The organism is Corynebacterium vitaeruminis (assembly GCF_001054325.1).
GTDB lineage: Bacteria > Actinomycetota > Actinomycetes > Mycobacteriales > Mycobacteriaceae > Corynebacterium > Corynebacterium vitaeruminis_A.
In genome coordinates this window covers 1-115,343 of the sequence record NZ_JVVM01000020.1, presented here as the reverse complement: position 1 = coordinate 115,343, position 115,343 = coordinate 1, and the positions used below count along the sequence as shown (strand labels likewise).

The following is a 115,343-nucleotide window of genomic DNA, read 5'->3' as shown; positions in this document are numbered from 1 at the left end:
CGGCGGGTTGTGTGCGTCCAGCGACATACCGATTTCGCGTTGCAGGAGTTTCTCGCTGGCCGTGGTGATTGGCTTGTCGTTACCGTCAACGCCCCAGCCCCACCAGCGCATGCGGTATGGAATCGTGAGCTTGTTAGACATTCTGAGCTTCTCCTTGGGGCATCGGTGCTGCGACCTCTTTTATCATAGCGACATTACGTTACGTTTTCTCAAAAAATGTCAATCAATCTTGGTAGGCTTTAGTTAGATGCGGTAACAAAAACGCATAACGATCAGTATTGACCGGCCAAAAGCCCACGTAAAAGTAGGTATTTCTTCGATGAACGCTAACGACAAGGACCTCACCTATCCTCTGGGGACAGCTGAGATTCGTACCCTTGCTCTGGTCACTAACCCTCATGCTGGTCATGGCGCCTCGCAGATTGCCTCAGCTCGGGCAAGTCGGGTGTTCGCAGACCGCGGCATCGACGTCATCGCTCTTCAAGGTGCTAACCCTGATGATGCCCGCAAGCTCATTCGTGAGGTCATCGCCGCCGGTCGAATTGACGCCCTGGCAGTCTGTGGGGGCGACGGCATGATCAACCTCGCGCTGCAGGAGCAAGCGCAGACAGGGATCCCGCTCGGCATTATCCCCGCAGGCACCGGAAACGACCACGGCCGCGAATACAATTTGCCGCGCGTAAATTCCCGCGATGCCGCTCACGTCATCGCCGATGGCTTCTGGACCACCACTGACCTTGGCCGCATTACCAATGCATCCGGGGAGCAGCGCTGGTTCGGCACCATTATGTGTGCCGGTTTCGACTCCATTGTCTCCGACCGTGTCAATCAGATGACCTGGCCACACGGTCGCAACCGCTACAACCTGGCCATCGTCCGCGAGTTCTTGGCCTTCCACTCCCTGCCTTTCCGCATCACGCTGGATGATGATCGAGTTCTCGAAGACCCCATTACGCTGGCCGCTTTCGGTAATACCCGCTCCTACGGTGGCGGTATGAAGATTTGCCCGTCCGCAGACCACTCCGACGGCCTGATGGACATCACTGTCATCGGCAAGGCCGGACGAATCAAGGCAGCCCTGGCCTTCAAGTCCGTGTTCGACGGCACCGTTGAAAAGATCGGTGAGGTCAGCACCTACCGCGCTAAGAAGGCCTATGTGGAATACATTGGCTCGCCGCGTCAGATGAATGCCTACGCTGACGGCGACCTCATGTTCCCGATGCCGGTCACGGTGGAAATCGTCCCAGGCGCTGGCCGCTACATCGTTCCCCGCCCGTAAGCAATCGCAGAGGGGCTCGTCGTCAAGCTTTTTCTGCATGCTTGACGACGGCGCGCTACCCCTTGATGCCGTACTTCTTCAGGCGCAGACGGTCCGCCGCCGAGGCTGAGGCCGTCAGACGCAGTAGCTCGGCGTAGATGCCGTCGGTCTGCGCCAATTCGGCGGGCGCACCCACCTCGTCGACGTGACCATCACGCAGAGTGACGATGGTGTCGACATCGGAAATCGTGGACAGACGGTGGGCAATGATAACCGTGGTGCGTCCCTCCATCAGCTTGTCCAGGCCCCGCTGAACTTCGCGTTCGGCCTTGGTGTCCAGCGCGGAGGTAGCTTCGTCGAGAATCAGCAGGGGAGCGTCCTTCAAAATTGCGCGTGCAATAGCGATGCGCTGCTTCTGACCACCCGAGAGCTTCAACCCTCGCTCACCGATAGTGGTGTCGTAGCCGTCGGCGAAGCTGCGAATAAAGTCGTCGGCGTTGGCCTTCTTGGCCGCGGCGATGATTTCTTCGTCGGTAGCGGTGGGTTTGCCGTAGGCAATGTTCTCCCGAATCGTGCCGGAGAACAGCGAGGAGTCCTGGAACACGACGGCAGAGCCGGCGCGCAGAGTCGAACCGGAAACCTCGGAGACATCCGAACCCAGGACGCTCAGGTGGCCCGCGGTCGGCGCATAGAAGCCGAGTAGCAGGTTGACAATGGTGGACTTGCCACCGCCGGACTCGCCGACCAGGGCAATCTTCTGGCCGGAGTACGCCTGGAAGCTGACATTGGAGAGCACCGGCTTGTCTTTTTCGTAGGCGAAGTCCACCGCATCGAAGTCGACAATGGGAGCGCCGGCAGCCTTCTGTTCGGCCGCGCGGCTCAAGGCGAGTTGGTAGGCGCTGTCGTTGGTCTCAGCGGCTGAGGTGGAACCATTGGCGGTGGGGTCGACGTTGCCGTTATTCGCGGTCGCCGCACTGAGGAGTTCCGGCTGCGTGCGGGCTTCTGGGGTGAGTTCCATGACCTTGAAGTAATCGCGCGAACCGGCGACGGCACGCTGGGCTGCGTCGACCAGGAAACTCATCATGGTCACCGGTTGGCGCGCCATATTAATCAACTGAATGAGCATGACCATGGTGCCGATGGAGAACTCACCCGACAAGGTGCGAAGGAAAAGCAGCAGGTAGATACCTGCGAAGATGACGTTCAAAATGCCACCACGCAGGGCATCCATGCGGTGCCACCACGTTGACTGCTCGTGGGTCAGGGAGATGGTGCGGCGGAAGCGGGAACCAAAGAAAGCAATCTCGCGCAGCTCCGCAGTGAAGGAGCGGACAACCTTGACCTGGCCGATGACCTCGGCAAAACGGCCGCCAGCGATGTCAATCTGTTCGTTCTTCTTAGCTTCGATCTTCTGCCAGCGTCTCGACGTCAATGCGGTCAGCAGCGTGTAGACCGGGAAAACGATAATCAGCAGCACAGCGAGTGGCCAGTAGTACCAGGCAGTGATGCCCAGCACGGCGCCGACGGTCAACAACATCGGGAAGAAGTTGTTGGAAAAGGCCTGGAGGAACTGCGTGATATTGGTAATCGAGCGTTCCAGGCGGGCGATAATTGTGCCGGTGACCTGGCTGTCGAAATAGCGTTGCGGCAGCGACAGCAGCTTTGCGTAGTAGCGGGTCGACAGAATCTCGCGCATGCGCGCAGTCATCACATCGCCCAGGTAACCACCGATGTTGTGCACGATGGTCTGCGTCAGATCAGCGATTAGCAGTCCGATGACCAGCCAGATTACGGTGCGGGTAGTGTCGGACATGGCCGCTTGGCTCAGGCCCTCGTCACTGGACACCGCGCCGACGATAGCATCGGTGGCATCGCGGATGAGGAAAGGGCTAATCAACGATGCGGCGGCGGTGGCCAGCGAACAGATGATGACCCCGATATAGAAAGGCCAGAGCACTCGCGTGGTGGATAGGATTCTGCTGAGCAGACGCACGAAAGACCTCTATCTTGCGGGGTGATGACTCCCCGCTATGAAATTACTGCGACAAAAGCCCTATCCTAACAGCGAGCGCACAGCACCAAGCGGCAGCGGCAGCCAGTTGGGGCGGTTCTGGGCTTCGTACAGGCACTCATAGATGGCCTTATCCAGCACAAATGCTTCCAACAGCGCCGGGTCGCTGGTGTCACCATAGCCTTCCAAGAAGGCATCGATATTGCGGCGAGCCCATTGCTCAACACGCTCGGTCGCTGCCTCGGTGTCTTCACGTCCGGTCAGCAGCGGGTAGTGCGCGGCGTAATCGAAGGAGCGAATCATGCCGGCGATATCGCGCAGGCGGTGATCCGGCAGACGGCGCTCCTCCCACGGGCGCGACGGCTCGCCTTCGAAGTCAATCAAGCGCCAAGAGCTCGGCGTGCGCAATACCTGCCCCAAGTGCAGATCACCGTGGATTCGCTGGACGACGGCGCCACCTTCCGGTATCGCAGCCTCTGCGCGATCGAATACCTCCTGCGCCTTGTCCTTGACCTCGGCAATCTCTGGCACCACGCTAGCGACGAAGTCCAGGCGAGCTCGCAGGGGAGCCACCAACTCCGCACCAGCGAGACGTTCCTTCACCGCGACTGCGGCGGCAAGACTGCTGTGAACCGAGGCCACTGCTTCGCCGAGTGCGCGGGCTTCGGAAGCGAAGTCGGTGCCCAAGTCCTCCAATGGGGTCTGGTTGTCACGGATGGCATCGCGCACTGCGCCAAGAGCCAGTTCCCAACCGTCGACCGAATTCGGGGCGAATTCCTGCAGCATGGCGGTGGTGTAGGCGTCTTCGCCAATGGTGGTCTCCACCCAGGAGTAGAGCTCAGGGACGAACTTGCAGTCCGCTTGGGCGAGTGCGGCCAGCAACTCCACATCGGCATTGGTGCCGGGGTAGAGGCGACGGAAGAACTTGCACATCACGCGGTCATCGAAAATGACTGAGGTATTCGACTGCTCGACTCCCATTGGGCGTCCGGATTCCGGTCGGGTTTGCTCAGAGCCCGGCACACGACGCAGTTCCATGCGACCGAGCTTCCCGTCGTCGAAAAGCTTCTTGCCGAGTGCCGTGATGGCGTCCGAATCGATCAGAGCGTCGTAGCCGACGATTCCCTCGGCGCGAACGAGCAATGACTGCTCGTGGCCGTCGGGGACATCCTCTGCCCAGGCGATGGGCAGCTGATAGGTCGGTGCGGAATGATCGGTGTGTACCTTTACGAGCGCGATGTCGACATCGGGACCGGCCGGATTGTCACGCAGTACGGGATCGAGAGAGAGGATTTCGACGTGGTCGATGTCAGAGGCCTTATCTGCGAAAAAGCGCATTTTGACCAGCGTGTCTGTCAACTCTTCGGCAATGAAATCGGCGGTGGGAATAGTCATTTCAGTTCATTCGCCTTTCGGGACTTAAAAATCACTGTTCGGCTGTGCGATTGAGTGTGGATAGTCAGGTCGTTGCTCGGTTGCGTCAGCTGTTTTTCTTTGGGGCGGCAGGCTCTATTTGTCAGTCTTCATTATCGGCGTCGGTGGAGGCATCGGCATCGGCGGCAGCACAGTTCTCGCGGGAGGACGTCACTGGCGCGTCCGAAATAGCCTGTGCGACCGGAATTGTCGGCGCGGACATGGAGGCACTCGGTTCGGCGTTTGTCTCCGGCGGGAGCTGAATTTCGAACCAGTAGAAACCGTGGCCAGGAAGTGTGATTTGGTAGGAATCAGTGCCAATCGTGGGGAAAGGCACCGAACCCGTCAGCTCTACCGGTGTGGCACCGGAGAACTCGGACAGATCCAGCGAGACGGCCGCGGGGTAAGAGGACAGGTTGTTGACACACAGCAGCACTTCATCGCCGTATGTGCGCAGATAGGTCAGAACAGAGGCGGTATCACTATTCAGCTCGCGGAAATCGCCGAGACCAAAAGCCTCATAGCGCTTGCGCACCTGAATCAGACGACGCACCCAATTCAGCAGCGAATTGGAGTAGCTCGCCTGGTTTTCGACATTGACAGCCTGGTAGCCGTAGGTCGCATCCTGAATGGTCGGCAGGTAGAGCCGACCCGGGTCGGCCTTGGAAAACCCGGCGTTGCGATCGGGCGACCACTGCATCGGTGTGCGCACGCCATCGCGGTCACCGAGCCAGATGTTATCGCCCATGCCAATTTCGTCCCCATAGTAGAGCACCGGCGAACCCGGCAGGGATAGCAGCAAGGCATTGAAAAGCTCGAGCTGAGTGCGGTCATTTTGCAGCAACGGCGCTAGACGACGGCGAATGCCGATGTTGGCCTTCATCCGTGGATCATGCGCATACTCGGCATACATGTAATCGCGTTCAGCATCAGTGACCATTTCCAGCGTCAGCTCGTCGTGGTTGCGCAGGAAGATGCCCCACTGAGCCGAAGACGGAATCTCTGGCGTGGACTCCAGGATCTCCGAGATGGGGAAGCGGGACTGCTTGCGCACCGCCATGAAAATGCGAGGCATAAGCGGGAAGTGGAAAGCCATGTGGCATTCGTCGCCACCGACCTCCGGGTCGCCGAAGTATTCCACCACATCGGAGGGCCACTGGTTGGCCTCCGCCAGCAGGACGCGACCCGGGTATTCCTCATCCATGACCTTGCGGCAGCGCTTCAGAAAAGTGTGGGTCTCGGGCAGGTTCTCGCAGTTAGTACCCTCGCGTTCAAAGAGGTAGGGAACAGCGTCGAGGCGGAAGCCATCAATGCCGAGATCCGACCAGAAGCGCAGCACATCGAGCATTGCTTCCTGCACCGCCGGATTGTCATAGTTCAGATCTGGCTGGTGGGAGAAGAAGCGGTGCCAGTAGTACTGGCCACGCACCGGGTCGTAGGTCCAGTTGGAATCCTCGGTATCCACGAAAATAATGCGCGCGCCCGAGTAGGTGTCCGGGTCATCGGTCCAGACATAAAAGTCGCCGTAGGGGCCATCGGGGTCAGTGCGCGACTGTTGGAACCACTCATGGCTATCGGAGGTGTGGTTCATCACCAGGTCAGTAATAACGCGGATACCGCGCGCATGGGCCTCGTCGAGAAGCACCTTGAAATCCTCGACCGTGCCAAACTCGTCGAGAACGGCGCGGAAGTCGCGGATATCGTAACCGCCGTCGCGCAGCGGGGAGTCGTAGAAAGGCGGCAGCCAGAGGCAGTCGACACCCAGCCATTGCAGATAATCGAGCTTTTCCGTCAGCCCTTTGAGGTCGCCGGAGCCGTTGTTGTCGGAGTCAAAGAAGGCTCGGACGAGCACCTCGTAGAACACCGCGCTGCGGTACCACTCGTAATCTTTCTTGGCGATAGTCATGCATCCCAGCGTAATGACTATGCCACTAGCCCGCAGCGAGAGTTATCGGTGGTGCTAACCGACCGCACTCGGCAGGCACGCTGAGGCAAGCACACTAGACAACCTTGTGTTCCTGAATCACTGCGGCGAGCTGGTACGCATCTGCCAGCGCCAACTCCGCTGCCACCGGTGTGACAGTTCCTGGGACCATGTCGATTCGCACGTTTGCCACTCCCGCCGCTTTCTTCAGCGGAGAAATGGTTAGCGTATGCCCCTGAATACGCTGCCAGGGAACAATGAACTGCGTGTGCCAGAACCGCCCCTTAGTCACCAACAGGCCTCGCCGTGTGGCAGTGACCTTCTGGAACTTCCAGTCAATGGGGCTGAGCCACCATGCCGAACGTGGAGTCTGCCAAGAGCCCAACAGGTCATCGGCCGCTGCCGGTCCCGCAATCTCAGCCATCAGGTAATCGACAATCGAGTCCGTCTCCGTCGTCGGCGCCACCGGAACCAACGTGCTATTTGATTGCGTACTGTCCAGTCCATAACCCGCCACCGAGACATCTGCGCGGGACCACTTCCACGGGCGCCACCACAGCGGCTGCACCACTTTAATACCATGAATGCGATCAATGGGAATAGTCTGAGCGCGTGTCGACAACAGCCCGGCGGTAATCGCCAGGCGCCTGCTTTCCGACGACACCTTCAGCGTGAAATCCCACGACTGATTTAGTACTCCGAAAAGGCCGACAGCGAAACTGCCAATCACAATCAAAGTAGTGATGGTTACTCCGCTGAGGATTTCCACGATGAAGTCGGTAAACAGCGCAGAGACAACGGCGAGGAGGATAAGAGCTATGCCAACGAGAAGTCCGGGACCAATGGCCGTAGATGCGACCAGTCGTCCGACATCGACGGGGCCAAAGATAGTTTTTGCGTCAGGCATGCGGGAGGACACGTGAGCGCCGGAGTCTAGAGGCGCGGTGGAGCTGTCGCCGTCGTAAAGCGAATGTGCCAGCTCGGTGTCCAGCTTTTCTACCTCGCCTAACACGTCAGCGCGGAACTTCTCGCACTGCTTGGGAGTGAGATACTTGATTGTGAAATGTGAATTGGTGCCGCCGGCCGTTTCGATGACAATTTCGGCGAGACCGAAAATGCGCGCTAACAACGGTTGGTTGACGTCCACCGCTTGCACGCGGTCGAGCCGTGCCGTGCGCCGGGAGCGCAGCAGCCAACCCGAGCCGTAGCGGACCTCCTCACCGGTGAGCTCGTAGAACGTATAACGCCAGGAAAGCCATGAGAAAAGTGCAATCAGACCAATGATTATGGCAACCGCGCCGGTGCCGATAAGTAGGCCAAGCCATGCCCAGTCGTAGAGCTGAGTCACGACCGCAACGGCCAGTTGCCACTGATTTGCGACTGCGAATGCAGTCACCGCAGCGATGGTGGTGAAGCTTTTGAGCAGTGGGGATAGTGGATGAACTCTATGCCTCATTTAGAGACCTGCCATCCGGTCATGGGCACGCTGAGATAGACGTGCGCGCAGGGCAAGGGCTTCCTCGCGTGGCAAACCGTGGACGGCCGCATCCGAGCTCGCCGATGCGGTATTGAGCTTCAATGTCGCCAACCCAAATAGCCGGAGGAGAGGCCCTTCATCAATATCGATGAACTGAATCCGTCCGTAAGGAACGACGGTGACCGAGCGCCACCAGCGCCCGGACGCAACAATGAAGTCGTTGTCGCCTTCGAGGTATCGGTGGGCACGAACTCTACGGCCGATGAACCAATAGATAAATGCGAAGTAGAGCAAGCAGGAGAGGACGCCCAACCACATCCACGGAGTCCACGCCACTGCGGCTACGGCAGCTGCAATCGTGAAAACCAGTAGGGGAGCGGCGTGCCCGATTCGCTTTACCTTCGCTAGCGCTGGGTCGACTGGCTGCAGCGCAGAGTTTTCGGGGACTAGTAAATCAAGTGGCTCCATGGTTGACAGTTAAACACAATTGGTAAAGCTTGCCTCTCGCCTGGTGTTTCGGTAAGAACGGTGGCTATGGACCGCAGGAAACTTATCGCTGTACTCATCACACTTATTACTATTTTGTCCTGCGTGGAGATTTACCAGTACTTCCAGTCGCTGCCAGCCTAATTTGTAGGCCTAAGTTGCTGAGCTAACCAGTGCGGCGCTGAGCCGCGATGCGCTAACCAGTACGGTGCCAAACAGAGCAATAGATGCTGCGCGACTCACGCGCCGAAGAGCTGTCGTGGAGCCGCCCATGCATCAACGGCGATGCCCTCGACGGCCTTCGCGTCAGCGCCAGCAAAGGTCGTCACCGCGCGGTCATCGTTGTAGCACGGCATGTGTGAGGTGCCTGTGCGGATGAACTCAACTGCCACTTGATGGAAGGGATGGTTGGGCTCTTTCACACCAAAGAAGCGTGCAATGTCGATGCAATGGGGCGCGCCGCTGGTGCGGCCAGCAGGGGCATACCCCAGCCCTTCGCCCGGTTCGAACTGCGCCGCCCACACATCTAACCCAGCCGCCACGGACCGCTCGGCAACTTTGACAGCGTAAGAACGAATCGCGGAGTCAGAAATAACATTTCCCATCGGACGCTCGGCATAGGCGCTGGTCGGAAATTCGCCGTGGCCACGATGCCCCTTGGCATAGCGCCGAGCCATCCACTCCCGCATCGGCAACTTGTCCATCGCTACAACCGGAGGTTCTGAGAAGAACTCCTCACTGGTGGCGGTCACCATCGTCGGCAGTGTGGGAGCAAAGCTGTCAAAGCGAGGCCCAATTGCTGGATCCGTTGGCGAGGATGCCGACACCAATTTCTGGGCTCGAGCGACCCTGCGTTCGTCGGCACGCGAAAAGACATCGGTGGATGGCGCACGTCCCACACCGATGCCCGCCAACGTGCGGCGGAGGCGCGAGCCTGACAGTAGCGAGAAGGCCGGCGACATGGCAATGGTGCGCTGGATCTGACCGAGTGTGCGGTCGTCAGAGGCCAGGGTGAGCGCCAGCGCCGCGCCCGCCGATTGCCCCGAGATCGTGATGTTGTCGATATCGCCGCCGAAGGCAGGTGCGTTACGACGAGCCCACTGCAGCCCCAGATACAGATCATCAATGGCCCGGTAGTTCTCCGTTTGACTGTCGCGCCAGAATCCCTCGAGCCCCTTGCGGTATCCGAGCGAAACGGTGACGATGCCTGCCTGCGCAAAAGCCGTCGCGTCCGTCCAGGGCTCGGAGGGGTGCCCGAACTCGTAGCTACCACCGTGAATCCACAGCAATACGGGATAGGAAGCGCCCGCGGGCTCAGCCGGTGCCGTGACGGTGAGAACTAATTCGCGTTCGGGCTCACAGCGCCGAGTTCCCGACTGTGGGCCGTCGGCCACTGGTGCCGACGCGGCAAACGGAGCGGCATCGGCGTAGTCGATATTGAAGACTTGCAACACGCCATTGCGAATTCGGCCGGTCAGCTGCCCGCAGGGAGCGGAAATAGTCGTCTCTGTCATGGCGGAAAACGCCTCCTCGTCACGGTTGGGCCTGCCAGAAGGGCGGGGAGTCTGTTGCAGACGGTAGGCGCGCTCGCGTTTTCGAGCACGCTACAGTTGAATTCACTATGACCAATGATGCACGAAACCCACTGTTAACACCGTCGGAATTGTTCTGCGAATTGCCGGATTTTGCGGCAATCGATGACAGCCACGTCCGCGAGGCCTTTGGTGAAGCAATGCGCAGCCATGCGCGCGAGATTGACGCCATCGCCACGTCGTCGGAGGCACCGACCTTTGTTAACACCATCGAGGCGATGGAGAAAGCCGGCCAGGACCTGGACCGCGTCGCCGCTTATTTCTTCAACGTTGCTGGTACGGACGCCACCGATGTCCGCATGGAAATTGAAGCCGAGATTGCCCCGCAGCTCACAGCACACCTGGATCAGATTCGTATGCGCAGTGATCTGTGGCAGCGCATCACTGCGATCGACAGCGTGGAGGATGCCGCCAACCCGGAAGAGGCACAGCTGCTGCTGAAGAAGGTCCGCGAAGACTTCCAGCGCGCTGGCGCCGACCTCAGTGATGAGGACAAGGCCGAGCTCAGCCGCATTAATTCCCGCCTCTCTGAGCTCTCCACCGCTTTCGGCGAAAACTTGCTGAAGGACACCGTCGCGCGCGCCGTGGAAATCTATGACCGCGAGGAACTCGCCGGACTTTCCGACGACACCATCGCGTCCTTCGCCGCCTATGCGAAAAAGGCCGACACCGATGCGCCGTGGCTTATTCCGCTGGATCTGCCGTCAACTCCTGCACAGCTGGCTGACCTGGATAATCCGGCTACTCGCACCAAGCTCTACGAAGCCTCACTGGGTCGCGCGGGTGCTGCCTCCGGCAAGTTCGACAACTCCGACATTGTGCTGGAAATGGCACGCCTGCGTGCCCGCCGCGCTAGGTTCCTCGGCTACGACACGCATGCGGATTACGTCATTGCCAAGGAGACGGCCGCCACCGCCGACGCTGCCCGTAAGCTGATCGCAGATTTGGCGCCAGCTGCCGTTGCCAATGCTGAGGGCGAGTACAAGCGGGTCGCTGATCTGGCCGGCGATGAGACGGTTACTGGCGCTGACTGGCCGTACTGGGAGCGCCGTCGTAAAGCGGAGGAATTCGCGGTCGATACAGAGGAACTAAAGAATTACTTCGAGCTGCACCGCGTCATTGAAGACGGCGTGTTCTACGCTGCGCGCAAGCTCTACGGCATCGAGGTAGTTAAGCGTGAGGACCTGCAGGGATACGCGCCGGGCGCGACCGTGTGGGAGGTGCGCCAGGGCGGAGGCGAGACCATCGGCCTGATTATCACTGACTACTTCTCGCGTCCGACCAAGCGCGGTGGCGCGTGGATGAGCTCGTTTAGGGATCAGTCTCGCTTGCTCGGCCGCCTACCGGTCGTGGTCAACGTCATGAACATTGCTGAAACCGAACCGGGCACCCCGGTGCTGCTGACGCTCGACGAGGTCACCACCGCCTTCCACGAGTTTGGGCATGCCCTTCACGGCCTGCTTTCCGACGTCACGTACCCAACCTTCTCGGGTACAAACGTCCCGCGTGACTTCGTGGAATTCCCCTCTCAAATCAACGAGAACTGGGCTCTCGAGCCGTCCATTCTGGCCAACTACGCCGTTCACGTTCGTACTGGTGAGCCGATTCCGGCAGAGCTGGTCGAGTCGGTGAAGAAGGCCCGGACTGCTGGTGAGGGGTTCGCAACGGTCGAATATCTCGCAGCTTGCGCGATCGATTTGGCGTGGCACAGCCTCACCGAGGAGGAAGCGGCGAAGGTCACCGACGTCGACGCTTTTGAAGCGGAAGCACTCGCCGAGCTCGGTCTCGACATCCCGCACCTGGCCCCGCGCTACCGCTCCCGCTACTTCAACCACATCTTCGCTGGCGGTTACTCGGCGGGCTACTACTCCTACCTGTGGGCAGAGGTACTCGACGCTGATGGCTTCGGTTGGTTCACCGACAACGGCGGTGCCACAATTAGCGGCGGCAGCCACTTCCGTGAAGAGATTCTCTCCCGTGGCGGTGCCATCGATTTCATGGCCGCCTACCGCGCTTTCCGAGGCCGCGACAAGGACATCCAGCCGCTTCTCGAACGTCGCGGTCTGTTGGGCACTGATGCCTAACTCCGCGCTTTACGACGAGCCCCGCGACCGCCGCCCGCTAGTTATTCTGGTCACCGGCAGGGTAGGTTGACAACCATGGCAGAAGCATTCGACAGGGTAGGGCAGTGGCTGATTCAGTTGCCGCTGCTTGCGCAGGTCAGCGTGCTATGCGCAGTTCTGCTGGTGGTCGGAGGGTTTGTCGCCTTCGTACTTGTTGGCGCAATCGACGTTGTTAGTGGCCGCCTGTGGCAGTGGTCGGTGCGCCGGCGGAAGCGTTCGCAGGAGCGTCGAGGAGCGGACAGCGAGAGCTCGCCGATGCGGTAGTGGCCTGCAGGTAGCTCACTGGGAGGCCAGAAGAATTGAGCTGAGACAACCCCTTTAAGTGTTGGGTCGCTATCGCTGCCCTAAGGTATGTCTTAAAGTATTAGGAAATTTGCCCAACGGGCTAGAGTTGGGTCGTCCGTAAATATTTCGCAGTAGGGAGCTGAGTTAGCATGCATCGGTCGAGGCACTCGAAGGTCCTACTTGCCTTAATCGTTTTGCTTCTTCTCATCCTCATCGCTGGTGCAGTCACCGATTTCCAGTTTTAGTCCCGGCTTCAGCATCGGGCACATGGCCTGAGTATTCGATGAACACCAGAGAATGAGAGATTAGGTGCTCGCGAACCCGTTAACGCTTGAAGCCCGGGAAGCGAGGCAAATCCTCGACGAGCACGGCCTTGCCCTCAGCATCGGTTAGAGGGATGCACCAGTTCGGGTACTGATCATGGGTCGTGCCCGGCTGATTCTGAGTGCGACGATCACCAACCATGTCCACCAGCGCCGCACACTTCAGCGCAGAAGGAGTCCGGTCGAGGAAGCGGTGCAGACCCGTGATTAGCGCATCAATCGGTGGCAGGTTGTCGCGGGTAAGGGACTGAACATCCATGTCCGCCGCAGCCGTGTCAACAAAGCATCCGGTTTCCTTGGCAGCGCCCAAAACCTTTCGAATCCACTCGAAATCCCGGCGGTCTTCCTCCGTGACGTCGGAAAGCAATAGCCCCAGACGCTCCCGCAGCTTGATGTGCTCGCCTGCGAGGTAGCCCGCTGTCGGAGGCAAATCGTGCGTGGTGACGGAGGACAAGCACAGGCTGCGATAAGCACTCGGTGGTTTCGGCTGGTCGCCGTCGGATTCAAACCACACAATCGAGGTACCCATAATGCCCCGCGAGGCGAGATAATCCTGCACCCACGGTTCGAAAGTACCCAGGTCTTCGCCTACGACAACGGCCCCGGCGAGTTCGGCCTCAAGGGCGAGAATGCCGACCATTGCTTCGTGGTCGAAGTACAGATAGGTGCCGTTGACCGGGGACTCCATCCGTGGCATGACCCAAAGGCGGAACATGCCCAGCACATGGTCAACACGAATGCCACCGGCGTGGCGGAGGATGGTGCGCAGCATGTCGCGCCAGGGGCGGTAGCCGGCCTCTGCCAGCTTGTGTGGGTTCCACGGCGGCTGCGACCAGTCCTGACCACGCTGGTTAAATCCATCTGGCGGGGCGCCGACAGAGATATCAGGAGCGAGCCAATCTGCGAGGTTCTCGGCGTCCGCACCACCGGGGTGCACGCCGACGGCAAGGTCGGCCATGATGCCGATACGCATGCCCGCCTCCAGTGCGGCCTCTTGTGCCTGGCCGAGCTGCTGATCGAGAATCCACTGCGCCCAAAGGTGGAACTGGAAGATTTCCTCCCGCAGTGATTCGACACTGGTGTGGTTGCCCAGCGGAGGAACCAGTTCAATACCGTCTTCGGTTACCGCATCAGAATTAGAAGTGGCTGCGGAAGCGTGCTTGGAACCCGATTTGGCGGTACTTTGTGCGGCATCGCGAGCAGCGGTGCGGTCTGCGAGCTCACGCTTGGTGCACCACTCCGCGTAGTCGTAAATGCCCCGGCCCTCGGCCTCCAGCCAACGGTCAAATTCCGCCTGGCGCGCGCTGGACAGTGGAATCTTGTGGATTGCCCGCAATACCTTGAGCTTTGCGGCGTAGATGGAGTTGCGGTCAATCTCATCGGGGCTGTGATTGAGCTGATGGAACGAGTTCGCTAACGCACGGGCTTCATCAGCCTCGTCCTTGTCCAGGTACCCGAACTCGTCGATAAGCTCTGGGCGAGCGTAAAGCGGATTGACGTAGCGGCGAGTGGTGGGCAGGTACGGCGAGTCTTCTACCGGAGGTAGTGGCTCTGCGGCGTGCAACGGATTGATCAGGACGAAGTCGGAACCTGCGTGCTGTGCGCTGACCTGCGCCAAGTCACCGAGAGTAGCGAAATCACCGATACCCCAGCTGCGGCTGGAGCGTACCGAATATAGCTGTGCCATGACCCCATGCGCAGGCTCCTGTACGTACTTGTCGGCAGTGGCGAGACGGTTCGGGGTTACGGCCAAATCGCACTCCGCGACGTTGTCGCCATTGACCGCACGCACGCGATGCCAACCCAGCGGCAAATCCTCGGGAATAGCGAAGGCGGCCTCGCCCATCATCACATCGCCGACTTGGCGTGGCGGAACCAAGTGGTGCACCTGCGCGCAGGGCCATTCTGCGCCGTCGTCCAGTTTCACAGTTACGCTGACATTGCTGCCGTGCGGTACGTGAACCAGAACTCGGTGAAAGATGCCCTGGCGTGCAACTACCACGGGTGGGAGAAGCCGCGACCACTGCGTGTCCGCCCAATTACGACGGGCCTCGTTGATTTCGGCATCGTTGGGATCCGGGCCTAAATCGATGTCGAGAGCAGCGAGAGTTTTCAGCACTGTCTCGCGAGAGACGTGCACGAGTTGGCCCTCGGTAGAGTAGTAGGAAACACCAACCCCGACGTCTTTAGCGAGGTCAGCGAGTGGAGAGGAAAGGGGTGTATTGGAAGCTGCCTGTGTCACTCTTTCCATCATGCCAGTTTAGAAAAACTTTGCCAGAAGTAAGACAAATCACTTCGTTATCGAAATATTTACCGAAATCACAACGGCGCCGGGTTTGATGTTCTAAGTTGATTTCTAACGAAACCAACGACGGACAGAATTACCGAAAGTAGGGGTTTGTAACTCGATGCGTGAATATACTACTGAGGCGAAATACGTCATCGGCGAGAATGAAACGATCATTACCTCGCTGCAGGAGCTGGTGCAGAAGCGCCCGAAGCTGGTGCTTTTCACCCGTCCGAAGAACTTTGAGTGGGTGAATGTCACCACTCAAGAGTTTTATGACGAGGCAAAGGGTGTCGCCAAGGGGCTTATTGCCAACGGTGTTCAGCCGGGCGACCGCGTGGCGCTGCTCAGTGAGACTCGCTACGAGTGGAACCTGATCAACACCGCTATCTGGATGGCAGGTGCTGCTGTTGTCCCAATTTACGGCTCCTCTTCCTCTGGCCAGATCCGTTGGATTATTGAAAACTCCGGTGCTGTTTTTGCATTCACCGAGTCACGTGAGCACACCGACCGTATGAAGCCCCTGCTGGTCGAAAAAGGCACCGAGAACCCGGAGGGCGAGTCCCAGCTGCGTCGTGTGCTGGAGATTAACGCTTCCGCTACCGACACCATTAGCTACGAAGGTCGCGACATTGACGACGATGAGGTCGAGCGTCGCATCAAGAACACCAAGGCCGACGACCTGGCAACCGTGATTTACACCTCTGGCACCACTGGCCGTCCGAAGGGTTGCGTGCTGCTGCACAGTAACTGGCTGGCGGAGGCCCGCGCTATTCTCACCAACGAAATTGGTCTGATTGCTCGCCCGGGTAACCGTATTCTGACCTTCCTACCGCTGGCGCACGTCCTGGCACACGCAGTGTCCCTGGCCTCAATGATCTCCGGTGCTACCCAGTCACACTGGGCCGATACCAAGACCGTTACTCTGGAGTTCCAGCGTTCCCGCCCGCACCTGATCCTCGGTGTGCCGCGTGTGTTTGAGAAGGTCCGCGACTCCGCCTACGCCTCCGCGAAGGAGAAGGGCGCATTCGGTCAGGCCATGTTCGAGCGTGCAGAAGCCACTGCCATTGAGTACTCCAAGGCACTGGATACTCCGGCAGGTCCGTCGCGCGTACTGAAGCTGCGTCGCCAGCTTTACGATCGCCTACTGTTTGCTAAGATTCGCGCAGCTATGGGTGACGCGGTGCAGTACACCATTTCCGGTGGTTCGGCTCTGTCCTCTGACCTCGGACACTTCTTCCGTGGCCTCGGTGTGCCTGTCTACGAAGGCTACGGTCTGACCGAGTCCACGGCTGCCATCACTGTGAACAACCCGAGCGAGCAAATCATTGGTACCGTTGGTCGTCCGGTAGGTGGCTGCTCCGCCGCCATTAATGACGACGGTGAAGTTCTGCTGCGTGGTCCGGTTGTATTCGACCGCTACTGGAAGAACGAAGAGGCAACCAAGGATGCCTTCATCGACGGAGAGTGGTTCAAGACTGGTGACCTCGGCGAGCTGACCGAGGAAGGCCACCTGAAGATCACCGGCCGTAAGAAGGATCTCATTGTTACCGCCGGTGGTAAGAATGTCGCACCGGGCCCGATGGAAGACCGCATGCGTGCGCACCCGCTGGTCTCCCAGGCAGTTGTCATCGGTGATGGTCGTCCGTTCGTCTCCGTGCTGGTCACCCTCGATGAGGAGGCGCTGGAGAAGTGGAAGATTGAGCACTCCGTCTCCGAGCACACCTCCATCCGTGAGCTCGCTGCCTCCAGCGCTGTTCTGCGCGCAGAGATTCAGGACGCCGTCAACTCCGCTAACGAGCTGGTGTCTCACGCTGAGGCCATTAAGAAGTTCCACATCCTGGACAGGGACTTCACCGAGGAAAGCGGCGAGCTGACCCCGACCATGAAGGTCAAGCGCAACATTGTCATGGACAACTGCTCGCGCGACATTGAGGCCCTTTACCAGCGCTAATACGCTATTGGCCCGCTGTCGGTAGAAAACGGCAGCGTGTTGTTACCGGGCTAGCGCCCCTCACCCCATTAAGGTGAGGGGCGCTAGAAATTTTTAAGGAGTTTTCAGTTTTCGAACGCCGAAGTTCGCCGATATTTTCCGGCATTCGCCGAAATTCGTCGAAGTTCGAAAGACGAAACGAAAATGATGTCACCGAGACCGAAGATGTCATGGGAGGGCGGGCAATGATTAACCACTTCGATGCTCGGCTACGCCTGCGCGAAGTGACCCAAGAGCTCTACGACATTGGTGACGAAGTTGCCGAGCACATCGAGCATCTCGCTCAGGCGGTTGCTGATGTAGATCGTGAGCTGGTTGACGAATGCGTCCTCGAGCTCGCTGACATCGTCGATGAGGCGGTTGAGGACTGCCGCCCTCTGATTGGTGAACTTGATGGTCTGCGACAAGCATTCACCTCCGGTATCCGCTCGGGCCGCATCGGCACTCTTTCTTCGGCTTCTACACCGCGACGGCACCCGCATCTGGCGCCGAAGTCACCAGATGTGCAGTCGCTGTCACTCATCCCCGCGCCGTTGCAACACCCCGTCGCGGTTCCTACGGTCACACAGGCCATGATTGCGCGCTCCGATGCCGTAGCTTCCTACCTCGAGGAGCTCGCCGATTGGGTTTCCGCTGAGAACATCCGAGGCGTGGAAAAGCTCGGTAGTGTAGTGCTTCCGCAGCTTTACGCGCAGTCTGGCCGCCGTGCACTGTCCGCTGCCGCCGCTTGGTGCGTTGCGGTTCCTGAGACTCATCCGGCAGTTGCCAATGCGCTGCGCGGCCGCAGGCCCCCGGAGTTTCTCATGGAACGCGCCCGTATCGATGAAATTGTCCGCCGCGTCAAGCAACGTCGAGCCAAGGAGCATGCGTGAGCGAAGTCTCCGCACACACCGATTCCTTCGGTGTCTACTTACACGTCCCCTTCTGCGCCACCCGCTGTGGCTACTGTGATTTCAACACGTACACACCAGGTCAGCTGGGCAGTGGCGCAACGCAGGGGGATTACCTCGATGCCATCGTGGCAGAGCTCGAGATGGCCGTCGTAAAGCACCCCGAACTCGCGCGTGGCGCCGACACGGTCTTTATCGGCGGTGGTACGCCGTCGATGTTGGGTGCGAGCGGTCTTCGCCGTCTGCTCGAAGGTGTGCGCAACAGCTTTGGGCTTGCCGACGACGCCGAGGTCACCACCGAGTCGAATCCCGAGTCGACCTCCCCGGAGTTTTTCGAAGGCCTGGCCGAGGCAGGGTTTACCCGTGTGAGTCTGGGCATGCAGTCGGCGGTGCCACATGTGCTGGCCACACTGGATCGCACGCACACGCCAGGACGTCCTGCTGCGGCGGTGGCGGAAGCACGCGCGGCCGGTTTTGAGCACATCAACCTCGACGTCATTTACGGCACGCCGGGGGAGTCGATGGCCGACCTCGATACGACGCTGGAGGCGGTCCTGGCCACGGAAGTAGATCATGTTTCGGCATACTCGCTGATTGTCGAGCCAGGTACCGCGATGGCTCGTAAGGTGCGTCGCGGTGAGCTGCCCATGCCTGACGACGACGATCTCGCCGACCGCTACGAGCGCATCGATGCCGCACTGAGCCAGGCTGGGTTCGACTGGTACGAGGTGTCCAACTGGGCAAAACCGGGCGGCCAGTGTCGCCACAATATGCTCTACTGGCGCGATGGCAATTGGTGGGGTGCGGGCCCCGGTGCGCATTCGCACCTGGATGGCACGAGGTTTTACAACGTCAAGCATCCGGCTCGCTACGCGGCGACCATTTCCGGCGGCGAGTTGCCGGTTAAGGAATCAGAGAAGTTGACGGCCGAGGATCGGCACACTGAGAAGATCATGCTGGGCCTGCGCCTGGCCGAGGGTATTGAGGCCAACCTGCTCGGTGAGGATGAGCTGGGGAAGGCACGTCGGCAAGCGGAAGCGGGCATGGTGGAGTTTGTTTCCGGCGAAGGTGGCCAGCGGATTCAGCTGACAAATCGCGGTCGTTTGCTGGCCGACGCAATAATTGTTGACATCCTTAGTTAAACTATCCGCATGTCATCTCAGACGGATAAGCGCAGGCAGGAAGTTCTTCGGGCAATTGTCTCGGATTACGTAGCCTCCCAGGAGCCCGTCGGCTCGAAGGCTCTGGTGGAGCGCCACAATCTGGGCGTGTCCTCGGCGACCATCAGAAATGACATGGCGGTGCTGGAAGCCGAAGGCTATATCCAGCAGGAACATGCATCGTCGGGGCGTATCCCGACTGAGAAGGGCTACCGCCTTTTTGTGGATAGTCTTTCGCAGATTAAGCCTCTGTCTCGGGCCGAGCGCCGCGCTATTCTCGAGTTCCTCGAAGGCGGCGTCGACCTGGAGGACGTTCTGCGCCGCAGTGTGCAGCTGCTGGCTCAGCTAACCCGTCAGGTTGCGGTGGTGCAGGTGCCGACGCTGGAGGTCTCCCGCGTCCGTCACTGCGAGGTCGTGCAGCTGGCCGACGCGCGACTGCTTCTGGTGGTCATCACCGATACCGGCCGCGTGGAGCAGCGCAATGTTGAGCTGCCAGCACCGATGGATCCCGATCTCGTGCCGCTGTTGCGCGAGCATTTCAACCGTGCGATGTCTGGACACACGCTTTCCGACGCGTCGATTGCGATTTCCGATCTTGCGGCTAACGCCCCGCGCGATTTGCGGGATGTAATCATCCGCTGCTCGACCGTGCTGGTGGAGTCGCTGATTGAAAAGCCGAACGACAGACTCATCCTGGCCGGGGCTTCGAACTTGACCCGTGGTAACATGTCCGGTCGCTTACCTTCTACGCTGCCCATGGTTCTCGAAGCTCTCGAGGAACAAGTGGTCGTGCTGAAACTTCTGTCTGCCGCGCAGGATTTGCACCATGTTCGCGTTTCCATCGGTGAGGAAAACGAGGACGAGGAGCTGCGCGCTACCTCAGTGGTTTCAACCGGCTATGGCACCGGCACCGAAATTTTGGGTGGCATGGGAGTAGTTGGCCCCACATTTATGGATTATCCGGGAACAATTTCCTCGGTTGCTGCTGTTGCACAGTACGTTGGCCGGGTATTGAAAGGAAGTAGCTAAAGTTGGCACGCGACTATTACGGCATCCTCGGAGTGGAGAAGGACGCTTCGGACGCTGAGATTAAGAAGGCGTACCGAAAGCTGGCGCTCAAGTACCACCCAGACCGTAATCCGGGTGATGAAGAAGCTGCAGAGAAGTTCCGTGAGGCCTCTGAGGCGAACGAGGTCCTGCTGGATCCTGAGAAGCGCCGGATTGTGGACATGGGAGGGGACCCTCTCGACCCGCAGGGTGGTATGCCAGGCGGTGGCTTCGGCGGTTTCGGTGGCGGCGGAGTCGGCGATATCTTCGAGGCATTCTTCGGCGGCGCCAGCGGTACACGCCAGCGCCGCTCGCGTGTACAGCCAGGCGCAGATGCGCTGCTGCGTATTTCCCTTGGGCTCGATGAGGCATTTACAGGTGTCCGCAAGCCGATCACGGTGGACACCGCAGTTCTGTGTGACCAGTGTGAGGGAACCGGTTCGAAGTCCAAGGCCAAGCCGAAGGTGTGTACCAACTGTGATGGTACTGGTGAGATTCAGCAGGTTCAGCGGTCCTTCCTGGGCAATGTGATGACCTCGCGGCCGTGCCCGACTTGTGAGGGAACCGGCGAGATTATTCCGGATCCGTGCAACAACTGTGGTGGTGACGGCCGCGTGCGCGCTCGCCGTGACCTGACCGTGAATGTCCCGGCAGGTATCTCTGACGGCATGCGTATCCGCATGGCCGGTCAGGGCGAGGTCGGCCCGGGTGGTGGCCCGGCCGGTGACCTCTACGTGGAAGTTGCCATGGACCCGCACCCCGTGTTTGAGCGCGAGGGCGATGATCTGCACTTCAATGTTCAGGTTCCTATGGCTGATGCCGCACTCGGCACCGAGTTTGAGGTCGAGGATCTGCTCGGTGAGCCGATGACTATCAAGGTCGATTCGGGAACTCAGCCGGCAGAGCAGATTCGCCTGTCTGGCAAGGGCATGCCGCGCCTGCGTGGCGAAGGCAACGGTGACGTGGTCGCACATGTCGATGTCACGGTGCCGACGAAGCTAGACCGCAAGTCCCGTGAATTGCTAGAGAAGCTGCGCGATCACCGCGATGACGACGCTAAGGTGTCAAATTCCAGTGAACGACATGGTTTCTTCTCCCGTTTCCGCCGACGTTAAACACGCCCTCCCGTAGCCCCCCCAGTGAGTGTGAAGCACGCATGAGTTTGCCCGTATTCCTCGGTGATTTCACCGAGCTGCCGCGCCCGGAAGAAATCATTCGGATTTTTGGGCCGGAGGCAAAGCACGTCAGCGTCCGCAGGTTGAAGGAGGGCTCGGAGATTCTCCTCGCCAATGGTGCGGACATGGTGGTGCGGGCACAGCTCATGCACGTGGATCCGCGGGAGGTCCACGTTCGTGTGGTCGCCGCCGATGAGCGTCCACGACCGCGCCCGCACGTCACCGTGGTTCAGGCGCTGCCGAAGTCGGATCGCGCTGAGCTCGCTGTCGATTTGATGACCGAGGCCGGGGTCGATGAGATTATCCCGTGGGCGGCCGTGAACTGCGTGGCTCGATGGCAGGGCACAGCTAAGGTCACCAAGGCCCGCGCTAAGTGGCAGTCGGCTGCGCGCGAGGCGGCCAAGCAGGCCCGTCGTGCATGGATCCCACCGGTCGCTGACCTGCATAGCTCGACCGATATTGAGCAACTTATCCGGGAAACCGTGGCAGCAGGCGGCGTGGCAGCCGTTTTGCACGAGGAAGAAACGACCCCGTTCGTGGACTTCGCCACACAGGCAGCAAGCGCTGACAAGGTCCTCTTCATCGTCGGCCCGGAAGGGGGAGTGAGCCCCGGGGAACTCGAGGCCTTCCGCGCCGCTGGTGCGAGCTCGGTAGTGCTCGGCCCGACGGTTCTCCGCAGCGCCCTGGCTGGAGCTGCCGCTCTTTGCGCACTGGGGCCGCTGACGAAGCGGTGGGGCGGCACACGCACAAGTGGTCAGTAGGATAGACGCATAATGACAAAGTATTCAGTAACTGCTCGTACCACTGCCGTCGTCGAGCTTGATGACAATCTCGCGCCAATCGTGGTGGGTCATGCGGATCAGAATTTACGGCTGCTGGAATCTCTGCTGGCAGCAGATATTCATGTGCGCGGTGGGGTTGTGACAATCAAGGGCGCACCGGCTGATGTTTCGTTGGCCGTCCGCGCTTTCAAGGAGCTGGAGGCCATGGCCCGTCGTGGCCATGAGCTCTCCCCGGAGTCGGTGCGCCACGCGGTGGGCATTGTGGACCGCGGTGAGAAGTCTGCCAGCGAGGTGCTCGGCGGTGGCATCGTGACACATCGTGGCAAGACTGTGCGTCCCAAGACCGAGGGGCAGAAGAACTACGTCGATGCGATCGACCGTTACAATGTCGTTTTCGGTATCGGCCCCGCCGGCACGGGTAAGACCTTCCTGGCCATGGCTAAGGCCGTTGCTGCGCTGAAGAATAAGCAGGTAGAGCGCATTATCCTGACTCGCCCCGCGGTAGAGGCCGGTGAGAACCTGGGCTTCCTGCCGGGTACTCTTCACGAGAAGATTGACCCTTACCTGCGGCCGCTGCACGATGCGATGCGTGAAATGCTTGAGCCGGACCTGATTCCAAAGCTGATGGAAACTGGGGTAGTGGAGGTCGCACCGCTGGCATACATGCGCGGTCGCACCTTGAACAATGCGTTCATCATTCTCGATGAGGCGCAGAACACTACTCCGGCGCAGATGAAAATGTTCCTTACACGTCTGGGCTTCGGTTCGAAGATGGTCATCACCGGTGACGCCAGCCAGGTCGACTTGCCCCGCGGGCAGCAGTCTGGTCTAGCGGTCGCCCGTGAGGTGCTGCGCGGTGTGCCGGGAATTGCGTTTCCGGCGTTGGCCGCCGCCGATGTTGTGCGCAACCCGCTGGTCACCGCAATTGTAGAGGCCTACGATGACTACGATGCCTATAACGAGGGCATTGAGCAGGGCGCCGAGTCCCCACACAAGCGACAGTCCGCCACGAAGCGATAAAGGACGCTGAAATTACATGAGCATTGAAGTTTTCAACGAGTCCGGTCAGGGCGTCAATGAAGAGTCGCTTATCGACGTTGCCCGTTATGCGTTGGGCCGCCTGGACGTGCATCCGGCAGCTGAACTGAGCATTCACATTGTCGACTTGAAGACGATTGAAGACCTCCACGTGCGCTGGCTGGATCTGCCGGGGCCGACGGATGTGATGAGCTTCCCGATGGATGAGCTCACCCCTGGATCTGGCCGACCAGATGCAGCTAGCCCAGGTCCGGCAATGCTTGGCGATATCGTGCTGTGCCCCGAGTTTGCCGCAGGCCAGGCCGAGCGCGCAGGCCATCCACTCAGCCACGAATTGGTTCTGCTCACTGTGCACGGAGTGCTGCACCTATTGGGCTATGATCACGTCACGGCGGAGGAAGAGCGGCAGATGTTCTCCCTGCAGAATGGCCTGTTGGCGGACTGGTACGACGACATCGATCGTCGTGGCGTGAGCTTTTCTGAAAAACCAATTAACCCCAATGCGTTCCCGGAGCGTTCTAACGAACGATGATCACTTTGGTAATTGTCGCCGTTGTGGCGATGATCTGCGCTGGCGGACTCAACACGGTGGAAACTGCGGTCTCGGGGATTTCCCGTGCACGCGTGGCGGAGCTGCAGCGTGACGAGGTCGCAGGTGCTAATGCGCTTCTCAAGGTCGTCGAGAATCGTGCCAGGCACGTCAATGTGCTGGTGATTTTGCGGACGCTGTGCGAATCCATCGGCGCCGTGACACTTGCGGCGGTCTGTCTCAAATACTTCGAGCCGGAGCGCTGGGCCATTGTGGCTGCAGTCGTGTTGCTGGCTCTGTTCACCTTTTTGGTACTCGGGGTATTTTCCCGCACGATGGGCCGGAAGAATCCGTACTCGATTTCGCTTGCCACCGCGGTCATCCTGAGTTTTATGGCCAAGGTGCTGGGTCCGCTGGAAAAGCTGCTGATTTGGTTCGGCAACATTATCACCCCTGGTGGTGGCTTCCGCGATGGTCCGTTTGCCACTGAAGTCGAGTTGCGCGAGATGGTCGATATCGCGCAGGAGCGCGGCATTGTGGAACACGACGAACGCCGCATGATTCAGTCTGTGTTTGACCTCGCGGAAACGTCGGCACGCGTTGTTATGGTTCCGCGCCCAGAGATGGTGTGGATCGAGGCGGATAAGCACTGTGGTCAGGCAGTGGCACTGTGCGTGAAGTCGGGTCACTCTCGTCTGCCGGTGATTGGCGAGAGCGTCGAAGATATCGTCGGCATCATTTACTTGAAGGACATTGTCCAGCAGACGTACTCGCGTACTGACGGCGGCCGCGGTGTCAGCGTCTCTGAGGTCATGCGTGACTGCGTTTTTGTGCCTGACTCCAAGCCGTTGGATGATCTGCTCGATGAGATGCAGCGCAGCCGCAATCACATCGCCATTCTCATCGACGAGTACGGCTCCGTGGCCGGCCTTATCTCCATCGAGGACATCCTTGAGGAAATCGTCGGTGAGATTGCCGACGAGTACGATGAGGCCGAGCAGGCCCCCATCGAACCGCTGGGTGATGCCTCCTACCGCGTGCAGGCGCGTCTCAGTTTGGGCGAGCTCATTGAGCTTTACGACGAGGCCCACGGGCGCGAACTCGTCTTCGATGATGAGGTCACCGATGAGGTGGATACGGTCTCTGGTCTATTGGCCTATGCGCTTGGACGTGTGCCATTGCCGGGTTCGTACGTAGAATATGCAGGACTGAAGTTTACCGCCGAGGGCTCCCGTGACCGTCGTGGTCGTATGCGGGTACGCACTGTGGTGGTGGAGCCGACTGCGGAGTTCTACTCCGAGGAAGAAGATATTGATGGGCAATCTTGATGACATGCTGGCTAATGCCGGACTTGGCGGCGATGCTGATGATTACAGCGCGCCGGAGGGCTTTCGCTCCGGGTTCGTCTCCATTGTGGGGCGTCCGAACACCGGTAAGTCCACGCTGACCAATGCGCTGGTGGGCGAGAAAATCGCCATTACCGCTAACCAGCCGGAAACCACACGTCATCCGGTCCGAGGTGTAGTTCACCGCGACAACTGCCAAATTGTCGTTGTGGATACGCCAGGTCTGCACAAGCCGCGCACACTGCTCGGCGAGCGCCTGAATGACATGGTGCAGGAGACCTACTCCGATGTGGATTTGGTCGCGATGGTCGTGCCTGCCGACGAGAAAATTGGTCCCGGTGACCGCTGGATCTACGAGAACGTCTCCAAGGGTTGCAAGAACATCATGGGCATTGTGTCCAAGGTGGATAAGGTCTCGCGCGACACGATTATTGAGCGCTTGATTGAGCTGCAGGAGCTGCTCGGTTCGGATGCTGAGCTGGTGCCGCTGTCGTCGAAGTCGGGCGAGAACATCAACACACTGATTGATGTCATGGCTTCCCAGCTGCCGGAGGGGCCGCGTCTGTACCCGAAGGATCACATCACCGACGAAGACCTGCATACCCGCATGGCAGAGCTGATTCGCGAGGCCGCTCTCGGTGGTCTGCGCGATGAACTGCCACACTCCGTGGCGGTTCAGATTGATGAGGTACTGCCGAGCCAGGACCGCGAGGGGGTCCTGGACGTCCACGCCGTTATTTATGTCGAGCGCCCGGGGCAGAAGTCCATCCTCATGGGCCGCGACGGTCGACGCATGGGCACCACCATTTACAAGGCGCGCAAGGAACTCATCGCACTACTCGGGCAGAATGTCTACCTTGACCTGCGTGTGAAGGTGTTGAAGGACTGGCAGTCGGATCCGAAGCAGCTGGGTAAGTTGGGATTCTAAAGAATTGGTCGAGCCGTATCGCGACCGTGCGCTGGTCGTACGCCGCTATGACCTCGGCGAAGCCGACCGCATCATTGTCCTTTTCACCCGTGACCACGGCCTTGTCCGCGGTGTCGCCAAGGGCGTGCGCCGCGCCAAGAGCCGCTTCGGCTCCCGCCTGTCACCATTCGTCGACGTGGATGTCAACATCTACCCACGCCGGGGGCTGTCCACCATCGCAGGCGCGGACACCGTCCGCACGTGGGCGGCACCGCTTGTCGACGACTATGCGCGTTATACCTGTGCGTGTGCAGTCCTTGACGTTGCCGAACGAATAGTCGGTGAGGAGCAAGTACCGGCTCCCGAACTGTGGGAACTCACCACCCAGTCGCTCGACGATATTGCAGCCGGGCGGCATCGACCCGATTTGTCGCTAACCTCCTACATCCTGCGGGCAATGGCGCAGGCCGGTTGGCAGCCAAGTCTCTTTGAATGCGCGGGCTGTGGCAAAGCCGGACCTCATCATGCGTTTTCCCCCGCGCTGGGTGGAGCAGTGTGTACTAACTGCAGGCCCCCGGGTGCGGATACTCCGCCTACTGAGGTTTTGCATCTGATGTGGCAACTCGCGCATGAGCAGTGGGCGGGCATCGATACGTCGTCAAGCTCTTTTGAGGGGCGGATGGCGACGGCGCGCACTTTAACGGCGAAGTACCTGCAGTACTACCTGGGTCGCCGGGTGCCGGCGCTGGAACATGTGGATGCTTTTTGGCAGTAAATAGTTGCGGTGGGGCACAATAGGAGGCGTGTTGAATCCTCCTGTACCGCAGCAATTCGTGCCTAATCACATCGCGCTCGTGATGGACGGCAATGGTAGATGGGCGCAGCAGCGTGGGCTCAAGCGCACCGAGGGGCACAAGCGTGGTGAAGCCGTGCTGATGGAATGCGTTGATGCTTGTTTGGAAATGGGTGTCAAGCACCTGTCGGCCTACGCATTTTCCACTGAAAATTGGCGCCGTTCGGTCGATGAGGTCCGCTTCCTCATGGGCTTTAACCGTGATGTTCTGCATCGACGTCGTGATGAGCTGGATTCGAAGAATGTCCGCGTGCGCTGGGCGGGACGCCGTCCGCGTCTGTGGCGCTCGGTGATTAAGGAACTCGAGATTGCAGAGGAACAGACGAAAGATAACGACGCGCTGACTCTGTACATGTGCGTCAACTATGGTGGCCGCGCTGAAATTGTTGACGCCGCCAAGGAAATTGCTCGTCAGGCAGCGGCGGGGGAGCTCAGCGAATACGACTTGACTGAGAAGTCTTTCGCACAGTTCCTGGATGAGCCGACCATGCCGGATGTCGATCTGTTCCTGCGCCCTTCGGGTGAGCAGCGCACATCGAACTTCCTAATCTGGCAGTCCGCCTATGCGGAGATGGTCTATCAGGACAAGCTCTTCCCGGATTTTGGTCGGGATGACATGCGTGCCGCCGTGGTGGAATACGCCAAGCGCGACCGCAGGTTCGGTAAGGCCTAGGGCCAGCGGTTGTAACAGCCGGTTCTTGTCGGGGTCGGCTCAAAAGGAGTTCTACTTCGCGGTCGACTTTTTCTGACAGTCCCCGCACAGACCGAAGACCTCGGCAGTGTGCCCGGTCAGGCTAAAACCGTGTTCCTCCGCCAGGCTGTGAGCCCACTGCTCGACTGGACCGCCGGCAACTTCGACGGTAGCGCCGCAATCGGTACAGACCAGGTGATGATGGTGGTGGTCACCGCACAGCCGATAGAGAGCCTCTCCGGAGGCGTTGTGCAGAACATCGACGATGTCCATTTCCGCAAGGGATTGGAGCGTCCGATAGACCGTCGTCAAGCCGACTTTGTCCCCACGTTCCGTCAGCGACTTATGAATGTCAGCTGCGGAGCGGAAATTCGGTGCCTCACTCATAATTGACACCACGGCGCGGCGCTGACGAGTATTGCGCTGACCGATGCGGGTTGCGCTCGGCCGTGCGGAGGCGTGGGCCCCGGAGCCAGCAGGGGAGCCCGTACCACGTGGGTTTTTGCCAGAACTAACTTCGTGCATATCTTCGCCAGCCATGTAAATGACACTACCCGGTATCGGTTGGACAAGATGCGCTAGAGTATAGGGGAACTTTTAACTGGCCTGTTGGGGTCAGTACATTTTGCTTTTCATTATGTCGTTCGCTGCGCGTTATAGGCAGAATTTGATTGTCTGAAAATGCGTGCGGTGTGCGATGCGAAGCCTTTTATAAGGAGTGGTCTAGACCGTGGCACCTAAGTCAGTTGTCGATACCGTCGCCAACCTGTGTAAGCGCAGAGGATTCGTTTACCCGTGTGGTGAAATTTACGGCGGTACCCGCTCGGCATGGGATTACGGTCCCCTGGGTGTGGAGCTGAAGGAAAACATCAAGCGCCAGTGGTGGAAGACTTTCGTCACTGGCCGTAAGGATGTTGTCGGTCTGGATTCGTCCATTATCCTGCCGCGCCAGGTCTGGGAAGCTTCCGGCCACGTCGCTACCTTTACTGACCCGCTGGTGGAGTCCCTGCACACCCACAAGCGCTACCGCGCTGACCACCTGCTGGAGGCCTACGAGGCCAAGCACGGTCACCCGCCGGCCAATGGTCTGGCAGACGTTCCGGACCCGGAGACCGGTCAGCCGGGCAATTGGACCGAGCCGCAGATGTTCTCGGGTCTGATGAAGACCTTCCTCGGTCCGGTCGACAATGAGCAGGGGCTGCACTACATGCGCCCGGAGACCGCTCAGGGTATCTTCGTCAACTTTAAGAACGTCATGACCACGGCTCGTATGAAGCCACCGTTCGGTATCGGTCAGACTGGTAAGGCATTCCGCAACGAGATTACCCCGGGCAACTTCATCTTCCGTACTCGCGAGTTCGAGCAGATGGAGATCGAGTACTTCGTTGCCCCGGACCAGGCTGAAGAGAAGTTCGATGAATGGGTCGACGCCTGCTGGAACTGGTTCATTGACCTGGGCGTTAACCCGGAGAACATGCGTCAGTTCGACGTTCCGAAGGATGAGCGCGCGCACTACTCTGCACGCACGATTGACTTCGAGTACCGCTTCCACTTCCAGGGCAACGAGTGGGGCGAGCTGATGGGTGTCGCCAACCGCACCGACTACGACCTCGGCTGCCACATCGAGCACTCCAAGGAGGACCTGCGCTACCACGACCAGGTCACCGGCGAAAAGTACGTTCCGTACGTCATCGAGCCGTCCTTCGGCCTGACCCGCGCTCTGATGGCTTTCCTGTGCGATGCCTACACCGAGGAAGAGGTGCCGAACGCAAAGGGCGGCACCGATACCCGTACCGTGCTGAAGCTGGATCCGCGCCTGTCGCCGGTTAAGGTTGCCGTTCTGCCGCTATCGAAGAAGGACACCCTGACTCCGACTGCTGAGGCTGTCGCGGACAAGCTGCGTCAGCACTGGGCTGTCGATTACGACACCTCCGGCGCCATCGGCCGTCGTTACCGCCGCCAGGATGAGATTGGTACTCCGTACTGTGTCACCGTTGACTTCGACACTCTCGAGGACAACGCTGTCACCGTCCGTGACCGCGACACCATGGAGCAGGAGCGCGTCAAGATTGACGAGCTGGAGAGCTACTTCGCCGGTCGCCTGGTGGGCTGCTAATGGCCGAAGAAGTTTTTTGGGAATCCTATAGTCTCGGCGACGGCTCTCGGGAAAAATCCGAGCAGACCTGGCCGATTCTGAAGGAAAGCACCGAAATCGGCACGTACATCCGTGATGAGCAGGGCGATCGCCTCAATACCCCGGAAGGGGAGTGGGTTATTGACGCCTCTGCTGACCATCGTGTTTCCGCCACGCTTCCCGACGGTCGTGTGTTCTCGACCGTTGCTTCTGACCGTGACAAGATTTCGCGAGCCAAGCAGCTTTCAGTGACCTTTGGGCCGGATCGTCCTGAAGGCAAGCTGGTGTGTGAGGGCTCGACGAATTACGTCATTGAGAATGCGAAAACTGGCGAGAAGTGGGGCCAGTTCACCGGTGCGTCCCGTGGTGTGCGCCACGCAGAGGTGCAGTTCGACACCGAAGAGGGACGTGCGCTGCCGGAAGAAGAGAAGATCTTCCTGGTCTACAGTGCCCGTCGGGTGCTGGAGTCCCGCATGGTTTCCTCTACCTGGATTCTCACTGTCTGCTTGCTTTTGCTGATTGCCTATATGATTTGGGTGTGGATCGTGTAGCAACCATTGCAGACGGCGTCGTTTACGACGAGAACAAAAAGACCCTGTCCGACGGCTGGAGCTGTCAGGACGGGGTCTTTAGTGCTTTCTGGATTGCGTCACCGCAGGGGCGCCGTTGGCAGGTGAAAGCTCGCTTCTTCAGCACTAACGCGCTGGTAATGACAAATCCGGACGAGGAGGAATCCTTCGTTCTCATCAGAGAAGGACGGGGAATCCGCACGATTTTCGATAGTGAGCGACCGGGCTACGAGCTCGCCCGCATTATCAGAGAGGACAGCCTCGGTCGCGGGTTGTTCGGTGTCTATGCGCGGGAGGGGAACCTCCAGGATGGTTTCGAAGAGTGGCTCATCGCTGCTGCATTGGCGACGTGGTCTGTAGATGGACCACGCCAGATGCGGATTTAGACTCCTGCGGTCGGCTGCCTTGACCGCCTAGAAACCCATGGTGCTGCCTGAGCCACCTGGCCGGCTCGACCCCCCGCCGAAACCTCCGACACTGCCACCAAAGCCACTGTTGTTGCTGAGCATGCTGCCCAGTACCATGCCGGCGATCATCGAGCCGTTGCTGCCGCCACCGCGGCGCTGATTCTGGTAGCGGCGGATGTCACGGCGAGCCAAGTCAGCCGCCTCGGCGGCGAGCTTGCGGGCACGGCGTGCGTAGGCCAGTGCCTTTCGGGGGTCATCATTGGCCAGACCCTGAGCAGAACCGTAAGCACGCTGCGCCTCTGCAAGGCGGGTGCGAGCCTCAGCCCCGACTACACGGCGACGGGTAGCAATCAGATCTGCTGCAGCGCGGATGTGATTGTCGGCATCCTGCATACTGTGCTGCAACGTGGCGGTGGCGCGGGCAAACGATGCGGCCTTGTCACGAGCGGAGTCCAGGGCTTCGTCGAGCAGCTCATCGGCATCGGTCAGCGAGGTCCAGGAACTCAGCGGATCTACTTCGGACTTGTTGGCCGCAACACCGAGTGCTTCACGGCCCGCTTCAATCGCAGCATTGAGGCGCTCGCGGTTGATTTTCGCACCCTGCGGGGCCGACATCAGGTGCGAGGCCTCATCGATCTCACCGCGAACCTCGGCGATAAGGGCAGACAGTCCAGCGACAGCGGCTTGAATATCGCTGTCGGCGTGTTCAATGGCGCTTAACAAGCTCTCTGCCTGTGTGAGTGCAAAGTCGGTGGCCGACAGTGCATCGATGAGACCAGCCTGCTCACCGGCGGGCAGGTCAGCCATGCGGCGAGCTTCAGCCATCGACTGGTCAGCCTGATTCAGGTGCTCCGTAGCCATGTCGACATTGTCAGTCACAGAGCTGAGCATCTGCGCGTCGTATCGTGCGCGCAGACTGTCGAGGATCTCGCTGGCACCCGGCATGCGAGAGCGCAGCTCGACGCTTCGCTGAGTGAGCTTCGAAATCGTCTCTTCGGCGTTCATCAGCTCTTGGCGGAGCTTCTGGAAGTTCGCAGCCTCGGCGTCGAGCTGATTATCGGCAACACCACAGGTAGAGATAATCTCCAGTAGGACACTGCGGCGCTCGATTTCGTCGGTGACGGAGCCGTCGTCAAGCTGTTGGCGAAGGGTGAATGCACGCTCGAGTGTGGACTGCGAGTGCTTCAGTGCGTTGTCGAAGCTGCGGATGCGCTCGGTACCGAATTCGGCGCGAGCGAGGTCGAGCTCGGTGCTGGCCTTGCGAATGGACTCATCAGTACTGACAATCTCATCGTGCGCAAGAACATCGAGCGAGCTGGTACTCAGCGAGTCCAGCGAAGAGACATCCTTGGGGTCGATGTTGCGGCCACGAGCAATCTCTTCCTCGTCCCGCTTCTTCTTGTTGCGACGGCTCACGGCCCAAGTGGTGCCACCGACAACGGCGGCACCACCGAGGCCGGCGCCGAGCGCCCACCCTCCGGCGGAGCCGCTGCCACCGCCTGCCTCGGCGATGGCAGCTTCACCCGCAGCCGCCCAGTTGTCGTCCTCTAACAGCTGTCCTTGAGCTGCGCTGTTGACGGCTTCTGCATTGCTGGGGAAGGAGTTGCCGACGAAAGCGCCGAGGTTACGGTCTTCCACGGCGACGACCAGGACACCGCGGTTGTCGGCAGCGCCGAGGTGCTCCCAGGCCTGCTGCGCCCATTGCTCGCCCTGGATACCGTCGAAGCTCTTGATATAAAACACCGAGAACAGGAGCCGCTTATCCGTCTTAAGTTGCTGAATCTGCTCCTTCAGGCGAGCCTCTTCGCCGCCGTTCAGCACACCTGCGAGATCGGCCACGTCACCGGAAACATCCGTCGGTGCCTCAGCGTGCGCCAGGGATGCTGACGGCGCGAGCGCTAGCAGCGATGCGGGCGCATGAACTGGCGACTGTGTTGGAAGCGCAGCTGTGATGAGCGGCATGCTCAGGCCGAGGAAAACACCCGATGCGGCAAGGTAAAGGGGGCGAAACACGCGATTCCTGTCAGACATATCTACAAGGATACGTAACAATAATTACGTGGCCGGTAAATTTTCGTATTCATCTTTTGAACTCGCTCGTATTGTCGAGGAGTCTCCGAAGCAGTCATTGCTGCCCGGGGTGCAGTCCTTGGAATCCCACCGGGCGGCGTTTGCACGAGATCGCGCTCGCGTCCTGCACTCCGCAGCGCTGCGCAGGCTGGCTGACAAAACCCAGGTTGTGGGGCCGGGGGAGGGTGACACTCCGCGCACACGCCTGACTCACTCGCTGGAGGTCGCGCAGATTTCCCGTGGAATCGCCAGCGAACTCGGTGCAGATGAGGATCTCGCAGAGTTGGCCGGCCTGACGCATGACATCGGGCATCCGCCGTATGGCCACAACGGTGAGCGCGCTCTTAACGAGATTGCTGCCGGGTGCGGTGGGTTTGAGGGCAATGCGCAGACGCTGCGTATTCTCACTCGTCTGGAGCCGAAAGTACTCGATGGTACAGGTGAGCCCTGTGGACTCAATCTCACGCGGGCGGCGCTCGATGCCGCTTGTAAGTACCCGTGGACACCGATGGGTCCCGATGGTCAGCTGCGCCACAAGTACGGTGCTTACCAGGAAGATGCCGCGATTCTGCAGTGGATTCGCCAAGGCGTGCCGCACGGCAAGCAGTGTCTTGAGGCGCAGATTATGGACTGGTCTGACGATGTCGCCTATTCTGTCCACGATGTCGAGGATGGCATCGTCTCCGGTCGCATTAACCTAGGGGTTCTGTGGGACACCGTGGAGCTGGCCGCGCTCGCTGACAAGGGCGCTGCCGCATTTGGTGGCGATCCAGCGGAGCTTGTCGAAGCTGCCGGGCGTCTTGCCAGCTTGCCGGTGGTCTCCGCTGCGGCATCCTACGATGGTTCGCTGCGTTCGCTGGTCGCGCTGAAACGTATGACCTCGGAGCTGGTTGGCCGTTTCGTCACCGCTTCCGTCGCGGGTACGCGTGCTGCCTCCGGATCGACGCTTCCGCTCGGGCGTTACGACGCGGACCTCGCCGTGCCCAGCTCGATTCTGGCGGAGGTCACCATGCTGAAGACCATCGCCGTGCTGTATGTGATGGATCTTCCGCGTCATGTTCGCCGTCAGGAGCGAGAGCGCGATCGCCTTTTCCGGGTGGCTGAGTATCTGCACGAGGGGGCTCCGGGAACGCTTGATCCGATGTTCCAGTGGCTCTACTCTCGCGCGGAGAGTGACCAGGCGCGCCTACGAGTAATCGTTGATCAGCTGGCGTCTATGACGGAATCGCGTGTTGCACGACTCGATCGCCATATCGCCGGTGTAGCCGCAGCGTGGGGATAGTTGTCTAGTCCTCCGCGTCTGGAATTTCGCAGAAGCTCTCGTAGTGGTCGTCGGTGTAGTACCAGACATCCGGGTCATTTTCGGTTCCGCCGCCGACAACAATGCGACGTGCACCGCGGCTGGAATTGCCCGGGGTGGTCACGGTGTATTCGCGGTAGTAGTCACCGCGCTGCCTCGGCAGGCGTCCCTCGTAGTTGCCGAAGTGCTTGCCGTCGTGCTGCGAGTAGATATGGTCCTGGTCGGTCAGGATGCGGTCGATAACATCGTCGGCCTCCTGCGGCAGGGTATCTACTGCGCAGGTGGCACCCTTGGCACCATCCTTGTTGCTGCCCGAGCTGGGTCCAGGTTTGGGATTCGACTTCGTGTTGGGGGCAGTGGAACTCTGCGATTCGGAATTCTGCGACCCCTGTGAGCCCTCGGATGCCGTCGAGTTCTGATCTCCGCCATCGAGCCCGAGATAACTTCCAGCCAGCACCAGGGCGGCAGCGCCCACGCCGCTCGCAATCTTCTTCCACTCAGCCATGGCTAGTATCTTTCCATATCTGTCGCCACCGGCACGTTATAGGTTGGGCGCGGGCGGCTCGTCGGCAAGCGAAACCTCCACGGCGGAGCCGATTGGACGGGTTGGGTAAGGTTATTTTCATGGCTAGGGGAAGAATTCCGGACTCCGATATCGCGGCGATCCGCGAGCGGACTCCGATTGAGGAGATCGTTGCGGAATACGTGAACCTCAAACCGGCTGGCGCGGATTCTCTGAAAGGGCTTTCGCCTTTTAAGGACGAGCGCACGCCGTCGTTCCACGTTCGCCCCAATCATGGCTACTACCACTGCTTTTCCACCGGCAAGGGCGGTGATGTCTTCAGCTTCCTCATGGAGATGGAACACCTGTCTTTCCCGGAGGCCGTCGAGGCTTGCGCAGAGAAGATTGGCTTCCACATTAACTATGAGGGCGGTGGCACGGGCCGTCGCGAGGAACCGGGAACCCGCCAGCGTCTCATCGCCGCAAACCGCGAGGCGCAGAAGTTCTACCGCGAACAGTTCACCACTCCTGCGGCAGCGCCTGCGCGCGAGTTTCTGGAAAACCGTGGCTTCACCGCCGAGCACGCGGCCCAGTTCGGCTGTGGCTACTCGCCGGCGGGCTGGGACACCCTGACCAAGCACCTGCAGCGCCTGGGCTTTAGCTTCGAGGAGCTGGACAAGGCGGGTCTTTCCAAGATGGGGCGTATGGGGCCGATTGATCGTTTCCACCGCCGACTCATGTGGCCGATTCGCAATATGTCCGGCGATGTCATCGGCTTCGGTGCCCGCAAGCTTTTCGACGATGACAACCTGGGCAAGTACATGAACACGCCCGAGACCATGCTGTACAAGAAGTCCAAGGTGCTCTTCGGCCTGGATCTGGCCAAGAAGGATATTGCCGCTGGTCATCAGGCTGTGATTGTGGAGGGGTACACCGACGTCATGGCCATGCACGCCTCGGGCGTGACCACAGCCGTCGCGTCCTGTGGTACCGCTTTCGGTGAGGAACACCTCCAGCTGCTGCGCCGGCTCATGCTCGATGACAACTTCTTCCGCGGCGAGCTCATCTACACCTTCGACGGCGACGAGGCAGGGCAGAAAGCCGCCATGCGCGCCTTCGAGGGCGAGCAGAATTTCACCGGCCAGTCCTACGTCGCGGTCGCGCCGGACGGCATGGATCCGTGCGATCTGCGTCAGAAGAAGGGCGAGGCCGCAGTGCGCGACCTCGTCGCTTCACGACGACCATTGATCGAATTCGTCCTCCGCACACTTCTGGCCGACTATGACCTGACCACCGCTAATGGCAGGGTCTCCGGGCTGCGCCGCGTGGTGCCTGTCCTGGCTCAGCTCAAGGACGCGGCGTTGCGCGATGAGTATGCCCGCGAAGTGGCCGGCTGGATCGGCTGGAATGATGAGGCCGAGCTGGTGCAGCGCGTCCGCGAGGAGGCCAGTCGGCCACAGAGCGAAAAGCGCACGCCCTACCAGCGTCGCCAAGAAGAGGCCCGTGCCCGTGAAGAGGCGGAGGAAGCGCGGCGCCGGCGCAACCCGGCACTGCCGTATCCAAATCCGCGGGACCCTGTGCTTTATGCGCAGCGTGAGGCCCTCAAGCTGGCAATTCAGGAGCCCGCCACCACCGGTCCGGTATTCGATGCGCTCGCACCTGAGACCTTTGGACATCCGACCTACCGAGCGGTATTCGATGCCATCATGGCTGCAGGTGGTGCCTGCGGGGAAGCGGCCACGCAGCCACATAGCTGGGCGACCGCGATTATGGATCGGGCGCGGGAGGACGTCGTCAAGCATCTCGTGACTGAGCTGGGTGTGGAGCAAATCGCCGTCGATGCAGAGACGCTGCGCCCGTATGCACAGGCGATTCTGGCGCGGTTGCAGGAAGTGTGGGTCGGGGACCAGATTGCACAGCTGAAAGCGATGCTCTCGCGGATGCGCCCCTCAGACGACGAAACCGCCTACAACTCGCTGTTCGCGGACCTGCTCGCGATGGAGCAGTACCGCCGCGAACTGCAAGCAGAGGCGGTCAAGGTCGTGTTTGAGTAGAGGCTAGCAGTAACAGCTAGTAGCCGTGGCGAATCCACTCTTCCAAGTGCGGAGCCTCGCGCCCAATCGTCGTGTGGTCGCCATGACCCGTGCGGACAGTCGTTTCCGCAGGCAGAGTCAGCAGGTTATCGCGGATGGAGTTAATGATCGTGTCGAAATCCGAGTAGGACCGACCGGTCGCTCCAGGACCGCCGGAAAACAGCGTGTCACCCGAGAACAGCTCCGCGGCCTCCGGCACATACAGGCAGCACGAACCAGGGGAGTGGCCTGGAGTATTAATAATGACAACCTCCGTGCCTGCAATCTCCAGGCGCTGACCGTGTGCGAGGTCCTCGTGCGCCAGGTTCGGCCAGGACTGCTCCCAAAGCATCTGGTCGCCCGGGTGGACCAGCAGGGGAGCGTCGAGCTTTTCCTGCAGCTCAGGTGCCACAGTGATGTGGTCGTTGTGTGCGTGGGTGCACACGATGGCCTTTACCTTGCGACCATCCACCGCATCAATAATCGGCTGTGCCTCATGCGCCGCATCGATGACAATGACCTCACGGTCATCGCCGAGCACCCATACGTTGTTATCGACGTCCCACGTACCACCATCGAGCGAGAAGGTGCCCGACGTGAGAACGTGGTCGACCCTCAAATCCTTGTTCACAGCGTCACCACCGATCGCAGTACCTTACCGGCCTTCATAGTTTCGAAGGCCTCATCAACATCCTCAATGCTAATGCGCTCCGTCACGAAGCCCTCCAATGGCAGGCGGTTCTGCAACGACAGATCTACCAGCATCGGGAAGTCGCGCTCCGGCAGGCAGTCGCCGTACCAGGACGACTTCAGCGCACCACCGCGGCTAAACACATCCGCCAGCGGGATGTCCAGCTCCATCGTCGGCGCCGGAACACCGACCAGAACAACACGTCCAGCCAGGTCACGGGCGTAGAACGCCTGCTTGTAGGTTTCCGGACGGCCGACCGCATCAATCACGACGTCAGCACCGAAACCGTCGGTCAGCTCACGCACTCGCTTAACGACGGGATCCTCTTCCCCGGTGCCCTTATCGCTCTTAGCCAGCTCCGCAGAGTTAATGGTCTCGGTCGCGCCGAACTCGCGGGCGGTGTCGAGCTTCTCGTCCGAGATATCGATGGCAATAATCGTGCTAGCGCCAGCCAGCTTGGCGCCGGCGATAGCGGCGGTACCAACGCCACCGCAGCCGATGACGGCTACTGATTCACCGCGCTTGACCTCGCCGGTGTTGATGGCCGCACCGATGCCGGCCATGACGCCGCAGCCAAGCAGGCCCGCAACGGCCGGGTCGGCTGCCGAATCCACCTTGGTGCACTGGCCCTCGTGGACGAGGGTGGCATCCGCAAAAGCGCCGATTCCAAGTGCTGGGGTGAGGACGGTGCCGTCGGCAAGCGTCATGGGCTTGGAGGCGTTGAAAGTGCTAAAGCAGTACTGTGGCTCACCACGCTTACAGGCACGGCACTCGCCACAGACAGCGCGCCAATTGAGGACGACGAAATCGCCGACGGCAATATGCGTGACCTCTTCGCCAACCTCGGAGACCACGCCTGCTGCCTCGTGGCCGAGGAAGAACGGGTACTCGTCGGTGATGTCGCCGTCTCGGTAAGCCAGGTCTGTATGGCACACGCCGCAGGCCTGGATGTCGACAATGACATCGTTCGGGCCCGGGGTCGGGATGTGGATATCAGTAAGTTCTACCGGTGCGCCTTTTTCGCGTGCGATAACGCCGCGAACAACGCGTGCGGTTTGCTCGGTGTTTTCGGGTTGTTCGGTTTTGTTTGTTCCGTTGGTTTGTTCAGACATATGCCCCATCGTAAGAATGCTGTGCGGGAAGTGCATGATGGAAAGCGTTTTCAGTACGGCGGTACGGCGGTGTCAAATGTGGGTTGCTTGAGGCTGCATGGGTTGCGCAGATTGCATGGCTCCAAGAACTCACAACGATGTCATGGCCGATGGGTATAAGATGCTTAAATTAACCTTTGACCTGGCGATTTGTGAGTTTCAAGGGGTCTGGGTAAAGTATCTATCCGTCGCAAGGAACGGCGCGGCCAAAGTTTGGTTTAGCTGGTTCTGTGCGGTGGATATTCCTCCATAGCTCAATGGCAGAGCATTCGACTGTTAATCGAAGGGTTGCTGGTTCGAGTCCAGCTGGAGGAGCCATTACGCCAGGTCAGAGAGTTTTTCTCTGGCCTGGTTTTTTTATTCGCAGTGTTAATCGACTAAAAAATCATTAAATATTCGGGCCAAAGGACAAAATTCGTGTCTTTCCCCGACGCGCCCCAGCTGGTTATTGAGGGTTGGGCCGTGAGAGTGAGCGGTCTATTTTCTATTCCACCACTTATGGCCAAGTTTCGGGGTCTTGTCGATGGTGTCGGGGTCTTGTCGATGGTTTTTCGGCACTTATGCGCACGGTATTGGCCGGGTCTCTCACATGTCGATGAGGTATTCACTTATGGCCACGCTCCAGCGCATCGATAGGTGAATACCTTGGCCACAAGTCGCTGGAGTCTTGGGCCAGAGCGCTGGAGCCGAAAGCTTGCCACTTACTTGCCACTTATGCGGGGGTTCTAGAATCCCAATAGCGCAATGACAAGTGAAGAGGAGCCATCACGGCATCGCGGCAGCACGCCACGTATGGCTCGACAGTAACGTTTGGGTCCGTATACGCGACCATATGTACACATTTGCGCCACAGGTCACTTTTGAGCCATAAGTGGGGGAGGAACTTGGCCATATGCGCCGAGTTTCGAAAATCGACCACACCCGGGTCAGCGCTAGAACACGTTACAGCTGGTCCGGCGGCCAGGGCTTCCCGTCAGGGAAGTACCGGTCAAACTTCCAGCCCAGGCGGAAGGGAAGCACATACTTCCGTGGACAGTTGTTTGCTTCCCACATCGTCTTCGGCCTAGTTGCCCTCTCAGCTTCTTCTCGGTCGGTGTACACCCCATGACAGATAGGGTCCCAAAAGTCGCTATCGGTGATTTCAAGAGTAGGGGTGCCGCTAAAAACTCCGTAGAGGAGCTGGTCGCGGCTCTCGACTTCGATCTCAAAATCTTCCCAGGTGCCCATCATTCCGCCGGGTTGCGCGCGCCACCAGTTGTCGATTTCGAGGGCGGTTTCTTCGGATTCGACAAAGCCGCCTAGAGGTTCAGTGTTATCGGGGTAGCGCGGGTAAACGACGCAGACAGTGATTTTCATAGACATGACTACACCTAGAAGTTAGTGGGGACGGGCGCAATGACCGTCGTAAAGCTTAGACCTGATCCAGCAGATCCCAGAGCTTCGAGCTGTGGATAATGCGCAGGTCGTGGGCCTCGGGTGCGACATTGACGTGGCCCGGCATGAGCGCTACGGGTGAATGGGTGTGGCCGTGGATGATGCCAGTCCAGCGATTCGCATGTGGAGCCCAACGGACGGCATTCTTGGAAGCGGTGCGATTCATCAGCGCGGGGTAGTGATTGAACAGGTAGGCCTCCTTCTTGCGCCTGATTTGCAGATTCAGGCTGATGAGGTCGAAAACTTCCTGGTAGCGGCTCATCCATTCCATCTGCACCGCCGGCTGAAACTTGGGGTGGACTTGGTCGTGGTTGCCCGGAGTCAGAATCAAAGTGAGGTCGCGGGCAGCTTTGACCTCGGTCAGTTTCTCCAGCGCGTAGGCGTCTTCGTGGACTGAAATATCGCCAAGGCAGATGAAGGTCGAGCCCGATGGCAGATCCCAGAGCTGGCGGAGAATGGCATCGTCATGCTCGGTGGTGGTCGCGAAACCGCGGAGCTCAGAGACTAACTGGTGGCCAAGGTGGAGGTCGCTGGAGATGTAAAAGTCTTCTTGATCAAACACGTTCTTATCCTGTTTACGCCGGGCTTTTTCTAGGGCCTTACCCAAGCCTTTTCCTGGGCCTTTACCTAAGGCGATTCTATCTTGACCCGAAGTCGCTAAATCTGCCCCGACGTCGCCGTGAGAAATTCCAAAATTGCCCGCACACGGCGGTTTTCCTCGCCGGGCTCCAGGTGCAGCTTCATAAAGATGTTGGACACGTGTTTCGCCACTGCCGCCCCGGACAACACGAGGTCATCGGCAATCTGCTTATTGGACTTGCCACGTGCCATCAGCTCCAGCACTTCGCGTTCGCGGGCCGTCAAACTGGCAAGCCCCGATTTGCCGGACTGCATCAATGCCGTCGCCACATCAGGGTCAATCACCACGCCACCACCGGCGACGACTTCGAGCGAACCCAAGAAGTCCAGCACTTGGCCAACGCGGTCTTTGAGCAAGTACCCGGTCCCGCCACTCGAGCTGTTGCCACTCGAACCGACCCCAGTACCAACCCCAGCACCTCCCGGCGAGAACAACTCACGCGCATACGCCGGCGCCACATACTGCGACAACACCATCACATTCAGCTGCGGATAACGCTCGCGGAGTTCCACCGCGGCCCGCAGGCCGTCGTCACTCATCTTCGGTGGCATGCGCACATCGGTAATCACCAGATCTGGCAGCTCTCCCGTGTCATCAAAACGGTCATCGATGTCCGCCACCAGGCCGTGGGCAGTGTCGACCATCGCAATCACTTCATGTCCGCGCTTTTCGACGAGCCCCGCGACTCCTTCCCGCAGGAGTGCCGAGTCATCCGCAATGACAATTTTCATTATTTCGCTGCACCTTTCTTCTCCACGCTTTCCATATCCATGCCTTCTATTTCTCCAATGCCCGATTCCCAGCGGTTCAACATCAAGGGAATTCTGGCTATTACCTGCGTTGGCCCGCCTTCGGGAGAGTGCATGGTCATCGCACCGTCAAAAGTGGCCAGGCGCTCTTTCATGCCCCGCAATCCGCGCCCCAATTTTGCCCCGCCAGGGCCTTGGTCGGTAATTGAAATATTAAGTGTCTGATCTGAGGTGAGCAGCACAGAAACAGGAGCATTCGGCGCATATTTTGCTGCATTAGTCAGCACTTCTGCACAGAAAAAATATGCCGCGGCAAGCACACTTTCCTCCAGTTCCGGCAGGGGATAGGGAGTGTGCACAACCACGTGAGGGCCATATCCTTCAGCAATTTCCTCAACAGCCGCTTGCAGTCCGCGATCGCGCAATACCTGCGGATGGATGCCATGGACTGTTCGCCGCAAGGCCCGCAGGCCATCCTCCAAATGGCCGCGAGTTTCCGCCAGGAGCTGCATTAGTTCCTCATTGTCCGTATTGGAGGCCTCTAACTCCGCAAGCCCCAACTTCATTGAAGCCGCAACAATGTATTGCTGAGCTCCGTCATGGAGGTCGTTTTCAATGCGGCGACGTTCAATCTCGAAGGCTTCGGCAATTGTTCGTCGTGAAGCGGTAAGTTCGGCGATGCGAGCGGCGGCGGATTCCTCGTAGCTGCGTTTATGCGCCTTTTCGCGGCGGTTCGCGCCGACATATTTGCGGAAATAATCCTTCAGCTCCATAGTTTCCCATGGTACGAAAGCTCTGTGCGCGGAGGAATTATTTTCCGGCATGGTAGACCTAGCACTACCGCAAAAGGAAAGTGGGCACGGTGTTGAAATCGTCTCCGTGCGAGTGAAATGAGTGCCATGACAGAGAACAACAGCCCAAGAAACGCACGACTTTGTATCCGTGACATCACTAAGTCCTACAATTCCGCCCCCGTTCTCACCGGTATTTCGCTGAATATTGAGCCCGGCGAAACCGTTGCAGTCATGGGACCGTCCGGCTCTGGTAAGTCCACGCTGCTGCACTGCATGTCCGGCGTGTTGCTGCCGGACGACGGCGACGTCATCTTCGGTGACACCAAGATCAATTCGCTTTCCGACGCCGACCGCTCCGCCCTCCGCCTACACGACTTCGGCTTCGTTTTCCAGGATGGCCAGCTCCTGCCCGAGCTGACGGCACGGGAAAACGTCGCTCTGCCAATGATTCTGCAGGGTAAGAAGCGCTCGAAGTCGCTGGCGCTTGCCGACGATGTCCTCAGCCGCTTGGGGCTACAAGACCTCACGCGCCGCCGCCCAGGACAGATGTCCGGCGGTCAAGCGCAACGTGTGGCTATTGCCCGCGCGATGGCCGGTGAGCCAGGTGTCATCTTCGCCGATGAGCCGACTGGCGCACTGGACCAGTCCACAGGCCATGAGGTCATGCAGCAGCTCACCGCGTTGGTGGAGCAGACTGGAACGACATTGGTGATGGTCACTCACGATGTGAAGGTGGCGGACTGGTGCCGTCGGCGTGTGGAAATCCGCGATGGCCTGATTCACGACGACCGCATGCTGGCAGGATCGGAGGTTGCAAAGTGAGCCCTGTAACTGAAGCAACGAAACCTCAGAGAATTCCTACCAGTGCACTAGCGGACTTGAGCACGCGGCTGCAGCGCGCCGGGCGCGAATCGCATTCGGGAAACGGCTGGTTATCTGCACTGTCCGTGGCGGCTATGACCGTGAGTACCTGGTTGGCGTTGGTCGTCGTCGGTGGCACGGCGATGTTTTACCGCCGTATGCAGGCTGAGCCACCGTTGCCGCCAAACCCCACACCCGAGGATTACATGAATCAAGGTCAGGGCGAGCTGTACCTGCAGCTGGCACTGGTGGCCTGCGTTTTTGTAATCCCGGCAATGGTTTCGCTCGTGGCACAGTCGGCGGTGCTTGGCGCTGCAGGGCGGGAGCAGCGGTTGGCAACTCTGCGCTTGATTGGTCTCTCCAACGGGGCAGTTACGCGCATGGTGATTATCGAAACCCTCGTATTGGCGGCTGTTGGGCTTGTGGTGGGCACGTTCTTGTCAATTGCCACCGCGCCATTCTGGGCGATAATCAAGTTCGACAATGATTATCTGGATACCTGGGACATGTTGCTGCCCTGGTGGGGCTACCCGCTGGTCTGGGTTGCCGTGGTGCTCCTCGCGCTCTTTGCTGCTGTGGTTGGTATGCGAAGGGTGATGATTTCGCCGCTTGGTGTTACCCGCAAGGAAGTGCCCAAGTCGATGAAGGCATGGCGCATGATTGTGGCCGTTGTTATCGGTGCGGGTGTGCTGTATGTGGTTGGCAACTCCAATATCGCGGGTGGAACCCTCTCGACCATCATTGGTGTCGCGGCGATGATGTACCTGATGGTCTGGGCAGTTGGTCTGGTAGCGCCTTTCTTTATTCAGCTGGTGGCTGGTATCGGCAGCTTCTTCGGTACTTCGAGCGACTTTGTGGCCATGCGACGAGTAGCCACTAACGCTAAGGAATCGTGGCGTCGAGGAAGTTCCATGACGTTCTTATCACTGCTGCTCGGGTTCACAATGATGGTGCCTAGCGAAGACAAGATTGAAGAAGTCGCAGACGCCACACTCGCGCATGATATTGCAACAGGTGTGACTATTACCTTCGTAATCGGCTTCATTCTGCTGCTGGTATCGACTGTGCTGACTCAGGCCTCAGCTGTCTATGAAGAAGCATCGCTGACAAAGGCGCTGGATTTCATCGGTACGCCAATCACCTTCCACCGCACGGTCACTTTTAAGCAGACGTTCTTCCCCATGCTTGTGACCAGCATCTTCGGCTTTGCCATGGGTGCGCTGTTGGGGGCGTTCATGTTCGGTCCGGTCGCGAACGAAATCACTTTTGGTCAACGCTCACTCGTTGTTGCGCTGGCGTACGTCTTGGGAGTTTTGGCAGTTGGCGCTGTGACCTTGGCTGTCGATCCACTGCGCCGCAAGCTGCTGGGACGCCAGATTCGCTTGAATGACTAGTCGTGCTTTAGGCCGGTGTTAGGGCTGGTATTGGAAGCTTGGGCTTGGGAGGGGAGGGGAGCAGCGGTCGGCAGCGCCGGGGGGGGGACAACTTCCTTAGGGTTCAACTTGAGGATTAGAGCCTGTAACCAACTGTGGTTCAGCTGATAACCAAGCATTCATCTCACAACCACGTAATTTCTACCTCTGACTTTTAGCCTGAAGTCATGCGTACCTACGTGCTTGATACCTCGGTCCTGCTGTCCGATCCCCACGCCACCAAGAAGTTCGATGAGCACCAAGTTGTTCTTCCACTGGTGGTGGTGAGTGAGTTGGAGGCCAAACGCCACCACCCAGAGCTGGGGTGGTTCGCCCGAGAAGCGCTCCGTTTCCTCGAAGAGTTGCGCTATCGCTACGGCCACCTGGACCGGCCTGTGCCCGCCAATGATCTTGGCGGGCTTATGCATATTGAGCTCAACCACTCCGATCCTTCCATCCTCCCCGCTGGCTTCCGCACCGCCGAAAACGATCACCGTATTCTCGCTTGCGCCCTGAACCTTCAGCACGATGGCCATGATGTCGTGCTGGTCACCAAGGACATTCCGCTTCGCGTTAAGGCTGGTGCGGTGGGATTGCCTGCCGACGATTACCGCGCCCAGGACGTCGTACTGACTGGGTACTCGGGAATGGTGGAAGTGGACGTCGACCCGGAGCAAATTGATCGTCTCTTCGCCAATGGCTTTCTGGAGCTCGAGCAGGTTCAGGAGCAGCCGCTGCACTGCGGCGTGCAGCTCAGCGCCGGTAGCCAGTCTGCGCTGGCAAGGGTGAGCGCCCCGGGTGTCGTCAAGCTTGTGCGGGGCGATACGGAGGCGTTCGGGCTGAAGGGACGGTCGGCGGAGCAGCGCGTTGCGCTCGACCTGCTGTTGGATGACTCGGTGGGGATTGTGTCCCTCGGCGGCCGAGCCGGCACGGGTAAGTCGGCGCTTGCACTGTGCGCGGGTCTGGAGTCGGTGCTGGAGCGCGGACTACATCGCCGAATCGTGGTGTTTCGTCCGCTCTACGCGGTCGGTGGTCAGAACCTTGGTTACCTGCCCGGTAGTGAGGACGAAAAGATGAACCCGTGGGCGCAGGCTGTTTACGACACGCTGGAGGGGCTGGTCTCGGAGAACGTCATGGATGAGATTGCCTCGCGCGACATGCTGGAGGTTCTGCCGCTGACCCACATCCGTGGTCGCAGCCTGCATGACAGCTTCGTGATTGTCGATGAGGCACAGTCGCTGGAGCGCAATGTACTGCTGACGGTGCTGTCACGTCTTGGCAGCAATTCGCGGGTCATTCTCACCCATGATGTGGCGCAGCGCGACAACTTGCGCGTCGGCCGCCATGACGGTGTGCAGGCAGTGATTGAGAAGCTCAAAGGCAACGAGCTTTTTGCGCATATCACGCTGAAGCGCTCGGAGCGCTCGAAAATTGCCGAGCTGGTCACCAGCATGCTGGATTAGCGGTGACACCTAAGTTAGGCATCGCCGCCTTATAAGAAGGTAGGCCGTCGAAGCGCAGTTAGGCTTCGACGCTTATAGAGCGCTAGTAAACGCTGATAGCGGGAAAGTCCTCCGCCTCGACCATCTCTAGCAGCTTCTCGCGGCGGACAAACGCGGAGCATGCGCCGACCGCCTGTACGGCTGCTGCACCTGCTGCGGTGGCCAGTGGGACGGCGTCGTAAAGCGAGGTACCCTTAGCCAGTTCTGCGGTGAGCGTGCCGACGAACGCGTCGCCGGAACCGGTGCCGTCGACAATCTTCTCCTCTGGCAGCTTAAGCGCAGGATGCTCGTAGATTGTCGGCTCGTCATCGAGACCGTCGGAGTGCTGTGCGAAGAGACAGCCGTGGTCGCCCCGGAGCATGACGACGCTGGGGCAGTACTGCAGTAGTGCCTCGAGCTGTGCGCGGTAGTCGGTAGCGCGGATGCCTTCGGCGATGTCCAGGCGACGGATTGTTTCCCAGGCGCCCTTCATATTGACAATCAGTGGATCTGCATGGTCAATCAATGCAGGTGTAACGGTTACGACCGGATTGAGGTTCAACACCAGTCGCGCGCTGTACATGGATGCGACGGACGCGATGGCCTCAGTTGCTTCCGGGAGTAGCTCGCCCTGTGCGAGCACGACATCCGCGGATGCGAACTCGTCGACGAAATCGGTGGGATCGGTCAGTGCGTCGGCACCACGCTGGACAAAAATGACCGGGCGGCCCTTGCGGTTTGTTGCGACGAAAGCGCTGCCGGTCGGCAAATCCCAGGAAGTCTTGATGGAATGGACGTCTACGCCGTGTGCGTTGAGTTCCTCGACCACGACGTCCGCAGCGCGATCCTCACCAACCGTACCGGCCATGACAGCACGGACACCGTCGTAGGCAATGGCAACGGCCTGGTTAGCGCCCTTACCGCCTAGCGAATTAGTGCCGTCATCAACGATGAGCGTGCCACCTTCGGCGGGGACGCTATCGACCTGGACCAGGGTATCTAGGTGGATCGATCCGCATACAACAACGGTTGGATTCTCATTCAGGTCAGGATTCGGCTGCATAAAAATATAGGATAGTCGCGAATTGAAATCCGCGTTGGCCGCCCGGTTCCACGCCCGTCAGAGCTCGCGAATCCATGCCTTACAATCGATGGCTATGGCAAAACTGTACTTCCGCTACGGAACCATGAACAGCGGAAAATCCATCGAGGTCCTCCGCGTCGCCCACAACTACCGCGAGCGTGACATGCGACCGTTGATCGCCAAGCCGGCCGTCGACACCTTGGCTGACGGCGACGTGCACTCCCGCATCGGGATCGCGGAACGCGCGCACCTCATCCACGATGGCGATGACCTTTCCTCGCTTGCCGACGGCTACGACTGCCTAATCATCGATGAAGCACAGTTTCTTACCCCTGACCAGGTCGATCAGTTGCTGGGCATCACCCTGCGCGGTACCCCGGTGCTCTGCTACGGCCTGCGTACCGACTTTCGCACCCACGCCTTCCCGGGCTCCCAGCGATTGCTTGAAGTCGCCCACACCATTGAGGAAATCAAGACAATTTGCACCTGTGGGCAGAAAGCGATTTTTACTGCGCGGTTGAATCCGGACGGCAGCATTATTCTCGACGGCGAGACCGTGGAAATTGAGGCACTCGAAGCGCCGAAGTACATCTCCCTATGCGCCAGCTGTTACAACCGGATGTCGGGTAAATGGGCGTGAGCTGCCGAGGGCAGTCCCGAGAGCTAGAGCTAGACAAGAAAACGGGCGAAGAGAAATAGGGAACAAAAAAGGGAACAGCCCTGGCAGTTGAACCGTGGAAGTTCGCCCACCAGGGCGTTTAGTGCCCCCAGCAGGGCTCGAACCTGCGACAAAAGGATTATGAGTCAGGTGCTCTGCTTGACCTGCGGTTTTAGGTAACCGTCGTTTTTCAAAATTCCACGTTTTTACCTTAGGTGTTGTTATTATGCAATCGTCGAAAATGTTTTCTACCCCCACTGCCCAGCCAGGCGGAGCCGTAGTGGACGTGTGCAGCGACGAGCCGGGAGCAGAGCGCAGGGGCAAGGGCGCGCGAACGGCGGAACGCCGCATGCGCAAGCGCCCGCGGCAGCGGAGTGGCGCGGTAGGTGTGGGAGCGACCGCGCGCGGTAGCGGAGGTGTAGCCGACGGCGGGGCGTGGCGAGGAGCCGCAGGCGACGAGCTGGCACATGGCTTGTCCATATGTGCCAAAACACGACAAAACGACAACCGGCAGGAAAACACCAAGGTGGATAGGGGATTTCCCACGGTAGAAGAATGTCGGGACGCGGCAGGAAAACTGTCCTCACGGACGTGGGAAGGGGGAGAGGGGAAGGTCGCAACGATTCAGATTTCCCCGAGTTTGTTGCGGCTTGGTGCGTACGATTTCAATCTTCGGGAGAGAAGAGAAGAGCGGGCACGGGAGCGTGACCGCAAGATGCAAGATCAACAAAAGGTGTTGGTGAAAATTGAGAGGGAACGTACGCGGCATAAAGAGCGCGTTGCGGAGGTCGAGCGTCGGCTAACTGAGTTGGAGGGTGTACTGGATACCTCGACGGATACCGCTGTTCGTGCGGATGCTATCCGTGAGCACACTGTACTGCTGCGGGAGTGGCGCAATTTGGGTGTTGTCCCTGCGGAGGAAAAATTGGATGCGGCATTGAGGGCACTGCGGCATGCCCGAGAGCTGTCGGAGGGGATTCTGCCGACTCTAAAGGGGATGGCAACGGAAAACCTGGAAAAGGCGGGTGACCAGCAGGAACGTGACAAGTGGGAGGTTTACCTAGAGCAGCTGGCAATGTGCCAGAAAAAGGAAGAGGACCGCCGGATTTTGGAATGGTCGCAGAAGAGTCGAACGCGCATGATTTCGACATTTTCCGAGCTGGACTGGAACGCGTTTTTGGAGCAGCCGGGCAAAGTTGCCATGGCGACTTTGACGTACCCCGGCGATTGGCAGGCGGTCGCGCCTGACTCAAAAACGGTGTATGCGCATTTGAACCGGTTGCGGCTTCAGTTTCAGCGTGATTGGGGGCGCGAAATGCTTTCGGTGTGGAAAAGAGAGTTTCAGCGCAGGGGGGCTCCGCATTATCATCTTTTGATGGTGGTGCCAGAGGGAACATGTACCGTGAAAAATCCCGTGACCAGCGAAAAGGTGCAGGTGGATTTTACCGGCTGGCTTGCTGCAACATGGGCAAGAATCGTTGCCGCCGATCAAAGTTCAGGGGAACGTGCGCGGCATCTGGTGGCGGGTACTGGTGTGCACTATACGCGGCAGCGTTTTGAGTCCCCGCGTCATGCAAGTTTCTATTTTTCAAAGTATGCGGCAAAAAATGCGGATGGGTCGGGAAAGGAATATCAGAATCGCGCTCCGCAGGAGTGGGTCGAATCCGGTGCGAGCGTCGGGCGTTTTTGGGGTGTCTTTGGTCTCAAAAAGGTGATGGCGGTTGCGTTGATTTCTGCTGATGAGATGATTTTTTTCGGTAGGACGCTCGCTCGTTGGGCATACTCGCGGTTCGGTACAAAACGTCGCATGGTGGGTAAATGGCGCGCTGGGTGGATTCTCATGGATGATGCGCCAGGTATGGCAAAAGCCCTGTTCAGAGCGTTAAGCGCGTATCGTGCAGGTGGTGAAAAACTGCCGGTGGGGATGCGGGGGTCAGTTGCTCTCCGCCAGGCGACGCTGTAGGGCGGCGTCGTTGTAGCCTGCTTCGATTTTTGCTTGCTCCGCCTCAGTCATGCCATCCGGGTGACCGGACTGCTTGGCGTCGAAAATTTTAGGCACAAAATCAGCGTTGGCGGTAGTGGATGTGGCGGATTGTTCATTGTCACTGTGACGTTTCTCGGATAGTTCGGCATTAACTTCCTTGGTAATGCTGCGCACTTTTGTAGTGCTGATACCTGCCCACTCTGCGACCTGCCGTTGGGGGACACCAAGATCATCGAAGAGCAGGGCGACGAGCATGCGCTGTGCCCTTTGATTTTCCTGGATAACGTCGCGCGTTGCGCGAAGCATTGCGCCTATCTCCGCGATTTGTTGTTCGCGGGCTTCGGCGGCTTTTCGGATTTGCTGCGGGTCGATGGTCATGCGCCGAGCTTATCTAACCAGGCGGTTTATGTAAACCGCGTGAGATTTTAGGTAGGTATGAACAGGGCGAGTGGGTGCGTTTTGCGTTGGGTGGTTTAAAAAAATCGCGCGGGTTTGAAAGTGTGCTATACTGAAGTCAGTTCCAAGGGGGAACGAAAAACCATAATGGTTTTTAAAATTCGATTTGTGAGAGGAAGTAGCCAAAAAAATGGCACTCAATTCGTTTACTGTTCCAGCTGCAGGCTTGAAGCTGGTGACTCTGGCTGACATGGCGTCGCGTCAGGTGATGCAGTGGGAAAATCGGCGCCCTACCGATAAGGCGGCGCTGGATGATGCTGGTGATGAAATCCACCGCGTGATGGAGGTGCCCGCGCTGTGGCAGGGCGAGCAGACGACCATCGCAGTACAAAGCTCAAAGGAATTTACTCTGCCCGCGGGGAAGGTGCTGGCGGCTGGAAAGGGGTGCAACCTGCAGGTTCGCGCAAGTTCCGACCGTGACTCCACTTTTGCCGAGATGCGTCTGACTCTGCGCATCGGTGAGCTGCAGCAGGTGGCTGATTTTTCAGAGCAGCTGGCACGCTAAGACCGCTCTGGTGGTTTGTACCGCATCCCCCGGCTGTGGTTGTCGGGGGAGCGTCTAGGAATCACCAAAAATGGTATTCCACCCAAAACAAGAAGATTGGAGGACGCTGTGAGCGTCATATCGATTGAGCGGCAGATTGTAGGACTGCTAGAAGAGTGGGCATCGAAAGGCTATCCGATGACCTATGGTGAATTGCTTATTTGCATGTCTGACGTGTCGGATATGGAGATAGGAGAGGTCGTAGTGGAGCTGATTCGCCGAGGCTGGGTTCATGGAGAGCGCGACTATTTTCACCCTGAAATCGAGCGCCTCACTCTGACCGCTCGCGGACGTGACGAGGCTGCGGCTGGTCTGTGGGGAGGCGCTGAAAATGAGTAATGGCATCGATTTTGGAAGCCTGTTTCTCCTTGTGCTGATTATCGGCGGCATCCTTGCGGTGATTAGTCTGGCTGAGTCGTGGGGTGAAAATCGCCAGCAGCTACATGGGCTGAGCAAGGAGGATAAGGAGGATCTTCGCGCGGGCGAGCGCGAATTCTTCCGCCGGTTCGGCACGGATAAAAAGCTGCATACAGCACTGGAGGCGGTCGGCTGCTATGTCGAAACGATCCGCACAGTGCGCACTGAAGATGGCGAAGAGCGGCAGGAAGTGTCACGGCTGACCCCGACCGTAGTCCGTCGCCTGAGAGATGCGCGGGGGGTCGCGCTGGTGTGTAGGCTCCCGCAAGGTATGAGCGAAAAGGATTTCCGTGAGGGTGTCGAAAAGCTCGGCGCGTACGCCGATATTGAGGGGGTTCGCGACTATCAGGTAGAGCGTGAGCGGCCTGGTCAAATGCGCGTTTATGCCATCACCCGTGATGCTTTTGAGACGAAGCTGGGGGTCGATTTCCTTGACTGATACAGGGGCACCCCTCTGGTGGGCGCAGGACGAAGACGGAAACCTCGTATGCCTCGACCCGTATGCCTCCTATCATACGTTCATCGCTGGTATCACTCGCTCGGGTAAAAGTAAGGGCTCGCAGTCGATTTTAATTCAGCTGGCAAAACACTCCGATATTCAGGTAGTCGGCATCGACCCCGCATTCGGGCTGCTGCGTCCCTGGCGGGAGTATTCCGGCAGACCGCAGGACTTTGTTCTTGGTACCTCAGAAGCGTCGTTGAAAGCATCGATTGCGCTGGTTAACGCGGTGGTAGCCGAAATGGAAATTCGCATGGCGAACCTTGGGCGCCGAGAGAAAATCGACGAATTCTCGGTAAGCCAGCCAATCATTTTCTGCGTGCTTGAGGAATATTCCGGTTTGATTGAGTCGATGACCGCCTGGGATAAAAAGCAGGCGGCGGCATTTACTGGCGCTGTCGGTCGACTACTCCGCGAAGGCGCAAAAGTCGGCATTCGTGTTTTTACGATTTTGCAGCGTGCAGAAGCGAAAACGCTGCATGACCGGTCGCAGTATGGTCGCCGTGTCTCGTACGCACAGGATAATACTGACAGCATCAGAATGATGTTTGACCAGGCGCAACCGGAGGATGTGGCGCGCATGATTGCGCTCCAGCCAGGTCGCGGTGTGCTCCGTGAGATTGGTAAGCCGGATTTTGTGTGGTTTCAGTCTCCGGATATGGCTTATGACGAGTACTACGACCGTATCGGGCGGTACGTCTTCGATCAGCACACTCCGCTAGTGGGTGAGTCTGATGAGTAGGGGGCGGAAAATCGCTGGCGGTGTGCTCGCGCTGTTCGCTGGTATCGGTCTGGTGGTTGCCCAGGGTGGTGGCGACCAGGCACCGGAGAACATGACTCCGGGGGAGCCGGAAGAGTGCATGGGCTGGTTCGTTGACAAAAATGCCTGTGAGCTGGCAAAAGCTCAGCAAGTGGTCGATATCGCATGCAAGCCGTTGCCAGCTGCGCATACGGCGGTGGAGTCTGACCGGCGGTGGCAGGAGTGTCTGGGTGCTAAGGCTGACCTTAATCGGCAGCGGCAGCAGCTTCGCGGTATGTCGAAAAATGGGTCTGACCTGCAGATTTCGCCGGTTACGACTCGGTATGCTGTCCCCACAGAACGCGTTTGTCTGACCTACGAGGATGTGAATCGCGTTACGGGCGCGGTGACCCCTGGGCGTTGTGTTGTGCGGGTGGCTACCTAGCCCTACTCGGGGAGTACAGAGGGGGCGCAGCCCCCTTTGTCCTTGACCCGTCGTCTACGGTGACCACTGATTTTTTGTTCTCCGTCGCCTGCCCCCGGGTGACCCCCTGGTTCTTTGTGTCTTCTTCTTTGATTCGCGCCCGCGACGGCGGGCGCACCTATTACTTCGTTTATTTCTGATTTCGTTTCTTTTTTGAAAGTTGGTTTTAGAAAAATGGCTTCGTTGCTTACTCCCGGTGAGGTTGCTGCTCGCCTTGGCGTGTCTCGTCAGACTCTCATGCGGTGGCGTGACCGTGGCGTGGGTCCGGATTTTATGCAGGTCGGCGAGCTTGTCCGCTACGTCCCCGAGTCGGTGGATGCGTATGCGTCCGGTAAGGTGCGTGAGCCAAATGCCTAGTTCAGCGCCGTATTTTGGGGCTTATGCGGCTGAGTGGCTGTCAATGCATCCTGTGGCGGAAAAAACTGCGGAGGATTATCGGTGGCTGCTGGAGCAATATCTTAAGCCTGCGTTTGGAAGTTTGCGTCTTGATCAAATTACTTACCGTGATGTGCAGGGTTGGGTTATGGAGACCGCTCCGCACGCCTACCATCAGGTACGGCAGGCGTTGAGCATTGTGCGTCAGGTCTACCGGCTCGCGGAAATCGAGGGGTACGTTTCTTCATCGCCGGCGAAGTTGGTCAAAATGCCGCCAGCTACTCGTTCGCTCCCAGATCCTTTGAGTCCTGATGAAATTCAGCGTGTAGCCCAGCAGTTGTCGGGTCGTGACCTACTGATTTTTGAGGTACTGGTCTACGGTGGACTGCGGTTTTCCGAGGTCACGGCACTAAGACCGTCATCAGTGCATGACGATTACGTGATGGTCTCGGGCGGGCTTATCCCTGCCCGTGGTGGTGGCTGGCTGCGGTCGGACGGCAAAACCCACCAGCGTCGGCGGGTGTATCTCCCCGGTTTTGTCATGGAGCGACTGAGGGAGTACGTAGCCCAGTGTCAGACTGAGCTGTTGTTCACCTCGGCTGTTGGCACGCCGGTGCACAGAACGAACTGGACGGCAAGGTCTCTGCAGCCTGCGTGTGACCGCGCGGGCGTGAGGAAAATCACTCCTCATGCGCTCCGGGATACCTGCGCGACCCTTGCTCTCCGGTCGGGGATTGCTCCCCAGGTGGTTGCTGCTCACCTTGGACACGCTGACGCGACTACGACGTTGCGCCACTACGCGGGGGTAGTGGCAGGTGACCTCGAAAGTCTGTCCGTGTCGTTGCAGGATGCGATTTCGGGAGTAGTGCCCCCACCAGGGCTCGAACCTGGGACAAAAGGATTATGAGTCCTCTGCTCTAACCGACTGAGCTATAGGGGCAAGGATCGGGCGCTGTGAAGTGACAATTAAGCACTATAAACCAGTGCCCGAGGCCTCATAGCATCATAGCAATCTGCCACCGTGCGGTGATAAAAGCCCTATAGCCAGCAGGTTCTGCTGCCATCGCACGGATTCAATGAAGTTGAGTCTTCCGCAAAGTTACGACTTTCGGTTGATGAATCAGTACTTGGACACTTCTAGTATTAATCCTATGAGTACAAAACCTTCCTTGAGCAGCGCCGATGTCTCAGCCGACGCACAAGCCGGTGCCACAGCGAAAGCGAAGGGCGCTACCGCCACAGCGATCGCCAGCAAGGAGCAAATTGCTGAGTTCGCAGCCTCGCCACAACGCTGGTGGGGCCTGCTCGTGCTTGCGGTTGGCCTAGGCATGATTGTCCTCGACGGCACCATTGTCGGAGTGTCACTGCCGACCATCATTTCGGAGCTGGGCCTCGACATCGTCGGGGCGCAGTGGATCACCACGATTTACTCCGTCGTCTTCGCAGCATTGCTACTGACCTCTGGCCGTGCTGGTGACCGCTTTGGCCGTCGAACCCTTTTCCTCGTCGGCCTGGTCATCTTCACGGACGGCTCCGTCGTAGCTGCGCTTTCCACCTCATTGGCTCCGTTGGTCATTGCCCGCGTCATCCAGGGCATTGGTGGTGCGTGCATTCTGCCGTCCACACTGTCCAGCGTCAACGCACTGTTCCGTGACAAAGATCGCGCCACTGCATTCGGCATCTGGGGTGCGGTCATGTCCGGCGCAGCAGCAGTTGGCCCGCTTCTAGGCGGCGTCCTTACTCAATTCGCTGGTTGGGAAGCTATTTTCTGGGTCAATGTGCCCATCGCTGCGGTGCTTTTCGTCCTCGCACTGCGCTGGGTACCGAACACCGCGGGCGATACCAACGACACTGGTGGTTTCGACGTCCTCGGCCTGGTGCTGTCTGGAATCGGCTTTGGTGCCGTGGTCTTCGGCATCATTCAGGGCGCCAAGATAGGGTTTGCTTTTCCCTCCGCACCCGTCGTCACGCTCTTGATTGGCGCGATGGTGCTTGTCGCCTTCGTGCTGTGGGAAAACCGTCGTCGGAAGAATGCGGATCCCGCCCTTTTGGACGTGTCGATGTTCTCCTACGCCACGTTCAGCTGGGGAAATACCACGGCGATGCTCGTCGCAGTGGGGGAGTTCGCGCTGGTTTTCGTGCTGCCGCTCTACCTGGTGTCGGCGATTGGCTTATCGACGATCGCAACTGGCCTGGTTCTGGCAGCGATGGCTCTCGGTGCGTTTTTCGCCGGTGCCATGGCACGCCATCTGGCGGCCCGGATTACCCCGGCCGGTGTGGTGATTCTGGGGCTTGGCCTCGAGGTCTTCGGTTCGCTGCAGTTGGCGGCGGAAGAGCGCGTTGATTTGCCACTGTGGCTGGTCGTGTTTGCGCTGATTGTCTACGGTCTGGGTCTTGGTCTGGCATCTGCACAGCTGACCTCGTTGGTGCTTGGCGATATTCCGGTGCGGCTGTCGGGACAGGCATCGGCAACGCAGTCGACAATTCGGCAGATTGGTTCGGCTCTCGGTGCTGCGCTCGGTGGTATGGCGCTGACGATTGGGCTGGATCGCGAGATTGCGAAGCTGTCGCCGGGACTGGAACAGATGGGGCAGGGGCTGAAAGATTCCGCCGGTTCGATGCTGATTGGTCTGCGTGCGCAAGGTGCTCCTGACGAAGTCTTGGAGCCGCTGACCAATGGGTTTGCACATGCCACGCAGTTTGCGCTGTATGCGGCTGTCGGTGCGTTGACTATCGGTTTCCTCTGTTCTCTGAAGGTGCTGCAGTTGCGCAAGCAGGCTGAGAAATCGAGTTAGCTACTTGGAATATTCGGGTGAGGGGCCGCGTTGGGAATTGGTGTCACAACATCAATCGTGGCAGTCTTATCGTTTGTCTCTTAACCGGACTTGCAAGTTAGAAATGACCAACATGAAAATGCTCACAAAGCGGCGTTGGCTCGATTACGGCCGAATTTCCACTTCCTCCTGTCGCTAAACACTTCGGGCTTCCGCCCCCCGTTGCGCCTACCTCTTCGAGGCTGAGCCCAGCGGCCCCGGATACCCCATCACGCGTATATGCCAGACGGGCTTAGGGCGCGGCACAAGTGTTTTCAGAGAAATAAAATCCCAGGAGGAAAAGTGAATAAATTCAAATGGGCGACCGGTTTTGGTGCCCAAGTTGTCTATGGCCTGATTATTGGTCTCATTCTGGGCTTCATAGCCCGCAGTACTGGCGAGGATTCCTCGTTGCGCACAGCTTTGGACGAGGTCGGCAGCACTTATGTCACGCTGCTGAAGCTTCTCATCCCGCCGCTGGTAGTCACCGCAGTAGTGGTCTCGATTGCCAACCTGCGCCAGGTCGCAGGCGCAGCCAAGCTGGCTGTTTCGACGCTTATTTGGTTCGCCATCACATCCTTTGTATCGGTGGTTATTGCCATTGGCCTGGGCTTGCTTATCAAGCCGGGCGTTAACTCCGGCGTCGATGCCTCGGCTGCACAGGAACCGGATTCTGTGGGCTCGTGGTGGGGATTCCTGCAGAGCATTGTCCCGCAGAACTTCCTCGGCCTTGGTGTGAAGATCAGCGAATCTGACGGTGCTGTATCCGGCTCGCTGAACTTCAACGTCCTGCAGCTGCTGGTCATCGCGATTGTCTTCGGTATTGCCGCAGTAAAGGTCGGCCCGAAGGCTGAACCGTTCATCGAGTTCTCCGGCTCTCTTTTGACCATCGTGCAGAAGGTGCTGTGGTGGGTTATCCGTCTGGCACCAATCGGTACTGCGGCTCTGATCGGTCATGCTGTCGCTGAGTACGGTTGGGAAGCACTTGGCAGCCTGGGCAAGTTCGCCATTGCCATCTACATTGGCCTGTTCCTGGTTATCGCAGTTGTGTATCCAGTTGTGCTGAAGATTCATGGCATTAGCCCAATCGACTTCTTCCGTCGCGTCTGGCCAGTGACCTCGCTCGGCTTCTTTACTCGTTCGTCGATGGGCGTCATGCCGGTCACTGAGCGCGTTGTCTCGCGTCGTCTGGCAGTGCCGGATGAGTACGCCTCTTTCGCAGTGCCGCTGGGTGCTACCACGAAGATGGATGGTTGCGCTGCCATTTACCCGGCTATCGCAGCTATCTTCGTGTCGCAGTTCTACGGGGTACCGCTGGACTTCACGGACTACCTGCTCATCATCTTCGTCTCCGTTATCGGTTCGGCTGCAACTGCTGGCACCACCGGCGCTACCGTCATGCTAACCCTGACCCTGTCGACCCTCGGCCTGCCGCTCGCCGGTGTCGGCCTCCTGTTGGCTGTCGAGCCAATCGTGGATATGGGACGCACCGCGGTAAACGTCACCGGTCAGGCCGTGGTCCCGTTGGTCGTCGCAAAGCGTGCAGGAATTTGGGACCAGGGCGAGTGGGACGCAAGCGCCAACGCCGACCTGTCGCCAGCCGACGAAACAGCTGACGAGTCGGACGACGAGTCTGCGGACGCGGCTGCTGAGAAGTCCACGTCTGCCGCGCTTGCGTAGTCTTGAGGACATGACTTCTTGGAAGCCCTCTGTTCTAGCGCAAGTTGACCAGTGGCCAGTCGACGCGGTCGCGGCTGCCGCGCGTGCCGACGATGGCAGTTGGCACACCCACGGTGATAGCGGCCGAGTTTTTGAACTGGCCAGTGTGACCAAGCTGTTGGCGGCCGTGGGAATGCTTGTGGCCGTCGAAGAGGGTGCGCTGGAGCTCAATCAAGAGCTCACGCCACCCGGTCGTGGTGCGACTGTGCGTCACCTACTGGCGCACGCCGGCGGGGTGGGGTTTGCCAGCCGTGAGCTGGAAAAAGAGCCAGGGGAGCGGCGTATTTACTCCTCCGCGGGTTTTGACATCATCGCCGATGTAATCGCTGCGGAGGCAGACATGCCGTTTAGTGAATACCTGCGCCAGGCTGTGTTTGAGCCGCTAGGGATGGCGGATTCCGTGCTGGATGGCTCGGCAGGGCATGGCGCGCGCAGCAGCGTCGCTAATCTCATGGCCTTCGTCGATGAGATTCTCGCCCCGACTCTTCTGCATCCCGATACCGTGACTGAGGCGTTGACGGTGCAGTTCCCGGGGCTGAATGGTATTGTGCCTGGCTATGGTATGCAACGTCCGGCCGATTGGGGCCTGGGCTTTGAGATCTTCGGGCACCCCGATTCCAAGCAGGGGCTGTGGTTTGGTGCCTCGATGCCCAAGGATGTCGCAGGCCATTTTGGGCAAGCGGGCACACTCCTGTGGCTGCATCGTCCAACCGGACGGGCGGCAATCGCGCTGACCGACCGAGATTTCGGCGAGTGGGCAAAGCCTCTATGGGCCGACTTCAACGACGAACTCTGGAGTGAGCTGGAAGAACACGCTGAGGATTAAGGGGGATGTGGAGTAAGCCGGCGTCGCTTGCGGCGCCGATTTTTCGTCTCAGCGTTAAATCACATCTGGGGGATTAAGGACAACTTGAGGGTTGCCAGCAGCCGTCTTGGAAATAACAATCATAAACACGTGCAACGCAAACCTCAGAAGTGTTGTTTTACCGCAGTGCTTTTTCTGCAGTGTGGCAAGTGTCGTTGGATGAGTTCGTAGGGGAAGACGAATCTCGTCTTACACCAATTGACCGCAACCTTTCCGAGGACCTTCGTCTATGCGCACCCAACTTTCAGGCGTCCTGTGGATTCACAGCATGCCAGGGCCGCTGCAACCACACATCACGTGGGCGCTGGCCCGACTCAGCATGCCCGATGGCACTAAGCCAGGCCGGGATATTTGGCGTGCGACCGACCAGGATTCCACTTTGTGCGCTGAGGTGCCTTTCACTGCAAGTGCTGACACCATCGCCACACTGGTGGACAACCTGGCTAGGTGGCCGCGCCTCTATTTCGAGCTGGCGCAAGACCCAGCCGTGGATGATGACGGCTACGCCATTGACGGTATGCGCTACTGCCATACCCCGCAGCTGGGGACTTTCGCCGGACAGACCGATGCCGTCGGAAACATCGTGATCAACGAAGACGCGCTGCGTTCCATCATGGCGCGCGGCGGCGACATCAAAGGTGCCCTCGACGCGGCCATCGGTGGGCCGTGGGACCGCGTGTTAGAGCCGATGCGCATGGTGACCGCAGGCTACGCCCCCGGCGAGTGCTTTACGACGTCCACCCCTGCCGGGCCTGATAACACCAGCGGCAACTCGAACGCTGGCAACGCAGACCTCGGTGGGGCAGAGGTGGCTAACGTGCTGCAGCTCTACCCGCGCCGGGCGGCGATGTAGTCAACTACATCGCCGAGGGTCTTAAACGAGGAAATGTCCTCATCCTCAATGCGGACTCCCAGCTCTTCCTCGCAGCGGACGGCCAACTCTACGACGCTTAAGCGGTCAAAGCCGTAGTCGGTCAGCGGGGTGGAGAGTTCCAGGGACTCCACCTCGTCGTTAGCCATCTTTTTGACGATCGCTGCAACTTCGCCATGCACACCTGCGGGCAGGTCTGTGTCGGCGGAACCCTTCTTTAAGTCCGTATTCGCTGCGCTGGACGAGGTATCGGCAGCGTCGCCGGTGACTTGTGCGCCCAACAGGGCGCTGAGCTGATCTCCAAGGCTTGAGGTCATTATTCAGCGTCCTGGATGGTTGCAGTTGGGTCGGTAATCTGCAGCTCTTCAGCGGCTTCCTGGGCGACATCCATGTCGAGCTTGCCAGCGCGTGCCAGGGCGGCCAGGGCAGCGACAGCAACCGACTCGCCGTCGGAGTTGAAGTAGCGGCGAGCGGCCGGACGGGTATCCGAAAAACCGTAGCCGTCCGTGCCGAGGACGGTGTAGTCACCCGGAATCCACTTGCGAATCTGTTCCGGTACCGCCCGCTGGAAGTCAGTTACTGCGATGAACGGGCCATCTGCATCGGCCAGCTGACGGGTGACGAAGGCATCCTGGACCTCGTCAGTCGGGTTGTGTAGACGCTCAGTGTCGCGTTCATGACCATCGCGTGCTAGCTCATTCCACGAGGTCACCGAGTAAATCGAGGAAGCCACACCGTAGTCTTCCAAGATGTCCGCGGCACGCAGGGCCTCCTGCATGCCAATGCCGGAAGCCAGCAGATTGACGTGCTTGTCGCCCTCGGCCTTGCGGAAGCGGTAGATGCCGCCGAGAAGTCCCTCGACATCGAGGTCCTCCGGCACAGCCGGCTGCGAGGTCGGCTCGTTGTAGATAGTCAGGTAGTAGATGACATCTTCGCCACGCTCCGGGCCGTACATGCGGTCGATACCGTCGCAGACGATGTAAGCAATCTCGTAGCCGAAGGCCGGGTCGTAGGAGACCACGGACGGGTTCGTAGCTGCCAACAGCTGGGAGTGGCCGTCCATGTGCTGCAGCCCCTCACCGGTCAACGTCGTGCGACCAGCGGTAGCGCCGAGCAGGAAACCTCGGGACATCTGGTCACCGGCAGCCCAAATGGAATCCGCCGTGCGCTGGAAACCGAACATCGAGTAGAAGATGTACAGCGGAATCATGGCCACGCCATGGGTGGCGTACGCCGAGCCGACAGCGGTAAACGAGCTAACGGATCCGGCCTCGGAAATGCCCTCATGCAGAATCTGGCCGTCCTTCGCTTCCTTGTAGGACAGCATCAGCTCATGGTCGACCGGGGTGTAGTTCTGACCGTGCGGGTTGTAAATCTTCAGCGTCGGGAACCAGGAGTCCATGCCGAAAGTACGGGCCTCATCAGGGATGATGGGCACGAAACGGTCCTTGAGATCCTTATCGCGCATCAGATCCCTGAAAACACGAACCGTCGCCATAGTGGTGGCGACCTTCTGCTTACCTGATCCCTTGAGGATGTTCTTCAGGCTTTCGGGCTTTGGCACTGTCAGAGGCTCGTAGCTAGTGCGGCGCTCTGGCACGAAACCGCCGAGCTCCTTGCGCCGCTCCAGCATGTACTGCACTTCCTCGGACTCCGGACCCGGGTTGTAGTACGGCGGCAGGTACGGATCCTTCTCCAGCTCCTCATCAGAGATTGGGATGCGCTGGTTATCGCGGAAGAGCTTCAGATCATCAAGCGTCAGCTTCTTCATCTGGTGGGTCGCGTTGCGGCCCTCGAAGTTGTGGCCGAGGCCGTAGCCCTTAACCGTGTGTGCCAGAATGACAGTCGGCTGGTCCTTGGTCTCCAAGGCCTTCTTGTAGGCAGCGTAAATCTTACGGTAGTCGTGGCCGCCGCGACGGAGGTTCCAAATCTCCTCGTCGGTCATGTCCTCGACCAGCTTGGCCGTGCGCGGGTCGCGACCGAAGAAGTGCTCTCGCACCCAAGCGCCGTCGTTAGCCTTCAGCGTCTGGTAATCGCCATCGCAGAACTTATTCATCAGGTCGACTAGTGCGCCGTCCTTGTCCTTGGCGAAGAGCTCGTCCCACTCGCGGCCCCAAACGACCTTGATGACATTCCAGCCAGCACCGCGGAAGAACGACTCCAGCTCCTGGATGATGCTGGTGTTACCGCGCACCGGACCGTCGAGACGCTGCAGGTTGCAGTTAATGACGAATGTCAGGTTGTCCAGGTTGTTCAGCGCCGCATGCTGAATGGCACCACGGGATTCCGGCTCGTCCATCTCGCCGTCACCGAGGAAGGCCCAAACGTGCTGCTGGGAGGTGTCCCTGATGCCTCGGTCATGTAGGTAACGGTTAAAGCGTGCCTGGTAGATAGCGTTAATAGGCCCCAGGCCCATCGACACCGTCGGGAATTCCCAGAACTCCGGCATCCCGTGCGGGTGCGGGTAGGAGGGAAGGCCATTGCCCTCGCCGAGTGAGACTTCCTGGCGGAAACCGTCGAGGTCCTCTTCGGTGAGACGTCCCTCCAGGAATGCGCGGGCGTACATGCCCGGCGAAGCGTGGCCCTGGAAAAAGACGTGATCACCGCCGCCTGGGTGGTCCTTGCCGCGGAAGAAGTGGTTAAAGCCGACCTCGTAAAGCGGTGCGGCGCCCGCATAGGTGGAGATATGGCCGCCCACGCCGATCCCCGGGCGCTGTGCGCGGTGAACCATAATTGCCGCATTCCAACGGATCCACTTGCGGTAGCGGCGCTCAATGTCCTCATCACCTGGGAATTCCGGCTCCATCTCGGTCGGAATGGTATTGACGAGGTCTGTCGATGTCAGCGGCGGTAGAGCCACACGCTTTGCTGTGGCGCGTTCCAGCAGGCGCAGCATAAGGAAACGGGCGCGCTCTGGGCCTGCCTCCTCCAGCAGGCCGTCGAGAGACTCAAGCCACTCCCTAGTCTCTTCGGGATCTGCGTCCGTGAGATAGGAGGCAACTCCATCACGAATAAGGGCGAAGTTTGATTCATCAGAGTGGGCTTGTGGCGTACCTGACGATGTATCTGACATTATGAGCTCCTTTCAGTCCCTGAAGGAAAGGCAAAGTTTATTTTTCTCCACTCTACTTCTGAATCGTCTGTCGTGCCCCTGCCCGTTTCTCGCACACGCTTTCACCGAATAATCCTCTCCGCTTTACGACGAACATTGCGAAAAACTGCACCTTTTTGGGGAAATTCTTATTTTGGAGCTGTGAAAAATGCATTTGAACGGTAAAATTTCTCGACATAGTTCGAAAAATCGAGCTGAATTATCTTTCTAGAGGAGGAAAAGGGAAGTGGTCAACGCCACAGGCGCTGTTCGTGACTATGCGAGCAGGCTCGGCATCAAGGAAGGTCAGCTAGTCCAGGAGGTTGGCTGGGATACAGACTGTGACTCAGCAATCAGTGAGTCGGTCGAGAATTTCCTGGATGCAGACCTGCTCGACGAAGACACGGATGAGGTTGTCGACGTCGTTTTGCTGTGGTGGCGCGAAGAAGACGGCGACTTGGTCGATGGTCTAGTGGATGCTTCCCGCCCTTTGGAAGATGAAGGCCGCGTTTGGCTGCTGACCCCGGGCGCTGGCCAGCCGGGTGCCATTGAGCCGGGCGTAATTGACGAGTCCGCACAGCTGGCAGGTTTCTCCAACACCTCGGCGCTTCGCCTGGGTGATTGGCAGGGTAACTGCCTAGTGCAGCGTTCTAGCTAACCGGCTCTAGCTGATCGGCTTTAACTAATCAGTTAAGTTTGGTCACTAGCTGAGCTGTTGCGGTTAGGGTTGCCGTGAGGCGGGCTGTCATCGTTAAGAAAGCCCGCTTAAATGAACTGTATAAACGCGATGTGTAGTGCGCAATTGGCAATCTATGTTTGCCGTGTGTTAAAGTTTCGCAGCAGCGCGGCGATAGCTCAGCGGTAGAGCTCTGGTTTTACACACCAGCGGTCGGGGGTTCGAAACCCTCTCGCCGCACGTCATAATCCGTCCGGATTCTCGTAATGGAGAAACCGGGCGGATTTTTTGTTTGTGCTAAACTCTCGGGCTGTGCGTTTTACAAAATCGCTTGCCACTATCGTTTTTGTCGGATCTCTTCTTGCGGGCCCACAGGCCTACGCAATTGGCGGAGATGGTAAACCGATAATTGATGCCGCCACCTGTAAAGCAATGGTCAAAGCCGCAAATGCAGGCGAGCCGGTGGAAGATCCATCGATTCTCCATCTCTCCGAACAGATGCCTTCCTACCTTGCCGACGGCACTTTGGATTACGTTGTTGCCCCAGACTTTCCGTACCGCGCGCAGCTGGATGCTGCTGCCAAAGAGTGGAATGAAAAGCTCGGTGGCAAGGTCGTGCTTCGGGAAGTGACCAAGGACAAAGCTGATTCGGATACCGTGAGTGTGCGCTACGTGCCTAAACCGAACTCGCACGTTTTGGCGTCTGCATCGGAAATTAGTAAAGAAATGACGGTTTTCGTTACTTCCACACTCTATCCTGATGCAATTCGCAGCACGCTTGCACATGAGTTTGGGCACCTACTAGGTATCCGGCACACCTGTGATTACACCTTGATGGCTGCATCTCAGCACCGTCATCCGGCAGCGCATGTCACTCCGCTCGATGTCGTAGCCGTTCTGCAGGGACAGTTTGATTAAATTGCGTATAAAAGCCAGAAGTCGACGCCTCTGGCGACGCGGTGTAGCCATCGCTGCGGGGTATACGCTTGACCGCATTTTCGCAGATCCCACCAATCACCATCCGGTGGCAATCTACGGGCAGGCCGTCAGCAAACTTGAGCGCCGAATCTACGCGGATTCCAAGGCGCGCGGTGTAGCTTTCACCACCATCGCAGTGGCCACGCCGGTAGCGCTTACCGCCGCAGTCAGCACAGTCGCCCCGACCCTCGCACTGACTGTCACCACGTGGGCATCGCTCGGCGGCACTACCCTCCGCCGCACGGGCGAACGCATGGCCGACCGGCTCACAGCCGGAGATATCGATGCTGCCCGAGAGCTCGTGCCGTGGCTGTGCTCGCGTGATCCGGAAGCTCTCGACGCTGATGGCATCGCCCGAGCCACCGTCGAATCGCTTGCCGAAAATACCTCCGACGCAGTCACCGGCACGCTCATGTGGGGTGCCATTGCAGGAGCTCCTGGCGTGATCGCTTATCGAGCGGTCAATACCCTCGACGCGATGGTGGGATACCGCAACGCTCGCTATCACCAGTTCGGATGGGGCAGTGCACGGCTTGACGACGTCGCCGGGTTCCTCCCTGCGAGACTTACAGCTGTCGCAACTGTGGTTGCAGGCCCGAATCGTCGTCAAGCATTGGCGGCGTGGCGGCGAGACGCCAGCAACCACCCAAGCCCGAACGCGGGCGTTGTGGAGGCGAGTGCAGCTGGCGCGCTGGGTCTGCAGCTGGGCGGCAAAACGGTGTATCCGAGCGGGGTAGAGATGCGCCCAGTGCTGGGCAGTGGCCGGGCGCCTGCGGTGGCGGATGTTCGGCGTGCGGCTGAGCTGAGCAAGCGAGTACAAGACATTGTTGTGCTCAGCTGTGCGGGAGCTGTGGTTGTCGCCGGATGTGTCCGGCACGCGAAGGCGCGAACGGCGAGCTAGAAGCGTTCGTCGTAACGGTTGTCGCGGTAGCCTGCGGCGCGGTGGCCAGTGTTGCCGTAGCGCTGCGCCATGCGCTGGCGGTGCAGCTCGGCAGCGCGATCCTCTTCGGGCTTAGCCTGCGGAGAGTTGGGCGTGGTGGTGTCATTGTTCGATTCGGGTGCTGTGTCCTCGGTGTCATCAGCGTGATCGACTGGTTCTGCGGCTTCGGCATCGCGGAGATTCTTGGCCATTTCCGCTTGCTCCGCGCGGTCGCGTTTGCGTTCGATAATCTCGGCGCGAATGAACCAGACGACGGCCAGCGGCACGAGAGCGCCGAAGAAGATCCACTGAATGCCGTAGGAGAGGTAAGGGCCGGACTCCAGGGTGGGCAGCGGAATAGCCTCGATGACGGCATCGGATTTGTCCGAGAGCTGAAGCCAATCGGGGTTGAGCTCAGTGCCGACTAGTTCGGACAGTTCCTTGGTATTGATGCCGTAGACCTGCGGCGGGGTGCCGGGGATTGGGGCGGTTTCGGCGGGAATCTCGTTTCGGCGGGTAAAGGCCGAGATAGTCAAGGTTCCCTTCGGAGCTGGCTCAACATTGGGTGTGCCGGAGTCGGTAGGGCGCACAAAGCCGCGATTGACCAGGTAGTTTTCACCATTGTTAGCGACGAAGACATCGAGTACCTGAACGGCGGGGGCACCGTTGACTGGGCGGTTACGCAATAGTACTCGGGTATCCGGCAGGAAGGATCCTGTGGCAGTAACGCGTCGCCATTCATTGCCCTCGACGAAACCCTTGCCCTTGGGCATCAGCTCATTGACATCCACGGGATCGAGTTCGAATGAGTGCTCAAGCTGCTGATTGCGATGTTGCGTCGCGGTGTTCTTGCCCAGCTGCCACGGGGCTAGAACGGTAAACGCGAGATAGGAAAACGCAATGGCGACAACGGCAGTGAGAACCCACCCAGGGGTCAGAAATTGGCGCACATTCTTTAACACATTCATTGAGCTTACCTGGTGGTGCGGATGGCACTAGTGCGGCTGGTGGTTGGCGGTGCGGAGTTACGGTGAACTTCAGGTAAAATTGTTTGAGCGTATTTGACGGGAAAGCTACCCGGGATAGATGGAAAGAGAGGTGTCGTGGTGGGCACGCAAACAGCGAATACTTCGCCTTCACGTCGCTTCAGCACGGTCTCGCGCCAGTTCATTAAGTTCGGCCTGGTCGGCGGCACAGGTGTGATTGTCAACCTGATTGTCGTGATTATTGCTCGCAAGTTCGGTCTCAGTCTGGGCACCAATGAGCATGATGTGTTTATGAATCTGTTCGGGACGCGGTGGAACATCCGCTACTCCCACGTCTATGCAACCCTGGCGTTTGTAGTGGCCAATATCTGGAACTTCCAGCTCAACCGGTCCTGGACTTTCCGAACTGACAATCGCCCGAACTGGTTTAGGCAATTCTTCCCGTTTTTGTTTGCCGGTATTTCAGCGCTGATCGTGAACCTGATTGTCATCACGCTGCTGACAAACCCCACCTCGCCGCTGGCACTGCCGATGGACATTTTCGATGACTCCACCGGATTTAGGAACCGCCTCTACTGGGCAAACCTCATCGGCGTCATCTTGGGTACGCCTGCTAACTTCATCTTGAATAAGATTTGGGCGTTCCGAAATCGGGGCAATGCCAAAAAGGGAAAAGAAAAGGTTGTGCTGAAACCTTAACGCTCAGAGGCCAGCGCCAGAGTCTCACGCAACCATGCGATGATGCCTGGAGTCGCGGCCTCAATTTCGTTTCGAGTGCGGACGAACCCCTCCGGGCCGCCGTAGTACGGATCGGCCACGATGGCGCCCTTCGGGGATGCCGGGTCGAAGGAGCGCATCAGGCGAATTTTCTCGTTGGGCACGCCAGCGTGGAGTAGACCATTGACGTGCGATTCATCCATGGCGATGAAAAGGGTTGCATCCATGTGTTCATCGCCCAGCTGTGCTGCGGTGTGGTTCGGGTCGTAGCCAGAGTTCTCCAGCTCGGCTTGTGCCCGCTCATCGGCTGGCTCGCCGACATGCCAGCCACCAATTCCGCAGGAGGCGAGCAGGACATCTCCGGCAAGCGCATTGGCTTCAACTGCGTCACGGACGATGATTTCAGCCATGGGGGAGCGGCAAATATTTCCGGAGCAGACAAACACGACGTACACGGACTCAGTACGATGCGACGAGTTCATAAGCATAATAGGCAAAACCAAACTTCTCGGAAAATAAAAATAGGATTGTCACTAATCGTTGACGAGTCTTAAAGATACAGCATTTCCCGCACAACACGATTCAGAGCCTCTGGCGACGACGCCACCGCCGTAGCCGCAGCCAACTCGGACTCCGGGCCATATCCCCATTCAACAGCGATAGCGGGGATGCCGAACTGCGCGGCGCCCTCGAAATCATGAACGCGATCGCCGACCATTACGACCGAGCCGCGAGGTCGCTGTGCTTGATCAGACTCAATGCCCAACTCCTTGAGCGTGTACTCAATGACCTCGGTCTTTGTTTGTCGCGAGCCGTCATCGCCAGCGGCGCCGATGAAGTCAAAGGCCTCGAGAAGCCCGAAATTGTCCAGGGTCTTGCGGGCGAAGTACTCTCCCTTAGAAGTCGCGGTGGCTAGCTGTACGCCTGCTTCCCGCCAATCGCGCAGAAGCTCCGGCCAGCCAGGAAACATCTCCGCGCGTTGCCAACCGCCAGCGTGTTGATGGTCCATATACACCGAGAAGGCACGGTCGACTTGTTCGTCGGAAAGCCCAAGCGATGCGAGCGTCTCCACCATTGGCGGGCCGGGAATCGTGTTGATGAAGCTCTCAGGCGGAAGCGGGTGGTCAATTGCCTCCAGTGCAAGGCGAAATCCATGTGCGATTGCGGGGAGTGAATCGGCGATTGTGCCGTCAACATCGATGAGGACAGTGGGACGATGGTCAGTGGACATATTGTTCATCCTAAAAGGTCATTAGGCTGGATGGCATGTTAGACGACCCGCTGCGCTATCACGGCGACCAGGCCGCCCACGACGCTGACCTGGACTTTGCCGTCAATGTTCACGGCACCACACCGCAGTGGTTGCAGGACTCGCTGGCCGCCACCCTCGGAGAGCTCGCCGCGTACCCATCTGTGCAGTTAGACGCCGAAGTCCGAGCCAACATCGCGGCTAACCACAACCGCAGCGCCGACGAGGTACTGCTTCTCCACGGGGTCGCCGAGGGGTTCTCGCTCTTGCCGCACCTGGGTTTGCCAGCCACCATCGTCCAACCGCAGTTCACCGAACCCGAAGCCGCGTTCCGCGCCGCTGGAGTCGAGGTGGATTCGCTGGTACTGCCACCGCCGTACACACTCACACCCGCGCTTGCCGACGGACACGAGAACGCGTCCTCCCCGCATTCGAGGCAGCTTGAAAGCCGGATGGTCATCGTCGGCAATCCGACCAACCCCACCGGAGTTGCACATTCGGCAGATGACCTGCGGAAACTCGCCAGTCGCTGTGCGGTCTTGGTCGTTGATGAGGCGTTTATGGATGTCGCCAATGCCGGGACTATCCAGCGTTGTTCGCTAGCTAATCGGGAGGCGGGGGGAGATTTTGAGCTCCCTGACAAAAATCCTGACAACGTTATCGTTTTTCGCAGCATGACCAAGACCTGGGCAGTCGCAGGCCTGCGCTGCGGTTACGCACTCGGTCACCCGGAGCTCCTGGCGCAGCTGGCGCGACGGCGTCCGCACTGGCCGCTGGGCACGCTGCAACTTACCGCTATGGCGGCAATCGCTCAGCGCGAGGAAGAGCTGCTACCAGAAATTCGCGCCGCGATTCGTCAGCAGCGAGAGTCTATGACACAGCTGCTAAGAGCAGCCGGTTGGCAAGTGTTGGATTCCGAGGCTCCCTTTGTCCTGGCACGTCCGGGAGGTGACCGGAGTTCTCACAATGGGCAGGGCGCTGTGGAGGTTGACGTCGTCAAGCATGAGCGTTTGCGGCAGGAACTTGCGGAGCGTGGAGTGGCCGTGCGGCGTTGCGACACCTTTGCCGGCCTGGACGGTTCGTGGTGGCGGCTGGCCGTGCGGGATGAAGCGAGTGTGCGGCGACTAATTGCGGAGGTGGCGGATTTACTGTCGCAGAACTGATGCGGTGGGGCAGAGTTCACTACGCTGGAGGAGAGGCTGGAGAGAAATGCATGTTGAAGGGATGGATGTATGACGGACTCTGCGCAGACCCGTGCCGAGGGCGATAACACGGTGGTGACCGTTGCCGACGTGCGTGCGGCGATGGACGCGGCCTATCCGCCGGCGCTGGCGGAGAGCTGGGATAAAGTCGGCCTGATCTGCGGCGACCCGCAGGATGAGGTGCGTCGCATCGCGCTGGCGCTGGATTGCACCGACGAGGTCGCAGATCGCGCGATTGCCTCCGGAGCCCAGATGCTCGTCGTGCACCATCCGCTGCTACTGCGCGGTGTGAATTCCGTGGCCGCGGATACGCCGAAGGGGCGGATTCTTCACAAGCTGATCCGCGCGGGCGTGGCTCTCTTTGCAGCGCACACCAACGCCGATAGCGCACGACCGGGTGTGAACGACCAGCTGGCCACGGTGCTCGGAGTAGAACCGGGTGCGCCGCTGGCACCGCAGCCGGCCCCCGGTCTGGATACCTGGACGGTAAAGGTTCCGGCAGATCACGTCGATAAGGTCGCGGAAGCCATGTTTGAGGCTGGCGCTGGCACCATCGGCGACTACGACAGTTGTGCATTCCGTATTAACGGCCACGGCCAGTTCCGTCCGCTGAGCGGGGCAAATCCCTTCATCGGCGCCGAGGGAGAGATTGAGTACGTTGAGGAAGTACGCCTGGAAATGGTCGCACCGAGGTCTGTGCGCTCGGCAATCGTCAAGGCACTCCTCGCGGCGCATCCGTACGAGGAACCGGCCTTCGACATCGTGGACAATCAGGCCACCGGCCTGGATCCGCAGCAGGCCGTAGGCATTGGACGTGTGGGCACATTAGATACGCCGATGCCGTTTAAGGACTTCGTCGCCCGTGTGGCTGAACGTCTACCTGCAACAGCATGGGGCGTGCGCGGTGCAGGCGACCCGGAGCGGATGATTCGCACGGTGGCCGTCGCATCTGGCTCGGGCGACTCTTTCCTGGATACCGTGGCGAAGATGGGCGTCGATGCATTCGTCACCTCTGACCTGCGTCATCACCCTGTAGATGAGACATTGCGAACGGCGGACTTCTGTGTCGTGGACACGGCTCACTGGGCCAGCGAGTTCCCCTGGTGTTACCAGGCCGCAGACATGCTGGCCGAGAGACTCGGGGTAGCGACCGAAGTCCTTGAGGTGCGCACCGATCCCTGGACAGTGGCAGAATCGTCGACACAGGCAAGGAAGTGAAGACCATGAGGCTTAGCCCACAAATTCAAGCGGCAATGTTGGAAAAGGCGGAAAACCAGACTCTGCTGGATGGGCTCACCGCCCGCCAGAACGTTCTGCCCGAGCGTGCCGAGCTGCAGGAGCTGCGAAAGAAGCACAGCCGTCAGGCCAGCGAGGCGGCGCGCTCCAAGCTCAGCGCGTCCGATATCGGCCGCGATATTGCCAAGCTGGAATCGGACATCAACAAGCTGAAGGCCCGCGAAAAGGCCGACCGTCTGTCACTCGGTGCTGCAGAAGACGCATCTACGCGCCGTGACCTCGAGCACGATCTGCGCTCCACCAAGCGCCGTCGTGAACGCGCTGAACAGGAACTCCAGCAGTATGAGCGAATGCAGGAGGCCTACCAGGTCGACGCCGAACACGAATACGACGCCGACGAGGCGCACGATGACATCGTCGCCGCCAAGCAAAGGCTTAACGACGCCGAGGTTGACATCATTGCGCGCATCTCCATCGCGGAGACCCGAATCGAAGAGGCTGACAAACTCATTGATGGTTCGGCAGCCAATCTTTACCGTCGTTTAGCGCTTGCCAACGGCATCCCCGTCGCCCGCCTGAACGGACGCACTTGCGGTTCCTGCTTCATGGAGCTCGACGTCGGATCCGTTCATGAATTCACCACGCTCGCGCCGGAGGAAGTGACGTTCTGTCCTGAATGTGGCGCGATGATTGTGCGTGCCGAAACGCTGGGAGCGGTGAAAGGCAAGTAAATGAGCCAGGCTGAAGAGAAGCGCGATAGCGCGCCGGGCTGGACGGGGGCGACGACGGACCCCACGCGACTGGTGCTGCTACGTCACGGGCAGTCGCCGATGTCGATTCGCCGGGAGTATTCAGGGAGCCGTTCCAACCCCGACCTGACGGAGCTGGGCAGACAGCAAGCAGAGGCGGCAGCACGCCATCTGGCAGCGCTGGCCGATAGCGGCAGCGTGAACTTCTCGGCCATCGTGGCCTCTCCACAGCGGCGTGCACAGCAGACCGCGGAGGCGGCAGCGAAGGCGCTCGGCCTGGATATGCACGTTGACGATGATCTGCGGGAGACCGACTTCGGTACGTGGGAAGGTATGACCTTCTCTGAGGCGCGCAACGCCACACCCGAGTTGCACAGCTCTTGGCTTGCCGACCCGACCGTGGCGCCACCAGAGGGGGAGGACTTCCACACCGTCGATAGCCGAGTGAGCGCCGCGCGTGAGCGCATCGCTCAACAATTCGGTGCCTCTGATGTGCTGGTAGTCAGCCATGTCACGCCAATCAAGTCGTTGCTGCGCCAGGGGCTCGGCTGCGGCTTTGAAATCTTCACCCGCCTGCACCTAGACCTGGCCAGTCTCTCTATCGCGGAGTTCTATGCAGATGGGCCGACATCAGTGCGGCTGATCAACGACACCAGCTACCTGCGTGACCAGTGAGTTACCACCGCGGGTTATTTGAATTGCGGTCCCGGCGGGTACACTAACCATTCGAGCGAGCCGGCCGGGTGATCGCGGCAGTTAACGGAACCAGGTGCCTCTTTTACAGAGTGCGTCCAGGCCGCTGTCGAGGAAAGTCCGGACTCCACTGGGCATGGTGGTTGCTAACAGCAACCCAGGGTGACCTGCGGGAATAGTGCCACAGAAAATAGACCGCCGGGCGCACAGCCGATGTCTTTGACGTAAAGCTGTGGAGACCCGGTGAGGGTGAAAAGGTGCGGTAAGAGCGCACCAGCGGGGCAAGTGATTGCACCGGCTAGGTAAACCCCACCAGGAGCAAGGCAAAATCGCGCATGCATTGTCGTGCGCGTGCGCGGGTGTTCGAGGGCTGCCCGCCCGATACTCGTGGGTGTGCTGCTTCAGGCTGTCAGCAATGGCAGACCGAGATGGATGATCGCCACCCGGCGCTTTCCGAAAGGAACGCCGAGGGACAGAATCCGGCTCATAGGCCGACTCGTTCGCACAAGCTTTTTTACTCGACCACTGCGTTTTTCCCGGTGGTTACTCGACCACTGCGCCGGCCGACGTATTCGCCACGCGGATGGTTTCGGAACCGCCGTCGTTAAGCGCGGAGGAAATCCGGTCGGCATCGTCGACATGGGACCACATCACTAGCGACGCACCCGGACACGGCGCACAACGAGTAATCTTCTCGCACTCGATATTGTCGGTCAGTTCAGCAATCTGCCCCAGCACGGAGCTTGCCGACGGCGCGGAGCCTCGCTCGCTGACATCGCGCGAAACCCCTGCGATGGCTGCTTGAATATCGCTGTGTCGGATGTGGCCGATGACTGCGCGGGCGCGGTCGGAAGACGCGTCGGCATCGTCAAGCCACTGAATCGCACGGCCGATGGTTGGGATGTCTTCGTCGTCCGGATGCACCTCGTGACGAGCGCGCACCCAGTCAGCAACCCGCTCCTGTGCGTCAGGGAGACTAGCGAGAGTCGGCACGCCGAAAGCAGCACAAGCTTGCTGGAAGAACTCGTAGCGCTCTTCGTCTGGCGAACCGCCGGTGACATCCGGGGAGTAAGCGATAGTCAGCGCCAGCGACTGCGGGAACGCCGTCTGCGTGACTGCCTCATCGGAGTGGTTGATGCACAGCAGGCTGTCCGGGCGGCTGCGCAGTGCCGTGGTGTAGGGGTACAGCGGCCACGACTGGCCCTTTACCTGCACCATGGTCTCGTGGATAGCGGTGGCAATACGCGTGCGAGTAGGGACATCATCGCGGTCGCCGAAACGCGCATTCAGTGCCAGTGCGAGAGCACACTGAATCGCCGGAATCTCTCCAAAACCACGACCTGGCGCGATAGTGGAGGCAATGGTGACCTTCAGGCCATTGCTGTTGCGCGGGACAAGGTGCAGTGAGTGCTGCAGTGCGACGATAGTAGCCGCGACAGCGGTCGGCACCTGAGAAAAAGCGGCGGGGACACTGTCCGGGAAATCCATCGTTGTGGTTTCGCGCTTGTATACGACAATGAGCTGCTGCTCGTCGATCTCTTCAATACCGACCGCGGCATAAGCTGGAATGGCGGTGGTCAGAAGTATGCCGCCGGAGGACGCGCAGTCCTCACCTAATAGGTTGATGGAACCCGGGGCGTATGCAACTGAAGCATTAGAACCGACGGCATCGAAGACGTCGTTTACGACAGCGGGTGCGGCGGGCATGGGTGAAACCTCTCCAGAGATTGGACTCATAGTGCTTGTGTGCAGTGTTTGTATTTAGCGCTCGGATTCAGCGCTTGCGTTCTAAGGCGAACAATTCCGTCGATAATACCCGCCTCCGAGGGGAGTGACAAACCTATATACTGGGATTTTACGTCGCCGCAGCGCACATGGCAGACAGATGGTTGTCTCTGGCGCAGGTTTGCTTATGGGTGCTGTTAGCGGTGGCGCAAGTGCTCGATAACTCGATATGAACTCGATGTGGAAGAGGAGAAGAATCGTGAGCGACAACAGCAGCAAGTGGTACTACCAGCCGTCGACAGGCACGGTGTTTCAGGGGAAGAAAACTGGTTGGGACGACCGAATGGGGCCCTACGATTCAGAAGAAGAAGCCCGTGCTGCTATGGAAAAAGTCGCCGAGCGCAACAAGGCGGCCGACGACTGGGATGAAGAAGATGACGACTGGGGCGTAGCCGAGAAGTAAGAGGGGGCCTCGTTTTTAGGACTTCTTTTCCTTCTTGATTTTCTTTTCCATCTTGCGGAATGCCTTGAAAACCTTGGCCACGGCGTCGTCGTACTCGTCCAGCGCCTTCAGGCCGTCGTAGTACTCCATCTGGTAGAGCACGCCGTAGCCAAAGGTATCCCTGCCCGCACGGGAGGCACGCTTAGCACGAGCCAGCACGAAGCCACGCGCAGTGCAGGTGTCCTGGAAGTCGCCGAGAACCGACTGCAGGTTTTTGCAGGCAGCGTAGAGCTTCTTGGTCGGCAAATCTGCGTTCTGAGCAGCCTCGGCGCTGTAACGCAGCTTCTTCGCGGCCTTGCGCACATCGTGGTAGCGCTCATCCAAGTCGGCCTCTGCCAGGTCAGCATCCTCACGACCATCGAGTACCAGATTGTGGCGACGCCTGAACTTAGAAAATGCGCTGCGCAGGTGGTCAAGCAGTACTGCAGTGGTATCGAGCTCCTTCGGAGCTTCAGTTTTTGCAGATTCCGCCTTGTCTGCGGACTCAGAAGCAGCCTCGTCCTCAACCTCAGCCGCGCCCTTGGAGTCGGCTGCCGAAGAATCTTCTGCGGCTGCGGTCTCCACGCCGTCGACAAGCGATTCGTCCTTCTTCTTGGACCTCTTCTCGGCAGCCTCGGACTCGTCCGCATTTGCGGCAATTGGCGGATTAGCGAGGAAATCATCGAGATCGTCGAGAAGTTGCAGGTACTCGCCGGAATTTAGCGCGAAAACGACACGCTGATGAGCGCGGTCGTAGTCCTTCTGAACATCCTCGACGAGATTCGCACGCAGATCTTCGCCTAAAGCGGCGCTTTCACGATTGGCCAGCAGCTCTTCCCAGCGCATAGCGACGACCTCAGCGTCACGAGCCACACCGAGAACACCCGCCAGCTGCTTGAGTTTGTTCTCCAGCTCTGCGACCTTATCGCCCACGACGATGCCGTGGAAGGTCTGCATGTGACTGCGCAGCTCACGAGTAGCGACACGCATCTGGTGTACCGAGTCGAACTCATCGCGGCGAACCTTCGGGTCGTACTCGACCATCTTGGCTACGTTAGCGGCCAGCGCATCGACCACGGTGCGTCCCGGAGTGCCCTTCGGTAGCTTCGCCGGGGCAGGCGGCAGGGGAGCAGAGTTGATGGAATCACCCAACGCCGTCGCCAACTTCGACGGGCTTTCCGACGGCACGGCGCCAGCCACCTCAGCAACCTTGGACATCGCTGCCATTACAGCCTTACCGTCCGGGTGATCTGCCCAGTCGCCCAGCAGCTCGATTTCCCATTCACGCCAGGTGGTGGTTTCGCCACCGTCAAGGAAAGAGGTGGCCGTCACGTGGTCGTCGGCAAACTCCGCCATCGGAGTGCCGTCGAGGGAAAACACCGTGGTGACGTGGCGTTCATTGTCCACCTGTGCAATTGGAAGCAGCGGGTGATTGCGCACAATTGCGCGAACAGGGGCGAGCAAATCGGTGGGCACGACGTACTCGGCATCGCGGCCCTCACCGTTAACAGAGCCCTCTTCCAGGCCAACACCGTATTCGAGACGGCCACCGGTGCTCGGCGCCTTTAAGTGCCAGCCCTCATCGGGGCCGCCTGTGCGGCGACGCAGGGTGTGCTTGGAGCGGGTCAGCCGCAAGTCCGCCGTATCCAGGTAGATAGCGGAGAGATTTCGCACCTCAGTATTGGTGGAGCCAACCTGTGGAACGAAATCGAACGACGGGGCTACCACTTCCGGGGTAGCTGAGAACTTAGATTCCACCTCCAACGCTGCAGTTGGAGTTTTGGACTTAGAACCAGACTTAGATGCCATAAGTATTAATTCTACCCCCGAATCGAAGAACTTTTAAGTTACAGATGTCCGGTTTTCGTCCACAGGGTGTTCGTGGACTCGCCAGGGTGCGTTGGGGGGGGAGAGAGAGACCTGGTGCCCGAGAAAGGTGAACCCTATAACAACTACCCCGAGAAGTTCTGCGCCTCAGTTGGGAACTCGCGGGAGTGCACCTGATCGACGTACTCCTTCGCGCCCTTGGTCAGCATCTCACCGACCTCTCCAAACACCGAACTAAACGACGGCCTGCGACCATCGGCCGGAACGGCAAAGGCATCCTGCCAGACAAGTACCTGGCCATCGCACTGTTTACCAGCGCCGATGCCACAAGTTGGGATGGACAGCTCGCGGGTAATCTCCGTCGCCAGATCCGCAGGCACCATCTCCAGGACCACGGCCGCGGCACCCGCATCGGCTACCGCGTGGGCGTCGGCACGCAGCTGTTCCGCGCCCGCGCCGCGTCCCTGCACCTTGAAACCGGACAGTGCGTTGACGGACTGCGGGGTGAAACCGATGTGCGCCATGACCGGAATGCCGGCATTGACCAGTGCACGGATCCGTGGAGCGATGCGCACGCCACCTTCGATCTTGACCATGTGCGCGCCGGTTTCGCGCATCATCTTCGCGGCCGACAGCACGGCCTGCTCATCGGAGGCCTCGTAAGTGCCGAAGGGTAGATCGGCAACCACCAGTGCGTTGCCAGCACCCCGGACGACACCGCGGGCCAGCGGAATCATCTCTTCCAGAGTGATTTCGGTGGTGGTGTCGTAGCCGTAGACAACGTTTGCTGCAGAGTCGCCGACCAGCAGCAGCTCGACACCGGCGGCGGAAAAAGCGCGCGCGGTGGAGTAGTCGTAGCAAGTCAGCATCGCCCAGGGGCGAGACTCAGCCTTCCATTCGGCAAGATTGTTCAGACGAATCTTTTTTCCGCTCATGTCAATAGAGCATGCCATAGTCACATGCAATTCGAGACCACGAGGGCAGCGGTCATGACACGGGTGCGGCAGTTGGCCTGCCACGCCGGATGGTCAAAATGTGTACCGCGAATCCGGGCACCTGGGTAACGTTGGAAAGTATGAACAGTCAGCAGGAATTCGTCCTCCGCGCAATCGAAGAACAAGATATCCGCTATATCCGCCTGTGGTTTACCGACATTCTGGGATATTTGAAGTCCGTTGCCGTCGCCCCGGCTGAGCTCGAGGGGTCCTTCGAAGAGGGCATCGGTTTCGACGGTTCCGCAGTGGAGGGGTTTTCCCGCGTCTCCGAGGCTGACACAATCGCACAGCCGGATCCCTCGACGTTCCAGGTCATGCCGCGCCTGCATAAGGAAGACACAGTCACCTCCGCGCGCATGTTCTGCGATATCGTCATGCCCGACGGTCAGCCGTCATGGGCGGATCCGCGCCAGGTGCTGCGCCGTCAGATTAAGGCGCTTGCCGACGAAGGCTTCCACGCGTTCATCCACCCGGAGATTGAGTTTTTCCTGGTAGAGAGCCTGACTACGGATGGTAAGCCGCCGGTGCCAACGGACAATGGCGGTTACTTTGACCAGGCGGTCTACGACCGCGCACCACGTTTTCGCCAAGAGGCCATCACGGTGTTGGAGGACATGGGTATTCCGGTGGAATTCTCCCACCATGAAAACGCGCCGGGTCAGCAGGAAATTGACCTGCGTTACGCGGATCCGCTGACGATGGCGGATAACGTGATGTCCTTCCGCTACATCATTAAGCAAATTGCAATGAGGAATGGCGTGCAGGCGACGTTCATGCCGAAACCCTTCCAGGATCTGCCGGGCAATGGCATGCACACTCACATTTCCCTCTTTGAGGGGGACACCAATGCCTTCCACGATCCGGATGATGAAAACCAGCTCTCCGACACCGCAAAGGGCTTCATTGCTGGCATTCTGACTCACGCCAGCGAAATCTCCGCTGTGACCAATCAGTGGGTCAACTCCTACAAGCGCACGGTCTTTGGTGATGAAGCTCCGACGTCTGCGACCTGGGGCATGGCCAACCGCTCGGCTCTTGTGCGTGTTCCCATGTACTCGCCGGGCAAGGCGCACTCGCGCCGGGTGGAAATTCGTTCCCTGGACTCCGCATGTAACCCATATCTTGCGTACTCGGTAATTTTGGCCGCCGGTCTGAAGGGAATTAAGGAGGGCTACCAGCTGCCGGAGCAGGCAGAGGACAACATCTCCGAGCTGACCAAGCGGGAACGCCGTGCGATGGGTTACCGCGATTTGCCAACATCGCTGGAAGTGGCGCTGCAGGAAATGGAGCGCTCCGATCTTGTGGCCGATGCTCTCGGCGACCACGTCTATGAGTTCTTCCTACTCAATAAGTGGCGTGAATGGCGTGAGTTCCAGCGCCAGGTGACGCAGTGGGAGCTGCGCGCAACGCTGGATTACTAATTTTCCCGAACCGCTCCCTACCTTTTTCGTCTTTAGTTTGTTGGGTGACCAGTTTCAATGGTGATGAATCGACCTCGCACATCCCGCCAATCGGTGCCGCGGCCCGCTGCGCTGGGTTTGCGTAACGACGATCGGACGCGCGCTGACCTCGAGGATTTGGGGTGGTATAACGAGGAGTCCCTGCACCTGTTGTGGGGCCTTGCCGGGGCCAGCGATCCCAAACTGGCGCTTGTGGCGTTGGTGCGGCTGAAGGGCGCTCTCGATGAGCTGGAGGAGCAGGGCAAGCTGGAGAGCTGGGCCAGCTGGTCCGGTCTCGATGAGGCCATGCGTGAGCAGGTGCCGCTGCGTACGCGTATGTTTGCACTGCTGGGTGGCTCTAGCGCACTGGGGGACCACCTGATTGCCCACCCGGACAAGTGGGTTCTTCTGCAGGCCGATCTCCCCACTGAGGCGGATATGTTCCGCGAGATGCTCTCCAGCGTCGGTGCGGAGCCAGAAATCATTGAGCTTACTGATGAAGCCAGCCTGGACAAGCAGGAGGATCCAGAGTACCGCAAGCCCGTTGTCGCGCCCGCCACGCTGGAAGGTCCCGGCTTGTACCGCGCGAAACTCACCGGCCGTGAGGCCGAAGTTGCGATGCAGTGTGCCTACCGCGACTTGATTATGCGCATTGCGTGCTATGACTTGGCTGGCACGTACCCGCGGGGTCCTCGTCGTCCGGGGCAGCCGCAAGTCCCGTTCCGTCAGGTTTCGGAGGCACTCAGTGACTTGGCGGATGCAGCGTTGACGGCTGCACTGTCTGTGGCTGTTCAGCAGGTCTTTCCTTCGTCGCCGGTCTCAACACGCCTGACCGTCATTGCCATGGGTAAATGCGGTGCGGAAGAGCTGAACTACATCTCCGATGTGGACGTCATCTTCGTTGCAGAGCCGGCGGATGCCCGCGCTACTCGTCTGGCCAGTGAATTTATCCGGATCTCTTGTCATTGCTTCTTTGAGGTCGACGCGAATCTTCGCCCGGAGGGCAAATCGGGTGCGCTGGTGCGAACGGTGGATTCCCACGTCGCTTACTACAAGCGATGGGCGGAGACCTGGGAGTTCCAGGCGCTGCTGAAGGCCCGACCAATGACGGGCGATGTGGAGTTGGGCCGCGAGTACATCGATGCGATCGCCCCGATGGTGTGGACGGCATCGCAGCGGGAATCCTTCGTCGACGATGTCCAGCGCATGCGCGCTCGTGTGGTGCAAAACGTCCCCGAGGATCTTCGATACCGAGAGCTCAAACTCGGCCGTGGCGGTCTGCGCGATGTCGAATTCGCCGTGCAGCTGCTGCAGCTGGTCCATGGTCGCTATGACGATAGCCTCCGAGTGCTGCCAACTGTGATGGCTCTGGATGCCCTTGTCGAGGCCGGTTATATTGGCCGCGAAGACGGTGCCGCGCTGATTAATGCCTACGAGTTCGTCCGCTTGTTAGAGCACCGTCTGCAGCTGCAGAAGATGCGACGAACTCATTTGCTGCCTGCTGCCGACGACACCGAAGCCCTACAGTGGCTCGGCCGCGCCTCTGGCATTGTCGGTGAAGGTGGTACCGATGCCAGTAAACCGCTGGCCAAGCAGGTTCGGCTGGCCAGCTCGCAGATTCGCTCCCTGCACAACAAACTGTTCTACCGTCCACTGCTCAACTTTGTGGTGGAGCAGGACATCGGCACCCTGCAGTTGTCCGCCGACGCGGCTAAGCGCCAGCTGGCAGCGCTGGGCTATCAATACCCGGATCGTGCTTACGACCACCTGTCTGCTCTGGCAGCGGGCACCTCGCGCAAGTCGCGTATTCAGGCGATGCTGCTGCCGACGCTGATGGAGTGGCTGTCCTCAACGCCAGACCCCGACGCGGGTTTGCTCAATTATCGCAAGCTCTCGGAGAAGCTCCACGATGAAACCTGGTTCCTGCGTACGCTGCGGGATGAGGGCATCGTCGGCCAGCGGCTGATGCGTGTGCTCGGTTCTTCGCCGTACGCGTCTGATTTGATTATGAGTGCGCCGGAGGTCATCAAGCGGTTTGGTGACGGTGCGTCGGGGCCGAAGTTGCTGAATACAGATTCCGATGCAGTCGGGCGTGCTCTGGTCGCAGCTGCTGCTCGCCACAATGATCCAGCTAAGGCAATTGGCGTGGCACGTGCATTGCGCCGTGCAGAGCTCGCTCGTATTGCTTCTGCGGATCTCTTTGGACTGATGGACGTGCAGGAGGTCTGTCATTCTCTGTCGATGGTATGGGACAACGTTCTCGAAGCAGCCCTTGCCGCTGAAATTCGCGCATGGTCGCTGGCGCACCCTGACTTGGAAGCTCCGGGCATCATCTCCGTAATTGGTATGGGGCGACTCGGCGGTTCTGAACTGGGCTACGGCTCCGACGCCGACGTGATGTTTATCTGTGAGCCCCGCAAGGATGCCGATGGCACACCGCTTGTCGACGATTCCCAGGTGGTCAAGTGGGCAACCAGGATTTGTGACTCGTTGCGTCGTCGGCTGGCAAAGCCAAGCCAGGACCCGCCACTGGAGGTCGATGTGGACCTGCGTCCAGAAGGACGCTCGGGTCCAATCGTGAGAACTCTGGATTCCTATGTGACCTACTACGAGCGCTGGGGCGAGACTTGGGAAATTCAGGCGCTTCTGCGTGCTACGTGGATTGCCGGAGATAGAGATCTGGGCATTCGTTTCCTCAAGGCCATCGATCCGCTGCGCTACCCACAGGGCGGAGCTGATGCCAAGATGGTCCGCGAGGTCCGACGTATGAAGGCACGTGTGGACTCTGAGCGTCTGCCGCGCGGTGCCGATCGCCGAACGCATACCAAGCTCGGCTCCGGTGCGCTGACCGATATTGAATGGACTGTGCAGCTGCTGATCATGCTGCATGCCCATGAGGTGCCAGAACTGCATAACACTTCCACGCTGGAATGTCTGGAAGTGCTGAAAGACAACGAGATTCTGGATGCGGAAGATACCGACGCACTTCGGAATGCTTGGCTGATGGCGACGAATGCTCGCAACGCGCTGGTGCTCACGCGCGGTAAGCGGACAGACCAGCTGCCACAGCCGGGCCGCCAGCTGACTCAGGTCGCAGGTGCGGCCGGGTGGGATGCATCGGATTCCAACGGTTTCATTGAGCACTATTTGCGTCTGACTCGCCACTCCAGCCGTATCGTCAATCGCGTGTTTTGGGGTGAGGAGAACCCCGACCACGAGTAGCTGGGTAGAGGTCTGCCGGACTCCGCTGTGAGGTCCATCATGTCTCAGTGGGGTGCAGCCTTTGTCTTAGCACGGCGACCGGGCATAATGGTGGGCTATGGAACGCAACGTCGATTACTCGGTTCGCCCTAGGTATGAGGATTTCATTCTCAACCTCGACGGCACTGACCTGCGTTTTTTGTTGAGCCGCACGTGCCCAGCAGCAGACACTTCAGCTGCTGGGCAAGACGCTGTGGAATTGTTGATGTCGCAGGATTCAGCACATACGGCGCTGTCTTTTTGTGATCCCGATGTTCTCGATGTGGCCCATTTGGTTCATATTCTGGAGGACTCCGCATCACTGGATACCCTCACGGAAGTGGCTTTTTGGGCATCGGATGCGGACGTGATGGCGCACGATACGCCGAAGGGTGTTGACCGCAAGCGGCGTCGCGTCGGCAAGCAGCAGCTTGAGCATGTGCTGCGCCGTGGCCAGCGTCAGGGGCTCGTGTGGGAGGAACCGGCGGGCGTATGGCATGTGCCGCCACATATTTCGGAGGTGTTCCCGGCCGAGCCGAGTCTCAGCTTCCGCGTCGCCGACTTGGTAGCGAATATGCCAGCGGACGTGCTGAGCCGCCGCATGGAGCGCATGGGACTGGAACCGGATAACACGCGGGAAGAGGGCACATTGCGAACACTGAACGCCAGCGATCTGACGGTGCGAAATGTGCAGGCTCGCCAAGTCGAGCAGATTGCGGGCTTCCTCTGCGATCCGGCGAAGGTGCGAGCTCTGGTGATGACAGCGCCGGTGGATATTCGCAATGAGCTGCGCTGGATGGCAACCGATGAGAAGTACTTGCCTTCCTACATGTGGTCTGAGCTGCGTGCCGACGCGGTGCGCTGGGCCGAAGAGCGGCTACTGCTGACTGTGGTGGAAGAATCGGCGATGCCGATATTCGAGCAGGATCCGGAGGCGCACAACGGTCCGGTAGAGGTCGCTCGTCTGGTGGGCGCTGTGGCGTTGGCGCTCAAGGGTGACATGTGGTCAATTCGTAAGCCGCACCCCACGGAGTCGTTCCCGGCAACGTTGGAATCAAAGGAATTGACCGAAGCTTCTGTGGCTGCGGTGGCGTTCGCTTCCGCGTTTATGGATGCGGCTGGCAGTGGAGACGGACGCCTGAAGGATCCGTTGCACATGTATGAGGAATCGAGCCTGCTGTGGATTCAAGATTTCGCAGCATCGATTGGTGCGAGTGGCTTCGCGGCACCCTGGATTGTGGAAATGCTGGTCAATGCGGGATTGATTCACGCGGACAGCGGGCATCCGACTCCGCGCGCGCTGCAGTATTGGTACAACGCCGATGCCTCGACCCGCTGGGCGTACCTCGCGGCGGGCTTTCTGGTCGGTCGCGGTCCGTGGCACGGTGAGTTTCCGTGGGTGACGATGGGAGTCGATGATCTGTCGCATGCCACCCTTGCTTACGGATACCCGTATGCCGCGCGTGAAGTAGTGTCGCTGGCCGCACAGCTGGAGGAAGACCAGAAGTTCTACGGCTGTTGCGTCGAAGGACACATGGCTTGGAAGGTCGATAACCTCTGCGCCCGCAACGGTGCCGACGGGGAAGCGATGGTCGGCTGGCTGCTGGAGCAAGCCGGCATTTTGGGCATTCTCTACCAGGGACACGCCTCGTGGCAGGCCATGGCCATCATGTACGCCCTGCACGACATTTGGCTGACTGATCAGCACGTCGGCGCTCAGCGCATGGCCGAACTCATCGCTGAGTATGCCGCTGGCCAGGTGCCGACGGCCGAGGCAATCCAGATCGCCCGTCTGTTCAAGGACGCCGCTCCCAACGAGCGCCTAGCCGCCACACTGGATGGTGTCGCCAGCAATCAGGTTGCCCTCGCGTTGGACTTCATTGGCGACCGCGAAACCTGCGCTGAAGATTCTCGCTGGATTATTTCCGAGGAGAGCTTGCGCCGCGCATGCCTCGCGGTCGACGGCGACGTCGATGTCCTGTTTTCCCAGCTGGGCCCATTGGTCAACAGCTCTATGAAGCTGGTCATCTACGCTGAGCTGGTTCGCATCACCAAGACTGAGAAGCTGCAGGAAATGTATGAGCGCGAGGCCGTAGAACCAACGCCTTCGCTTGACGACGTCCCGGAGAGCGCCACCTCTGAAACTGACACAGGTGAGCGCGCTGTTGATGGCGCTCAGACCGATGACAGCGAACGCACTGCGGATAGTGGCCGCGCAGGCTCATCCGAGCAAGCGGAGAACTCAGACGACTCGGAGGGACTGGACGGACCAGAGCAGCTTTCGCTGTTCTAGTCGCGCTGCCGCTCAGCTTTCTGCAATTCCTACTCTGTAGGTTCCAGCTCAAAGCGGCTCTGTTGGGTCACAAAGCGTGCGGCCGCACGCTTTGCCACCAGCAGGCCAACGAAACCAATCAGCCACACACCTACGACGGCCAACCAGCCAATGCGGAAGGTCTCCCAGGTGTAGTTTCCATCGGGAGCTGCGATATCCAGCAGGAAGCCGACACCTTGGGCTGCGAGCATGGTGGCCACAAAACCGCCCATATTCGCAAGCCCTGTGCCGGTGGCGAGTACCTTGCGGTCGACCTCTTCGCGCACGGAGTCGAAGCCGAAGTTGGACATCGCGCCAAGCCCGGCCATCAGGATGTTGACCACAATGATTGCCCAGTATGCCGGTGGGTTACTCGGTGCTAGGAACGCAATCCAGACGACCATGTTGATAAACGCGATGGCGACAACAACCTTGATGCGGTCGCGACCCGTGCGTGCCGACACCATGCCCATCAACGGCCCGGCGATAATCACCGATAGCGTGTTGATGACCAGCACCACACTGGCCTCGGAGGGCTTAAGACCCATCCCCAGCGTCATCAGAGGCATGCCCCACAGCAATGTGAAGATGCACTGATGCATCAAACCGGTCCAGTGCGTGAAGAAACCCTGCCAGCACACTGGGTGAGTGGTGACAATCTTCAGCGTCTGGCCGATAGCCAGCTTTTCATCGGCAGCGGCAGAAACGCCGTCATCAGCTCCAGCTGCCTTCGCGGCTTTCTTGGCGGCACGGCGTTCGCGAAGTGACATCTTGACCGTGGAGGTGTCCTCCGGGGCCTCGGCAAGCGCAATCATGCCTACGATAGCGATGAGAAGACCCGCGGTGCTCAGTGACAGGAACGCAGGCACCCACCCTGCGGCGTGGAGAATCGCGAGAAAAGGAACAGCGGAGATGAACTGGCCGAGCTGGCCTAGACCTGCCGTTAGCTGCGTGAACAGGGGAGTGACGCGCAACGGGAACCAGGCCGGCAGCAGTCGCATAGCTCCGAGGAATGCGGTGGCATCGCCGGCGCCGATGAAGACGCGAGCGATGACAGCCAGCGGATACGACGTTGAAAACGCGATGATGACCTGGCCCAGCGCCATAATCAACGCGCCCACAATCATGGTTTTCTTCGCGCCGACGCGGTCAATGATGATGCCCGTCGGAATCTGCGCCAGGGCGTAGACACCAACCTGCACGGCAGTGAACACCGCGAGTTGAGAGGCGTTGATATGGAAGCGATCGAGCGCCTCAACTCCAGCGACACCCATGGAGGTACGCCCGACGATGGCAACGATGTAGGTAATCAGCGCCGCAAGCCAGACGGCAATCGCACGGCCAGTGACGTGCTCGCGCGGATCCTTTGCCACGGCGGTGGCTGGCTGATTCGTTGATGAAATCTGATCTCTACCGTTACGCTGCTTTACCACTCGCCACATTGTAGACCCCATCAACGAATCGGGCTGAAGCGGGGTCGTGCCGGGGAGTTAGGCTGCCCCGACCATGCTCACGTCCAACTAGCGTTGCGCCTTTGCCAGAACCTCCTTCACGAAGTCCGCAACCACCAGGCGTGAGACCTTGAAATCAATCACGGCGACGGAAGCCTCATCGGAGTTGAAAACGTTGCGGAAATAGGCGTCTAGCTGTGTAAAGTCCGCCGGCGTCCGAACACTGAAACCTTCGGCGCCATAAGCACGCCCGACTGCGGCGAAATCGTAGTCGGCAATCTCCATCGACGAGGTGTCCAACCCGGCATCGCCAAACTGGTGCAACTCCGCGCCGTAGGCAGCATCGTTAATGAACACCACGCAACCACCACGGCCACGTCGCAGCTGCTCAATTGCCGCAGGCATATCCGCAATGCCCATCGTGCCACCACCGTCACCGGCGACCAGCACGCAATAGTCCTCGGGCCGCGCTGCCGCGAGCCCCACGAGCGAGCCCATGCCCAAACCAATCGACTGAATCGCCGTGCCCACAATCACCTGCTGCTCCGGGCCAGGCACATCGAGATACTTCGGCACCCACCCCAGGAAATGGCCGCCGTCGGTACACACAGCACGCTGATCAGGGAGGACACGATTCAGGTACTGCAGGCACGCCCGCGGGTCCAACCTGCCATCCGCGCACGTTAGTGACTCGACCTCCGCTGTCGTCGGCAGTGTCTTCAGCTCCGCACGCCATGTGCTTGCCGAAGATCCCAGCGCCTCACCCATTGCGCTATCTTCGCCCGTCTGCGCCGGGGACCCCGGTGCATTTTCTAGCTGCTTTGCCAGTATGGGCAGAAGTTCCTCCAACTTAGCCAATAGCGGTGTCACCGATGGCTGCGCGGCGGGATGGGGCTCGTCGACGACCTGGATAATCTTCGCATCCGGTGCAAACATGTTGCCGCCACGGTTTTGGAATGCATTGAAACTCGCTCCCAGGAACAGGACCACGTCGGCCTGTCGAGCTAGCTCCACCTGCCACGCGTGTGCAAAACCGCCAACAGTGCCAATCAGCCACGGACTGGAAAGCACGTGACGAGCCATCGCTGAGTGCATAAACAGCGCCCCCACGCGGTCACCGATGCGGCGAACAAGTTCTGCAGTATCGGAGAGCAGCACACCTCTACCAGCAATAATGAGAGGGCGACGGGCGGCCTGCAGTTCCTCGGCCAGCGACGAGACGGTCGCTTCCACCCAGTCTGGCCGGCAGGTGTGGAGGTGTTCCTGATTAGCTGGCTGAGTCTCAGGTGCGGCTGCCGCTATCGGTGCTTCTTGAATGTCATAGGGGAGCAGCAGCACAACAGGCTGCCGCGAGCTCAGCGCGTGCTGAACCGCAAAGTTCGCGTCGTCACGCGCGGACTCGGGAGTGATAGTGCGATGACAGACGTCGAGGGCATCGAGGAGCGCCGCCTGATTGAGGTCAAAGGGGCGCGGGCGCGCCGGGTGCGTGCCGACGACAAAAATCAGCGGAATACGAGCTACCCGTGCCTCGGCCAGAGTAGTCAGCGCATTGGTGAATCCTGCGCCGCAGGTGGCGGTCGCGATTGCAAGCCCTCCACCAGCGCGGTGGAAGGCATCGGCGGCACCGACAGCAGCTGATTCGTGTCGGACGGAGGAGTAGCCGAATCCCGATTCGGTCAGGGCTGACGTGAAGTGGGAGTTCGCGTTACCGATGAGGCCGAAGCAGTGGTCGCAGTGCTGAGCCAGTGTGTCGGCCAGCGCCTGTGAGACCGTAGTGGTCTTTTGTGAACCTTCCTCCTTGGAAGGCGCGGGCGCGTGGGGCATAGGGCGGCTATTAACTCGAGTGAAACTCATGCGAACAATTGTGAGGTAATCACGGGGGTAATAACAGCCCTATAGCCCAAGATAATGCCGTTTGCCCTTAAAAAATAGGGCACTTTTCCACATTGGCGCTGCGCGGATGGGGGAGCTAGACCGGTTTTAAGCCACGTTGTCGTCGATGAATTTCTTCACCACATCGACATCGTTCGGAAGCTCGGTAACGCGGCGTGGGGCATCCATGATGTCCGCGAAACGCTCCGGGCAGTCCGGCTCGCGGCCGGTGGCTTCCAGGATGGTCTCGGAGAACTTCACCGGCAGGGCGGTCTCCAGGCAGACAATTGGGGTGGCCACCTGATTTACCAGGCCGCGGGCGACGTGGATGCCGTCAGCGGTGTGCGGATCGACCATGACCTCTAGGCGCTCCCAGCAGTCCTTGATGGTCTCAACACGGTCGGCGTGGGTGGAACGACCGGAGAGGAAACCGTACTGGGCAGAAGCCTCCGGGAAGATTGGATCAGCAGTAAGAGAAAAACCACCCTCCTTGACCTTGACACCGAAGAGATCTGCAGTGCGCTCAGCATCGCGACCCAGTAGGTCGAAGATGAAACGTTCGAAGTTCGACGCGCGGGAGATATCCATCGATGGGGAAGAGGTCGCCTGCGTCTCCGCAGCGCTGCGCACGCGGTAGGCACCAGTGCGGAAGAACTCATCCAAGACATCGTTTTCGTTGGTAGCCACGATCAGACGGTCAATCGGCACACCCATCTGACGTGCAATGTGGCCAGCGCAGATATCGCCGAAGTTGCCTGTCGGCACACTGAAGCTGACCTTCTGCGAGTTATCGGCCTTCGCGCCGTTGCCACCAGTGACACGAATCCAGGAGGAAACGTAGTACACAATCTGCGCCATCAGGCGAGCCCAGTTGATGGAATTGACCGCGCCAATGTGACGGCTGGCCTTGTAATCCAAGTCCCCGGAGACAGCCTTAACAATGTCCTGACAGTCATCGAAGACGCCGTCGAGAGCAACGTTGTGAATGTTGGCGTCCTGCAGACCAAACATCTGAGCCTGCTGGAAAGCGGTCATTCGGCCAGCCGGAGTCAGCATGAACACGCTGATTCCCTCACGGCCGCGCATTGCATACTCGGCCGATGATCCCGTGTCCCCAGAGGTGGCACCGAGGATGTTCAGGGTCTCACCACGGCGAGCCAGCTCGTACTCGAAGAACTCACCGAGTAGCTGCATCGCCATATCTTTGAACGCCGCAGTGGGGCCCATGGACAGGTGGCCGATGTAGAGCTGATCCTCCAACTTCGTCACCGGCACAATATCCGGGTCGGAGAACTTCGGGTAGGTGTACGCACGCGCACAGATACCGCGCAAATCCTCTAGTGGAATGTCGTCCACAAAAAGGCTGACGACCTCTGCAGCCAAGGCTGCGTAACCGTCGTCGACAAGCACGGAGCGCCAACGAGTCAAAGTGGCATCGTCAATCTGTGGGTACTCGACCGGCAGGTAGAGGCCACCGTCGTCAGCGAGACCTCCCAGGAGAATGTCTGAGAACTTGTGCGGCGTGCGCTCTGGGTCGCGAGTCGAAATGAAGTCCAAGGCGGGCCCCTTACATGTATGCCAACACCCGCCACATTGGCCTATGAAAAGACCTTGAAAGATTGCGACGGGGGTTTGACCGGTGGATGTTTTCTTTAATTTTTACATATACCCCGAAGCCTGTTAGGCCTCGGTTGCGGAAGATGCGGAATTGGCCTCTTCAGCGTCGAAGCTGAGCTCTTCGGAACGGTCGATGACATCGTCCTTAGCGAAGCGGTTAACAATCATGGCAATTGCACCGTCACCAGTGACATTACATGCGGTGCCGAAGGAGTCGATGGCGATGTAGGCGGCAATCATCAAAGCGACCTGCTCCTGATCGAAGCCCAGCATGGACTGCAACACGCCGACAGCGGCCATAATTGCGCCACCCGGAACACCCGGAGCAGCAATCATGGTGATGCCCAACGTGAGGATGAAGCCCACGGCCATGCCCGGCGAAACCGGCTTGTCCGCCATGAACATCACCGCAAACGCGAACAGGATAATCTTCATCATCGAACCTGCCAGGTGAATGGTTGCGCACAGCGGCACGGTAAAGCCTGCGACCTTCTCCGAAACACCATTCTTCAGCGCAGCCTTGTAAGTCACCGGAATAGTGGCGGCCGAGGACGACGTACCCAGAGCGGTGGCGTATGCCGGCAGCATATTCTTCAAGGAGTTCCACGGGCTGCGTCCAGCGATAGCGCCCGCGATGGAGAACTGGATAGCCAACAGGAGCACGGTGCCGATAACAGCCAGAACGAGCACCTTGAAGAACATGGACAGCGTCGTGGTCAGGTTGCCGTTCATACCCATCGCCAGGAACATGCCGAAGATGTAAATCGGCAGCAGCGGGATGATAAATGCCGAGATGATCTTCATGATTACTTCGCGCAGCTGCGTCGCACCGCGGAAGAGCGAGTCGGACTTCACGGTGGTCATCGCTACTCCGACTGTAAAAGCCAGCAGCAGGGCGGTCATGACATCAAACGGCGGTGGCATTTCCACATTGAAGAAGCTCTCCAATGCGCCTTCATCAATGTCGACCGATGCACCGGCCTGATCAGAGCCGAGCAGCCAAGGGTAGAGGCCCTGGGTGGCAGCGTAGGCCAGTAAGCCCGAAAACACCGTCGAGCCGTAGGCGATAGCAGTGGTAATACCCAGCCACTTCCCGGCGCCACGCCCCAGGCTGGCGATTGCCGGCGTAATCAGGGCAAAAATCAGCACCGGGATAAAGAAGCCCAGGAAGTTACCAAACAGACCATTGAAGGTGACAAAAATTCGTGCCAGCCATTCCGGGAAGAAAAAGCTGCAGATAATGCCCAGAATAATCGCGACAATAACGCGGAAAAGAAGCGTTTGCGTAAAACGCATTCGGGTACTCATAGTCAATCCTTGTTCGGATGGAATTTACTTCTCTAGCGTGCGGTATTTACGTTATGCAACGCAAATAACCGGGTGTGGTTTTACGCCCTTTCGGCTACCTCTTCTTCGGCGGCAGCGTCGTCAAGCACGCTCGCCGGGCGATGTGCGCGCTGCTTTCGCGTGACGACGTCAATTGCGTAACCGATCACCGCCGCTGCCAGAGTTGGCAGGAACCATCCGAACTCAATGGCCTGGCCCGGTACAAGACTGAGGAAGTCCGCCAGCGCAGTTCCACCAACACCCAAGCCGGAGAGCACCGAGATACCTGACCAGACGGTGGCAACCCAGACACCCAGGCGGTAGGTGTAATACAGCTTGAAGGAGTAGGAGATCAGCGGGTCGAGAAGTGTCAGCGCAATCAGCGTGATAGCCGGCGGGTAGATAAATGTGATGATTGGTGCGGCAATCGCCAGTACCTGCGACAGGCCCTGTGTGGCCATTGCGAAGGACATGACTGTGAAGATAACTGCCCAGACCTTGTAGCTGACCCCCGGAAGCAGCAGATTGAAGAACTCACTGGTTGCGGCAATCAGACCGACGGCCGTGGTCATGCAGGCCAGCAGAACGATGAGACCGAAGACAATCTGACCGCCCTGACCCATGGCCTGCTTAGAAGCCTCAGCGAGGATGCCCGAGCCGTTGTCGAATGACGCGGCATTCGGCAGCACCTGGCCGACGTAGCCCAAACCCAGGTAGATGATAGCCAGCAAGATACCGGCGAACAGTCCTGCAATCATGGTTCCGCGAACCATGCGCTTGCCCTCGGGGACGCCGCTGACGCGCAGGGCGGAAATCACAATAATGCCGAATGCCAGGCCAGCAATGGAGTCCATGGTGAGGTAGCCCTCGACCAGGCCGGAGGCAAAGGGGGTAGAGGAGTACTTTTCAATTGGTGCAGCTGGAGTGGCGTCGAATTTAAATGCCGACAATCCGACCAGCACAACCAACAGAATCAGCAGTGCAGGGGTGAGAATCTTGCCCAGCTTGGACACAATTTCACTCGGATTCCACGCGAGGGCTAAGGCGATACCGAAGAAAACAAAATAGAAAGTTGCAGCGACGGCCAGCGAATCGCTGCCGAAAATCGGCTGGACACCGGTTTCGTACGACACGGCACCCGTACGCGGCAGAGCGTAGAAAGCACCGATGGAGAGGTATGCGATTACTGGGAAGCCCAGGGAAAAGATGCGGCCTGCGCGGAAAGCAAGGTCACGCAGGTTGTTGCCTGAAATGGCGATGGCGATGATGGCCAGAACTGGCAATGCCACACCCGTGAGCAGGAAGCCAGTGATTGAAGGGCCAAAGTTAATACCGGAATCCACCCCGAGTTTCGGCGGGAAGATAAGATTGCCCGCGCCGAAGAACATTGAAAACAGCATGAGGGCTGTAACAACGATGATGGAAGCGAAAGACTTCGGGGACTCCACTCCGCTCGACTTGGTCATGAGAATTGTGTTCTTTCTAAATTATTTTCGCCCAAAAGGTCAAGGGCGATGCTGCCTGCTGCTGTGGCGACGCCGTTGTTGCCGGCGCTGCTGTGGCGCAAACGCCCATCACATCAGCGCAATTGCAGTTCGTGTGCCCCTATAGATGAAGGGCCACGATGTCGAAAACTGACACTTTTAATTTGAAATTATGAGTTTTCACGGGCTGGGTGGAGCCTGATGCGTGAATTAAGTTGCGGCTTGTATGAGCCGTCTTTTTGAATTATTGAAGGGCTTCGGCAGCATTGGTGGTGCTGACGAAGGCACTCTATTTATCCTAATGGGGCGTTCAAGAGAGGGAAAATCAAGAAATCGCCCAGAAAGTTTTCCGCCTGTGGTATCTCAGGGAGCGAAAAGAAAGAGCCTGGAACACATTTCGCTGACCGAGTGTGTGCTCCAGGCTCAGTATTGTTTCCGTCGCTCTACAGCAGATCCTTTACCTTCGGATCCACCAGTGCGGTCACTGCGGCCTTCGCATCGGCCGCAGTTTCGGCATCGACAGCGTATGCTGCCATCTGCTGGCAGGTAGCGCGGTCGTGGAGGCGGAGAGCGGCGCGGACAGCCGGCACCTTCTTGGAGGCCATGGACAGCGAACTCACACCGAGGCCAACCAAGACCAGTGCCAGCAGCGGGTCTCCGCCAGCTTCACCGCAGACACTAATGGGCTTGCCGGTAGCATCGCTGCCCTTGCACGCGGACTTAATCATCTGCAGCACCGCCGGCTGCCACGGAGACAGGAGATCCGCTAGAGCCCCCTGCATGCGGTCGGCGGCCATGGTGTACTGCGACAAATCGTTAGTACCAATCGAGGCAAAGTCCGCAATCGATAGCAGCTGCTTCGCCCGGATTGCCGCAGCGGGCACCTCAATCATGATGCCGACCTTCGGCAAGCCACGCTCACGCGCTTTGTCCGCAAACCACTTCGTCTCTTCGACAGTTGCGACCATTGGAGCCATAACCCGCAGGTCAGCCTTTCGGCCGGTAGCTTCAAACGCAGCGGCGAGTGCATCTAGCTGCGTATCCAGCAGATCTTCCCGAGCCTGTGACAGGCGCAGTCCGCGGCGACCCAGCGCCGGGTTTTCTTCCTCGCCTAGGTCGGCAAAGCTCAGCGGCTTATCCGCACCCGCATCCAGTGTGCGCACAACCACGCGTCGCTCACCGAATGCCTTCAGCACACGAGTGTAGGTTTCCGTTTGTTCTTCCAAACTCGGAGCCTTGTCGCGGTCGAGGAAAAGGAACTCAGTACGGAACAGGCCAGTGCCCTCATTATCCTGCGCTGCTGCAGACTCACCATCTTCCGCCGTACCAATGTTGGCCAGCAGATTCACAGGGTAACCATCAGCGGTCTTGCCTGCGCCCACAGACTGTGCCAGGGCGGCTTCCCGGCGACGAGCGCGCTCTTCCAACTCGGCGACCTCATCGGCGGTCGGATTCGCAATCACCTCACCGGCGCCACCGTCAATGGCGACAAAGGTACCGGCCTCAAGTTCCATGACGCCCTTCGCCTTAACGACGGCCGGAATGCCCAGCTGAGCTGCGAGGATAGCCGTGTGGCTGGTAGGCCCGCCACCAGCGGTGGCGATGCCTACGACCAACTCGGGATCAAGCCCCACGGTTTCGGCGGGAGCGAGATCGTCGGCAAGCAGAATAGTGGGGGTGGAGACATCCGGGACGCCCGGCTTTGGCAGGCCGCGCAGCTCGCAAATCGTGCGGTCGCGAACATCGTAGAGGTCGGTGACACGTTCAGCCATGTAGCCGCCGAGGCTTGCGAGGAGCTGCGCGTAGTCTTCAACGGCATCGTGAACTGCCTGGGTGACGCCGGAGCCCGCCTTGAGTTTCTTCACCACAGCCTTGGCGAGTGCCCTATCGGAAGCCAGTTGCGCAGTGGCCTCCAGAATCGGACGCGCCTGCGGGCTGGAATGCTCAGCCTGCTTCTTCAGCGACTCTGCGACGTTGGCCATCGCTGCGCGGACGCGCTCACCATCGGCGACAGGGTCGGTCGACGACGGCTCTTGGGTATCAACTCCCGGAGCGGGGAGTACCTTTACTACTTCAGCGCTGGCCGTACCGGTCGAGACACCGATGCCATAGATGACAGTGTGCTGTTCGTTCATTGCTTCCGATCTCCTTTTCGGGACCTCTGCGGGGAGACCCGTCGGTCGTGGTGTGCCGTGGTGTTATCCAGGAGTGTTGTAGCTGGGCTTACTCGGCATCCAGGTCGCGCTCGAGCATGGCAGCGAGCTCGTCCAGAGCTGCAGCAGCGGAGTCGTCCTCGCAGCTCAGAGTGACCTCGTCGCCGTGCTTAGCACCGAGAGTCATAACCTCCAGAATCGAAGCGGCATCGGCCTCTTCGTCGTCCAGGGAAATGACAATGTCGTAGTCGTACTCAGCGGCAGCCTGAGTGAACAGGGAAGCCGGACGAGCATGCAGGCCGACGGAGGAACCGATGGTAGCGGTGCGAGTAATCATGGTTGAATCCTTTCGGGTCGAATGTGTGAAATTTTCTGACTCAGGCACAGTGCCTGTACACCCCACCACAGATGCGCTGTCCGCTGGTGCTTTTTCAGCACGGACGTTGCGCACGCCCCGGTTAGCCCCAGAGGCGGTGGGAGATACAGCCGCTGCCTGCACAATGCGTGCAATGTGCAGGGTGAGGTAGGAGATTTCGTCCTCCGTCAACCCCGACCCCAGACGCAGTTCAATGACCGCGGCGATACGCTGAGCGCAGCGATACGCCTCCGGGGAGGAGCCACGGATGGCCTGGCCAATAGCGGAGGAGTAGTCCTTCAACTGCTCATGCTTGGCAATCCGTACGAACAGGTAGCGCAGGTGCGTGATGAAGCGCCCCACATTGACAGTCTCCGGCGCCAGCGCGATACCAAAATCGCTTTCGATGATTGTTAGCAGCTGCTGCAGCACGCCCGTCATGGTGTAGGTGAAGCTCAGATCACCCGTGGCAAAACCGGCATTGACCAGATGCAACGTAATCGCCACCGCTTCTGAACGGGGCAGTGGCGCTATACGACGGTCATTGAGAGCGCGGTTGATATGCGACAAAATCGCCTGCGCCTGTGCGTACTCTTCACTATAAAGTTGGCTGACTTCTGCGAGCAGTGGGTAATCAGCTCGCTGTCCGTTAGCTGCCCTCATGATGGCGAAACCAATGTGATCGGCCAACGCCACAAGAAGAGAAGCGTTCTTCGTCATTGACTCCGGCAGACCGGCCGCGATTACCGCATCAGTCACAAGCGTGATGTGCGCCAACGGAATTTCTGTGAGCATCGTGGCAATGTAGTCCGGATCACGGCCTTCTGCCGGGACGAAGATTCGGACAACTTTGCTCGAATCAACCGGCTGCCCCGGGCGGGCCTTGAACCCAATGCCGCGGCCGGTGATGATTTTCTCGCCGGTCGCGTCCTTGGCCAGGACCACGTTGTTATTGAATACTCTCAGGATTTCCATGTCGGTAACCGTGAACTCCTCGATAAGTTGAGGGATTTCAGGCCGGTATGCCTCCTAGAAATCAATTATGGCTGAACTTCGATGACCGTGTCGCCGGCCCGGACGGAGTTGCCGGTGAGCGGAGTGACCTTGGTCATCTTCTTGGTATTGGTGATGGTCATTAGCGTCGTGGTGGAGTATCCAGCTTCCTTGACCTTGTCGAAGTCGACCTCGGCGAGAACATCGCCGGCCTCGACTTGCTGCTTCTTGGAAACCTGGACATCGAAGCCCTCGCCGGCCATCTTGACCGTGTCGATGCCGACATGGACGAGAACCTCCACACCGTCATCGGTCTTGATACCGAAGGCGTGACCGGTCTTGGCCACTGTCATCAGCGTGCCGGATACGGGTGCGACCACGGTGGAGCTGGTCGGTTTGATGCCGACCCCGTCACCGAGAGCACCGGAGGCGAAGACCGCGTCGCCGGCCTCGGCAAGAGTGATAACCTCACCGGAAACCGGGGCTTGCACCTGTGCGGGCTTGGTAGCAACGGAGGCTGCTACACCACCTGCGCCAGCGGCTGCAGCCGCTGGAGCTGCAGTCTCGACGCCGGAGCCGTTTTCGCCTGAAGTCCCAGCGGGAGCGGAAGCGGAGTCACCTGAGGCAGTTTCCCGGGTGTCGTCGCTGGGCTCGTCGTCAAGCTCTGCGGCGCGTGCGGCCTCGGCCTCAGCCTTCTCTTCTGGCGTGCGGTAGTCGGTGAGAATGATGGCGAACATGGCAACGAAGAACGCCACAGCGATGGAGATCAAGTAGACCCAGATCGGCTTGAACACGACAGTGGTAATCAGAGAGGTAAAGACGAAGGCGTTGGTTGTCACGCCACCGTACGGGGCGGAGAGGATGGCGATCGTCAGACCGCCGGCGAAACAACCGAGCAGCATACGCGGGTAGATCCTCTTAAAGCGCAGGTGAATACCGTAGAGGGACGGCTCGGAAATACCGCCGAAAAGACCGGCAGCGAGTGCACCCGTTGCAGTTTGGCGCATCTGAGTGTCGTGGTCGCGCATGGAAAGAACCAGCACACCGGCAGTTGCGCCGAAGCAGGCGAAGTTCCAGGCACCCATCGGGCCTTGGATGAAGTCGTAGCCGAGAGTCTGGATATTGACCAGCATCAGCGCATTCAGTGGCCAGTGCAGGCCAAGCGGTACGAGGAACGGGTAGAGCATCGGGATGAGAATTGCGAACACAAACGGTGCGTTCGAGTTCATCCATGCTAGGCCAGAGCCGATGCCGTTGCCCAGCCAGATGCCCAGTGGGCCGATGAGGAAAGCGGTCAGCGGAATCATAATCAACATGGAGATAAACGGCACGAAGACCATCTGCACATTCTCCGGGAAGACCTTCTTCAAACCGTGGTAGACCACTGCCAGGATGGCCACCATGATTAGTGGTACGAAGACCTGTCCGCCATAATCATTGAGCTGCATTGGCAGGCCGAAGATGTTGGCGGTGAAAGTTTCGGTGCCCAGCTCCTCGTTGACTGTCTTGATAGTGTCCGAGAAGCGCTCAGTATCCTGCAGACTCATAAACTCTGGCGTCATTAGTGCAGCCATGATAGCTGCGCCCAGCCACGGATCGACCCGCAGCTTCTTCGCTGCGTTGTAGGCGACCATGATTGGCAGGAAGTAGAAGACACTGCGCCACATGGCATCGACAAAGATCCAGGTGGCGGACTTATCTTCAGCGCGGAAGTCGACGATGTTCAGGCCGTCGAGAACTGCGGCAATCGCGATAATCAGCGATGCACCCAGCAGCACGCCCAGAATCGGGCGGAAGGAATCGGAGAGGTACTCGAAGAAGTTATCGAGCCACGAGTACTTACCGCGTGCCTTCGAGCGGGCTTCTGCCTTTACGTCTGCATCGGACTTAGTGGCAACTGCGCCTGTCCCCTTCATCTCTGGCAGGTGCTTAATTGCCGTGTACATCGACTCGACACCACCGCCACAGATGACCTGGTAGCGGTTATCGCCCTGGTGAACGACGCCGAGCACGCCCGGCACCTTGTCAATTTTGTCCTCGCTGATCTTGGAGACATCACCGAGTTCAAAGCGTAGACGCGTCGCACAGTGCGTCAGGCTAGTGATGTTTCCGGGCCCACCGAGGTTTTCAACTATTGCCCTCGCGCTGGAATCTTTTGACGACCCCATCGTGACCTTCTTTCACGGTAGAACAGGGCCGTTAAACGCAAAAAGACCCGAGGCACCACGAACTGTGGGCCTCAGGTCTTGCCTCAAAAGAGTAACAACCCTGGGTTGATATCTATTAATTTTGACCCTACTCCGCTTTACATAGTTTTGGCAAGGGAGTAATTCAAGCTCAAATTTCACATTTGGGGATAGCTCAGATTTCCTGTGGACAACCGTGTGCAATCACCTTCGCTCTCGACGCAGAAGTCGTAAGGTGTCAGCTATGAGAATCGGAATTTTAGGTGTAGGAGCTGTCGGTGGCTGGTTTGGTGGTCGCCTTGTGCAAGCGGGGTATGACGTTGTCTTTCTCGCCCGCGGTGAGACCCTGACACGTCTCCGTGAGGTGGGGCTCACGCTTATCGACGAACACGGGGAGCGCAGCATTATCCCCGTCAAGGCAGCTGATAACTGGGATGAACTCACCGCCGATGGCATCGATGTCGATGTTGTGATTGCGGCGACCAAGGCGCTGCCGGGCAACGATCCCTTCCCGCAAGCTCCGGCCGGAGCGGCGGTGATCACCACCCATAACTCGGTGGAAATCCCGTACTTGGCAGCACAGCGTTTCGGCGAGGACAAGGTGTTCCCGGGCGTTATCCGCGGTTTCTTTATCCACACCGGCCCCGCGGAAGTCACTTTCCGTCCTGGGCCGATGAGTTTGAACATCGGCACATTTGATGGCTCCACCAATGACCTAGTCGGGGAAGTTATCGAGGCGCTGCATGCAGCCGGACTGGGAGGCGAGCAACTGCCGGATATCTGGGTCGATATCTGGGCAAAGGCGATGTTCGTGGCCAACCTCGGTGCCCTGGGTGCCCTGGCTGATAGCCCGATCGGCTACCTGCGTGAGGAAATGCGTGACAGCCTGACTCGGATGTTTGAAGAAACCGAAGCAGTTGGTCGCGCCTGTGGTGTCGCGCTTCCGGACGATATCGTGCCACGAACCTTGGCCTTTACTGATGCACAGGGCTACGACAACACCTCGTCGATGCAGCGCGACTACACAGCAGGGCTTGCCAATGAGCTCGATGCCCAGATTGGCGCAATCCGCCGGATGGGGCAGAAGGTGTCAGTGGAAACGCCGACACTGGATCTGGTGCATGGTGCTCTGGTTGGACGTCAGCGTGAGCACAAGGATTAAGCGCTGCAGCGAAGTACGGCTGTGGCATTCAGTTAAGTCAAACCGAAATTGGGGGATTGGAAAGACTGATGAAAATTGGATCGGACTACACGGAAAACAACGGGCTCATCATCGGCGAGGATGGATTGGCTCGACCTGCTTGGGCAGCTCACAGCGAGCTGCTGAGAGACTACTACGACACTGAGTGGGGGATGCCGGTGCGTGATGAGCAAGGGCTGTACGAACGGCTCAGCCTGGAAGTATTTCAGGCGGGGCTGTCGTGGGAGACAGTTCTAAAGAAGCGGCCCGCGTTTCAGGAAGCCTTCGCGAACTTCGACCCCGATGCGGTTGCTGACTTCGACGATGACGATGTCGAACGGCTGATGAATGATGAACGCATTATACGAAACCGCAGGAAGATCACTGCGGTAATCAACAACGCCGCGGCGACTATTGCTCTGCGTGAGCACGGTGGCTTAGCCGACCTGATGTGGTCGTTTAAACCGGAGAAGTCTCCGGAGCCACGTTCCGTCGAAGAGGTGCCCAGCTTTTCCGAAGAATCCAAGGCGCTTGCCAAGGCATTGAAGAAAGCTGGTTTTAAGTTCGTAGGCCCCACTACGGTCTTTGCATCAATGGCTGCCGTGGGGATTGTTGATATTAACATTGTCGGCGCACACAGGCGTGGGGTCTCTGGCGTCTTTAGCTAGACGAGATGGAATGTGACAGCCCAGGGCAAAGAAAAAGAGCGTGCCGCCAGGCACGCTCAAAATCTACCGGTTCGTGTAGAACTACTTGTTCTCGTAAGAGTCGGTGTAGTTCTGGCCATCCTCAGAGGTCCACTTCATGGTGCCCTTGGTGAACGGCTGCTCCCAGCCGTTTTCAATCTCGGACTCCGGAGCGGTCGGCAGACCAATCTCGTTCTCCAGTGCACCGTCGGCAACCCAGGTCTCGCGAATCTTACCGATTAGTGGCTGTGCACCATTAGTCTCCGGGGACTCAACGAAGGTGACGTTCTCGTACTCAGCGGCAACTGCGTCGCCGACCTTCTTAGCGGACTTGAATTCGCCAGCCTCAGAGTTGTACGGGGAGGTGAAGGAAGAAGCTGCCTCAGTAATGGACTCAGGAAGATCGCCCTCTGCCACGTCATCGCCAGCGGCGTCGCCCAGACCCAGACCGTCCAGAGCCTCGTTAGCCTTGTCCTTAGCACCGTCGGCAGCATCGCCAGCCTTGTCCTTGGCGTCGTTCATGGCGTCGCCAGCCTTGTCGGTGGCATCGGTTGCTACCTGACCGGCCTCATCCTTGGCGTTGTTAGCAGCATCCTGTGCGTCATCGGAGGAACAGGCAGCCAGGCCACCGAGAAGAGCAGCGGAGCCAACGATTGCGGTAGCGATACGGGTCATCTTCTTGTTCTGCATTACAAAACCACTTTCTTTAGAACTAACTAAGTTACTTATTCAATTAGTGGAATCTTCCGCTATTGCCTGATTGAAATTCAATGAGAAACTTGACAAGTCTTTTGAATATCAGGCAATGGAAGAAGAAGTTGCGACTTAAAAGCCGTACAGAAGAGACATTAGGGAATTCTGGGGCTTGTGCAAGTCAAATGCTGGGAAACTGTCACTTTGTTCACTGTTTGTTACCTAATTTGCATGGTTACGAAATTGGAATAGTGCTGGTGAGAGCGTTGCACGTAACGGAAAGATATCAATCTTATTAAGCTTGACGTTTATTGCTTATTTGTTTTCCCGGTGGAGCTGGCCGTCGCGGGCATCGTCGTCAAGCGTGTACATGCCATCGGGCAGTACGAACCAGGCCAAGAGGTAAAGAGCCAGGAATCCTGCGCCGATTTCCCAGCCAACCATGGACCCGATGCAGGGGAGGATGATATAGACCATGCGTGTGAAGGTGGTATCCCAGCCTTGGCTTTCCGCAATACCTGCGAGGACGCCTCCGAGGAGGCGGTCATTGCGCGAGCGGTAAATTTTCTTGGTGGATTTCTCGGGAGTGGTGTCACTCATTAGATAAATGCTCCAAGGTTTGGCTATTCAAATTCCTCTAGTAGGGCGCACTGATAATCGCACTTAGGAGAGCATCATTTGCAATATAAAAATCCAGACTCTGTTTTTACCTCAGAATCTGGGGCAACTTGGGATGAAGGAAATTTAGGTAGGTCGCGTTTATACGTAAGTGTCCTTCGGCATGATAATCCATGCTGCGATGTAGAGAAGAAACTGCGGTCCGGGCATCAGAAAAGATGCGACAAACACAACGCGTAGCAGAGTCGCATCCCAGTTGAAGTACTCAGCGAATCCACCGAGCACACCGGCAACCATCTTGTTATTGGTGGAACGAGTCAGTGACTTGTTATTCATAACTATCAAGGGTAGCTGTGATCGGAGTAGCTCGCAGTAGTGCTAGCTCTACTGCGAGCCTGATAAGAACCATGCACCGACGAAAACACCACTACCCCAAGATCTTTAGGTGGGGTAGCGGTGTGGGCGTCGTCAAGCGAGCTTTACTGGGCGCGAACTAGCAGTCGTAGTAGAGCTCGAACTCCTGCGTCGTCGGGCGCAGACGAGCCGGCATGATCTCCTGCTCGAACTTGTAGCGGATATGCGCGTCGATGAGATCCTGGGTGAAGACATCACCGGCGAGCAGGAACTCGTGGTCCTCCTCCAGTTCATTAAGCGCACCCTCCAGCGAATGCGGGACGGTGGGAACGTGCTTGAGTTCCTCTGGCGGTAGCTCGTAGAGGTCCTTGTCAATCGGCTTGCCCGGCTCGATGCGATTCTTGATGCCGTCGAGACCAGCCATCATTGCGGCGGTGAAAGCCAAGTATGGGTTGCCCGATGGGTCCGGAGCGCGGAATTCGATGCGCTTAGCCTTCGGGTTTGCGCCGGTAATCGGGATACGGATGGCAGCCGAGCGGTTCTCCTGGCTGTAGACCAGGTTCACGGGAGCTTCGAATCCTGGAACCAGACGGTGGTAGCTGTTCATCGTCGGGTTGGTGAATGCCAGGACTGCACCGGCGTGCTTCAAGATGCCGCCGATGTAGTAGCGCGCCATGTCCGACAGACCACCGTAGCCGTTTTCATCGTGGAACAGCGGCTTGCCATCCTTCCACAGCGACTGGTGAATGTGCATGCCAGAACCACCATCGCCAGCCAGCGGCTTCGGCATGAAGGTGGCCGACTTCTGGTTGAACTTGGCGGTGTTCTTCACCACGTACTTGAAGGTCTGCATGTCATCGGCGGCGTGCAGCAGGGTATTGAAACGGTAGTTAATCTCCTGCTGACCACCCGAGCCCATCTCGTGGTGGGAGCGCTCAACATGGAAGCCAACATCTTGCAGGTGCTCACCGATTTCGTCACGGAGATCCTGCATGTGGTCGTACGGAGCGGTAGGGAAGTAGCCACCCTTGGTACGCACTTTGTGGCCCAGGTTGCGCGATCCGTCCGGGTTGACCTTCACACCGGAGTTCCACCAGCCCTCAACCGAGTCAACCTCGTGGAAGGACTTATTCGAGGTGGAGTCGTAGCGGACAGAGTCGAAGATGTAGAACTCTGCTTCGGCGCCGAAGTTACAAGTATCGGCGAAGCCCAGCTCGTTCAGGTAGTTCTCGGCCTTGCGGGCAATATTGCGCGGGTCGCGGCTAAACGGCTCGCGGGTGTGCGGGTCGTGGACGAAGAACTTCATGTTCAGCGTCTTCGACTTGCGGAACGGGTCGATGAAAGCTGTGTCCAGGTCGGGCAGCAGCATCATGTCGGAGTTATCCACCGAGGTGTAACCCGCAATGGACGATCCGTCGAATGCGAGGCCCTCATAAGCGGAGTCCTCATCAAACTCGGATACCGGAACAGTCAGGTGCTGTTCAATGCCGGGAACGTCGGTGAACTGGACGTCTACCCAGCGGATGTCATTGTCCCGGATGAATCGTTGGATTCCTTCCGGAGTTGTCTGGTCACTGCTGGGTTTGAACTTACCCATTGGTAAAATTCGCCTACTTCGCGTCTAGCTTGTTGAGCTTGTTGGTCGTCTTGTCGAACTTGCTGGTCACTATGAAATTGTGTGGTTTTGGTGTGGCGGAGTTTTGAGGTGGGCTCGAACTAAGTGTTAATCGAGCCCCTCGGACCGCGTTAGTTACTTCAGCAGCGGAACGTCCCACAGGTTCAGCTTGGTGCCGATGCCCTTATCCAGGGCGTTGTCGTAGACATCGGTAGCCCAAGCAACGTCCTCGACCGGCATACCGCCGATGGAGTAGCAGAAAATCTGCTCGTCGTTCTCGCGGCCCGGAGCCTTGCCGGAAGCGATGTCACCGATGTTGACAAGCTTCTCGGCGGGCAGGGTGCCCTCTTCCTTCATGTCCCACCAGCGGTTACCCGGAATACCGAGCAGGCGTTCGTAGGTCACGTCCGGGCCGTTTTCGTTGAACCACTCTTCGTACAGGCCGGTGTAGTCAACGACGAGGTTGCAGTCGTCGGAACGCACGAAGTCGTCGTCGAGGCGTGCAGCGGCCGGCATGAGCAGTAGTGCGCCGGGCTTCAAGTACTCCTTCTTGAAGTACGGGAAACCGGACGGGCCATCGGAGGAAGTCGAGGTGCCGGCGATGAGGATGTCGGAGTCGCGGATTGCTTCTTCTTCGGTCTCGACGATGCGGACCTCTTCCAGCTGCGGGAACTCGTTCTTGATCCAATCGACAGCCTTCTGAGTCGAAGCCTGGGAACGGCCCTTGACCTTGACCTTCTTAATGCTTGGACGCTGCGAGATGGCCGAGCCGAGAATGGTGCGGCTCATAACACCCGGGCCAATGATGCCAACGACCTCGGCATCTTCGACGGCCAGGTGCTTGACTCCGACACCCGGGACAGCGCCAGTGCGGTATGCCGAAAGGAGGTTTGCCGACATGACAGCCTTCGGTGCACCCGTAATTGCATCGTTGAGGATGAACAGGTGAATCGAACGTGGCAGGTCGTTCTGGCGGTTATCAGCGTTGGATCCGTACCACTTCACACCCGCGCCATTGAAGCGGCCACCGAGGTAAGCCGGCATTGCCATAAAACGGCGGTCCGGACCATTTGCAGGCATGCCCTCGTGGATTGGGTTATCCGGGAAGTTGATCTGGGCGCCGTGGGAGTTAGCGGAAGCGCCAGCCATGCGGTAGTCGCCGTCGGCCAGCAGAATCAGGGTTTCTTCCATGGTCTCAACGCACTTGCCGAAGTCCGTGACGCCAGCTTCTACCATGTCGGGTTCGCTGAGGTAGAGAAAATCAATGCGGGTTGAGTTTTCTGGGTTGGCAGCGTTTTCGTTAGTCAAGAATGCTCAAATCCTTCTTAATATTCATCGGCCACCATGTGCGGCGGCTGTGCTTAAGAAATTCCAGATGCATGCTCTCCAGAATCAATCAAATGCCTCGGCGCGGTCTCTCCCCGACAGCTCTCACGAGCCGCAAGTCAAGCCACGCCCTGTCCACAGGGCGTTTTAGGCTGGTGCGCTAACGCCAATTTCCGAGGGCTATGTTGTTTAACCATACGGAAGAACCACTTCGGTGTACGGCCAAATAGTTATTTTCATGCAATTTCGGGCGTGCCATTCGCGCTTTACGACGGCCTCAGCGACACAACCTTTTTGCATCAATAAGCCAGTCGTAATAACGGCTTCGACATGCACAATTGATTCGTATTGAGAACGATTACCGCTGAGTGAATTATCCCCCCGCGCATCAAAGTTTATGAAATTTGTCACATGTCATTAATCTGCGACACATTTCTGGTTCAACGGGCGTGATTGCCTGGCATCCTACCTTCGCAGCATGCCCCATCCACCCTTGGTGGCAGCCCCCTCGCATCCGTCCCCCGCGTTGTCCCTAGTGCCCCCTCGCACTTATGGCCAGTTTTCTGGCACTTATGGATGATTTTCCTTCACTTGTCGACGATATTTTCGTCATCTATCGACGACTTTCCGGCTCTTATGCGCACGGTATTCTCCCCACCCAGTCACTTGTCGATGCGCTGTTCACTTATGGCCACGCTATAGCGCATCGACCAGTGAATATTGCATCGATAAGACTGGGGAGGAGAGGGTGCGACTCTACTCGTGCAGGAGGTGTGGCCCTTTTGCGGTGGTGCATGGTTCTGTTCAGGGAAGCGGCCAGGAACCGCGCACAAATTCGTGCTCACATACGCGCGTATGCGGGCCCAGGCACCCGCAGCCAGCATGGCCGCAACGAAAAACCGTCTGACCACAATGAGCTGTGGTCAGACGGTTTTTGGGTATTCACTTCAAGGTCGCTGGGCAGCCACTAGGTAGCCACTAGGAGCAGGGGAGTGACTGCTCGCTGCGGCCGTCGTAAAGCGAAAACTTTAGCAGTCGTAGTACATTTCGTATTCCTGCGGAGTCGGGCGGAGGCGAACCGGCTCGATCTCGTTTTCGTACTTGAAGTCGATGTAGGTCTGGATGAGGTCCTCGGTGAAGACATCGCCTTCGAGTAGGAACTCGTGGTCGTTGCGCAGGGCTTCAAGTGCAGCCTCGAGAGAGGTCGGAGCCTGTGGGATGTCTGCGGCCTCCTCTGGTGGGAGCTCGTAGAGATCCTTGTCGACCGGAGCGTGCGGCTCAATGCGGTTCTTAATGCCGTCCAGACCGGCCATCATCATGGCGGCGAAGCCCAGGTACGGGTTGCCGGATGGGTCTGGAGCGCGGAACTCGATGCGCTTTGCCTTCGGGTTGGAGCCGGTGATTGGAATGCGCACAGCAGCGGAGCGGTTACGCTGCGAGTAGACCAGGTTGATTGGAGCCTCGAAGCCCTTGACCAGGCGGTGGTAGGAGTTCAGGGTCGGGTTGGTGAAAGCTAGCACGGCGCCTGCGTGGTGCAGGATACCGCCGATGTACCAGCGAGCGATATCGGACAGGCCCGCGTAACCGGCCTCATCGTGGAACAGCGGCTTGCCGTCCTTCCACAGAGACTGGTGGGCGTGCATACCCGAGCCGTTGTCGCCAGCCAGCGGCTTCGGCATGAAGGTGACCGACTTGCCCTCTTCCCAGGCGGTGTTCTTGATGATGTACTTGAAGGACTGCAGGTCGTCTGCAGCGTGCAGCATCGTGTTGAACTTGTAGTTGATCTCCTGCTGGCCACCGGTGCCGACCTCGTGGTGAGCGCGCTCCAGCTCGAAGCCTGCGTCGGCGAGCTTAAGGCACATCTTGTCGCGGAGGTCCTGGTAGTGGTCGTACGGGGCGACCGGGAAGTAGCCGCCCTTCAGGCGGGTCTTGTAGCCCAGGTTTGCAGATCCGTCCGGGTTCTCATCCTTGCCGCGGTTCCACCAACCTTCGACGGAATCAACTTCGTAGAAGCCGCGGTTGGTGTCGGTCTCGAACTTGACGTTGTCGAAGACGTAAAACTCTGCCTCAGCACCGAAGAAGCAGGTGTCGGCGATGCCGGTAGAGATGAGGTATTCCTCTGCCTTTTTTGCGACGTTGCGCGGGTCGCGGGAGAACGGCTCGAGGGTAAACGGATCGTGGACGAAGAACTTGACATTCAGGGTCTTCGCCTTGCGGAACGGGTCAATGCGCGCGGTGCTCAGGTCAGGCAGCAGCGCCATGTCGGACTCGTCGATGGAAGTGAAACCACGAACAGAAGAGCCGTCGAATGCCAGCCCCTCAGCCATCGCATCCTCGTCGAATGCGGACGCTGGGATGGTGAAGTGCTGCTCGGTGCCGGGAACATCCGTGAAGCGGACGTCTACGAATTCGACGCCTTCTTCCTTGATATACGCGGCTACTTCCTCGGGAGTTTTGAAGGACATGTGCGGTCTCCTTAGTTGGCCTTGTTTATTACGCAGCAGGGGATGATTCTTGCACGATGTTTCGTGCGCCTGCCGCGCTGTCAAGGACTGGCCGGTTGACGCTCTTAAGCTTAACGAAACGCGCATTCATTCTGGAATTAGAACGAAGAATTTCTGCCGTGGCGCGTGAACAATTCGCCAATACGGAATGAGTTACGCAAATAGGGAAAAGGTTATCTGGTTGCGGAAACAGTGCAATAGCCTGGGCATTTCCCTCGCACACGCTTTACGACGAGCCTTTGACTCCCTCGCCGGAAAAAATTGGAAAAGGCGATGCAGCTTCGCCCCCGAATTACCCCCGCGTGTGCGGTGAGCCTGCCCCAACCCGCGATTTGATACATCGATTGCTGCATTAGACTATGAACCCATGGAAGAAAAGCACAGTTGGCTCGATGGCCCACAGATTCCGGGTGAGTTCGATAATCCGAACAAACTCTCGGACTATCCTGGCCAGGCATTGGGTCTTGCCCCCGACGGCCCAGGCTCACAGGCGACGCTGATGCGTCGTGTCGGCGGCATTCTCATTGACTGGATTATCTCCCTGATGATTGCCGGAGCTTTTTCGATGTTCTTCGGTCCGAGTCAGGAACAGATTGAGCAGTTCGGAGATGCGTTTATCGCCTGGCAGTCATTCCTTGCGACCTACACGCCAGTTATCTTCCTCATTATTGGCACAGTGTCGGTCTGGCTGTTTGCCCGCACCCCGGGCCAGTGGATGATGAAGATGGGTGTCGCCCGCGTGGACAAGCCGGGTGAGCGAGTCGGCTTCGTCCGTGCCTTCTTCCGCAGTCTGCTGACTCTCTTCTTGCTGCCGCCAGCAATCACTGACTCGGATATGCGCGGTATGCACGACCGCGCCACTGGCACGGCCGTTATCTTGGGCTGACCGTAGTGTGAGCTAAAGCTACAGCACCAGCACGACCAGGACCTGGGCGAGAATGATCTTCATGATCATGGCCATCGGATACACCGTTGTGTATCCCATTGCCGGCAACTCGTTCTTGGCCTGGTCGTTGACGTATGAGAGCACTGCCGGGTGGGTCTGTAGGCCCGAGAGGATACCCGCGGTCTGGCCGAACGGAATCTTCAAGACTCGGTGACCGACGATAAGAGTCAGCAATGCGGAGCTAAACGCGATGATGGCGGCAAGACCGAGAACAGTCAGTGATGCCGGGTCAGACAACGCTGCCTGGAATCCCTTACCAGCTGTGGTACCAATGCCGGCCAGGAACAGTGCCAGACCCATCGTACGGAAGGCCAGGTTGGCCGAGTAGGGGATAGGCCAGACCAGCGGACCAGTGCGGCCGACAGCACCCAGAATCAGTGCCACAACCAGTGGGCCACCAGCAGATCCCAGGGCGAGCGAGCTGCCGCCCGGAAGCGGAATCTTGATGAGACCCACCAAAACACCCAACGTAAGACCCAGGGTGAGCGGCAACAGGTTCACGTCGGAAAGCTTCTTGTAGGAGTCTCCGAAGAACTTTGTTGCGTCCTTGATCTTCTCTGGCGGTGCAACCACGCGGACGCGGTCGCCGAGCTCGAGGCGCATGTTCGGTTCCGCAACGATGTCGTGGTCGCCGCGGCGGATACGGGTAATAATCATGCCGTCCATGCGTGTCTGGAGCTCCGCGATGGGTACGCCAACCACGTCAGATGCGGAGACAAAGATGCGGCGGAAGTCCAGGCGTCCATCGTGAGTCGGGTCACCCGGCATAAGCTCACCGATGTGCTCGGCGGCGCGGGCAATTTCCTCCTCGGTGCCGACGACGGAAATGACATCGCCGACCGAGACTGTGTCACCCGGGGCGGGAATGTAGAGGTGATCCTTGTATTCGATGCGTGAAACCGTGATGTCCAAACCGAACTTCGACGGCAGGTCGGTAACGGAAGGTAGGTCATCCTTGAGAACCTTGATGTCGCGAGTGTGCAGCGGAAGGGCGGCGACACCTGCGTCAATAGCTTCCTGATCGTGGTCGACGCGGAAAACCTTCGACATGATGCCGATAGAGGCAATCACCGCCAGCACACCGATTGGATAGGCCAACGAATAACCAATAACTGGCATATCGTGGGCTGCGGCCAGCTCGCCCTTATCCGAAATTAGGCTAGGAAGAGCATCGACAATTGCAGCCATCGCCGGAGTGTTGGTCAGAGCGCCTGTGAAAGCGCCTGCGCCCTCCACCGGGTCGATAGGCAAAAACTTGATCAGCAAGAACGACTCGATGGTGACAACTGCGAGTACACCAATGCCGAACAAGTTGTGTTTGATACCGCGCGAGCGTAGCGAGCTGAAGAACTCGGGGCCCGCCTCCAAGCCGATTGTGTAGACGAATAATGCCAAGCCCACGATGTAAATCAATGGGGAGATTTGAATTTCCGGCTCAATCGTCGCCAGGATAAGACCGACGAACAAAACGGCGGCTACGCCAAGTTTGAAGCCGAAGATCTTGATCTGGCCAATTGCCAGGCCAAGAAACAAAATCACTAGAAGCGCTAAGAGTTCATTTTCAGCCAAGAGTTGCACATACCCCATCGTGGCACAACTGGCGGTATTCTTCATTAAGCATTGTTTCCAGCAAGAATGCAGCCATTGCTGGCAGTGCGGAGACTTAAGGGAATCATCTTTGATGAGACGCCAGAAACTGTGTTTTAGGGCATAGTTTTAAGATTGGTGCCAACGCACAAAAAAAGGGGCTCGTAAGCCCCTTCCTTACAACGCAGAATGCTCTAGGCAAGATGTCTTAGGCAGTCATGCCCTAGCAACGACGCCTTAGCCAAAACTCGCTAACACCTAACTCAAACTCTTAGTGCTTCTTGCCGCGGTTTGCTGCACGACGAGCACGGCGGTTCATACCGGCCTGCGGGTTAGCGCCCTTCGGCATCGGACCCTTTGGCATGTTGGCGCGCGCGTCACGGATGCGGTCCATCGACTGAATGCGCTCATTCAGCGCATTGGCCTGATCCTTATTCAGGTTGCGGGGCAGACGCATGAGCTCACGCTGTAGCTTCTTCGGCGGAACCTGGCCCTCGTCGCTACCAGCAATCATGTCGTAAATCGGAGCTTCGCCCGCAATGCGTGCCAGTGACTTCTTCTCACGAGCAATCATCTGCTTAACGCGGTTGGGGTCACCTTCACCGACTAGCACAATGCCGGCGTTACCAATAACACGGTGAACAGCATCCATGTGCTGATTAGCGACAACACCGGTCTTGACGTGCCAAACATAGCCAACGCCCTGGCGCATATTGTCCAGCGTCCACGCCGCAGCGCCGGCCTGCCCTTCTGCTTCCGTGAAGAAGGAGGCCTCAAGACGCTTGGAAAAGATGTACATCGCGACCATGAAACCGATCGAAATACCAATAATCGTCAGAATCCACGGCCACACGCCACCAATAAGCAGGCCAAGCAGTAACAGCAGGATAATCGGTCCAAAGAAGCCCAGCGCCATGTACGGCACGAGCTTGTTGTCCCGCGAGCGCTGCAGCTTAAACGCCTGCCACATCTGGCTACGGGTCTGCTTACGCTGAGCGCGCTTGGCGGCGCGGTTCGCCTTCTTCATTTCTTTCGCATCATTGGTCGCCATAATCACCAACTTTAGGGCATGCGATGCGGTTTTAGGCAATAGACCGCGCCGTAGCGTCGTTTCGCTTTACGACGGTCCCACGGCCGTCAACCCCTAGGAAACCGGAGCAGCCGAAGTAACTGGTGTGTCCTCCGATGCGCCATAGCGGTCGAGCAGGGTTGAGGCCTCCTGCAGAGCGAGGTCGCTGCCGCCGTCGTCGGCAAGCGCGGAGAGATGCTCAGGCAGCTCCTGACCGCGGTGCGCCAGCGCGCGGGCGTAGAGCCGTCCAGCGCGGTAAGAGGAACGGACCAGCGGTCCTGACATGACGCCAGCGAAGCCCATCTCTTCGGCAGCCTTGGAGAGTTTGACGAACTCTTCCGGCTTGACCCAACGGTCAATTGGGTGGTGCAGCGGGGTGGGGCGGAGGTACTGCGTAATTGTCAGGATGTCGCAGCCGGCTCCGTGCAAATCTTCCATAGCGGAGACGATTTCGTCGTAGGTTTCGCCCATGCCCAGGATGAGGTTGGACTTGGTAACTAGTCCAGCTTCGCGAGCACGAGTGATGAGTTCCAAGGAGCGCTCGTAGCGGAATGCTGGACGGATGCGCTTGAAGATGCGCGGCACCGTCTCCAGGTTGTGAGCAAAGACCTCAGGCTTGGCGTCGAAGACCTGCTGTGCGGCGGATTCGTCGCCACGGAAATCGTCGACCAGGAGCTCGACCCCCGTATTCGGGTTGAGCTCGTGGATCTGTCGGCAGGTCTCGGCGTAGAGCCAGGATGCGCCGTCGGGCAGGTCGTCGCGGGCGACACCGGTGATTGTCGCGTAGCGAAGATCCATCTCGCGGACGGACTCGGCGACACGGCGCGGCTCGTCCTTGTCCAAGGGGTCCGGCTTGGCGGAGTTAATCTGGCAGAAGTCGCAGCGGCGGGTGCACTTGTCGCCGCCGATAAGGAAGGTGGCCTCGCGGTCTTCCCAGCACTCGTGAATGTTTGGGCAGCCAGCCTCCTGACAAACTGTGTGCAGGGAGGCGCCCGAGACACGGTTCTTCATGTCTTTGTAGCTGGGGCCCGGGCGAACCTGGTTGCGGATCCACCGTGGCTTGTTTTCGATAGGGGTCTCGGCATTTCGTGCCTCGACGCGCAGTAACTTACGTCCTTCTGGCTTAACAGTCACAGGTTCACCCTACTTGTTTGTTGATGAGTACTCGAATATGCCGGTAGTGGAGTTGTGCTTCACCCGGTGTGGCAGGCCCTTCGTGGGGTCGGGCGCGGAGCCGAAGGAATGGTCGGCAACGGTCAGCCGGCCTTCCAGCGCATCGTGCAAATCCGCCAGAAGCGGTTTTGTCATCTCCGACACGCTAACATCTCGGTCAAGTTCACTGGACAGGGTGGTCACGCCAGCGTCGGAAATACCACACGGGACGATGTAGTTGTAGAACTCCATCGAATTATCGCAGTTCAGGCTGAGTCCATGCATGGTCACACCATGAGTGACGCGAATGCCCAGTGCGGCGATCTTTCGATCGCTTTTTCCGTTTGAGGCCGGAATCCATACTCCAGAGCGGCCGTCTATACGACCGGCGGCTGCAATGCCGGCTCGCCGAACGGTTTGAATGAGAGCTTCTTCTAACCTGCGGACGTAGTCCACCACATCGACCGGTTGAGCGAGCTTGATGATTGGGTACATCACCAGCTGGCCCGGGCCGTGCCAGGTGATGCGACCACCGCGGTCGACATCGATAACTGGCAACCCATTAGTGGGCCGGTCCTCCGGCTGGGTGCGCTTTCCTGCTGTGTAAAGACTCGGGTGCTCGAGCACAAGAACCTGATCTGGAATCTCATCTTTTGCACGCTTCGCAGCGAGGTCTGCCTGCAGGTTCCAGGTCTCCTCATAATCGACTCGACCAAGGTGTTGAATCTCAATGTCGGAGCTTGATTCCCGAATGGATTTATCTGCGCGAGTAAAAGGTTTTCTTGGGGCAGTCATGGTGGCCTATAGGATACGCCGATTTTCTCGGGGGCTCAGATTTGTGGTCAATCTAAGGAGGCCAAAACGCCAAACGCCCCGGTGGTCACTGCCAAGTGACCGCCGGGGCGAAAGTGGCGTGCTCTTGTTGGGTTTAGCCGAAGACGACGCGCAGTATGGAAACGGTAATTGCCGAGATAGCTGCAGCAGCCGGCAGAGTGATAACCCAGGCCAGAGCGATCGGCTTCATCAGGTTCCAGTTAGCGGCACGGTTAACGATACCGACACCGAGAACAGCACCAATCAGAATGTGGGTGGAAGAAACCGGCAGACCCAGCAGGGAAGCGATCATAACGACCACAGCAGCAGAGAGCTCTGCGGCGAAGCCCGACGCCGGGTGCATCTTAGTCAAGCCGGAACCGACAGTCTGAATAACGTAGCGACCGATGAACCACAGACCGGAAATCAAAGCGACACCCATGGTGGCCATGACTGCCAGCGGAACACCAGACTCAGAAGCAATTTCGTTGGTCTTCAGAACATCCAGAATTGCCACGAACGGGCCAAGTGCGTTAGCGATGTCGTTCGAACCGTGGGAGAAAGCGAACGCAGAAGCGGTGAAGACCTGCATCCAGCTGAACAGCAGGAAGGTCGAGCGGTCGAGGTCCTGGCGCTTCAAAGTGCGGGCAAAGATGTAAACGGCGAGCCACACGGCGGTGGCAATCATGCCCATAATCAGGAAGTTGTCCAGGCCGGACAGACCCAGGTGCAGGTTCTTGAGGCCCTTGAACAGCATCATCGCGGAGATGACGACGGAGCCCAATGCGGCCAGGCCTGGAACCCAGGCTTCTAGCGCGCGGTGAGCGCGGACGTCATCAACCTTGGACTCGATGTCAACGAGCTTGCGGAAGTAGTCAGACTCCAGGTCATTCCGCTTCCAGTCGTCGTCACGCATCGTCGTCGCGTCGCGAAGCATTGCGTTGGTGTAAGCGATCTGCTCGTGCTCAGGCAGCTTTTCGAACTCTTCACGGTGCTGAGCCTTAAGATCCGCCTTTTCCTGATGGATGGCCTGCAGCTGCTGAGAAGCCTTGTCGTTGTAGACGAGAATCGACTTCTTAATGCCGCCGAACAGAAGGAACGCGACCAAACCGCCAAGGAGCGGAGAGAGAACCCAGGAAATTGCAATCTGGCCAATCTGGTCCCACTGAACCATGCTCCAGCCACCCTTGCCGGTGATGAAGCCGACAGCCAGTGCAGCACCGACGATACCGCCGACGATGGAGTGAGTAGTGGAAACGGGCCAACCCATGCGGGTTGCAACGAGGAGCCAGACTGCCGCGCCGAGCAGCGCGGACATCATGATGAAGGCGAACTCCATCGGGTCCAGGCCATCGATTGCGTTAAGGTCCACGATGCCGGAACGGACGGTATCGGTAACCTCGCCACCAGCGAGGACGGCGCCCGAAACCTCAAAGACTGAAGCGACAACAAGTGCCTGCTTCATGCTCAGGGTGCCGGCACCGACCGAAGTACCGAAGGAGTTAGCGACGTCGTTACCACCGATATTGAACGCCATGAAGATGGCGAAAGCGATGGTAATGAGGAGAATTGCAGTATTTGCCTGCGGGCCGACAAAGTCATAAGCCCAGAAGACAAAGATAACGATGTTGATTGCGAGAAGGCCGCCGAAGAAGAGGTGCCACCACTTATCTGAGGAACTCGACTGTTCAGATGATGTGGCCCCGGTCGACGAACTAGTATCCGCTGGAGCCGAGGACATGCTCCACCTTTCTAAGTTACGTACAGAGAGCAAAAATAGGCACGCCAAAGAAGCCTGCCGCCTAATGATTTCTTAGATTGGTAAAGGCTAATTGCTAACTAGATGACGTCGAGGTTAACAGCGAATGAATTTAGTTATCGCAGTCTTCGGAGTGGGGTGTCGCTGCTGGAATGTGTAACTGTATTAACGTGCGGAAGGTGTATGAGGTTTCCGCATTTCCGCAGTGTAGAAGGAATGCACATCTGCTACTTTTTCTTCTTTTTAGTTATATCCTCTCGCTGGCTTTTATATGCTTAACGACGAAAAAACAGCGCGTGAATTCTTTGTGACACTGAGTGGCTGTGTTAGGTGTGTGGCTTCGATGATTCTCAGCATTAGCCAAGTATGTGAGTTGTTACCTCCGAAAACGTTGAGCAATCAACTCCGCGTAGGGAACGCGCGCTCGGAGTGAGGAACTCCAAGCGAGGAAAGTGTTTGGCAAAAAGAAAACCCGCGTCAGCCGCAATACGCGACTAACGCGGGTAGGGAAGAGGCAAACCTTGTGCTAGCAGCTAGCTAGATTCCCACCGCGCTGCCCCCCCCGGGAAGGGAACAGACGGCCTAGAGCTGCAAATCCGATTCGAAGTTGGCAACTTCGAGGCGGTCAACAACGGTCGTCATGAAGCGACCTGCATCAGCGCCGTCGATAAGGCGGTGATCGTAGGTAATTGGCAGGAAGACCATGGCACGAACACCAATGGCATCTGCGTCATTTTCAGTGACAACTACTGCGCGCTTCTTGATTGCGCCGGTGCCGACCATTGCAGCCTGCGGCGGAACCAGAATCGGGGTGTCGGTCAGAGCGCCCTCAGAGCCAATGTTGGTGATGGTGAAGGTGCCGCCGGACAGATCCTTCGGGGTCAGCTTGTTGTTGCGAGCGCGGTCTGCGATGTCCGCGATAGCAGCAGCCAGCTCCGGCAGGGACATGTCCTGAGCGTTGTGGATGACCGGGGAGAGCAAACCACGCTCGGTATCGACAGCGATACCCAGGTTGACCTGCTCGTGGTAGGTAATCTCCTTGGTCTCTTCGTTCCAGGAAGCGTTGACGTTCGGGTGGCTGACCAGAGCCTCAACTATTGCCTTTGCGAAGAACGGCAGGAAGGTCAGCTTCGCACCGTGCTCCTTCTCGAACTCAGCCTTCTTGGCAGCGCGCAGATCCCAGATAGCCGTCATGTCGGCCTCGTGGACCTGGGTAAGCTGTGCAGAAGTCTGCAGAGACTCGAGGGTCTTGGCAGCGGTGATCTCGCGGATGCGGTTGACACGCTGGGTGGTGCCGCGCAGCTCAGCGAGCTCAGGGCGAACGCCCTTGGTGGACCAGTTGGAGCCGGACTCAGCAGCAGGCTCCTGGCCGCCCTCGGCAGCGCGCAGAACATCCTGCTTACGAATACGGCCACCAATGCCAGAGCCCTCGACCTTGGTCAGGTCAACGCCGTGCTTGTCAGCCAGCTTGCGAACCAGCGGGGTGACGTAAGGGACGTCCTTGTTAGCGGAAGGCTTGGATTCAGACTTCGAAGCCTCAGCCTTTGGAGTCTCCTTCTTTGGCTCTTCCTTCTTTGGCTCCGGCTTGGACTCTGCCTTTGGAGCCTCCTTCTTAGGCTCTTCCTTCTTCTTCGAGGTAGCCTTCTTTGGCTCACCACTGCCAACGCGAGCGATGACCTCGCCGACGTCAACAGTGTCGTCCTCGTCGTAGAGGACCTCGAGCAG

98 protein-coding genes, 3 tRNA genes, 1 other RNA gene and 2 pseudogenes (1 of these 104 running past the window's edge) are annotated in these 115,343 nt (G+C 58.8%); 54 read left to right on the top strand and 50 right to left on the bottom strand.

Going from position 1 to position 115,343, the window contains the following annotated elements; translation table 11 throughout:
- Positions 1 to 141, bottom strand: partial view of an FAD-binding oxidoreductase gene (locus ADA16_RS04730; RefSeq protein WP_048759640.1) — the 5' portion only. 1,554 nt of this gene lie to the left of the window's left edge; 141 of the gene's 1,695 nt are visible here — the first part of the coding sequence; the start codon lies at positions 139 to 141; its stop codon lies off the left edge, out of view.
- Between the two features lie 178 nt (positions 142 to 319).
- Between ADA16_RS04730 and ADA16_RS04725 the strand changes: the two genes are divergently transcribed.
- Complete coding sequence (locus tag ADA16_RS04725) at positions 320 to 1,279, top strand: diacylglycerol kinase (protein WP_048759637.1); 960 nt, start codon at positions 320 to 322, stop codon at positions 1,277 to 1,279.
- Positions 1,280 to 1,334: 55 nt separating this feature from the next.
- Here ADA16_RS04725 and ADA16_RS04720 read toward each other — a convergent pair whose 3' ends face one another.
- The 6 genes from ADA16_RS04720 to ADA16_RS04695 all read right to left on the bottom strand — a co-directional run bounded on the left by ADA16_RS04720 (position 1,335) and on the right by ADA16_RS04695 (position 10,083).
- On the bottom strand, positions 1,335 to 3,251 hold the full coding sequence (locus ADA16_RS04720; protein WP_048759634.1) for an ABC transporter ATP-binding protein: 1,917 nt from the start codon (positions 3,249 to 3,251) through the stop codon (positions 1,335 to 1,337).
- A gap of 60 nt (positions 3,252 to 3,311) precedes the next feature.
- Positions 3,312 to 4,664, bottom strand: coding sequence for a maltokinase N-terminal cap-like domain-containing protein (locus ADA16_RS04715; protein ID WP_048759632.1), 1,353 nt, complete (start codon positions 4,662 to 4,664; stop codon positions 3,312 to 3,314).
- Between the two features lie 121 nt (positions 4,665 to 4,785).
- The gene (gene treS, locus ADA16_RS04710) at positions 4,786 to 6,588 is read right to left on the bottom strand and encodes a maltose alpha-D-glucosyltransferase (RefSeq protein WP_048759630.1); all 1,803 of its coding nucleotides are present in this window, start codon (positions 6,586 to 6,588) and stop codon (positions 4,786 to 4,788) included.
- A 94-nt stretch (positions 6,589 to 6,682) separates the two neighbouring features.
- The gene (locus ADA16_RS04705; RefSeq protein WP_161797586.1) at positions 6,683 to 8,002 is read right to left on the bottom strand and encodes a PH domain-containing protein; all 1,320 of its coding nucleotides are present in this window, start codon (positions 8,000 to 8,002) and stop codon (positions 6,683 to 6,685) included.
- Between the two features lie 60 nt (positions 8,003 to 8,062).
- A complete protein-coding gene (locus ADA16_RS04700; RefSeq protein WP_048759626.1) occupies positions 8,063 to 8,551 on the bottom strand; it encodes a PH domain-containing protein in 489 nt (162 codons plus the stop codon).
- A 257-nt stretch (positions 8,552 to 8,808) separates the two neighbouring features.
- The gene (locus ADA16_RS04695) at positions 8,809 to 10,083 is read right to left on the bottom strand and encodes a carboxylesterase family protein (RefSeq protein WP_048759625.1); all 1,275 of its coding nucleotides are present in this window, start codon (positions 10,081 to 10,083) and stop codon (positions 8,809 to 8,811) included.
- 107 nt (positions 10,084 to 10,190) lie between these two features.
- Between ADA16_RS04695 and ADA16_RS04690 the strand changes: the two genes are divergently transcribed.
- Both ADA16_RS04690 and ADA16_RS04685 read left to right on the top strand, forming a co-directional pair.
- Positions 10,191 to 12,245, top strand: coding sequence for a M3 family metallopeptidase (locus ADA16_RS04690; protein ID WP_048759623.1), 2,055 nt, complete (start codon positions 10,191 to 10,193; stop codon positions 12,243 to 12,245).
- A 75-nt stretch (positions 12,246 to 12,320) separates the two neighbouring features.
- Positions 12,321 to 12,548, top strand: a complete 228-nt coding sequence (locus tag ADA16_RS04685) for a hypothetical protein (RefSeq protein WP_048759621.1) — start codon at positions 12,321 to 12,323, stop codon at positions 12,546 to 12,548.
- A gap of 345 nt (positions 12,549 to 12,893) precedes the next feature.
- On the opposite strand, the gene malQ is transcribed toward ADA16_RS04685, so the two are convergent.
- Positions 12,894 to 15,146 carry a 4-alpha-glucanotransferase gene (malQ, locus tag ADA16_RS04680; RefSeq protein ID WP_048759618.1) on the bottom strand — a complete coding sequence of 751 codons (2,253 nt, stop codon included), beginning with the start codon at positions 15,144 to 15,146 and terminating at the stop codon, positions 12,894 to 12,896.
- A 154-nt stretch (positions 15,147 to 15,300) separates the two neighbouring features.
- Between malQ and ADA16_RS04675 the strand changes: the two genes are divergently transcribed.
- From ADA16_RS04675 to ADA16_RS04620, 12 genes are all read left to right on the top strand, one after another.
- On the top strand, positions 15,301 to 17,133 hold the full coding sequence (locus tag ADA16_RS04675; RefSeq protein ID WP_048759615.1) for an AMP-dependent synthetase/ligase: 1,833 nt from the start codon (positions 15,301 to 15,303) through the stop codon (positions 17,131 to 17,133).
- Positions 17,134 to 17,357: 224 nt separating this feature from the next.
- A complete protein-coding gene (locus ADA16_RS04670; protein ID WP_048759614.1) occupies positions 17,358 to 18,044 on the top strand; it encodes a hypothetical protein in 687 nt (228 codons plus the stop codon).
- Positions 18,041 to 19,204, top strand: coding sequence for a radical SAM family heme chaperone HemW (hemW, locus tag ADA16_RS04665; RefSeq protein WP_048759612.1), 1,164 nt, complete (start codon positions 18,041 to 18,043; stop codon positions 19,202 to 19,204). The genes ADA16_RS04670 and hemW overlap by 4 nt, the downstream gene beginning before the upstream one ends.
- Positions 19,205 to 19,213: 9 nt before the next feature.
- Positions 19,214 to 20,251, top strand: a complete 1,038-nt coding sequence (gene hrcA, locus ADA16_RS04660) for a heat-inducible transcriptional repressor HrcA (protein ID WP_048759610.1) — start codon at positions 19,214 to 19,216, stop codon at positions 20,249 to 20,251.
- A gap of 2 nt (positions 20,252 to 20,253) precedes the next feature.
- Positions 20,254 to 21,384: a molecular chaperone DnaJ gene (dnaJ, locus tag ADA16_RS04655; RefSeq protein ID WP_048759609.1), complete on the top strand. Its 1,131-nt coding sequence runs from the start codon at positions 20,254 to 20,256 to the stop codon at positions 21,382 to 21,384.
- A gap of 41 nt (positions 21,385 to 21,425) precedes the next feature.
- Complete coding sequence (locus ADA16_RS04650; RefSeq protein ID WP_048759608.1) at positions 21,426 to 22,205, top strand: 16S rRNA (uracil(1498)-N(3))-methyltransferase; 780 nt, start codon at positions 21,426 to 21,428, stop codon at positions 22,203 to 22,205.
- Between the two features lie 12 nt (positions 22,206 to 22,217).
- Positions 22,218 to 23,246 (top strand): PhoH family protein, encoded by a 1,029-nt coding sequence (locus ADA16_RS04645; RefSeq protein ID WP_048759605.1) that lies wholly within the window; start codon positions 22,218 to 22,220, stop codon positions 23,244 to 23,246.
- 16 nt (positions 23,247 to 23,262) lie between these two features.
- Positions 23,263 to 23,796, top strand: coding sequence for an rRNA maturation RNase YbeY (gene ybeY, locus ADA16_RS04640; protein ID WP_005511056.1), 534 nt, complete (start codon positions 23,263 to 23,265; stop codon positions 23,794 to 23,796).
- Complete coding sequence (locus tag ADA16_RS04635) at positions 23,793 to 25,121, top strand: hemolysin family protein (protein WP_048759603.1); 1,329 nt, start codon at positions 23,793 to 23,795, stop codon at positions 25,119 to 25,121. The genes ybeY and ADA16_RS04635 overlap by 4 nt, the downstream gene beginning before the upstream one ends.
- 4 nt (positions 25,122 to 25,125) lie before the next feature.
- Positions 25,126 to 26,067 carry a GTPase Era gene (gene era, locus ADA16_RS04630; RefSeq protein WP_048759953.1) on the top strand — a complete coding sequence of 314 codons (942 nt, stop codon included), beginning with the start codon at positions 25,126 to 25,128 and terminating at the stop codon, positions 26,065 to 26,067.
- Between the two features lie 4 nt (positions 26,068 to 26,071).
- On the top strand, positions 26,072 to 26,821 hold the full coding sequence (gene recO, locus ADA16_RS04625; protein WP_048759601.1) for a DNA repair protein RecO: 750 nt from the start codon (positions 26,072 to 26,074) through the stop codon (positions 26,819 to 26,821).
- 28 nt (positions 26,822 to 26,849) lie between these two features.
- Positions 26,850 to 27,572, top strand: coding sequence for an isoprenyl transferase (locus ADA16_RS04620; protein ID WP_161797585.1), 723 nt, complete (start codon positions 26,850 to 26,852; stop codon positions 27,570 to 27,572).
- Positions 27,573 to 27,623: 51 nt separating this feature from the next.
- On the opposite strand, the gene ADA16_RS04615 is transcribed toward ADA16_RS04620, so the two are convergent.
- Entirely contained in the window at positions 27,624 to 28,130 is a 507-nt protein-coding gene (locus tag ADA16_RS04615; RefSeq protein WP_048759599.1) for a Fur family transcriptional regulator, read from the bottom strand.
- 190 nt (positions 28,131 to 28,320) lie between these two features.
- Between ADA16_RS04615 and ADA16_RS04610 the strand changes: the two genes are divergently transcribed.
- From ADA16_RS04610 to ADA16_RS04600, 3 genes are read left to right on the top strand one after another with little or no spacing between them, the layout of a single operon-like run.
- Positions 28,321 to 29,706 carry a glycine--tRNA ligase gene (locus ADA16_RS04610; protein WP_048759596.1) on the top strand — a complete coding sequence of 462 codons (1,386 nt, stop codon included), beginning with the start codon at positions 28,321 to 28,323 and terminating at the stop codon, positions 29,704 to 29,706.
- The gene (locus tag ADA16_RS04605; RefSeq protein ID WP_048759594.1) at positions 29,706 to 30,275 is read left to right on the top strand and encodes a hypothetical protein; all 570 of its coding nucleotides are present in this window, start codon (positions 29,706 to 29,708) and stop codon (positions 30,273 to 30,275) included. The genes ADA16_RS04610 and ADA16_RS04605 overlap by 1 nt, the downstream gene beginning before the upstream one ends.
- Positions 30,263 to 30,679 (top strand): hypothetical protein, encoded by a 417-nt coding sequence (locus ADA16_RS04600; RefSeq protein WP_048759590.1) that lies wholly within the window; start codon positions 30,263 to 30,265, stop codon positions 30,677 to 30,679. The genes ADA16_RS04605 and ADA16_RS04600 overlap by 13 nt, the downstream gene beginning before the upstream one ends.
- A gap of 27 nt (positions 30,680 to 30,706) precedes the next feature.
- Here ADA16_RS04600 and ADA16_RS04595 read toward each other — a convergent pair whose 3' ends face one another.
- A complete protein-coding gene (locus ADA16_RS04595) occupies positions 30,707 to 32,731 on the bottom strand; it encodes a TPM domain-containing protein (protein WP_239659341.1) in 2,025 nt (674 codons plus the stop codon).
- A gap of 28 nt (positions 32,732 to 32,759) precedes the next feature.
- On the opposite strand from ADA16_RS04595, the gene ADA16_RS04590 reads away from it, so the two are divergent.
- Positions 32,760 to 34,052 carry a deoxyguanosinetriphosphate triphosphohydrolase gene (locus ADA16_RS04590; RefSeq protein WP_048759588.1) on the top strand — a complete coding sequence of 431 codons (1,293 nt, stop codon included), beginning with the start codon at positions 32,760 to 32,762 and terminating at the stop codon, positions 34,050 to 34,052.
- Between the two features lie 4 nt (positions 34,053 to 34,056).
- Here ADA16_RS04590 and ADA16_RS04585 read toward each other — a convergent pair whose 3' ends face one another.
- Complete coding sequence (locus tag ADA16_RS04585) at positions 34,057 to 34,575, bottom strand: ribonuclease domain-containing protein (protein ID WP_048759587.1); 519 nt, start codon at positions 34,573 to 34,575, stop codon at positions 34,057 to 34,059.
- 119 nt (positions 34,576 to 34,694) lie between these two features.
- On the opposite strand from ADA16_RS04585, the gene dnaG reads away from it, so the two are divergent.
- Positions 34,695 to 36,626: a DNA primase gene (gene dnaG, locus ADA16_RS04580; protein WP_082150664.1), complete on the top strand. Its 1,932-nt coding sequence runs from the start codon at positions 34,695 to 34,697 to the stop codon at positions 36,624 to 36,626.
- A gap of 16 nt (positions 36,627 to 36,642) precedes the next feature.
- Here the strand turns inward: dnaG and ADA16_RS04575 are convergent, their stop codons facing one another.
- Positions 36,643 to 37,275, bottom strand: coding sequence for an MBL fold metallo-hydrolase (locus ADA16_RS04575; protein ID WP_048759586.1), 633 nt, complete (start codon positions 37,273 to 37,275; stop codon positions 36,643 to 36,645).
- The gene (locus tag ADA16_RS04570; protein ID WP_048759949.1) at positions 37,272 to 38,447 is read right to left on the bottom strand and encodes an S-(hydroxymethyl)mycothiol dehydrogenase; all 1,176 of its coding nucleotides are present in this window, start codon (positions 38,445 to 38,447) and stop codon (positions 37,272 to 37,274) included. Before ADA16_RS04570 ends, ADA16_RS04575 begins: the two co-directional genes overlap by 4 nt.
- Positions 38,448 to 38,729: 282 nt before the next feature.
- Between ADA16_RS04570 and ADA16_RS04565 the strand changes: the two genes are divergently transcribed.
- A tRNA-Asn gene (locus ADA16_RS04565) sits at positions 38,730 to 38,804 on the top strand.
- Between the two features lie 624 nt (positions 38,805 to 39,428).
- Here ADA16_RS04565 and ADA16_RS04560 read toward each other — a convergent pair.
- The 4 genes from ADA16_RS04560 to ADA16_RS04545 form a co-directional block, all read right to left on the bottom strand.
- The gene (locus tag ADA16_RS04560) at positions 39,429 to 39,842 is read right to left on the bottom strand and encodes a hypothetical protein (RefSeq protein ID WP_239659340.1); all 414 of its coding nucleotides are present in this window, start codon (positions 39,840 to 39,842) and stop codon (positions 39,429 to 39,431) included.
- A gap of 55 nt (positions 39,843 to 39,897) precedes the next feature.
- Complete coding sequence (locus ADA16_RS04555) at positions 39,898 to 40,482, bottom strand: metallophosphoesterase (protein ID WP_161797584.1); 585 nt, start codon at positions 40,480 to 40,482, stop codon at positions 39,898 to 39,900.
- 95 nt (positions 40,483 to 40,577) lie between these two features.
- Complete coding sequence (locus tag ADA16_RS04550) at positions 40,578 to 41,291, bottom strand: LuxR C-terminal-related transcriptional regulator (RefSeq protein WP_048759583.1); 714 nt, start codon at positions 41,289 to 41,291, stop codon at positions 40,578 to 40,580.
- On the bottom strand, positions 41,291 to 42,082 hold the full coding sequence (locus tag ADA16_RS04545) for a sensor histidine kinase (protein ID WP_082150652.1): 792 nt from the start codon (positions 42,080 to 42,082) through the stop codon (positions 41,291 to 41,293). The genes ADA16_RS04550 and ADA16_RS04545 overlap by 1 nt, the downstream gene beginning before the upstream one ends.
- Positions 42,083 to 42,208: 126 nt before the next feature.
- Here ADA16_RS04545 and ADA16_RS04540 point away from each other — a divergent pair, with 126 nt between their 5' ends.
- The 3 genes from ADA16_RS04540 (at position 42,209) to ADA16_RS04530 (ending at position 45,839) form a co-directional block, all read left to right on the top strand.
- A complete protein-coding gene (locus ADA16_RS04540) occupies positions 42,209 to 42,925 on the top strand; it encodes an ABC transporter ATP-binding protein (RefSeq protein WP_162837145.1) in 717 nt (238 codons plus the stop codon).
- Positions 42,926 to 42,981: 56 nt separating this feature from the next.
- Positions 42,982 to 44,358 carry an FtsX-like permease family protein gene (locus ADA16_RS04535; RefSeq protein ID WP_239659339.1) on the top strand — a complete coding sequence of 459 codons (1,377 nt, stop codon included), beginning with the start codon at positions 42,982 to 42,984 and terminating at the stop codon, positions 44,356 to 44,358.
- Between the two features lie 206 nt (positions 44,359 to 44,564).
- A complete protein-coding gene (locus tag ADA16_RS04530) occupies positions 44,565 to 45,839 on the top strand; it encodes a PhoH family protein (protein WP_048759580.1) in 1,275 nt (424 codons plus the stop codon).
- A gap of 82 nt (positions 45,840 to 45,921) precedes the next feature.
- Here ADA16_RS04530 and ADA16_RS04525 read toward each other — a convergent pair whose 3' ends face one another.
- Positions 45,922 to 46,920 carry a PfkB family carbohydrate kinase gene (locus ADA16_RS04525; RefSeq protein ID WP_048759579.1) on the bottom strand — a complete coding sequence of 333 codons (999 nt, stop codon included), beginning with the start codon at positions 46,918 to 46,920 and terminating at the stop codon, positions 45,922 to 45,924.
- A gap of 94 nt (positions 46,921 to 47,014) precedes the next feature.
- Here ADA16_RS04525 and ADA16_RS04520 point away from each other — a divergent pair, with 94 nt between their 5' ends.
- Positions 47,015 to 47,581, top strand: a complete 567-nt coding sequence (locus ADA16_RS04520; RefSeq protein WP_048732776.1) for a thymidine kinase — start codon at positions 47,015 to 47,017, stop codon at positions 47,579 to 47,581.
- 229 nt (positions 47,582 to 47,810) lie between these two features.
- On the opposite strand, the gene ADA16_RS11100 is transcribed toward ADA16_RS04520, so the two are convergent.
- Positions 47,811 to 48,068: a hypothetical protein gene (locus tag ADA16_RS11100; RefSeq protein WP_152680727.1), complete on the bottom strand. Its 258-nt coding sequence runs from the start codon at positions 48,066 to 48,068 to the stop codon at positions 47,811 to 47,813.
- Positions 48,069 to 48,314: 246 nt separating this feature from the next.
- On the opposite strand from ADA16_RS11100, the gene ADA16_RS04515 reads away from it, so the two are divergent.
- On the top strand, positions 48,315 to 49,562 hold the full coding sequence (locus tag ADA16_RS04515; protein ID WP_152680726.1) for a rolling circle replication-associated protein: 1,248 nt from the start codon (positions 48,315 to 48,317) through the stop codon (positions 49,560 to 49,562).
- Here ADA16_RS04515 and ADA16_RS04510 read toward each other — a convergent pair.
- The gene (locus ADA16_RS04510; protein ID WP_048759577.1) at positions 49,533 to 49,961 is read right to left on the bottom strand and encodes a hypothetical protein; all 429 of its coding nucleotides are present in this window, start codon (positions 49,959 to 49,961) and stop codon (positions 49,533 to 49,535) included. The two genes, ADA16_RS04515 and ADA16_RS04510, sit on opposite strands and share 30 nt — an antisense overlap.
- A gap of 208 nt (positions 49,962 to 50,169) precedes the next feature.
- On the opposite strand from ADA16_RS04510, the gene ADA16_RS04505 reads away from it, so the two are divergent.
- The 7 genes from ADA16_RS04505 (at position 50,170) to ADA16_RS11485 (ending at position 54,004) form a co-directional block, all read left to right on the top strand.
- A complete protein-coding gene (locus tag ADA16_RS04505; RefSeq protein ID WP_048759576.1) occupies positions 50,170 to 50,544 on the top strand; it encodes a hypothetical protein in 375 nt (124 codons plus the stop codon).
- Between the two features lie 108 nt (positions 50,545 to 50,652).
- Positions 50,653 to 50,922, top strand: a complete 270-nt coding sequence (locus ADA16_RS04500) for a hypothetical protein (RefSeq protein ID WP_152680725.1) — start codon at positions 50,653 to 50,655, stop codon at positions 50,920 to 50,922.
- Positions 50,915 to 51,439 carry a hypothetical protein gene (locus ADA16_RS04495; protein ID WP_048759574.1) on the top strand — a complete coding sequence of 175 codons (525 nt, stop codon included), beginning with the start codon at positions 50,915 to 50,917 and terminating at the stop codon, positions 51,437 to 51,439. The genes ADA16_RS04500 and ADA16_RS04495 overlap by 8 nt, the downstream gene beginning before the upstream one ends.
- On the top strand, positions 51,432 to 52,241 hold the full coding sequence (locus tag ADA16_RS04490) for a hypothetical protein (RefSeq protein ID WP_048759572.1): 810 nt from the start codon (positions 51,432 to 51,434) through the stop codon (positions 52,239 to 52,241). The genes ADA16_RS04495 and ADA16_RS04490 overlap by 8 nt, the downstream gene beginning before the upstream one ends.
- Complete coding sequence (locus ADA16_RS04485) at positions 52,234 to 52,683, top strand: hypothetical protein (RefSeq protein ID WP_152680724.1); 450 nt, start codon at positions 52,234 to 52,236, stop codon at positions 52,681 to 52,683. The genes ADA16_RS04490 and ADA16_RS04485 overlap by 8 nt, the downstream gene beginning before the upstream one ends.
- 213 nt (positions 52,684 to 52,896) lie before the next feature.
- Positions 52,897 to 53,079: a helix-turn-helix domain-containing protein gene (locus tag ADA16_RS04480; protein WP_048759569.1), complete on the top strand. Its 183-nt coding sequence runs from the start codon at positions 52,897 to 52,899 to the stop codon at positions 53,077 to 53,079.
- Positions 53,039 to 54,004 (top strand): tyrosine-type recombinase/integrase, encoded by a 966-nt coding sequence (locus ADA16_RS11485; protein ID WP_414629647.1) that lies wholly within the window; start codon positions 53,039 to 53,041, stop codon positions 54,002 to 54,004. The genes ADA16_RS04480 and ADA16_RS11485 overlap by 41 nt, the downstream gene beginning before the upstream one ends.
- On the opposite strand, the gene ADA16_RS04475 is transcribed toward ADA16_RS11485, so the two are convergent.
- Positions 53,964 to 54,037: transfer RNA gene (locus ADA16_RS04475), tRNA-Ile, on the bottom strand. The two genes, ADA16_RS11485 and ADA16_RS04475, sit on opposite strands and share 41 nt — an antisense overlap.
- Positions 54,038 to 54,248: 211 nt before the next feature.
- On the opposite strand from ADA16_RS04475, the gene ADA16_RS04470 reads away from it, so the two are divergent.
- The 4 genes from ADA16_RS04470 (at position 54,249) to ADA16_RS04455 (ending at position 59,347) form a co-directional block, all read left to right on the top strand.
- Positions 54,249 to 55,892 carry a DHA2 family efflux MFS transporter permease subunit gene (locus tag ADA16_RS04470; protein WP_082150651.1) on the top strand — a complete coding sequence of 548 codons (1,644 nt, stop codon included), beginning with the start codon at positions 54,249 to 54,251 and terminating at the stop codon, positions 55,890 to 55,892.
- A 321-nt stretch (positions 55,893 to 56,213) separates the two neighbouring features.
- A complete protein-coding gene (locus tag ADA16_RS04465) occupies positions 56,214 to 57,590 on the top strand; it encodes a dicarboxylate/amino acid:cation symporter (RefSeq protein ID WP_048759564.1) in 1,377 nt (458 codons plus the stop codon).
- Positions 57,591 to 57,600: 10 nt separating this feature from the next.
- Entirely contained in the window at positions 57,601 to 58,455 is an 855-nt protein-coding gene (locus tag ADA16_RS04460) for a serine hydrolase domain-containing protein (protein WP_048759563.1), read from the top strand.
- 268 nt (positions 58,456 to 58,723) lie between these two features.
- Positions 58,724 to 59,347, top strand: a complete 624-nt coding sequence (locus tag ADA16_RS04455; protein WP_048759561.1) for a DUF3145 family protein — start codon at positions 58,724 to 58,726, stop codon at positions 59,345 to 59,347.
- Here the strand turns inward: ADA16_RS04455 and ADA16_RS04450 are convergent.
- Both ADA16_RS04450 and aceE read right to left on the bottom strand, forming a co-directional pair.
- The gene (locus tag ADA16_RS04450) at positions 59,323 to 59,682 is read right to left on the bottom strand and encodes an acyl carrier protein (RefSeq protein ID WP_048759555.1); all 360 of its coding nucleotides are present in this window, start codon (positions 59,680 to 59,682) and stop codon (positions 59,323 to 59,325) included. The genes ADA16_RS04455 and ADA16_RS04450 overlap by 25 nt on opposite strands.
- Entirely contained in the window at positions 59,682 to 62,438 is a 2,757-nt protein-coding gene (gene aceE, locus ADA16_RS04445) for a pyruvate dehydrogenase (acetyl-transferring), homodimeric type (RefSeq protein ID WP_048759553.1), read from the bottom strand. The genes ADA16_RS04450 and aceE overlap by 1 nt, the downstream gene beginning before the upstream one ends.
- Before the next feature lie 265 nt (positions 62,439 to 62,703).
- Between aceE and ADA16_RS04440 the strand changes: the two genes are divergently transcribed.
- From ADA16_RS04440 to ADA16_RS04425, 4 genes are all read left to right on the top strand, one after another.
- Positions 62,704 to 63,114 (top strand): DUF3052 domain-containing protein, encoded by a 411-nt coding sequence (locus tag ADA16_RS04440; protein WP_048759550.1) that lies wholly within the window; start codon positions 62,704 to 62,706, stop codon positions 63,112 to 63,114.
- A 186-nt stretch (positions 63,115 to 63,300) separates the two neighbouring features.
- Positions 63,301 to 63,372, top strand: a tRNA-Val gene (locus ADA16_RS04435).
- Positions 63,373 to 63,444: 72 nt separating this feature from the next.
- Positions 63,445 to 64,050 (top strand): hypothetical protein, encoded by a 606-nt coding sequence (locus ADA16_RS04430; RefSeq protein ID WP_152680723.1) that lies wholly within the window; start codon positions 63,445 to 63,447, stop codon positions 64,048 to 64,050.
- A gap of 1 nt (position 64,051) precedes the next feature.
- Positions 64,052 to 65,011 (top strand): cobalamin biosynthesis protein, encoded by a 960-nt coding sequence (locus ADA16_RS04425; protein ID WP_239659338.1) that lies wholly within the window; start codon positions 64,052 to 64,054, stop codon positions 65,009 to 65,011.
- Here the strand turns inward: ADA16_RS04425 and ADA16_RS04420 are convergent.
- Positions 65,008 to 65,997 carry an SURF1 family protein gene (locus ADA16_RS04420; protein ID WP_048759547.1) on the bottom strand — a complete coding sequence of 330 codons (990 nt, stop codon included), beginning with the start codon at positions 65,995 to 65,997 and terminating at the stop codon, positions 65,008 to 65,010. The two genes, ADA16_RS04425 and ADA16_RS04420, sit on opposite strands and share 4 nt — an antisense overlap.
- A 135-nt stretch (positions 65,998 to 66,132) precedes the next feature.
- On the opposite strand from ADA16_RS04420, the gene ADA16_RS04415 reads away from it, so the two are divergent.
- A complete protein-coding gene (locus ADA16_RS04415; RefSeq protein ID WP_048759546.1) occupies positions 66,133 to 66,714 on the top strand; it encodes a GtrA family protein in 582 nt (193 codons plus the stop codon).
- Here ADA16_RS04415 and ADA16_RS04410 read toward each other — a convergent pair.
- Together ADA16_RS04410 and ADA16_RS04405 are read right to left on the bottom strand one after the other, a co-directional pair.
- Positions 66,711 to 67,214, bottom strand: a complete 504-nt coding sequence (locus tag ADA16_RS04410) for a low molecular weight protein-tyrosine-phosphatase (RefSeq protein WP_370647705.1) — start codon at positions 67,212 to 67,214, stop codon at positions 66,711 to 66,713. The genes ADA16_RS04415 and ADA16_RS04410 overlap by 4 nt on opposite strands.
- Before the next feature lie 68 nt (positions 67,215 to 67,282).
- The gene (locus tag ADA16_RS04405; protein ID WP_048759543.1) at positions 67,283 to 67,963 is read right to left on the bottom strand and encodes an HAD hydrolase-like protein; all 681 of its coding nucleotides are present in this window, start codon (positions 67,961 to 67,963) and stop codon (positions 67,283 to 67,285) included.
- A gap of 35 nt (positions 67,964 to 67,998) precedes the next feature.
- Here ADA16_RS04405 and cobC point away from each other — a divergent pair, with 35 nt between their 5' ends.
- From cobC to rnpB, 5 genes and pseudogenes are all read left to right on the top strand, one after another.
- Positions 67,999 to 69,144, top strand: coding sequence for an Rv2231c family pyridoxal phosphate-dependent protein CobC (gene cobC, locus ADA16_RS04400; protein ID WP_048759542.1), 1,146 nt, complete (start codon positions 67,999 to 68,001; stop codon positions 69,142 to 69,144).
- A 69-nt stretch (positions 69,145 to 69,213) separates the two neighbouring features.
- The gene (locus ADA16_RS04395) at positions 69,214 to 70,401 is read left to right on the top strand and encodes a Nif3-like dinuclear metal center hexameric protein (RefSeq protein ID WP_048759541.1); all 1,188 of its coding nucleotides are present in this window, start codon (positions 69,214 to 69,216) and stop codon (positions 70,399 to 70,401) included.
- A 5-nt stretch (positions 70,402 to 70,406) separates the two neighbouring features.
- Positions 70,407 to 71,150 (top strand): zinc ribbon domain-containing protein, encoded by a 744-nt coding sequence (locus tag ADA16_RS04390; RefSeq protein WP_048759540.1) that lies wholly within the window; start codon positions 70,407 to 70,409, stop codon positions 71,148 to 71,150.
- A gap of 24 nt (positions 71,151 to 71,174) precedes the next feature.
- A pseudogene (locus ADA16_RS04385) lies at positions 71,175 to 71,843 on the top strand (histidine phosphatase family protein); the annotation flags it as partial.
- A 56-nt stretch (positions 71,844 to 71,899) separates the two neighbouring features.
- Positions 71,900 to 72,364, top strand: an RNA gene (gene rnpB, locus ADA16_RS10785) — RNase P RNA component class A.
- Between the two features lie 40 nt (positions 72,365 to 72,404).
- Here the strand turns inward: rnpB and ADA16_RS04380 are convergent.
- Positions 72,405 to 73,568 (bottom strand): hypothetical protein, encoded by a 1,164-nt coding sequence (locus tag ADA16_RS04380; RefSeq protein WP_048759538.1) that lies wholly within the window; start codon positions 73,566 to 73,568, stop codon positions 72,405 to 72,407.
- Positions 73,569 to 73,845: 277 nt separating this feature from the next.
- Between ADA16_RS04380 and ADA16_RS04375 the strand changes: the two genes are divergently transcribed.
- Positions 73,846 to 74,049, top strand: coding sequence for an SPOR domain-containing protein (locus tag ADA16_RS04375; protein WP_016423068.1), 204 nt, complete (start codon positions 73,846 to 73,848; stop codon positions 74,047 to 74,049).
- A gap of 15 nt (positions 74,050 to 74,064) precedes the next feature.
- On the opposite strand, the gene ADA16_RS04370 is transcribed toward ADA16_RS04375, so the two are convergent.
- Both ADA16_RS04370 and panB read right to left on the bottom strand, forming a co-directional pair.
- Positions 74,065 to 75,876, bottom strand: coding sequence for a CYTH and CHAD domain-containing protein (locus tag ADA16_RS04370; protein WP_048759537.1), 1,812 nt, complete (start codon positions 75,874 to 75,876; stop codon positions 74,065 to 74,067).
- 143 nt (positions 75,877 to 76,019) lie between these two features.
- Complete coding sequence (gene panB / locus ADA16_RS04365; protein WP_239659337.1) at positions 76,020 to 76,829, bottom strand: 3-methyl-2-oxobutanoate hydroxymethyltransferase; 810 nt, start codon at positions 76,827 to 76,829, stop codon at positions 76,020 to 76,022.
- Between the two features lie 140 nt (positions 76,830 to 76,969).
- Here panB and ADA16_RS04360 point away from each other — a divergent pair, with 140 nt between their 5' ends.
- The 3 genes from ADA16_RS04360 to ADA16_RS04350 all read left to right on the top strand — a co-directional run bounded on the left by ADA16_RS04360 (position 76,970) and on the right by ADA16_RS04350 (position 83,861).
- Entirely contained in the window at positions 76,970 to 78,310 is a 1,341-nt protein-coding gene (locus ADA16_RS04360; protein ID WP_048759535.1) for a glutamine synthetase family protein, read from the top strand.
- Positions 78,311 to 78,367: 57 nt separating this feature from the next.
- Positions 78,368 to 81,550 (top strand): bifunctional [glutamine synthetase] adenylyltransferase/[glutamine synthetase]-adenylyl-L-tyrosine phosphorylase, encoded by a 3,183-nt coding sequence (locus ADA16_RS04355; RefSeq protein ID WP_048759534.1) that lies wholly within the window; start codon positions 78,368 to 78,370, stop codon positions 81,548 to 81,550.
- 97 nt (positions 81,551 to 81,647) lie between these two features.
- Positions 81,648 to 83,861 (top strand): hypothetical protein, encoded by a 2,214-nt coding sequence (locus ADA16_RS04350; protein ID WP_048759530.1) that lies wholly within the window; start codon positions 81,648 to 81,650, stop codon positions 83,859 to 83,861.
- Between the two features lie 29 nt (positions 83,862 to 83,890).
- Here the strand turns inward: ADA16_RS04350 and ADA16_RS04345 are convergent, their stop codons facing one another.
- The 9 genes and pseudogenes from ADA16_RS04345 to ADA16_RS04310 all read right to left on the bottom strand — a co-directional run bounded on the left by ADA16_RS04345 (position 83,891) and on the right by ADA16_RS04310 (position 97,298).
- A complete protein-coding gene (locus tag ADA16_RS04345) occupies positions 83,891 to 85,321 on the bottom strand; it encodes an MFS transporter (RefSeq protein WP_048759522.1) in 1,431 nt (476 codons plus the stop codon).
- 78 nt (positions 85,322 to 85,399) lie between these two features.
- Positions 85,400 to 87,184, bottom strand: coding sequence for a thiamine pyrophosphate-binding protein (locus tag ADA16_RS04340; protein ID WP_239659336.1), 1,785 nt, complete (start codon positions 87,182 to 87,184; stop codon positions 85,400 to 85,402).
- A gap of 126 nt (positions 87,185 to 87,310) precedes the next feature.
- The gene (gene thrC, locus ADA16_RS04335) at positions 87,311 to 88,759 is read right to left on the bottom strand and encodes a threonine synthase (protein WP_048759516.1); all 1,449 of its coding nucleotides are present in this window, start codon (positions 88,757 to 88,759) and stop codon (positions 87,311 to 87,313) included.
- Positions 88,760 to 88,882: 123 nt separating this feature from the next.
- A complete protein-coding gene (locus ADA16_RS04330; protein ID WP_048759515.1) occupies positions 88,883 to 90,127 on the bottom strand; it encodes a dicarboxylate/amino acid:cation symporter in 1,245 nt (414 codons plus the stop codon).
- 80 nt (positions 90,128 to 90,207) lie between these two features.
- Positions 90,208 to 91,611: a branched-chain amino acid transport system II carrier protein gene (gene brnQ / locus ADA16_RS04325; protein WP_048759514.1), complete on the bottom strand. Its 1,404-nt coding sequence runs from the start codon at positions 91,609 to 91,611 to the stop codon at positions 90,208 to 90,210.
- 461 nt (positions 91,612 to 92,072) lie between these two features.
- Positions 92,073 to 93,764 carry a phosphoenolpyruvate--protein phosphotransferase gene (ptsP, locus tag ADA16_RS04320; protein WP_048759512.1) on the bottom strand — a complete coding sequence of 564 codons (1,692 nt, stop codon included), beginning with the start codon at positions 93,762 to 93,764 and terminating at the stop codon, positions 92,073 to 92,075.
- An 88-nt stretch (positions 93,765 to 93,852) separates the two neighbouring features.
- Complete coding sequence (locus ADA16_RS11340) at positions 93,853 to 94,119, bottom strand: HPr family phosphocarrier protein (RefSeq protein ID WP_224433282.1); 267 nt, start codon at positions 94,117 to 94,119, stop codon at positions 93,853 to 93,855.
- A gap of 177 nt (positions 94,120 to 94,296) precedes the next feature.
- A pseudogene (locus tag ADA16_RS11335) lies at positions 94,297 to 95,112 on the bottom strand (PRD domain-containing protein); the annotation flags it as partial.
- Positions 95,113 to 95,177: 65 nt separating this feature from the next.
- Entirely contained in the window at positions 95,178 to 97,298 is a 2,121-nt protein-coding gene (locus tag ADA16_RS04310; RefSeq protein ID WP_048759510.1) for a glucose PTS transporter subunit IIA, read from the bottom strand.
- A gap of 262 nt (positions 97,299 to 97,560) precedes the next feature.
- Here ADA16_RS04310 and ADA16_RS04305 point away from each other — a divergent pair, with 262 nt between their 5' ends.
- Both ADA16_RS04305 and ADA16_RS04300 read left to right on the top strand, forming a co-directional pair.
- Positions 97,561 to 98,478, top strand: a complete 918-nt coding sequence (locus ADA16_RS04305; protein WP_048759508.1) for a 2-dehydropantoate 2-reductase — start codon at positions 97,561 to 97,563, stop codon at positions 98,476 to 98,478.
- Between the two features lie 68 nt (positions 98,479 to 98,546).
- The gene (locus tag ADA16_RS04300; RefSeq protein ID WP_048759507.1) at positions 98,547 to 99,164 is read left to right on the top strand and encodes a DNA-3-methyladenine glycosylase I; all 618 of its coding nucleotides are present in this window, start codon (positions 98,547 to 98,549) and stop codon (positions 99,162 to 99,164) included.
- Positions 99,165 to 99,245: 81 nt separating this feature from the next.
- Here the strand turns inward: ADA16_RS04300 and ADA16_RS04295 are convergent, their stop codons facing one another.
- The 6 genes from ADA16_RS04295 to glnA (ADA16_RS04270) form a co-directional block, all read right to left on the bottom strand.
- Positions 99,246 to 99,872, bottom strand: coding sequence for a hypothetical protein (locus ADA16_RS04295; RefSeq protein WP_048759506.1), 627 nt, complete (start codon positions 99,870 to 99,872; stop codon positions 99,246 to 99,248).
- A gap of 318 nt (positions 99,873 to 100,190) precedes the next feature.
- Positions 100,191 to 100,475, bottom strand: a complete 285-nt coding sequence (locus ADA16_RS04290) for a PspC domain-containing protein (RefSeq protein WP_048759504.1) — start codon at positions 100,473 to 100,475, stop codon at positions 100,191 to 100,193.
- Positions 100,476 to 100,634: 159 nt separating this feature from the next.
- Positions 100,635 to 100,829 carry a PspC domain-containing protein gene (locus tag ADA16_RS04285; RefSeq protein ID WP_048759502.1) on the bottom strand — a complete coding sequence of 65 codons (195 nt, stop codon included), beginning with the start codon at positions 100,827 to 100,829 and terminating at the stop codon, positions 100,635 to 100,637.
- Between the two features lie 157 nt (positions 100,830 to 100,986).
- The gene (gene glnA / locus ADA16_RS04280) at positions 100,987 to 102,444 is read right to left on the bottom strand and encodes a type I glutamate--ammonia ligase (protein WP_048759501.1); all 1,458 of its coding nucleotides are present in this window, start codon (positions 102,442 to 102,444) and stop codon (positions 100,987 to 100,989) included.
- A gap of 153 nt (positions 102,445 to 102,597) precedes the next feature.
- Complete coding sequence (locus ADA16_RS04275; protein ID WP_048759499.1) at positions 102,598 to 103,770, bottom strand: tyramine oxidase subunit B; 1,173 nt, start codon at positions 103,768 to 103,770, stop codon at positions 102,598 to 102,600.
- Positions 103,771 to 104,816: 1,046 nt separating this feature from the next.
- On the bottom strand, positions 104,817 to 106,253 hold the full coding sequence (glnA, locus tag ADA16_RS04270) for a type I glutamate--ammonia ligase (protein ID WP_048759498.1): 1,437 nt from the start codon (positions 106,251 to 106,253) through the stop codon (positions 104,817 to 104,819).
- 406 nt (positions 106,254 to 106,659) lie between these two features.
- Between glnA (ADA16_RS04270) and ADA16_RS04265 the strand changes: the two genes are divergently transcribed.
- Complete coding sequence (locus ADA16_RS04265) at positions 106,660 to 107,178, top strand: RDD family protein (RefSeq protein WP_048759497.1); 519 nt, start codon at positions 106,660 to 106,662, stop codon at positions 107,176 to 107,178.
- 18 nt (positions 107,179 to 107,196) lie between these two features.
- Here ADA16_RS04265 and ADA16_RS04260 read toward each other — a convergent pair whose 3' ends face one another.
- The 6 genes from ADA16_RS04260 to sucB form a co-directional block, all read right to left on the bottom strand.
- Positions 107,197 to 108,816: an aspartate:alanine exchanger family transporter gene (locus tag ADA16_RS04260; RefSeq protein ID WP_193387488.1), complete on the bottom strand. Its 1,620-nt coding sequence runs from the start codon at positions 108,814 to 108,816 to the stop codon at positions 107,197 to 107,199.
- A 280-nt stretch (positions 108,817 to 109,096) separates the two neighbouring features.
- Positions 109,097 to 109,876, bottom strand: coding sequence for a DUF4191 domain-containing protein (locus ADA16_RS04255; protein WP_048759495.1), 780 nt, complete (start codon positions 109,874 to 109,876; stop codon positions 109,097 to 109,099).
- A gap of 93 nt (positions 109,877 to 109,969) precedes the next feature.
- Complete coding sequence (lipA, locus tag ADA16_RS04250) at positions 109,970 to 111,028, bottom strand: lipoyl synthase (protein WP_048759492.1); 1,059 nt, start codon at positions 111,026 to 111,028, stop codon at positions 109,970 to 109,972.
- Between the two features lie 9 nt (positions 111,029 to 111,037).
- A complete protein-coding gene (gene lipB, locus ADA16_RS04245; protein ID WP_048759490.1) occupies positions 111,038 to 111,841 on the bottom strand; it encodes a lipoyl(octanoyl) transferase LipB in 804 nt (267 codons plus the stop codon).
- Between the two features lie 133 nt (positions 111,842 to 111,974).
- Positions 111,975 to 113,600, bottom strand: coding sequence for an inorganic phosphate transporter (locus ADA16_RS04240; RefSeq protein WP_048759488.1), 1,626 nt, complete (start codon positions 113,598 to 113,600; stop codon positions 111,975 to 111,977).
- A gap of 600 nt (positions 113,601 to 114,200) precedes the next feature.
- On the bottom strand, positions 114,201 to 115,343 hold a 1,143-nt coding region (gene sucB / locus ADA16_RS04235), incomplete at its 5' end, for a 2-oxoglutarate dehydrogenase, E2 component, dihydrolipoamide succinyltransferase (RefSeq protein WP_048759486.1).

What these genes read in the sequence shown, in the direction of transcription:
- ADA16_RS04725 (WP_048759637.1), top strand. Translation starts at nt 320, where the DNA reads ATGAACGCTAACGACAAGGACCTCACCTATCCTCTGGGGACAGCTGAG.
- ADA16_RS04715 (WP_048759632.1), bottom strand. Translation starts at nt 4,664, where the DNA reads ATGACTATTCCCACCGCCGATTTCATTGCCGAAGAGTTGACAGACACG.
- treS (WP_048759630.1), bottom strand. Translation starts at nt 6,588, where the DNA reads ATGACTATCGCCAAGAAAGATTACGAGTGGTACCGCAGCGCGGTGTTC.
- ADA16_RS04700 (WP_048759626.1), bottom strand. Translation starts at nt 8,551, where the DNA reads ATGGAGCCACTTGATTTACTAGTCCCCGAAAACTCTGCGCTGCAGCCA.
- ADA16_RS04695 (WP_048759625.1), bottom strand. Translation starts at nt 10,083, where the DNA reads ATGACAGAGACGACTATTTCCGCTCCCTGCGGGCAGCTGACCGGCCGA.
- ADA16_RS04690 (WP_048759623.1), top strand. Translation starts at nt 10,191, where the DNA reads ATGACCAATGATGCACGAAACCCACTGTTAACACCGTCGGAATTGTTC.
- ADA16_RS04685 (WP_048759621.1), top strand. Translation starts at nt 12,321, where the DNA reads ATGGCAGAAGCATTCGACAGGGTAGGGCAGTGGCTGATTCAGTTGCCG.
- malQ (WP_048759618.1), bottom strand. Translation starts at nt 15,146, where the DNA reads ATGATGGAAAGAGTGACACAGGCAGCTTCCAATACACCCCTTTCCTCT.
- ADA16_RS04675 (WP_048759615.1), top strand. Translation starts at nt 15,301, where the DNA reads ATGCGTGAATATACTACTGAGGCGAAATACGTCATCGGCGAGAATGAA.
- ADA16_RS04670 (WP_048759614.1), top strand. Translation starts at nt 17,358, where the DNA reads ATGATTAACCACTTCGATGCTCGGCTACGCCTGCGCGAAGTGACCCAA.
- hrcA (WP_048759610.1), top strand. Translation starts at nt 19,214, where the DNA reads ATGTCATCTCAGACGGATAAGCGCAGGCAGGAAGTTCTTCGGGCAATT.
- ADA16_RS04650 (WP_048759608.1), top strand. Translation starts at nt 21,426, where the DNA reads ATGAGTTTGCCCGTATTCCTCGGTGATTTCACCGAGCTGCCGCGCCCG.
- ADA16_RS04645 (WP_048759605.1), top strand. Translation starts at nt 22,218, where the DNA reads ATGACAAAGTATTCAGTAACTGCTCGTACCACTGCCGTCGTCGAGCTT.
- ybeY (WP_005511056.1), top strand. Translation starts at nt 23,263, where the DNA reads ATGAGCATTGAAGTTTTCAACGAGTCCGGTCAGGGCGTCAATGAAGAG.
- ADA16_RS04635 (WP_048759603.1), top strand. Translation starts at nt 23,793, where the DNA reads ATGATCACTTTGGTAATTGTCGCCGTTGTGGCGATGATCTGCGCTGGC.
- era (WP_048759953.1), top strand. Translation starts at nt 25,126, where the DNA reads ATGCTGGCTAATGCCGGACTTGGCGGCGATGCTGATGATTACAGCGCG.
- ADA16_RS04615 (WP_048759599.1), bottom strand. Translation starts at nt 28,130, where the DNA reads ATGGCTGGCGAAGATATGCACGAAGTTAGTTCTGGCAAAAACCCACGT.
- ADA16_RS04605 (WP_048759594.1), top strand. Translation starts at nt 29,706, where the DNA reads ATGGCCGAAGAAGTTTTTTGGGAATCCTATAGTCTCGGCGACGGCTCT.
- ADA16_RS04595 (WP_239659341.1), bottom strand. Translation starts at nt 32,731, where the DNA reads ATGTCTGACAGGAATCGCGTGTTTCGCCCCCTTTACCTTGCCGCATCG.
- ADA16_RS04585 (WP_048759587.1), bottom strand. Translation starts at nt 34,575, where the DNA reads ATGGCTGAGTGGAAGAAGATTGCGAGCGGCGTGGGCGCTGCCGCCCTG.
- dnaG (WP_082150664.1), top strand. Translation starts at nt 34,695, where the DNA reads ATGGCTAGGGGAAGAATTCCGGACTCCGATATCGCGGCGATCCGCGAG.
- ADA16_RS04570 (WP_048759949.1), bottom strand. Translation starts at nt 38,447, where the DNA reads ATGTCTGAACAAACCAACGGAACAAACAAAACCGAACAACCCGAAAAC.
- ADA16_RS04560 (WP_239659340.1), bottom strand. Translation starts at nt 39,842, where the DNA reads ATGAAAATCACTGTCTGCGTCGTTTACCCGCGCTACCCCGATAACACT.
- ADA16_RS04550 (WP_048759583.1), bottom strand. Translation starts at nt 41,291, where the DNA reads ATGAAAATTGTCATTGCGGATGACTCGGCACTCCTGCGGGAAGGAGTC.
- ADA16_RS04545 (WP_082150652.1), bottom strand. Translation starts at nt 42,082, where the DNA reads ATGGAGCTGAAGGATTATTTCCGCAAATATGTCGGCGCGAACCGCCGC.
- ADA16_RS04540 (WP_162837145.1), top strand. Translation starts at nt 42,209, where the DNA reads ATGACAGAGAACAACAGCCCAAGAAACGCACGACTTTGTATCCGTGAC.
- ADA16_RS04530 (WP_048759580.1), top strand. Translation starts at nt 44,565, where the DNA reads ATGCGTACCTACGTGCTTGATACCTCGGTCCTGCTGTCCGATCCCCAC.
- ADA16_RS04525 (WP_048759579.1), bottom strand. Translation starts at nt 46,920, where the DNA reads ATGCAGCCGAATCCTGACCTGAATGAGAATCCAACCGTTGTTGTATGC.
- ADA16_RS04520 (WP_048732776.1), top strand. Translation starts at nt 47,015, where the DNA reads ATGGCAAAACTGTACTTCCGCTACGGAACCATGAACAGCGGAAAATCC.
- ADA16_RS11100 (WP_152680727.1), bottom strand. Translation starts at nt 48,068, where the DNA reads ATGTGCCAGCTCGTCGCCTGCGGCTCCTCGCCACGCCCCGCCGTCGGC.
- ADA16_RS04515 (WP_152680726.1), top strand. Translation starts at nt 48,315, where the DNA reads ATGCAAGATCAACAAAAGGTGTTGGTGAAAATTGAGAGGGAACGTACG.
- ADA16_RS04510 (WP_048759577.1), bottom strand. Translation starts at nt 49,961, where the DNA reads ATGACCATCGACCCGCAGCAAATCCGAAAAGCCGCCGAAGCCCGCGAA.
- ADA16_RS04505 (WP_048759576.1), top strand. Translation starts at nt 50,170, where the DNA reads ATGGCACTCAATTCGTTTACTGTTCCAGCTGCAGGCTTGAAGCTGGTG.
- ADA16_RS04495 (WP_048759574.1), top strand. Translation starts at nt 50,915, where the DNA reads ATGAGTAATGGCATCGATTTTGGAAGCCTGTTTCTCCTTGTGCTGATT.
- ADA16_RS04485 (WP_152680724.1), top strand. Translation starts at nt 52,234, where the DNA reads ATGAGTAGGGGGCGGAAAATCGCTGGCGGTGTGCTCGCGCTGTTCGCT.
- ADA16_RS04480 (WP_048759569.1), top strand. Translation starts at nt 52,897, where the DNA reads ATGGCTTCGTTGCTTACTCCCGGTGAGGTTGCTGCTCGCCTTGGCGTG.
- ADA16_RS11485 (WP_414629647.1), top strand. Translation starts at nt 53,039, where the DNA reads ATGCGTATGCGTCCGGTAAGGTGCGTGAGCCAAATGCCTAGTTCAGCG.
- ADA16_RS04470 (WP_082150651.1), top strand. Translation starts at nt 54,249, where the DNA reads ATGAGTACAAAACCTTCCTTGAGCAGCGCCGATGTCTCAGCCGACGCA.
- ADA16_RS04460 (WP_048759563.1), top strand. Translation starts at nt 57,601, where the DNA reads ATGACTTCTTGGAAGCCCTCTGTTCTAGCGCAAGTTGACCAGTGGCCA.
- ADA16_RS04455 (WP_048759561.1), top strand. Translation starts at nt 58,724, where the DNA reads ATGCGCACCCAACTTTCAGGCGTCCTGTGGATTCACAGCATGCCAGGG.
- ADA16_RS04450 (WP_048759555.1), bottom strand. Translation starts at nt 59,682, where the DNA reads ATGACCTCAAGCCTTGGAGATCAGCTCAGCGCCCTGTTGGGCGCACAA.
- aceE (WP_048759553.1), bottom strand. Translation starts at nt 62,438, where the DNA reads ATGTCAGATACATCGTCAGGTACGCCACAAGCCCACTCTGATGAATCA.
- ADA16_RS04420 (WP_048759547.1), bottom strand. Translation starts at nt 65,997, where the DNA reads ATGAATGTGTTAAAGAATGTGCGCCAATTTCTGACCCCTGGGTGGGTT.
- ADA16_RS04410 (WP_370647705.1), bottom strand. Translation starts at nt 67,214, where the DNA reads ATGAACTCGTCGCATCGTACTGAGTCCGTGTACGTCGTGTTTGTCTGC.
- ADA16_RS04405 (WP_048759543.1), bottom strand. Translation starts at nt 67,963, where the DNA reads ATGTCCACTGACCATCGTCCCACTGTCCTCATCGATGTTGACGGCACA.
- cobC (WP_048759542.1), top strand. Translation starts at nt 67,999, where the DNA reads ATGTTAGACGACCCGCTGCGCTATCACGGCGACCAGGCCGCCCACGAC.
- ADA16_RS04395 (WP_048759541.1), top strand. Translation starts at nt 69,214, where the DNA reads ATGACGGACTCTGCGCAGACCCGTGCCGAGGGCGATAACACGGTGGTG.
- ADA16_RS04390 (WP_048759540.1), top strand. Translation starts at nt 70,407, where the DNA reads ATGAGGCTTAGCCCACAAATTCAAGCGGCAATGTTGGAAAAGGCGGAA.
- ADA16_RS04380 (WP_048759538.1), bottom strand. Translation starts at nt 73,568, where the DNA reads ATGCCCGCCGCACCCGCTGTCGTAAACGACGTCTTCGATGCCGTCGGT.
- ADA16_RS04370 (WP_048759537.1), bottom strand. Translation starts at nt 75,876, where the DNA reads ATGGCATCTAAGTCTGGTTCTAAGTCCAAAACTCCAACTGCAGCGTTG.
- panB (WP_239659337.1), bottom strand. Translation starts at nt 76,829, where the DNA reads ATGAGCGGAAAAAAGATTCGTCTGAACAATCTTGCCGAATGGAAGGCT.
- ADA16_RS04360 (WP_048759535.1), top strand. Translation starts at nt 76,970, where the DNA reads ATGAACAGTCAGCAGGAATTCGTCCTCCGCGCAATCGAAGAACAAGAT.
- ADA16_RS04355 (WP_048759534.1), top strand. Translation starts at nt 78,368, where the DNA reads ATGGTGATGAATCGACCTCGCACATCCCGCCAATCGGTGCCGCGGCCC.
- ADA16_RS04350 (WP_048759530.1), top strand. Translation starts at nt 81,648, where the DNA reads ATGGAACGCAACGTCGATTACTCGGTTCGCCCTAGGTATGAGGATTTC.
- ADA16_RS04345 (WP_048759522.1), bottom strand. Translation starts at nt 85,321, where the DNA reads ATGTGGCGAGTGGTAAAGCAGCGTAACGGTAGAGATCAGATTTCATCA.
- ADA16_RS04340 (WP_239659336.1), bottom strand. Translation starts at nt 87,184, where the DNA reads ATGAGTTTCACTCGAGTTAATAGCCGCCCTATGCCCCACGCGCCCGCG.
- ADA16_RS04330 (WP_048759515.1), bottom strand. Translation starts at nt 90,127, where the DNA reads ATGAGTACCCGAATGCGTTTTACGCAAACGCTTCTTTTCCGCGTTATT.
- brnQ (WP_048759514.1), bottom strand. Translation starts at nt 91,611, where the DNA reads ATGACCAAGTCGAGCGGAGTGGAGTCCCCGAAGTCTTTCGCTTCCATC.
- ptsP (WP_048759512.1), bottom strand. Translation starts at nt 93,764, where the DNA reads ATGAACGAACAGCACACTGTCATCTATGGCATCGGTGTCTCGACCGGT.
- ADA16_RS11340 (WP_224433282.1), bottom strand. Translation starts at nt 94,119, where the DNA reads ATGATTACTCGCACCGCTACCATCGGTTCCTCCGTCGGCCTGCATGCT.
- ADA16_RS04310 (WP_048759510.1), bottom strand. Translation starts at nt 97,298, where the DNA reads ATGGGGTCGTCAAAAGATTCCAGCGCGAGGGCAATAGTTGAAAACCTC.
- ADA16_RS04305 (WP_048759508.1), top strand. Translation starts at nt 97,561, where the DNA reads ATGAGAATCGGAATTTTAGGTGTAGGAGCTGTCGGTGGCTGGTTTGGT.
- ADA16_RS04300 (WP_048759507.1), top strand. Translation starts at nt 98,547, where the DNA reads ATGAAAATTGGATCGGACTACACGGAAAACAACGGGCTCATCATCGGC.
- ADA16_RS04295 (WP_048759506.1), bottom strand. Translation starts at nt 99,872, where the DNA reads ATGCAGAACAAGAAGATGACCCGTATCGCTACCGCAATCGTTGGCTCC.
- ADA16_RS04290 (WP_048759504.1), bottom strand. Translation starts at nt 100,475, where the DNA reads ATGAGTGACACCACTCCCGAGAAATCCACCAAGAAAATTTACCGCTCG.
- ADA16_RS04285 (WP_048759502.1), bottom strand. Translation starts at nt 100,829, where the DNA reads ATGAATAACAAGTCACTGACTCGTTCCACCAATAACAAGATGGTTGCC.
- glnA (WP_048759501.1), bottom strand. Translation starts at nt 102,444, where the DNA reads ATGGGTAAGTTCAAACCCAGCAGTGACCAGACAACTCCGGAAGGAATC.
- glnA (WP_048759498.1), bottom strand. Translation starts at nt 106,253, where the DNA reads ATGTCCTTCAAAACTCCCGAGGAAGTAGCCGCGTATATCAAGGAAGAA.
- ADA16_RS04265 (WP_048759497.1), top strand. Translation starts at nt 106,660, where the DNA reads ATGGAAGAAAAGCACAGTTGGCTCGATGGCCCACAGATTCCGGGTGAG.
- ADA16_RS04255 (WP_048759495.1), bottom strand. Translation starts at nt 109,876, where the DNA reads ATGGCGACCAATGATGCGAAAGAAATGAAGAAGGCGAACCGCGCCGCC.
- lipB (WP_048759490.1), bottom strand. Translation starts at nt 111,841, where the DNA reads ATGACTGCCCCAAGAAAACCTTTTACTCGCGCAGATAAATCCATTCGG.
- ADA16_RS04240 (WP_048759488.1), bottom strand. Translation starts at nt 113,600, where the DNA reads ATGTCCTCGGCTCCAGCGGATACTAGTTCGTCGACCGGGGCCACATCA.